The sequence below is a fragment of the Synechococcus sp. MU1617 genome (assembly GCF_020514235.1).
Lineage (GTDB): Bacteria > Cyanobacteriota > Cyanobacteriia > PCC-6307 > Cyanobiaceae > Parasynechococcus.
This window is the reverse complement of record NZ_VTLB01000002.1, coordinates 1-109,556: the sequence shown is the minus strand read 5'-3', so window position 1 is coordinate 109,556 and position 109,556 is coordinate 1. Positions and strand designations below refer to the sequence as shown.

Below are 109,556 nucleotides of genomic sequence, written 5' to 3'. Positions count from 1 at the left end.
CTGGCCACGTCCAGGGCCAGGGAGATCTGTTCGCCGGGCTTGTAGCCCGCTTTGCTGATCGCTTCCACCAGGATTTCGCCGGCTTCCACATTGCCCAGATCAGGCGCGAAGCCGCCTTCATCACCCACGGCGGTGCTCATGCCTTTGTCGCTGAGCAGTTTCTTGAGCGTGTGGAACACCTCGGTGCCCATCCGCAGTGCTTCGCGGAAGCTCGGGGCGCCGTGGGGGACCAGCATGAATTCCTGGAAGTCCAGGCTGTTGGCGGCATGGGCGCCACCGTTGATCACGTTCATCAACGGCACCGGCAGCAGGTTGGCCATCGGGCCGCCGAGATAGCGGTAGAGGGGGATCCCCAGCCCGTTGGCAGCAGCGCGGGCGGTGGCCATGCTCACCGCCAGGATCGCGTTGGCTCCCAGGTTGGATTTGTTATCGCTTCCATCCAGCTCCAGCATCGCGGCGTCCACGGCTGCTTGATCTAGGGCGGAAAGGCCACAGAGGGCTGGTGCGATCCGCTCCTCGATGTGATTCACGGCCTGCCCCACGCCCTTGCCCATATAGCGGTCGCCCCCATCACGCAGTTCGTGGGCTTCGTGGGCACCGGTGCTGGCACCACTGGGGACGATGGCCCGTCCCATGGCACCTCCTTCGAGCAGCACTTCGGCTTCCACCGTTGGGTTGCCGCGGGAATCGAGCACCTCTCGGGCCACGATTGTGTCGATGACGAGGTCGAGGGAATCGATCACGTTGGGACGCACGCTTAACCCGGGGATCTTATGAGTCGCCCCTCTCTCCCCTGTTGTGACGGGTCATACCTGGCCAGAATGACGTCAGGTTCAATCTGCACGACGCTCACCCATGCGGATGCTTCACACCATGCTCCGGGTCGCTGATCTGGAGCGGTCTCTGGGCTTCTACACCGAGGTCCTGGGCATGCAGCTTCTGCGTCGAAAGGACTACCCCAGCGGCCGCTTCACCCTGGCTTTTGTTGGCTATGGGTCGGAGAAAGACCACACGGTTCTGGAACTCACCCACAACTGGGACACCGACAGCTACACCCTGGGTGATGCCTATGGGCACATCGCGCTGGGGGTGGAAGACATCCACAGCACCTGCGCCGGCATTGCCGACAAGGGTGGTCGTGTGGTGCGGGAGCCTGGTCCGATGAAGCACGGCACCACCGTCATCGCCTTTGTTGAGGATCCGGATGGCTACAAGGTGGAATTGATCGAGATGTCCTCCAAAGCTCACGCCTGAAGAACCGGATGACTTCATCGCCAGCGTTGAACGGCAGCCTCACCCATGAGCCGGATCGCTTTAGCGAAGCGGCTTGGGATCTGCTGCTGAGTGGTCAGGACGTCGCCCGTCGCTGGCGCCATGAGCAGTTGGACGTGGAGCACCTGATCCAGGTGCTGTTCACCGACCCCTCCTGCCGCCGCCTGGTGGAGCGCTTGCCCCTCCCCATCGATGCGCTCTTGGATCGCTTGGAGGATGTGCTGGCCGATCAGCCCTCTGGGCAAGGCGATGAGCTCTTCATCGGTGACGACCTGGAACAGCTGCTCGATTCGGCTGATGCCATCCGTCGGCGCTGGAATGGCGACGTCATCGATCTGCCGGAAGTGCTGATGGCCATCGGTGCGGATCAGCGGATCGGTGCTGATCTATTTGCCGGCTTTGGTCTGTCCGCGGATGCCCTGGAGCAACTGATCCGACGGGGCATGGATGATCCGGTTCCTGGAGTTCCCCTTCCACCCCAGCAGCGGCCGATGCCGCGGTCTCAGCCAGAGGTTCCGCAAGCAGCGCCCCGCCGTGAACGGGTGGCGCGAGTTTCGTCGTCCTCCCGTGAGGTGCGCGGGCCAGAGCCAGTCGCCCCCCAGCCGCCTGCCCCTGAGGCCTCTTTGGAGGAGCTACCCACGGCCCTGGAGTCCTACGGGCGGGATCTCACCGAAGAGGCGGAAGCAGGCAGCCTGGATCCGGGGATCGGTCGTGATTCTGAAATTCGCAACTTGATCAAAGTGCTCTCACGCCGGAGCAAGAACAATCCGGTGCTCATCGGTGAACCCGGTGTTGGCAAAACAGCGATTGCGGAGCTCCTGGCGCAGCGGATCGTGGCGGGTGAAGTGCCGGAGTCGCTGCAGGGTCTGCGTCTGGTATCGCTGGATCTCGGGGCTTTGATCGCCGGTGCCAAGTTCCGAGGTCAGTTCGAGGAACGCCTGCGCTCGGTGCTCGAGGAGGTGAGTGGTTCCGATTCCGGTGTGGTCTTGTTCATCGATGAGCTGCATACCGTTGTCGGTAGTGATCGCAGTAGCACCGATGCCGGCAGCCTGTTGAAGCCAGCCCTCGCCCGTGGGGATCTGCGCTGTATCGGTGCCACCACGCCGGAGGATTACAGGCTCACGGTGGAAAAGGATCCGGCCCTCAACCGTCGCTTCCAGCAGGTGGTGATCCGGGAGCCGGATCTGGAGTTGAGCCTCGAAATTTTGCGCGGATTGAAGGAGCGCTACGAGCTGCACCACGGCGTCACGATTACCGATGAGGCCATTCAGACCGCTAACCGTCTCGCCGACCGCTACATCAGCGATCGCTGCCTGCCGGACAAAGCCATTGATCTGATCGATGAGGCGGCGGCACAACTGAAGATGGAGGTCACCTCCAAGCCGCAGGTGGTGGAGGAGGCCGAGGCAGATCTCCGCCGCGTTGAACTGGCCCTGCTTGCTGCTGAGCAGGCCCCTGAAGCGGAACGGATTCAGCTCCAGCGCAACCGGCTTGAAGTGTCCACACGACTGGATGATCTGCGGCGGCGCTGGCAGGAGGAGCGCGGTCAGCTGGAGGAACTCGGCCAGCTGCTCCAGCAGGACGAAGACCTGCGTCATGCCATTGCTGAGGCTGAGCGGGATGGTGACCTCGAGGAAGCGGCCCGCCTCCAATACGACCAGCTGCACCGCTTGCAGCAGCGCCGGGATGAACTGGAGGCGTCCCAGGCGGAGGCACAGTCCGCCGGAACTGCTCTGTTGCGCGAGCAGGTGGAGGCCGGTGACATCGCGGATCTGGTGGCCCGCTGGACCGGGATCCCCGTGCAGCGGCTGTTGGCGGGCGAGCGGCGCAAACTCCTGGACCTCGACGCCCAGCTCGCTCAACGGGTGATTGGTCAGGGTGAGGCGGTGACGGCTGTTGCTGCTGCTATCCGCCGGGCCCGGGCCGGCATGAAGGATCCCCGTCGTCCGGTGGGCTCCTTCCTGTTTCTCGGGCCGACCGGCGTCGGCAAGACCGAGCTGGCGAAGGCGTTGGCGGGTTCGCTGTTTGATGAAGAGGAGGCCCTGGTTCGCCTCGACATGAGCGAGTTCATGGAGCGGAATGCCGTGGCTCGGCTGATCGGTGCTCCCCCTGGCTATGTCGGCTACGAAGAGGGGGGGCAGCTCACTGAGGCCGTGCGCCGCCGCCCTTATGCGGTGCTGCTTCTCGATGAAGTGGAGAAGGCTCATCCCGATGTGTTCAACCTGCTGCTGCAGGTGCTGGATGACGGCCGGCTCACTGATTCCCAGGGCCGCACCGTCGATTTCCGCCACACCGTGATTGTGATGACCAGCAATCTGGCCAGCCCGGCGATCCTTGAACATGCCCGCTCGGGATCCACGGATGAGTTAGGCCTTCAACAGCAGGTGGATGTAGCGCTCTCCAGTCAGTTCAGGCCTGAATTCCTCAATCGGATTGATGAGGTGATTCGGTTCCGTCCCTTGGAGGTCTCCGATCTGGTGCGGATTGTTCAGCTGCAACTGAAGGATCTCGCTGCCCTGTTGGCCGAGCAGGGCCTGGCGCTGCTCGTGGATGAGGCTGTCGCTGAGGCCATGGCCCGTCAGGGCCATGAACCGGAGTACGGGGCGAGGCCCCTGCGTCGGGTGTTGCGGCGCCAGCTGGAAAATCCGCTCTCCACACTGCTGCTTGAGGAGCGCTTTGTCGGAGCTAGTGGCGTGACGGTGCGGCTGGGGGAGGCCGGCACGGATGCTCTGGTGTTCGATCCGGTGGGGGTTTGAGGGCATCCGGTAAGGTGTCTGTTTGGCGAAGTGCCTTGCGGCACCGTTGTCAACTTCCGGTCCCTTCCCCGTGACCAGCCCCATCTCTGAGGACACCACCACTTCTGACGGCTCCAAGGCCGCTGCCGATTCCACCAAATCCGGTGGTTTTCTGGCGGACACGGTTGATGAGCTGAAGCTCGTGGTTTGGCCCAGCCGCCAGCAACTGTTCAGCGAATCCATCGCTGTGATCCTGATGGTCAGCCTTTCGGCTGCCACCATCGCGGCTGTCAGTCGCTTCTTTGGGTGGGCTTCGTCCCAGGTGTTCCGCTGACTCGATATCACCTTTCTCGCCGTGCCCGAAGACCTGACCACACCGGACGCCCCTGAGGTGCTTGATCTGCCAGCCCCGAATGAGGGGGAAGATGGCACCTTGCCAGTGGAGGCTGTTGCTAACACGGCCATCGCCCGTTGGTACGCCGTTCAGGTGGCTTCCAGCTGCGAGAAGAAGGTCAAGGCCACTCTTGAGCAGCGAGCCGTCACCCTTGGGGTGAGCAACCGAATTCTTGAAATCGAGATTCCCCAGACGCCTGCCGTCAAGCTGAAGAAGGACGGTACCCGTCAGTCCACCGAGGAGAAGGTGTTCCCCGGTTATGTGCTGGTCCGGATGGTGCTGGATGAGGACACGATGATGGCGGTGCGAAGCACCCCGAACGTGATCAATTTCGTCGGTGCTGAAGACCGGCGTGCCACCGGTAAGGCTCGTGGTCACATCAAGCCTCGTCCCCTCAGTCGCTCTGAGGTGGATCGCATCTTCAAGCGCGCTGCCGAGAAGAAGACTGTCGTCAAGGTGGATCTCACCGAAGGCGATCAGATCCTGGTGACCGCTGGTCCGTTCAAGGACTTCCAGGGCGAGGTGATCGAGGTGTCCGGCGAGCGCAACAAGCTCAAGGCCCTGCTCTCCATCTTTGGTCGAGAGACCCCGGTGGAACTGGAGTTCTCTCAGATCAGCAAACAAAACTGACCTGGCGGCGGCCGTCTCCCTGCGGAGGGCGGCCTTGGGAGTGGGCAACCATTCCGCCGCACCCGACCCGAGGGTCTGGTGATCCGCAGCTGTCCAAACCCCCCAGCCGATGGCCAAGAAAGTCGTAGCTGTGATCAAGCTGGCCCTAGATGCCGGCAAAGCCAACCCCGCGCCGCCGGTGGGCCCTGCCCTCGGTCAGCACGGTGTGAACATCATGATGTTCTGCAAGGAGTACAACGCTCGGACGCAGGACAAAGCCGGTTATGTGATTCCGGTGGAGATCTCGGTCTTTGAAGACCGCAGCTTCACCTTCATTACCAAGACGCCTCCGGCGTCGGTGCTGATCACCAAGGCCGCGAAGATCCAAAAGGGATCCGGTGAGTCCTCCAAGGGCAGTGTTGGATCGATTACTCGTGCTCAGCTCGAGGAAATCGCCAAGACCAAGCTCCCCGACCTCAACTGCACCAGCGTTGAGTCCGCCATGCGGATCATCGAAGGTACCGCCCGCAACATGGGCGTTTCCGTCAGCGACTGACCTCGCTGCATCGCTTCTCCAACCCATTCGGGGGAGGCATCACTGATGTCGTCTGAACCCCACCACTGAACATGCCCAAAATCTCCAAGCGCCTGGCCAGCATGGCCGGCAAGATCGAGGACCGTGCCTACGCACCCCTCGAGGCGATTGCCCTGGTCAAGGACAACGCCAACGCGAAATTCGACGAGACGATGGAGGCCCATGTGCGCCTCGGCATCGATCCGAAGTACACCGACCAGCAGCTGCGCACCACCGTGGCTCTGCCCAATGGCACCGGTCAGACCGTGCGCATCGCCGTGGTCACCCGCGGTGAGAAGGTTGCTGAAGCCAAAGCAGCCGGTGCTGAACTCGCCGGTGAAGAAGATCTGGTGGAAAGCATCAGCAAGGGCGAAATGGATTTCGACCTGTTGATCGCCACCCCCGACATGATGCCCAAGGTGGCCAAGCTGGGTCGGGTCCTTGGTCCCCGTGGCTTGATGCCCAACCCCAAGGCAGGCACCGTCACGACGGACATTGAGGCCGCGATCAAGGAATTCAAGGCCGGCAAACTGGAATTCCGTGCCGACCGCACCGGCATTGTCCACGTCCGTTTCGGCAAGGCCAGCTTCAGCGCCGATGCCCTGCTGCAGAACCTCAAGACCCTGCAGGAGACCATCGACCGCAACAAGCCCAGCGGTGCCAAAGGCCGTTACTGGAAGTCCCTGTATGTGACCTCCACCATGGGTCCTTCCGTTGAAGTCGATTTCTCTGCTCTGCAGGACATCGAGCAGGGGAGCTGATCAGGCTCTCCTCTACACTTAACGATTGGCGTAAGCCAAATCGGGCACGCGCCCGGCCAGAGACAGCAGGACGTCCCTGGGCATGACTCCAGTCATTCCCGTCGATGTAATCCCTGCCGAGGCAGACGCGACACGGTTTTGTCCCATTCGGGATTGGATCGGCACGCGGCCTCGTCTTCCTTGCGAAGACTCGATCGGCCGTGTGCCCAGCTTGTTCCTTTGATCCGATCCAATCCCTATGGGCCGCACGCTGGAGAACAAGCAGCAGATCGTCGGAGAGCTCAAAGAGCTCCTCGCCGACGCCGAACTGGCACTTGTCCTTGATTTCAAGGGCCTGTCCATCAAGGAAATGTCTGACCTGCGGGATCGTCTGCGGGCCAGCGACAGCGTTTGCAAGGTGACCAAAAACACCTTGATGCGCCGTGCCATTGATGGCGACAGCAACTGGGCCAGCCTCGATTCCCTGCTGACCGGAACCAACGCCTTCGTCCTGGTGAAGGGCGATGTTGGTGCCGGTGTGAAGGCCGTTCAGACCTTCCAGAAGGAACTCAAGAAGTCCGAGACCAAGGGCGGCCTTTTCGAAGGCAAGCTCCTGTCTCAGGATGAGATCAAAGCCATTGCCGATCTCCCCTCCAAGGAGCAGCTCATGGCTCAGATCGCCGGTGCCATCAACGCCGTGGCCACGAAGGTCGCTGTGGGCATCAACGAGGTTCCCTCTGGTATGGCCAGGGCACTCAAGCAGCACGCCGAAGGCGGCGAAGGCTGATTCGGCTCTGCCGAGACCACTGTTCATTGATCTGTTGCTTCCCCTTTCAAAACCATGTCTGCAAAAACCGACGAAATTCTCGAATCGCTGAAATCCCTCTCCCTGCTTGAAGCTTCCGAGCTGGTCAAGCAGATCGAAGAGGCCTTCGGTGTGTCTGCCGCAGCATCTGCTGGTGTTGTGATGGCTGCCCCTGGCGCTGCTGGTGGCGGTGGCGAGGCCGCTGAAGAGAAGACCGAATTCGATGTGATCCTCGAAGGCTTCGACGCCTCCGCCAAGATCAAGGTCCTCAAGGCTGTCCGTGAGGCAACCGGTCTGGGCCTGGGCGACGCCAAGGCTCTTGTTGAGGCTGCTCCCAAGGCCGTCAAGGAAGGTGTCTCCAAGGAAGACGCCGAGGCTGCCAAGAAGGCCATCGAAGAAGCAGGCGGCAAGGTCACCCTCAAGTGATCTCCTTGGGAGGGGGCTTGTCCCTCTCCTCCCTGTTTTCAGTCATCCACCGGTCCTTTCGAGGACCGGTTTTTTTGTGTCTATTTCCTGCCAACAAAAAAGCCCCGCCAAAGGCGGAGCTTTTTTCGAGAGGAACACGTTCAGGAGTCTGTCCTTGTTTCGACCCTGAAGAGGCGTTCGGCACTCCTCACACAAGTTCAAAGTAAGGGCAGGCATTCCGTTGTCAGCCCCTGTCTGGTCGCCCTCTCAACTGGCACTGTGACGGTCGTGACGGTCGTGACGGTCGGTTCTCAACGGCGGTAAGGGATCACCTGCAGGCGGATCGGAGCATTGCTGGCGAGGCGTGTCGTTCGTCGGCGTGTTGTTCGTGAGGCGGGCAAAGGCGGTGGTGCGATCGGCGGCATTGGGGTTCCCAGTCGGCTGAAACCTGAGCGTTGGCCGTGGCTGCTGGCCAGCGCCAGCAGCCGGTTCACCGGTTCCTGGTGGGCGAGATACAGGTGGTTCAGCAGGCGTCCTTGGTAGACACGGCGTTCCAAGGCCCAGCCCGGCTCAAGCTGCAGCCGTACAAACCCATTGAGATCGCGTCTGGGAATTCGGGCCTGACCCACCAGGAGCGGTGCCCGTTGCTGGGGGTCGAGGGCCTCGAGCCTCAGCGATGCTCCGGATTGCTTGAGCCGGAAGCGGAAGCGGGTTCCAAGGTCTTGGCCACCGCTGCGCAGCGAGTAGCCATTGCTGTCCAGGTAGCGCTTGCAGATGCCGCTGAAGTTGAAGCGATTCAGGCTGGGCTCCACCAGTCCGTCCTGGCGTGCCCTCCAGCAGCGCGGTTGGGCCTTGATCTGTTCCAGCACCAGCAGTTTCCACTGGGCCCTGCCAATCGGTTGGGCGAGAACAGCAAAGCGCTCCTGCGGGATGGCAGCGCTGTCAAACAACGACCGTGCTGCGCCCTCCTGCGGCAGGCCAGCGGTCAGGAGCCCCACGGCAGTCAGACCGGCAGCCCGCAGGTAGGTTCGGCTCATCCACGGTGACGCCAGAAACCGTGTTGTACCGAACAGTGTTGGGACTGATCAATGGCGGAAGGACGGGGACGGGTCGTGGCTGCAGCGACGGATGGTGCCTGCAGCGGCAATCCAGGTCCGGGAGGTTGGGGCGCGTTGCTGCGTTTCGAAGACGGCAGTGTTGAGGAATTCGGTGGCCATGCGCCCGACACCACCAACAACCGCATGGAACTGCAGGCCGCGTTGGAGGTGTTGCAACGGCTTGAGCAGCTGCCCCGTCATCCGGATCTCACCCTGCGCACCGACAGCAAATACCTGATTGATGGCCTGGGCTCCTGGATCAAAGGCTGGAAGCGCAAAGGCTGGAAAACGGCTGCCGGTAAACCTGTGCTCAATCAGGACCTTTGGAAGGCCCTCGATGCCGCCCGACTGGACGACGTCCCCTTGAGCTACGTCAAAGGCCACAGCGGTGATCCAGACAACGAACGGGTGGATCGCATCGCTGTGGCGTTCTCCCATAACGCCCAGCCGAACTTGGCTCGGAAGCAGGGAGCAACCCAGGCCGTACCAGAGGCCCCATCCGAGGTTGCCCCCAAGCCTCTGCTGCAGCTGTTGTCACGCTTGGAGCTGGCCGATCGGTTGGCGCAGGGTGGCTTCAGCCTGTCGTTGTTGGAGCTGGCGCAGCTGGTGGAACAGCCGATCAAACAGCTGGAAACCAAGCGGGAGAGCTGGATCTGGAGGGATTGGACTGTCCAGCCTCAGCCAGAGGGCCGCTGGACCCTGCAACGTCGCGAGGCAGGATCAGAACAGTCCTGAGCCAGAGCATGTCGCCGTCCCCTTCGGCCGGACCGCTCAGCAGCGGTGCCTTCTACCAGCGTTGGCTGGGTCCGGTGCTGGCGCGGGACGACGGCCTGGATGCTGAACAGCTGTCGCGTACTGCCCTCACGGCGCTGGGCCAGGCCAGCCTGCGGCGCCGCTGGCCAGGGGTGTCCACGGTGCTGGATGGCGTGGCGGCTGATCTGCAACGGCGTGATCTGCGCCTGGAGCAGGTGCTGTTTGGCTGCCGCTTCCCCAATCCGGTGGGTTTGGCGGCGGGATTCGACAAGAACGGTGTGGCGGCCGGCATCTGGGATCGCTTCGGCTTTGGCTTTGCCGAAGTGGGCACGGTCACCTGGCACGGCCAGCCGGGCAACCCCAAACCACGCCTGTTCCGTTTAGCGGAAGAACAGGCCGCGTTGAACAGGATGGGATTCAACAACGACGGTGCCAAGGCGCTGTTGCAAACCCTGGAGCGTCAACGCCTGGATCCGCCTGGCCGGCGGCCGGCGGTGCTTGGGATCAACGTCGGCAAATCCAAGATCACCGCCTTGGAGCAGGCTCCGGACGACTACGCGGCTTCCTTGGAGTTGTTGTCCGCCTTGGCGGACTATGCGGTGATCAACGTCAGCTCCCCCAACACCCCCGGCCTGCGTGATCTGCAGGATACGGCCCAGTTGCGGCGGCTTGTGGAGCGGCTGCGAAGGCTGCCGGCCTGCCCGCCTTTACTCGTGAAAATCGCACCGGATCTTGATGATGAGTCGATTGATGCCGTGGCCCGTTTGGCCTTTGAAGAGGGCCTGGCCGGTGTGATTGCGGTCAATACCAGTCTCCATCGGTTGGGCCTGGAGCAACGGCGTCTGCCGCAGACCGGGCGCACCCTGGCGGAGGAGGCCGGTGGGCTCAGCGGTGCCCCCCTGCGACATCGAGCCCAGGAGGTGATCCGCCGCTTGCGGGCCAGTGCCGGCCCAGCGTTGCCGTTGATCGGTGTGGGTGGGATTGACTCTCCGCAAGTCGCCTGGGAGCGCATCACCGCTGGGGCTTCCCTGGTGCAGCTCTACACCGGCTGGATTTTTAAGGGGCCGGATCTGGTGCCGCGGATTCTGGAAGGTCTGCTGCTGCAGTTGGACCGCCACGGCCTCCGCAACATCGCTGAGGCGTCAGGAAGTGGCTTGCCCTGGCAGGACTGAATGCGTGCTTCAAAGGCACCTCATCTGCTCGATGTTGCGCCCTTAAATGTCTCTGAGAGGGAGTGATTCAAGCGGGTCATCGTCGATAGCATCAAGTCAGTGGGAAGCGTTGTGTGCCACTGCCTGCTCTTGCTGAGCTGCCTCAACTCACGGCATTGAGCCTGGCTTGGCGACGGCTGGTGGATGCCAAGCCGGTGTTGATCGCGGTGAACAACAGAGGCTTGGTCTGTTGTTGGGATCAGGGTGGCCGTTGGCAGCAACGCGTTGTGGCCTGGCCCGATGGTGTGTGTCGTGATGGTGTGCCGCTGCAAAGGGAAGCCGTTGGCGAGTTGATGGCTGATCTGATCTTTGATTGCGATTGCCCAGGCGCCGAATTGGTTCTTTGCCTGCCTTTGGCCGCTGCTTCGTGGTGCGTGGTCGACGGCTATGGATCGGATGGATCGCCTGGCCTGTTGCCCCAGTCGTTGCAGGCTGTTGAGTTGCCGTTTGATTTGGCGGAGAACTACGTCACATCGTCGCCGGTTCAGGATGCTTTAGCGGTGGTGGGTGTGCCGCGGTCGTTGATTCAGGGCTGGAGCGAGGTTGCTGCACTGGCGGACCTACCGCTGCGGCGCGTTGATTGGTCGCTGACGGCGGCCCAGCGGGCCTTGCTTCAGCTCACGCAGGTGTGGGATGGCGATCTGGCCTGGCTTGTGGTGGAGGAGAAGAGCTTTCGTTTGGTGTTGTTCCGCCAGCGGGTGCCTGAGGTTGACCATGCGCTTGAGGCGCATGACCCTCTGGCCTGTCAGCGCGAGATTCGGGCCTGTGTTGCTGCCTGGCAGGCCTTGGTCGACCCGCCATCAGCCCTGGGCTGGTGGTTATCAGTTCCCACCGAACAGCTTGACGATTGGATGCCACTCGTTGATGGAGCGGCAGGGGAGTGCTGTTTGAACCAGCCCCTGCCCACCTGGGTTGAACCGTCGGATCAAGATGCTGCTGCTGATGTGCCGTCCGCTCTGCAGCAGTTGGCGCTTTTGGCGTTGCACCAGGAGCAGCGATGACGTCGCGTGAACACTGGCCCAAACCGGATTTGTTGCAGCAACGTCGGCTCGAGCTCGGCCTGCCCCCTGAGCCAGCACCGGTTTCGTCGTTGCTCTCTCTTGTTTTGAAGGGTGGTATCGGTGGGCTTGTGCTGGTGATGTTGACCGTGCTCACCCTGTTGGGACTCCAGCATCGTCAACAGGTGGTGCAGGGCGAGGTCGCTGCCCTCAATCCCGTAGAGAAACGTGTTGGTGACGCCAAGGCACGGCTCAAAGCCCTGAACTCGCGCCGGTCCACCTTGGAGCAGCAGACGCAATCCATCGCCGAACAATTGGTGGCGCTGCGTTCGGGGTCGGCGTTGCTGGAGCAGTTGCGACAGGTCACGCCTCAGGGTGTACGCCTTGTGTCGGTCGACGCCAACCCATCCAAGTTGGCGATCCAGGGGGAAGCCCAAGGAAGAGATGCCTTTGAACGGATCAACGCTTTGGATCTCAACCTTGAAGCGTTGTCGGGCATGCTCCCCGATGGAACAACTGTGGTGAAAGCTCAGGCCAACCAGGATGGACTGATTGCGTTCACTCTCGAGGCCAAGCTCGATCGAACAAGCAAACCCACACCGGCACAGTTACGTGGCCTGGGTGCCGAGGGCTTGGCTCGTCGTTTGGAGTTGCTTCAAGACGAAGGTGTGTTGCCATGACCAATCTGTTGTCGACTCCACAACAGCGATGGCTGACGCGGGGGCGCCTGTTGGTGGGCTTGCCTCTTGGACTAGGTGTTCTCGTGAGTGCTGCTGTTGTGCTGGTGGCAGTGAGGCCTCTTTCCCAAACACTGCAAGGCTTGGAGGAGAGGCGAGACACCTTGCTCAGCCTTCAGCGCAGTGCTCCTGCGTTAGAACGTCAGCTTGTCCAAGTTGAGGCTGAACTTCGGAATGCCGAAGAGAAGCAGGCTCTATTGGTGGGGCTGTTGGCTGGGCGTGACAAGGTTCGGACTTTTTTAGCGCTGTTGAATCAGCAGTCCTTGACATCGGGTGTTCGGATGCAGCGCTACGAACCGCTCAAAACTCCGCCACCAACCCAGGGACAATCCCGGCGGAACAACAACCGATCAAACGCGAAGCAGCAGACAGAACCGCCGCAAGATCCATTCCAAACGCTTGGCTATCGAAAATCATCGGTTGCGCTGGAAGTCAGCGGTTCATTCGGCGGATTGCAAGCCTTTCTGCAACGGATGGAAGCCCTGGAGTTGCTCGTTGAAGGCAGTGATCTGTCACTTCAGGCCAGCCCCTCAGAAAAAACGAATGCTGAAATGTCACCGAAGCGACCCGCAACCAAGCTGGCCCTTCAATTGAGCTTTTACGACTTGGTTTCGAAACCTACTGAAGCGTCAAGTGCGGCAGGTTCCAACGAAGAGCCTGTTTAAGCCTGGTTGCCTCCGTATCTCATTGATACCATCTGCCCATAGTTCAGGTATGCGAGCGGTTTCGGTTTGGTGAACCCCCCCCCCAGGCGTCTTTTTCCGCTCATGTTGATGCTTGGTTTGGCAGGCCAAGGGGTGGTCGAGTCACTGTTGCTGGAACGAGCGGCTTTGGCGCAAATCGCCTCTCCAGTCGCCTTGAAATTGCGCAAGGAGCCCAAGCATCTTGATGTGATCCTCACTGACATTGGTGAAAGCGCTCGGGTTGTTCAAGAGCGGAGCCGTGCCACCAGTTGGCGAGGGGAAATAACCCGTCCGGATGATGGATTTTCGACAAAGGAGGTGGCGCAACAGTTGGCCATGCCTGAGATGGGTGTGGCCAGTGTGAGTTTTCGTGGATCTGGCTCTTCCTATCAGCTTGAGGTGATATCCGTCGCGGGTTCAGTCTTGCCGAAGCCAAAAATCTTCGCCACCGGAGATAATCTAGTGCTTCGGTTTTATGGCCTCACAGATGTTGCGTTGACGCGACAAACCGGCACGTTTGATTTGCGTCGACCGGCTCGGATTCCACAGCGTGTTTCAGCACCCCCCCTGAGGTCTCGCGCTGTGGCTCCTCCGTTGGGAGATATGGCGGTGGGTTCGATGTTGATTAACAACCGTTCTTTTGTCCAAGTCGGCGGTCCACCAGTGACGCTCACATTGAATAATGCGCCTGCGAAGGATGCGTTGATGTCGCTGGCACGTCTTGGGGGCTATGGCTTTGTCTTTGTGGCTGATACCGGCATCGACGTAGATGCCGGTATTGGTGCTGGTGGTGATAGCAGTGAATACCCAGTCACGATGGCCTTCAGAAATGAGCGCTATGACCGGGCTCTTAATAGTGTGCTGATGGCGTCTGGATTGCAGGGGCGTCTGGACGGAGGAACTTTGTTGGTCGGAACAGCGGTTTCTGCAAAGAGTTTTGGACCACAGATGTCAAAAGTATTTCGTTTGAATCAGGTGGATGCGGAATCTGCAAGTAGATATCTAGGAAACCTTGGGGCAATAATTAAGATTGCGAACACGTCAACAACAACCTCTCGCGAATCAGAATCGTCGGGAACAAGTTCCAACAGCTCAGAAACAACCAAGTCCACCACTGTTGAGAATAGTGTAGTTGATACTTATAGTTCTGGTGTTGGCCCTCTCTTGGGTTTGGTTGGTACGACTGACTCTCGCTTGAATACAATTACTTTAGTAGGTGATCCCTCGCTCATCAGCGTTGCGCAAAGCTATTTGAGGCAAATTGATTTGCGAAAGCGACAAGTCGCCGTGAAAGTGCAGATTTTGAATGTTCGGCTTGAGGACAATTCTAGTATTGATTCAAGCTTTTCGGCTAAAATTGGGGATACGTTTATCGTGAGTCAAAGCGGTAAGGCTCATATGAATTTTGGTAAGTACAAGCCAGGCGGCTCCGCTGGTACTGGAATTTTTAATGGAGAGAATGGTCAAATTCCAGGTGCTTATCAAGAGTCTTCTGTTGCTGAGATTAGGCGTCCTAAGCCCCCTGTAGTGCCTTTGGCTGAAAGCACTGAAATCGTTCGACTGGAGGATGAGGACGGGAATTTGACTGGCTATGAAGTTGTAAAAAAGCCATTGCTTGTTGACGGTCAGGAAGTCTTTGTCCCAAGTGCTAATCCTAATGAGGCCAAAGATCTCGTGCCTGTTTATGATAAGTATGGCCGAGCGAAGCTTGTTCCAAAGAAGGAATTGAACCGCTACAAAGCAAATTCATTCTATTCCTATATTGAATCGGTGGTTGTTTCCTCAAATGCTAAGACTCTCGCTCAGCCGACTCTTCTAGTCCAAGAGGGTGAAAAGGCATCCGTGCGCTCGGGAATAAGTGTGATTACTGGTGTGAATAAGACTGAGGGGGCAAATGGCTCAACATCATTCAGCAATACGCGAGAGGATGCCGGCCTAACGGTTGATCTTGAAATCGAGAAAATCGATGACAATGGTTTCATTACTCTTAAGTTAGATCCCACTATTGCGGTGCCTGTTTCGGCTGGAGTGCAGGAGGGCGTAGAAATTTCCGATATCAATAAACGTGAGTTGAAATCTGGTCGTATTCGTCTGCGTGATCAGCAGACGTTGATCCTCACCGGTGTCATCCAAGAAGAAGATCGTGCGTTGGCACGAAAATGGCCAATTCTTGGAGATCTTCCTTTGCTTGGTCAGCTCTTTCGGAGTTCCAGCCGCAGCCGTGCGAAAAATGAGCTTGTCATCATCGTGACTCCTTCAATTCTGGATGATGAAAATGGGGGTGCGTATGGCTATGGGTACAGGCCAGGTACGGAAGAAGCGACACGGTTGATTGGGGCTGGCTCTGGCTTCACCCCCTAAGCCTCACTTTCAGAGCCCTAGTCCTCCTGGCATCAAAGTTTTCATCGCAAGTGGTGCCAGAGCATTCAGGGTTGAAAGTGCTCCTCCCAGTAGTGCCGACCCCACTCCATTGCCGGACTTGGCAGCGTCGGACTCAGCGGTCTGCAGCTTTCTGACAGCTTGTCGTACTTGCTCGCTTTGCTCTGGGGAGCCCTGTTGTTCTAAGAGATCTGCCGCATGCAGCAGATCCTGAGCAGCCTTGGCTTCGTCTCCCTGTTGGCCGCGGCTGAGGCCCCTGGCGATCCAACTCATGGTTTGCCCAGGATCCGCCTGGATTGCTTCTCCAAACAAGCGTTCAGCCTGTGGCCAGCGGCCCGCCTGGGCTTCATCCACCCCTGCGTTATGGAGTGCTGCAGGGCTTCGTAGGCCCTGGCCGATGCCAGTGGCCCCCAGCCAGTGGCTCCGTTCCAGCGCCCCTGGGCTGATCCGGCTCCCGCTTAGATCCGCCTGTCGCAGATCCGTCCCGTCCAGTCGTGCACCCCGCAGGTCGCTGCCCCGCAGCGATGCTCCTTTCAGGCTGCTGAAGCGAAGGTCCGCATCGCGGAGATCGGCCCCATCCAATCGGGCCCTGCTGAGATTGGCCCGTTGCAGATCAGCTGCATTGAGGTCTGCATCGCGCAGGTCGGCATGCACCAGATCTGCATCGGCCAGCTTGCAGTTTGGGCACGATCGTGCTCCCAGAAGCACGATCAAATCGTTCGCGCGGGCGGAGAGTGGTGCTCCGAGCAGCACTGTCAGCATCAGTAACAGTGGGGCTGGCATGGGCAGTGGGTCACGCTGGTGATGTCATTGCGTTGTAACGGGACACGGGATGGGCGTCGACCTGCGCCATGGCGGTAACCGGCAAGCGGTCGCGGACGTCTTGGGTTGTCGGCCATCGCAGTTACTGGATGCCAGTGCTTCACTGGCTCCTTGGACGCCCCGTTGTCCCCGATTCTCCGAGGCTTCCCTTCGCGATTACCCCGATCGAAACCAGCGCTCCTTGCGGCAGGCAATCGCTGCGATCCATGGGTTGCCCCTCGATTGTGTGCTTCCGGGCAATGGTGCAGCCGAGCTGTTCACCTGGGCTGCCCGCGATGCCGCTGCTGTTGGCTTGAGTGGATTGCTCGCTCCCGGTTTTGCCGACTACCGGCGGGCCCTCCAGTGTTGGGGTGCAGCATTGGCGGAGAAGCCATTGGCTTTGTCTTGGGATCACGCTGGGCCATTGACCCACCCTCCGCTCGAGGGTTCTGTCGCTTGGATTTGTAACCCCCACAACCCCACCGGACAGCTTTGGAGCCTTGCTTCGCTGGAAGCCATGCTCGATCGCCATGCCTTGGTGATCTGCGATGAAGCCTTCCTCCCCTTGGTGCCGGAGGCGGAGCATCAATCCATGATTCCCTTGGTCGCTCATCACCCCAATCTCGTCGTCATCCGCAGCCTCACCAAGTTGTTTGGGGTGGCGGGATTGCGCGTTGGTTATGCCATTGCCCAGCCCGATCGGCTCAAGCGTTGGCAGGCATGGCGGGACCCATGGCCGGTGAATGGAATCGCTGCGGCGCTCATCGAACAGTGGCTGGGACGTCCTGGCCGATACAAGTGTTGGTGCAGCCGTGTCCAGCGTTGGACGGCGAGCCAAGGCGCGTGGATGCAGCGTGAACTGACGCGCGTTTCAGGCATTACGCCGATGCCGTCTGCGGCCAACTTTTTGTTGATTTCAGGCCGCCACTCCTTGCTTCCGCTGCGGGAAGCTCTGGAGCACGACCATCGAATCCTGCTTCGGGATTGTCGATCCTTTGCCGGGCTTGGGGAGACATGGCTTCGCATTGGCTTGCAAGCGCCTCGCGACAACCGCCGCATTGTTCGGGCCCTTAAGCAGGTTCAGCGCATTATCTGCTGAACCAAGCAGGCCAGCTGCTGGTCGGCATCGCGTTCAGCCAGTTGTTCCATCCCCTGTTGCATCCGCTGGAGCAGGCGAGGATCGGCGTTGGGGTCGCCAAGGCGTGCGCTAATAAGCCGTTCGATGGTGTTGGCGAGAACGGGGTGGTTTGGATCGTGCTGATGCACGATCACGGCAGCCCCAAATGACGCGGCACAGGCGGCGTTTGCATCTTGATGGTGATCAGCGGCTTGGGGGAAGGGCACCAGCACGGTGGGAGTTCCGCAGACCGCGAGTTCACTGAGGCTTCCGGCACCGGCTCGGCTAATGGCTAAGTCGGCATGTTGCAGCAATCCGGGGATGTCATCGCTGAAGCGGCGCTCGGCCAGGTTGGGGTGGTGCAGCTGGTTGATCTCTGGATCGTTTCCTCCTGTGAGATGCACCACCCGGCACCCCTGATCCAGAAGTTTGGGCAGAATCGCGCGCACCATCCGATTTAGTCCAACGGCGCCCTGACTTCCTCCCATTACCACCAGGAGTGGTCCGTCTCCCTGGGGCACCCATCCAGGGAGTGGTTGTGGTGTCAGAAAAGCAACGCGCACGGGTGTGCCGGTGAGGACGGGATGGCTTCCGGGAATGCGTTGGGAGGCAGCGGGAAGACCAATGGCGACCGCACTGCACAGCCGGCCCAGCAGTCGCGTGACGCGCCCAGGGATGGCATTCGACTCATGCAGCACCACGGGAATGCCGCACCAGCGCGCCGCCAGGATTGCTGGCGCAGCGATGTAGCCCCCCGTCGTGAACACCGCATCAATGGATTCGCGCTGGATCACCCGGCGCACGCTGACGCTGGCCCAGAGCAAGCGGATCAGCTGCACCAGTTTTTTGAGACCACGGCCTTGGAGGCCCCCAGCGTTAACGGTGATCAGGCCGAAGCGTTCCGGCACCAAGCTCGTTTCCAGTCGGTCAGGCACCCCCAACCAACGCACGGGCCCATTGCTTTCAACTGCTTCTGCGACGGCAAGGGCCGGGAACAGATGCCCACCGGTTCCACTGGCGGCGATCAGGAGCCGAGTCATGGCCGCGGACGTCTCCGATGACGCGACTTAACTTAATTGGATCCCTGCAGCTCGGCCCGTGCGTTCTTTCCTTGGCGTCACGCTCTTGTCTGCTCTGGCCGTGTTGGGGTCACCGCTAAATGCTTTGGCAGAAGCGGATCAGAGCAACTCAGGGCTGGAGGGCTTTAGTCACCGTCTGCAAAGCGCCTTGAATGCTGAGGGTGCATCGACGTTCGAGGGCGTTGCGATCTCTGAGCTGCAGCCTGAGCTAACCCAGCGCTATCAACGTTTCCGGCAGGACTTCCCCAAGATCACCTGGCGGGTCGAACCAGCGGCTCCTTTGGCAGATGGTCGTGAAACGTTGCGGTTGCTGGTGCGTGGTGAGGCGGAGTCTGAGGGGCTGCGTTTCCGGCTGGAGGCAACGGAACGGATTGCGATTCGCTTGGACAACGGACGCATGGTGGATCAGGAATTGGTCGCCCATCAATCCCTGCTCCGAAGTGGCGAGCGCCCCCTCCAGGTCACCCTTGGAATTCCTGATGCCGTTCTTACCGGCAGTCGTTACGACATCGATCTGATTGTCGAAGAACCTTTGGGGCAGGCTTTGGTTGCTGCAGGGTTGATCGACCTCACCCAACAGGAAGTTGAGGCTCAGCTTCGTCCCAACTTGCCTTTGGCACCCATGGGAGGTGGTGGCTTGTTCAAGAGTGTGCAGGCTCCGCAGACTCCCGGTTCGCAAACCTGGGCCTTGATGTTGGTGCACCCTGATGGTGTGGTGACGGCAACCAAGCGGGTGCGCGTGGTGAGCAGCCTTTAGGCCCCATTGTTTGCAGTGTTCAAGCGATGCAGCGCGGAGACATCGTCATCGCCAAAGCCCCGCCGGATGAGCTCGGATTCCAGTTGTTCCACCAATGCCGTGATGGGCATGTCGAGCTCCACGCTGGTGGCTGCTTCCAGGGCAATGCCCAAGTCTTTGTGGTGGAGGCTCAGCTTGAAACCAAGCGGATAGCGTCCTTGGAGCATGGCCTCACTGCGATGGTTGAGGGCCCAGGAGCCTGCGGCGCCGCTTTTGAGGGCGTCGATCACCTGTTGCATCGGCAGTTCGAGCCGCTGCCCCAGCGCGATGGCCTCCGCCACGGCGGCGTAGCTGCCGGCTACCAACACTTGGTTCACCGCTTTTGCTTGTTGGCCTCGGCCCACAGGCCCCATGTAGTGAATTGAGCCGCCGATCACTTCCAGCAGCGGGCGCACCGTCTTCAGGACATCGGCGTTGCCCCCGACCAACACCGTGAGGGTGCCCGCCCTTGCTCCTTCGGTGCCTCCCGTGACGGGGGCATCGAGATAGTGAACGCCGATCTGTTGAAGTTGGATGGCCGCCTGTTGGGCTCCAGTGGGGCTGATTGTGGAGCAGTCGATCACGATGCTTCCGGGTTGGAGACGCTCGGCGGCACCGTCTGGGCCAAACAGCACGTTGTTCACCGCGGTGTCATCGCTGACGCACAGCATCAGCACATCGACGTTTTCCGCAGCAGCGGCAGGGCTGCCACAGGGCCGTGTTCCCTTGAGCTGCGGGTCGTTTTCGGCTCGACGACTCCGGGTGTGCACCTGCAGGTTGAGGCTGGCTTGACGCAAGTTCACCGCTATAGGTAGCCCAAGGGCCCCGAGGCCCACCATTCCGATGCGCCAGTCGGATCTTGTCATCTCCTTTCGAATGCTGCGTCTGTTAGCTCTTTTTAGGCTGCAACCGCGGTCTGCTCAGATGCAAGGTTATTAAGCAGTTCGGCAGCAACGGCGTCCAACAACTCTGCCTTGGCTTTTTCCTGCCGTCTGAAACTTCGAATGGCCGGCATCCGTAGCCTCAGGCGGATTGTGGCTTCCTCTGGATCAGTCAATGGGGAGCCAGCTAGCCGCATCAGATCGACAACGGCCACCCAACGCAGAGGAGCTGTGGGTTTGCAGATGCTGGGCCGAAAGGATGGTGGCTGTTCACCCATCGCAAATAGCGGGGTAAATTCCCCAGGTGATGCCATCCGGAAGCGAACGAGGGCAAAGGGGTTGTTCTGAAACCAAAGTCGGTCCTCGCGCACGGCGTGATGCATCTTGGTTTCCCACTTGTTGGATTATGCCGCCGGTGGCAAGACGTCTCAGCGGTCCTTCTGGGCTTGCAGTTGTTGATCAATTAGGGCCTTGAATTGAGGCCAAGGCATCGCCCCTTCAACAACATTGCCGTGATGCGTCCCGTCATGGCGACTAGGTCCGATGACGAAGGTCGGCGTGGCGCGGATGTTGTGAAGTTCGGCTTCAGAAAGATTGGACCTGATGAGTGTTTGAGTCGCCTCCCGTCGCATGCACGCCCGAAGGACTGATGTGTCGAGATTGATGGATTCAGCGATTGCCACAACGCCCTTGCATTCGAGGCAGGTCTGCTGATCGAAAAGGGCGCCGTAGAGATCCCAGTAGCGGTTCTGTTCGCCAGCGCATCGGGCTGCAGCAGCAGCGGGCATTGCCTGGCGATGGAACGGCAGCGGCAGATCCTTGTGGATGAAGCGCACGTGCCCTGTGTCGATGTAGGTCCGTTTGAGTGAGGGAAGCACCTGCTCATGGAACCGGCGGCAGTACGAACATTCGAAATCACTGAACTCAACGATGGTCAAAGTTGCATCGTTGGAGCCCATGGCGGGTTCGCCTGCCAACAAAAGCTCTGTGGTCAGAGCGGCCTCTGGGCGGCGTTGCCGCTCTACAGGCGCCTTGGAAACGCTTGCGGAGGTTGAGGACCACTGCTGCAAAACAAGAGCTCCTCCACAGCCGATGCCAAGGCCCAAAGTCAGCCAACCCAAAGGCTTCAGAACGTTGATGGGGAAGCGCCTCATCGCTGCGTGTGTGGTCTATGCCTGTTCAGCATGATCCTGGCTTTGATGGTTTGTTCTGGATTAAATGGGTGATCGTTGCTCGCTGTTGTGAGTTCTGGGGCCTGGCTAGAGATCGATCTGCTCAGGCAGCGACGGGAGCGTTTTGGCACGCAACGCCCCGCAGTTGTACCGGTGCGCACCTTGCTTTTGCGGGGGGGCCTTTTTGGAGCTGTACTGCCGTTGATTTTGATTCTCAGCTGTGTCTGGCTGTGGTTGAGCGAGAGCCGTTTGCGTCAAAGGGCCACAGAACTTCAGCCTTTGGCTGCTGAACACGATCTGTTGGCGGTGAAGATTCAGACGGAGAAAAAGATCTTGGAGGTTGCGGTTCAAACCAATCAAGCCATGGCCCGCGCCATGGCAGATGTGCGTTCCAGCTCGGCTGTGCTGGCAGAACTCCAACGGCTTGTGCCTGAATCGATCAGCTTGGATCAGGCGCGGATCAATGGTGATGCTCTGGATCTCAGTGGTGAAGCCCTCATGCCCGATGGTCTGCGCACACTCAATGCATTGATCCTGTCTCTGGGGCAATCGGAGCTGTTTGAGCTGAATGGCGTCACGCTCCAGCAGGCCACCTTGCAGCGTTCAGAATCAACGGAGGGTCCTGATTCGGGACGCCTCAGCTACTCCATGTCAGCGCCGTTTGTACCGGATGCAGCCGAAGCCATTCGGCCACGCTTGGCCGCCCTTGGGGCTGTCGGTCTGGAGCGGCGCCTGCGGCGTTTGCAGCAGGAGGAAGGGTTGTTCCAATGACCAATTTCTCAGGCATTCGTCGTCAAGGGTTGTGGTCATGGCTGACGCCGGAACGGGCCGTTCTGGTGGTACCGGTGTTTGCTGGTCTTGGTTTGTCCATGGCTTTGTTGAGTGTTGTTGTCACCCCACTCACCATCCGCGTTCGGGACCAGAACGAGGTGGTGGAGCAACTCACAACCAAGGCGGAATTCCTGCCGGTGCTGCGTCAGCAATTGGCTGCAGTGAAACGTGAGCAGGTCGAGCGGGTTCAGCAGTTGGATCGCTTGCTGGAACTTGTGGCGGGAACCTCAGAACTCCAAACGTTTCTGGCGGGCCTGAATGATTTGGCTCGTGTCCACAGTGTGGCCATCACCACCACTAAGCCCGGGGAAGTCGAACGTTTTAAGACGCTGACACCAGCTCAGGCTCAAGAAGCTCCACCCGCAGCTGGTGGAGGGAACTCGGGTGTTGCGGCTGTTGACCCACTGCTCAATCGCGGCCTTGAGAAACGTTCAGCGACGCTGACTGTGACGGGTCCCTTTCAGCAGGTGCTTGCATTTCTGCGATCGCTGGAACAGTTGGAGGTCTTTGTTGTGATTAGTGAGATGAATATCCGAGGGCAAGGCGGTCAGAGCGAAGATGGTGTTGATCAGGCTGAGGTGGAGATGGAGCTCACGCTTTCGGCCTATGGGCTTCAGCCGGTACCACCGGCCCAATCAGCGGAGAACAGCAACTGATGGTGTATCTCTATGCCGGAATGGGTGTTGTGATGCTCACAGGGATCATGGCTATCTTTGAGATGGGTCTTTCGCTCACAGGGCAATCATTACTGCCGATGCCAGTCGATTCATATTTTGCAGATTCATCGATTAAAGAGTCAGACATCGCGCTTTTACAATCTCTGTCTGATGAGGAAAAGTTGTTGGTTAATAAAAAAACATTCTCTGAGTTGGCCTCGGATCCGGATTATGGTTTGTGTGGGGCATTGAATCAACTTGATGTTCAAGGATGGTCCTTGATAGGTGAAGGTTATTTCATCAATGGATGCCAATTAAATCGTGGCTCGCGCCGCGCCATAGTTAAAGAAAATCCCAAAAACTCCTACCAGCTTTTTTCCTGCGCTCTCAGTGGGGGCAGTGATCATTGCTCTTTTGAAGATATTTGAGAAGCCTCCATGCTTGATGCTGTTGTTGGTGCGGTGATTATGGTCGTAGCTACGACTTCTATGCTCTATTCAATTGAAGTTGCTGAGCGAGCATTTGACCAGGCAGGTCGATATCCCTTGAATTTTGATGAAAAGGAGGTGATGCGTAATGCTGGTTTCAATAATGACGATTCTGAATTGTTTTGGCGTGACAACGTCCTTAATTCACCACGCTGTTGGGGCGAAGAAGACTTATGTGTAAAAAAATGATACTTGATTCTCAGTTGTTGCGAACGAAGGGCAATGATCAACGGTTGGGGATGACACTGCTCGAAGCTCTTTTGGCCATGGTTTTGTTAATAGTTTTTACTGGTGTCGTCACTTTGGTGATGCAATTTACGTTGCGCTTTTTCGCTGCTGCCGAATCTGGTGAAGAGAATGAATTCGATGTCTCCAATGGTGTCTTGATCGATCATCAGCATATTCAGATGGCCATGGATGATCTTGTTGAGGTTTTGTCTCAGCCGGGTATCAGTATGGAGGGCCTTGCTTATGCACCTAAATATGAAAATCTAGAGGATGCTTGCCCGGCTGCTAGACCCATAACACAATGGGGTTTGCCGATAGAAGAAAGGAAGAGGGAGGAAGTCGAGGCTTTGATCCCACCCGGCTATCGCCTTTGTCTGTGGAAGACATCGGCAGGGGAAAGCTTGATGCCCGATCTCATTGCCGACGATGCGGGAGCCAAGCCAGGCATCTATTTGTTGCAGGCTTTGCCGGAACAGCTGAGTTCCAGCAGTCTTCCCACGAGGCGTCTGTTCTGTCGTCCACGTCCCTTCTGTTGATCCCATGACCGCAACACCCACGGTGGGATCCACCTTTTTTGGTCTTGACCTCAGTCTGGTCACTACACGACTGCTTTCGCTGCGTCGCCGAATCTCCAAGCGTGTTCTGTTGTTGGAGTTTGGGCCTGCTTCTTTGATGATGGCGGAAGCGACGCTGATGCAGTCGGGAGTGCAGTTAAGTCATATCAGCTCGTTCTCTCTTCCTCCAGAAGCCTTGGACCGTGGCGTGCCCGTGGATCCATTGAAGATGGCTGGTCTTATCCAGGATTTTTGTGCTGAGAAGAAGATTCCTGCCCATCGTGTTGCAGTTGTGTTGCCACCTGAGTTGGCCTTTCAGCGTCTTCTTGACTTGCCGGCAACCCTCACAACGGAGGAAGCACGCGAGTATGTGCTAAATCCAGCCAACGGCCTGCAGATTCCATTTCCGTTAACCCAAACGGATTTTGATCTTTTCCCTGTTTACACGCCGACAGAGGCCCAGCAAGTTGGTGGCAAGCGTCTTTATATGCTCACAGCCATACCTGAGGTGCTTGTCGATCCAATTGTGGAGATGCTTCAGGTTGCAGATCTAGAGCTACAGCTGTTGGAGCTTGGTAGTCATAGTCAGTTGCGGAATCATGCTGCTGATCTAATTACCTTGGCTCCTCAACAAGTAGATCTGGTTCTAGAACTTCTTCCTGATTGCAGCAATCTAATGCTGGTTTCCTGCTCCGGCCTCTTGGGATCAGAGCGGTTAGCTGCGATTCGTAGTGTTCCCGATGTAGATTTAGAGTCTGAACAGCAAGAGGTTGCTATTGATTCTGGCTTGATTGCGGAGGATATTCTCTTCAAAGATGAAAACTATCTGCCTCTTTCAGAGCTCGATTTACGTGTACTTTTGTCTGATCTGAGAGCCTCTTTCGAGCGCTTTCATCTCAAGCTTCCTGGCGCTCAGATTCGACGCTTGATCCTGACTGGTGTGAATAGTTCTCATCCCCTGCTTACTGACTTATTGGGAGAGCTTTTGGGTTTAAACGTAGTGCTTTCACGTTCTGAAGCAGTAACTGGTTTGGGCGGTCTTTCGATGGATGGTTTGTTGCCGCAATCAGGACTTGGTCGTCTGACTGGTTTGGCGCTTGGTCTTCTTCCTAATGATCAACTTCTGGCCTGCTCTTTGGAAGTTCAGAAGCTTGTCGAGCAAAATTCTTGTCATTCAAATAATGCTGTAGCTATTGCTGATCTTTTGAGTTCGTCAGAGGCACAGACTGGCTTGGATCTTGTTGCAGTTGAGGTGAAATCTAAACCTGCAATTGAGGATCATAAGGATAATGATGGAAAACTAATTTGCGATACTGATTCTGCAGATCAACCTGCTCATTTGAACGATTCACCGGCCTCTAGCTACGAAGCTGAGGAGTTAACCAGCTTGCTGGAAACTCCTCTCAGCCTTGACGAAGCATCTTTGAAGGATGCTCTCAAGGAAACCCAGCAAGGCTCCTTGATCGACCATGGGGAGTTGCCCAGTTCTGTGCACGAAGTAGAGCTTTCGTTGGATCATGAAATCGTCGAGGATGCAGATTCATCTGAAGAGCAATTGTCCTCGTTGAAGGCCACCCCTGTCGCTCAGGAGGATCAGACTTCCTTTGAGGCTGTGAATGCATCTTTGGACATATTTCCGATGAATGTAATGGTCGGATCCGATGAAATTACTTCCCGGGTTGATGCTTCTACCCCTGAAACTGAGTGGCCATCAATTGCATCGATTGAACAAAATGTCCCAATCTCGGGGCAAGATATTCAAACACAAGATGATATTCTTGATTGGCCCTCGATTGATTTTGAGAAGAAGGAAGAGGTTGTTGATTTGGCTGTTGTTGAGGACCCAGCTGTCTCTACTTTGAATCCAAGAGACCATTTGGAAGAACTGGAATCTGATCAGTTGATGGATTCAATTGTTCTTGAACAGCCTACTCAATCTCAGCAATCAAGCTCTGAGTATTTTGGTCAATCTTCTTTGTCTGAAGAGTCTACGGCTGATCAAAACGACGAATATCAGATTCCTGATTTGAATATTTCGGATCAAGCTATTCAGGGCCAGCAACCACTAGTAGATGATGAGGAGACAGCTAGTGATAACTTGGATTCGTCTGAAGATCTGGAAGATCTTGGAGAGCTCCGTTTTGCAAATGATGATAGTTAGCCTCCCATTTCAGTTATTAATCTGAACATTGGCAAATATAGTGATATGACTATTGTGCCCACGATTCCTGCGACAACGAAAATCACCGCAGGTTCCATCGCTTTGGTTAATGCTGAAACAGTCGCTTCGACTTCACGTTTGTAAAACACTGCTAATTTTTCAAGCATAAAACTTAACTGACCTGTCTCTTCCCCGATCTTGATCATGGAAATCACTAGTTTTGGGAACACATCGCTACGACCCATTGAATAATTAAGCTCTTGCCCTTGTGTGACCAGAAGGATTGATTTTCGAAGTGTTTGGCGAATCAATTCATTCGAGCTGGCTGAAATGCATCGATTAATTCCTTCGACAATCGGGATTCCTGAATTGACGAGTGTTGAGAGTGTATCGCACATGCCTGCAACTTCAGAGCGGAGCAAAAGATCTCCGAAAAGTGGTATTTTAAGAATATTGGTATCAACAAGTAATCTTCCCGCCTTGGTATTGTAGTAGTTTCTAAATACATAGAATCCAATGACAATAATCAAGGGCGCGCCTACTGCAAATGTTATTGAAGTCACGAAATTTGAAAGTTTTAGCATGAATGATGTTAGCGCTGGTAGTTCAGCGCCTAGTCCATCAAACATACTTTTAAATCTTGGTACGATAAATATAAGTAGGCCTAGGCTGATGCTTACTGCCAGAAGTAACACTAAAGCTGGATAAATAAGTGCTCCGATGATTTGGCCCCTAATTTTTGCACGCTCTTCTAAGAGCATTGCGATTCGGTCAAGTACCTCACCCAGGATTCCACCAGCTTCTCCTGCCTCAATTAATCCAATCGCAATGGGTTCAAAGACTTTTGGGTACAGCCTCAAGCTGGATGAGAGCTCTTCGCCTGCATTAAGTCGGAATGCAATTGTCTGGACACAATACGCGAGCTTTGCATTAGTCATGTTCTCCGCAATCAAAAGCATTCCTTGGGCCAGTGCTACACCACTTTCAAGGATCACAGAAAGCTGTCTAAAAAATATCAGTAAATCTTTTTGTGGTACTTTGAGTTTTGCCGCTGGTGGTTGATTTTTGCTTTTGACCCTCAGATTTTTGCTTGTATTATCTCTCTGTCTATCATCTGAGTATTGAGATGGTTTTGAGTTGCCGTATTGAATCATCGTTGTTCACCATCGCCCATTAATGCTTTTGGGTTTGATGCTTTGCCCAGAGCTTCCTTTTGGCTGATTTCGCCTTCATCTACAAGTGCCTTGAGGCACTGCTCGAGAGTGTTCATGCCATCTTTACTCCCAGTTTGCAATTGAGAATAAATTTGGCCAATCTTTCTCTCTCTGATGAGATTGGCAATTGCGGGCGTATTAATCATCAGCTCATAGGCTAGGGATCGCTTCCCTTTTTTGTTTTTGCACAGTGTCTGAGTCATCACACCGAGTAACGACGTAGACACCTGAAGTCGAGCTTGTTCCTGCTGGTCACCAGGGAAAACATCAACAATACGCTCCACAGTTTTTGCGGCTGATGATGTGTGTAGCGTGCCAAGAACCAGATGACCTGTCTCTGCAGCAGTAATGGCCAGCTGAATTGTTTCGAGATCTCGCATTTCTCCGATATAAATTACATCAGGGTCTTCTCTTAGCGCCGCACGTAGCGCAGATGCAAATGTTTGCGTGTCTCTTTTTACTTCCCTTTGGTGAATTATAGAGCTTTTGGAATGCTTGAACTCAAATTCAATTGGATCTTCAATGGTGAGAATATGCCTTTTTTGAGTTTCTAAAACACAATTGATAAAGGCGGCAAGAGTTGTCGATTTACCCGAGCCAGTAGGACCAGTACAAAGGACCAGACCTCGGTGTTTTTCGGTGAGGTCAATGAATGGTTGTGGTAAGCCCAGATCCTGCCACTTAGGCAAGCTATCAGGAAGGATTCTGAGGGTTAAGCAACGCTTCTCGTTGGCCATGTATGCATTAATTCTTATTCTTGAAAGCCCTTTAAGTCCTATTGACGTATCTAAGTCTCCTGTTTTTTCGTATTTCTGAAGTTTGTCTTCACTCACAATCTCTGAAAGGAGTCGGCTCATGTCATTTGGACCAAGCACATTCTCAAGAATACGAATGTCCGAATTGACTCGTATTGCTATTGGTGAGCCTTCTTCTAAATGTATATCGGATGACCCTGCTTTGATAGCAAAATCAACGATTTGGCGAGCGAGGCTCATTGGTTCCCTCTGGGTATCCATGGTTGATTAAGCATCAGTATTGCAGATTTTCTGCAATTCTGAGATTGTTGTGAGCTGTTTTGCAATTAAGTCAACGGCATAGGTTTTCAAGGTCAGCATGCCATTACCTTCGGCAATCGATTCAATTTCGTGAGATGATTTTTCTTGTTTAATGGCTTCTCGAATTGCTCGATTGACCTTCATCAGCTCGTAGGTTCCAATACGACCCTGATAACCCGTGCCGCCACAGCGTGTGCAGAGAGTCCCCTCTTCTTTGCGTTTTTGCTTGTCTTCTGCCGTCAATGCATTCGCAAAGCGTACAGAAATCCCGACAGGGAGCCCAGTGAAGCGACTCTCGGATTCGTTAACTGGGCGTTGAACGCTGCATTCGGGACAGACTTTCCTCAGCAACCGTTGCGCGAGTACTCCCCGTAGTGAAGCATTCAGTTTGTAAGGAGGAACTTCCATATCCATTAATCGCGTTAATGAACTTGCTGCGCTGTTGGCGTGCAGTGTTGTGAAGACGAGGTGCCCCGTTTCTGCAGCATCCATGGACGATTCAGCAGTTTCCGGATCCCGTGTTTCACCAATCAGAATCACATCAGGATCTTGCCGCAGGAAAGTCCGCAAAAGATTGGCAAATGTTTGCCCTTTGGCTCTAATGACAGGAAACTGTTGAATGTTGCCACCTAGATCGTATTCAATCGGATCTTCTGCGGTTACAATATTAAGTTCACCAGTGTCTTTTTCTCGTAGTGCTGAGGCCAAGGTTGTTGATTTGCCTGAGCCTGTAGGTCCAGAAACAATAATGATTCCATTTGCTTCGTTGATGATGGATCTGAGGTCTTGGCGTACTGTTTCGTTGGAAATGAGTGTATCCAGGCTCAACATGTCTGAATTGCTGTTTAGGAACCTCATGACCATTTTCTCTCCGAATTTCCCAGGTGCTGTTGCGCAGCGGAATTCCATAGTTTGACTTTCAAATTTGCGGCGTATTTTCCCATCCTGTGATGCACGTCGTTCGGCAATATCCATTTGTGCCATGTTTTTGAGGCATGCCGTAAATTTGATGCCCGCTGACCTGGGCATACTCAAATAGCTTTGCATTACACCATCCCTCCGTACTCTTACTTTGTATTCCTCTCGCCTTGGTTCGACATGGATGTCAGAGACACCTGAGCGTGCTGCATGAATAAGGATCTTTGCAGCAGCCTGCTGTATTTTGCTTCCGAGCATCTCTGTTGACAAGTCAATCGCTTCTTCTTCGATAATCTGTTCGTCACTATCATCAAAATCAAAGTCAAAGTCCTGACTTCCATTGTCATCTTCAACTCCCTTGAGTGCATCAAGGACAGCATCATCGCTAAATTCAATGCCATCTAGTGCATTACTCTCGCCGCTAATTAGACGCTGTTGTGTTGCTTGATCGAGTAAGGCTTGAATTTCGTGTGCTGGCTTTTCAATGAATTGACACTCAAGCCCCGCATTGGCGGCTCTCGTCTTGATGAAATCACCAATTGTCCCCAAATAGCTGAAATTGCCAATCGCTACAGTTAGCTTTTCAGTGCCTGTTGTTTGATTTTTTTCTTTTCCTAGGGGGACGACAATGTTCTCTCGGCACCATTGTAGCGCGAATATTTCATCAATAAGTTTTCTTATTTCTAATGTATTAGCTTGCATCCTATATTCGCCCCATGCATCTGCTGTATGTCTCGCATGCCGGGTGAGTGAAGTATGAGGGCTCGTCGCATTCAGGCACTGGAGCGCTGCAGCTGTTCTCCTTAGGTTTGTCTTGGCATTTTTCGTTGTAACTTGCTTCGCTATTAATTATTTCTTGGTTGCAGATCCAGAAGTCACCGCATCCTGTAGCCCCTTTTTCTGTGGTTGTGAAGAAGCCATTCTTGCCTGCTTGCGCTTTTTCGTATTTTTCGATGTCACATGAGGACTCTTTGTAATCTTTTTCTGATTCGTTTATTTTGCCGTTGCTGAAATAGTAAATCTGATTTCCGCAGCCTTGCACTGTCCTTTTCCCGCTCGTTTGCTTCTCTTTCTCAAGATTGTCCTGGCAGATTGCGTCGTCAAAGTCTTTCTTGGTTTTTAGGTCGACTCCTTTGTAAAACCAATATTGACGTGTTCCGCATTCTGGTATCAGTTCTTGTGCTTGATTAGGCGGGTCATTTGTGTAGCTTTCGAGTTTTTTGCTCTCCTCCCACTTTTTACAGGCTGTTCCATATTTGGAGTCTCGTGCACGCTCGTAGTCTGAGTATTGGAGACCGACAAATTCTCCATCAAGGCCATATACCGTTCTATTGCAGCCGTTGGGGGTGCAGGTGGGATCCGTCTTGTATGAGGTTGAGCCATCTTGAGGCGGTCTGTCGGGGCATCCTTTGTCTGCATTGGAGTTCCAACGTGTGAATTCAACTGGCTGTGTATTTTTTTCTGTTAGCCATTTGTCGTACTCGCTTTCGCAGGTTGCTCGTGCAGTGGCAATGCTTTGCTTCCACTTCACAAGATCTTTGAGGCTGTCGTCTTGTTTGCAATTCACTCCAGCCCAGCGATTGCAGGAGTTCATGCTGCCCGTGTTGGTCGAAGTTGGAGTGGCGAATTTGTTCAGCGATCCATCTGAGACAGAAAAGCCAATTGGAAAACGGATATTGTCGTTTTCGTTGAGTGGAATAAGCTGAAAGTAGCTGCATTTATCTGCGTTATTTGATGTGTCTATCCTGTATCCGATCGGATTCACGCGTTGATCAGAAATAATCGATGCATCAATTGTGTCTTTGTCGTTTTCGTTCAGTCGATTCTTTTGGAGGCAATCGGCTGCTGCTGTATTTAGCAGTGCTTTGGCTTCATCAATTTTCGAGGAAGTCATCATGTCGCCAATTCTTGGGACACTTATTCCTGCAAGAATGCTGATAATTCCAACAACAGCAACAAGCTCCAGGATGGTCATTCCTTCGCTGTTGCGAGTGCAATACAAGCCACTTTGTCTGCAATGCTTCAGAGGCCTTGACCTGCAGAAGTTGAGGGCAAAGGGGATCATGATTGCTGTCAGTCTTGACCGCTAAATCATTAAGGGTTGGCTCGAGTGCCTATCAGAACGTCAATGGTGTAGGCACCGTTCCCGTTGTAGCCCGCTGTCGCGTTGGCCTTCGTTGCGGTGAGAGTTGTTGCGGCGCCCGCAGCTGATGAATAGCAGTTATGCGTTTGGGCTTGGTTGATTGAGTTTGATGTGTATGTGTAAAAACCATCATCTCCTGGAAAGTCAAAATTGGGGTAGGCCAGGCCGCGATTATTGGCTTGCCTTGCTATTTGAAATGCGCATTCTTTGTAGGCATTTTTTAGGTTGGCATCCATCGCTGCATCGGCAGCTTGTTCATTCATCCCCATGAACGCTGGGACGGCAATTGCTGCAAGAATGGCAAGCACTGCCACGACGACGACGAGCTCAATCAGTGAAAAGCCTTTATCGCCAGGCTTCCGGCTGAGAACGCGTTGCGTTTTTGGGTTGCGCAGGTAGGCCTGGAGAAGGCTCATGTTTCGTTCAAGACTTCCTTTATTTTCCTTAGTCCGTCTTGGGCTGTCAACGTCACTCCTTGCGTTGGTTATCCCCTAAGCGGTTTTTGCAAGCCGAGAGCACCCAACCCCACGAAGCCCAGGCTCAGGTCACATCTGGTCATGACTCATGGCAAAGCATTCAGATCCTGATCGACGCATGGCGCCACAGTGAGTGCACTGTGAAGGCCTGATCCATGCGCATCTCCACCGCTTCCCTCGCCTTGTCGGCCGTCTTGGCGGCACCGGTGATCTCGACGGCTTCATCGGCAGCAGCGGGGAGTCATCTGTCCCCGGAGCAGAGCCAAGTGTTGTTTCAGGCCCGCAAGACCTGGGCCAAGGACAACTACCAGCGTCGGCTGGAGCTGCTGCAGAGCCAGCAGCGCTGCATCGATGCCGCAGCATCCGCTGATGCGCTGAAGACGTGCCGTCGTCAGATGAAAAAAGCCCGGAAGTCCCTTAAGCAGGACTACCGGGCATACGTGAACAAAGTGCGGAATCAGCTGGGGCTTCCGGCCCGCACCGGCAACAAGCGCGATGCCAAAGGCCGGAAGCTCCAGGCCTGAACGTCTGATCAGGCGGCGTCGAGGGCTGCTACACCAGGCAGCACCTTGCCTTCCAGCAGCTCGAGGCTGGCGCCACCGCCGGTGGAGATGTGAGACATCTTCTCGGCCAGGCCAGCCTTTTCGACGGCTGCCACGGAGTCACCGCCGCCGATGATCGTGCAGCAGCCCTTACCGCTCAGGGCCGCCAGAGTGGTGGCGATGGCGTTGGTGCCAGCCGCGAATTTGTCGAACTCGAACACGCCCATGGGGCCGTTCCAGATCACGGTCTGACAGTCGGCCAGGGCGTCTTGGAACACCTTGATCGAGTCGGGGCCGATGTCGAGGCCCATCCAGCCGTCGGGGATGGCATTGATGTCCGCGGTCTGGCTGTTGGCATCGGGGGCAAAGTTGTCAGCCAGCACCACGTCGGTGGGCAGCAGCAGCTGCACGCCCTTGGCCTTGGCCTTGGCTTCCAGCTCCTTGGCCAGTTCCAGCTTGTCCTCTTCCACAAGGCTCTTGCCCACCGAGAGGCCGCGGGCTTTGTAGAAGGTGAAGATCATGCCGCCGCCGATCAGCACTTTGTCGCACTTGTCGATCAGGGTGTCGAGCACGCCGATCTTGGAGCTCACCTTGGAGCCGCCGACGATGGCAGCCAGGGGACGCTTGGGTTCATCCACAGCACCCTGCAGGTACTGCAGCTCCTTCTCCATCAGGAACCCAGCCACGGAGGGCTTGAGGAACTTGGTCACGCCTTCGGTGGAGGCATGGGCACGGTGGGCGGCGCCGAAGGCGTCGTTCACATACACATCCGCAAGGCCTGCCAGCTTTTCAGCGAAACCGGCTTCGTTCTTCTCTTCCTCAGCGAAGAAGCGCACGTTCTCCAGCAGCACTACATCGCCGTTGGCCATGGCGCCCACCTTGGCTTCGGCGTCGGGGCCGATGCAGCTGTCGGTCTTGGCCACGGGCTTGCCCAGCAGTTCGCTCAGGCGAGCGGCCACGGGGGTGAGGCGCATGGCGTCATTCACCTGGCCCTTGGGACGGCCGAAGTGAGCGGACAGGATCACCTTGGCTCCCTTGCCGATCAGGTCGTTGATCGTGGGCAGGGCGGCACGGATGCGGGTGTCGTCGGTGATGGCACCGGCGTCATTCAGGGGCACATTGAAGTCAACCCGCACGAGAACGCGTTTGCCGCTCAGGTCGCCGGCGTTGAGGCTGGCCAGGGAACGCTTCGCCATAGGGTTGTGTCGTGCGGTAAGAAAACGGGGTGAGATTAACCCGTGTGAATGGCGATAGCGCCGGCGAGGTCAAAGTGAATTTGTTCCGGCTGTCCGTCTGTTCTGTGCGTTTGCGTTCGTGAGCACCCCAACGATCCAGTGGTATCCCGGCCACATCGCTAAGGCGGAGCAGCAGCTCAAGCGCCATCTCGACAAGGTGGATCTGGTGATTGAGGTGCGTGATGCCCGCATTCCTCTGGCCACGGGCCACCCCCATCTCAACCGCTGGTTGAAGGGCAAGCAGCATCTGTTGGTGATCAACCGTCGCGACATGGTCACCGCGGCCGCAAAAGAGGCCTGGGAGGCTTGGTTCAAGGCCCAGGGGCAGAAGACGGTTTGGTGTGATGCCAAGGCCGGGACCGGCGTGAAGCAGGTGCAGCAGGCAGCCATCCGCGCCGGGGATCAGCTCAACGAACGCCGCCGCAACCGGGGCATGCGGCCCAGACCGGTGCGTGCCCTCACCCTGGGGTTCCCCAACGTCGGTAAGTCAGCCCTGATCAACCGCTTGGTGCGGCAGAAGGTGGTGGCCAGTGCCCGGCGGGCCGGGGTGACACGCACCCTGCGCTGGGTCCGTCTGGGGCAAGACCTGGACCTCCTCGATGCGCCCGGGGTCTTGCCCCCTCGGCTTGATGACCAGCAGGCGGCCCTGCGGCTTGCCCTCTGCGACGACATCGGTCAGGCCGCCTACGACGGTGAGCTCGTGGCTCAGGCCTTCCTGCAATTGCTGCTTGATGCGGCAGCGCAGGCTGCGGCCGGGGTGACGATTCCGCTTCTACAAGAGCGCTACGGCATTCCCCTGAGCGGTGAAACGGCGGACCCCGCCCTCTGGCTGGAGGCCGCAGCGGCCCGCCACACCTCTGGTGAAACAGCGCGCATGGCACAGCGGCTGCTGGATGATTTCCGCAAGTCCACCCTCGGCAGCATCGCCCTGGAGTTGCCGGCGTGAGTCCTCATTGGAAAAGGCCTCCGTTGCCGGAAGAGACCTTCACCGATCGCTTTGGGGAGGGTGAGGGGGAGCTGCTGACGCTGGCCTATCCCAAACCGCTGCCGATGCGGCTGGACCGTTGGTTGGTGAGCCAGCGCACGGAGCAGAGTCGGGCCCGGATTCAGAAGTTCATTGACGCGGGCTACGTGCGCGTCAACGGCAAGACCGGAAAGGCCAAAACGCCTCTGCGCCAGGGCGATGAGGTGCAGCTGTGGATGCCGCCACCGGAGCCGCTGCCGTATCTCAAGCCGGAGCCGATGGATCTGGATGTGCTGTTTGAGGACGACCATCTGATCGTGCTCAACAAGCCGGCAGGCCTGACGGTGCATCCAGCGCCCGGCAACAAGGACGGCACCCTGGTGAATGGTTTGTTGCATCACTGCCCGGATCTGCCTGGCATCAGCGGCAAGCTGCGGCCGGGGATCGTGCACCGTCTCGATAAAGACACCACCGGCTGCATCGTGATCGCCAAGAGTCAGGAGGCCCTGGTGCGGCTGCAGGTGCAGATCCAGAAACGGATCGCCTCCCGCGAATACTTCGCTGTCGTTCATGGCGTGCCTGACGGCGACTCCGGCACGATCGTTGGCGCCATTGGCCGTCATCCGGCGGATCGCAAGAAGTACGCGGTGGTGAGCTCTGAGAACGGCCGTTATGCCTGCACCCACTGGACCCTGGTGGAGCGTCTCGGCGACTACTCCCTGTTGCGCTTCAAGCTCGACACCGGTCGGACTCATCAGATCCGCGTCCACTGCGCCCACATGAACCACCCCGTGGTGGGGGACCCCACCTACAGCCGCTGCCGCAAATTGCCGATCGAGCTGCCAGGCCAGGCCCTGCATGCCGTGCAGTTGGGGCTCGACCATCCGATCACCCGAGAGCGAATGGTGTTTGAAGCGCCCCTGCCTCCGGTGATGGAGAAGTTGTTGGGGGTGTTGCGACGGCGCGCAGCGTCGGGCTGAGGGCCTAACGCGGCAGCCTTGGACAGGCCTCCACGAGGGTCCGGCTGATTGGCGCCTGAGGTGCGCTGAAGATCCGATCCCCTGGACCCTCCTCAACCACCTTCCCTTGGTCCAGCACCATCACCCGGTGACAGAAGCCACTGGCCACTGAGAGGTCGTGGGTGATGAACACGATCGCCAGGCCCAGCTCCTGCTGCAGCTCCCGCAGCAGAGCGAGCACATCCGCCTGCACCTCCGCATCGAGCATGCTCACGCTCTCGTCGCAGATCAGCACCTTGGGTTTCAGGGCAAGGGCGCGGGCGATGGCTACCCGCTGCTGCTGGCCGCCGGAGAGCTGCTTCGGCAGGCGGTCTTGAAACCGCTCGGCCGGGCTGAGGCCGACCCGCTCCAGCAGGCGGCGTGCTTCCTCCCGGGCTGCTGCTTTGGAGCAGAGGCCATGGATCAGCAACGGATCGGCGATCGCATCCGCCACCTGCAGGGCCGGATTGAGGCAGGCCAGAGGGTCCTGAAACACCATCTGGAGAGCCCGGCGGGCTGAGCGCAGCGTTTCTCCCCGCAGGCTCAGCAGATCCTGGCCGAGCAGGTCGACCCGTCCGCCACGAATGGAATTGAGCCCCATCAGGGCACGGCAGAGGGTGCTCTTGCCGCAGCCGGAGGCTCCCACCACTCCCAGGCTTTCCCCGGCCCTGAGCTCAAAACTCACCCCATCCACCGCCTTCAGCCAGACGGGCGACCAAGGTGCGCCCCCCACGGCGTGCCAGCAGCGCATCTCCTCCACCCGCAGCACGCTGTTGTTGTCGGGAAGTGCCGGTGAGCGTCCCCCTTCCCGGGCCTGGGCGGAGGCCACCAGCCGTTGCCCCACTGGCGACTGCGGCCGACTGAGCAGTTGATGGCTGGGGCCGTCCTCCACCTTGCGTCCGCCGTCGAGCATCGCCATGCGCTCGCACCAGCGGGCGGCCATGGCCAAGTCATGACTGATTAGCAGCAGCGCACTGCCCAGTTCCTTGCAGAGACCGCTGAGCTCGGCCATGACCTGTCCTGCCACCGCCACATCCAGGCTGGTGGTGGGTTCATCGGCGATCAGTAGTGGTGGTTCTAGGGCGATCGCCAGGGCAATGGCCAGGCGCTGCCTCATCCCACCGCTGAGCTCATGGGGGTAGGCGCGGAAGCGGTTGGCCCCAATGCCCACCCGTTCCAGCAGTTCGTGGGCCCGTTCCTGGTGAGCCGCGGCGGTGGTGTGAGGCCGGTGGCCCCTGAGGGTGTCGATCAGATGACCGCCCACGCTCATCAGCGGATTCATCCGCGTCATCGGGTCCTGGAACACCAGACCGACGGCTTCGCCCCGCAGCTGCCGCAACTGTGGGCGCTTGAGCTGGCGTGGATCCTGGCCGGTCAAGGCCAGCCGTCCTTCACAGACCGTTCCCTGCGGCAGCAGCTGCATCACGGCCCGGGCCACTGTGCTTTTGCCGCAGCCTGAAGATCCCACCAAGGCCAGGGTCTCTCCCGGCTCGAGGCTCAAATCCAGCCCATCCAGCGTCCAGTGTTCACTGCCGGGGTAGCGCAGTCTCAGCTGTTCGAGTTCCAGAACAGGCCGGCCCATGAACAGTGCGGCTGGAGCGACAGGGGGTCCTGCACTGAATACCATGGATTGACCCGATGGGTCGGATGCTCAACGCTGCCTCCACACCCAAAGAGCCCCGAACCAGCACGGGTTCGGCCAAGGTGCGCTGCGCGTTGCCCGAAGTACGGCGCCATCCCGTCCGTCATCCGGAGGATTACGGCATCGCTCTGCCTGAGTGGTTGCGGGAGTGCATCGCCAATGTGCCGCCTGGCATTGGCCAGAGCTGCCCCACCGATGCCGAGGCGCTGCTGGTGTCGGCCTTTGATTTCGGCTTTCAGCTCCACGAAGGCCAGTTCCGCGCCAGTGGAGACCCCTACATCGTCCATCCGGTGGCGGTGGCTGATCTGTTGCGGGACATCGGTGCCAGTGCCCCGGTGATCGCTGCTGGGTTCCTCCATGACGTGGTCGAGGACACCGACGTCACCCCCGATCAGATCGAGCTCCACTTCGGTTCCGAGGTACGTGAGCTGGTGGAAGGTGTCACCAAGCTCGGCGGCATCCATTTCAACGACCGCACGGAAGCTCAGGCGGAGAATCTGCGCCGGATGTTCTTGGCGATGGCCAGCGACATCCGTGTGGTGTTGGTGAAGCTGGCGGACCGCTTGCACAACATGCGCACCCTGGGTGCGCTGAAGGAAGAGAAGCGCCAGCGGATCGCCCGTGAAACCCGCGAGATCTATGCCCCCCTCGCCAACCGCCTCGGCATCGGCCGCTTCAAGTGGGAGCTGGAGGATCTGGCCTTCAAATTGCTGGAACCGGAGGCCTTCCGCGAAATTCAGGAGGAGGTGGCCACCAAGCGCAGTGAGCGTGAGCAACGGCTCGGCGTCACCGTGGGGCTGCTGAACGAGCGGCTGGAACGGGCCGGCCTAGACCACTGCGAGGTGAGTGGTCGCCCCAAACATCTGTTTGGCATCTGGAGCAAGATGCAGCGCCAGCAGAAGGAGTTCCACGAGATCTACGACGTGGCGGCGTTGCGGATCCTCACTCCCAATGTTGAGAGCTGCTACCGCGCCCTCGCGGTGGTTCACGACACCTTTCGCCCGATTCCCGGCAGGTTTAAGGACTACATCGGGTTGCCGAAACCCAACGGCTATCAATCCCTGCACACCGCGGTGATCGGTCGACATCGCCCGATCGAAGTGCAGATCCGCACACTTGAGATGCACCATGTGGCCGAATTCGGGATTGCGGCCCACTGGAAATACAAGGAAGGCGGCTCGCCGGCCAGCAGCAGCAGCGATGCGGAGCGGTTCAACTGGCTGCGTCAGCTGGTGGATTGGCAACAGGAAGGCGGCAACGACGATCACAACGACTACCTCTCCTCGATCAAGGAAGACCTGTTTGACGAGGAGGTTTTCGTCTTTACCCCGAAGGGCGATGTGCTCGGTTTGCGCAAGGGGGCAACCGCCGTTGATTTCGCTTATCGCATTCACTCCGAGGTGGGCAATCACTGCCATGGCGCTCGCATCAACGATCGGCTCTGCCCGTTGGCGACACCGCTGCAGAACGGTGATTTCGTTCAGGTGCTCACCAGTAAGACGGCCCACCCCAGCCTGGATTGGCTGAACTTCGTCGCCACGCCGACGGCGCGCAACCGCATCCGCCAGTGGTACAAGCGCAGCCATCGGGACGAAACGATTGAACGGGGCAAGGATCTGCTGGAGCGGGAGCTGGGCCGTGATGGCTTCGATGCCCTGCTGAACAGTGAGGCGATGCAGCGGGTGGCGCAGCGCTGCAATGTGCCCACCACCGAAGACCTGCTGGCGTCACTTGGGTTTGGAGATATCACGCTGCAGCAGGCGCTCAACCGTTTGCGGGAGGAGATGCGTCTGCTGGCGGAACAGCAGCAGGCCCCACCCAGCAATGAAGACGTCGCCGCGGCGCTGGTGCCATCGCGGGATGCGTCTCCGGATCGGTCCGGAGGCGAAGGGGCGATTCTTGGTCTGGAGGGCTTGGATTACCGTCTTGGTGGCTGCTGCAGTCCACTGCCGGGCGAGTTGATCGTGGGCACGGTGGCCCTCGGCAACCACGGCATCACCATTCACCGGCAGGACTGCTCCAACGTGGAGACGATCCCGCGGGAACGGCGGCTTCCCGTGCGCTGGAACACCACCCAAGCCGAACAGGAAAAACAGCGCTTCCCGGTGCAGCTGCGGATCGAGGTGATCGATCGCGTCGGCATCCTCAAAGACATCCTGCTGCGTCTCTCCGATGGCGCCATCAACGTCAGTGATGCTCGGGTGACCACTGCAGCTGGCAAACCCGCCCGCATTGATCTGCGGGTTGAGCTGGAGGGTGCAGATCAGCTCAGCCGCACCATGGACCAGATCCGCTCGATGGCGGATGTGATCGGGATTGCCCGGGTGGGCACGAGTTAGCTGCCTTGGCTGAGGGCTGCACGGGCTTCACGCCGCAGAAACAGGCGGTAGGCGATCCAGCCGCTGGCGATCGCCAGCACCATCCCCACAATGGTGGAGCCCAGCAGGATGCGCTGGCTGAACTCCCATCCCTGGGCCCACAGGCTGCTGCGATTCAGCTCTGAAAGGTTGATCCCGCCCTGGCCGGGCCCCAGCAGCTGACAGCCCACCAAGTAGTTGAACCAGTAGAGGGGCAGATAGGTGAGGGGATTGCTCACCAGGGTTCCTGCGGCGGCGAGCAGGTGGTTACCCCGCACCACGCTGGCAACACCCACGCTGAGGAAAATCTGCAGCCCGAAGAAGGGGTAGCAGCCGCAGAACACGCCAGCGGCCAAGCCGCGAGCTCGTTGGCCTGGGGTTCCTTCCTGTCTCCACAACCAGAGGACCCCACGGCGCATCCGGAGGCGACTGAGGCGCAGCAACCGGCGCATGAACCCTGCGGAAATCGGCTGGATCCTAGGTATGGATCACCAGCGGCGACTGCTGTGCCCAGCACCGACACGATTGCGGCAGTGGCCACCGCCGTGGCCCCAGGTCAGGGCGGGATCGCCGTGATCCGTCTCTCCGGGCCGGCTGCGGAAGCGACGGGGCGCAGCGTGGTGCACTGCCCGGGCCGTCAGGAGTGGGGATCGCACCGGCTGGTGTACGGCCATGTGATCGATGGCGAGGGCCGGCGTCTCGATGAGGTGCTGCTGCTGCTGATGCGCGGGCCCCGCAGCTTCACCGGTGAGGACGTGGTGGAGATCCACTGCCATGGCGGCGTGATCGCCGTGCAGCGGGTGCTCGAACAGGTGCTGCGGCAGCCGGGGGTGCGCCGGGCCCAGCCCGGCGAGTTCAGCCAGCGGGCTGTGCTCAACGGTCGGCTCGATCTCACCCGCGCGGAGGCGGTGAGTGAGCTGGTGGCAGCCCGCAGCCGCCGGGCGGCCGAGTTGGCGATGGCGGGCCTCGATGGCGGCATTCAGGCCCAGATCACCGGCCTGCGGGAACGGCTGCTGGACCAGCTCACCGAGTTGGAGGCCCGGGTGGATTTCGAGGAAGACCTGCCGCCCCTCGATGGCGAGGCCTTACTGCAGCAGCTGCAAGCCGTTCGCCTGGAGCTTGAGCAGCTGGTGCGCGATGGCGAGCGGGGCGATGCCCTGCGCCAGGGTCTGCGGGTGGCGTTGGTGGGTCGCCCCAACGTGGGAAAAAGTTCCCTGCTCAATCGGCTCAGCCGCCGTGAGCGGGCGATCGTGACCGATCTGCCGGGCACCACCAGAGATTTGCTGGAGAGCGAAATCGTGCTGGAGGGGGTACCGATCACCCTGCTCGACACCGCCGGCATCCGCAGTACCAATGACGCGGTGGAGCAGCTGGGAATTGCCCGCAGCGAAGAAGCGCTGGCCACGGCTGATGTGGTGCTGTTGGTGCTTGACGGCCATGCGGGCTGGACCGCCGAAGACGCCGACTTGCTGGCGCGCATCCCTGAGAAGATCCCCAGGATCCTTGTGGCTAACAAAGCGGATCTTCCTGCGGGGGCCTTCCCCCAGCCGGTGGATGTTCAGCTGTCGGCGTTGGACGGTACGGGGGAGGCCGACCTGGTGCGGGCCCTGCTGGAGCGTTGCGGAGCTGCTGGAACCGACGGCATGTTGGTGGCGCTGAACCAACGCCAACGCGATCTCGCTGCCCGAGCCGCCGAAGCCCTGGCCCGTAGCCAGGAGGTGGCGGCACAGCAGCTCCCGTGGGACTTTTGGACGATCGATCTGCGGGAGGCGATCCGAGCGTTGGGGGAGATCACTGGAGAAGAGCTCACCGAAGCAGTGCTGGATCGGGTGTTTTCGCGCTTCTGCATCGGAAAATAGGTTCAGCGGACTTCAGGAACGGTTTGGACTGGCAATCCCCTGCACTCACCGCTGCCTTGGAGGCTTGGCTGGCAGAAGACATCGGTCGTGGCGATCTGACGGCGGCTGCGTTGCAGGGCCAGCAGGGTCAGGCCCATTGGCTTGCCAAACAGCCCGGCCGGTTCTGCGGTGGCCCTTTGGTGCAGCGCTTGTTCCAGCGGCTGGATCCTGGGGTGAGTGTTCGTCTGCTGAGGCAGGACGGCGACGCCGTCGAGGCCGGGGACTGCCTGCTGGAGCTGGAAGGTCCGGCCACGGCCTTGGTGGCGGGAGAACGCACCGCCTTGAACTTGGCCATGCGCCTCTCAGGCATTGCCACCGCCACCGCTGAATTGGTGGCCCAGCTCCAGGGCACCGGTGTGCGTCTGGCCGATACCCGCAAGACCACGCCTGGGCTTCGTCTGCTGGAGAAATACGCAGTCCGCTGCGGCGGCGGCATCAACCACCGCATGGGGCTGGATGACGCGGCCATGCTCAAGGAGAACCACATCGCCTGGGCGGGGGGCATCACGGCGGCTATCGCGGCCGTGCGCGATCAGGCTCCTTGGCCAGCGGCCGTGATTGTGGAAGCCGAGACTGAAGCTCAGGCGCTGGAGGCGGTGCAGGCGGGCGCCAATGGAGTGCTCCTTGATGAGTTCACTCCCGAGCAGCTCACGGCCCTGGTGCCGAGCCTGCGGGATTGCAGTACCCGCGGGGTGGTGCTGGAGGCCTCCGGCATTCAGCCCGAGCAGTTGCAGGCCTACGCCGCCACCGGCATCGATTTGATCTCCACCAGTGCGCCGGTCACCCGCAGCCACTGGTTGGACCTGAGCATGCGTTTCACCTGAAGAGGGATGATCAGAGCCGGATTCCCCCGGCCACGCACTGCCCATGCTCAGCCTGTCCCAGTCCCTGGATGCCCAGTTGCGGGCGGCGATGCAACGGGCCTTCCCGGAGACCGATGCGGGGCTGGACCCCCAGCTGGCCCCTGCCAGCAAGCCGGAATTCGGTGACTTCCAGGCCAACGGTGCGCTGCCCCTGGCCAAGCCCTTGAAGCAGGCGCCCAGGCAAATTGCCACGGCGATCGTGGAGGAGCTGCAGGCCGATCCCGCCTTCACAGACCTCTGCCTGGATCCCCAGATCGCTGGGCCTGGCTTCATCAACCTCACCATCCGCCCGGAGCGGCTGGCGGCGGAGGTGTCGGCACGGCTGGGGGACGAGCGTCTGGGCGTGCCGGCGGTTAGTAACGCGGCGCCGGTGGTGGTGGATTTTTCCAGCCCCAACATCGCCAAGGAGATGCATGTGGGGCATTTGCGCTCCACGATCATTGGCGACTCGCTGGCGCGGGTGCTGGAGTTCCGCGGCCATCCGGTGCTGCGCCTCAATCACGTGGGCGACTGGGGCACCCAGTTCGGCATGTTGATTACCCATCTCAAGCAGGTGGCGCCGGAAGCCCTGGACACCGCCGATGCGGTGGATCTGGGAGACCTGGTGGCCTTCTACCGCGAGGCCAAGAAGCGCTTCGATGACGACGAAGCCTTCCAGTCCACCTCCCGCGATGAGGTGGTGAAGCTGCAGGGGGGCGATCCGGTGTCGCTCAAGGCCTGGGGCCTGCTCTGTGATCAGTCGCGGCGGGAGTTTCAGAAGATCTACGACCGGCTCGACATCCGCCTGAGCGAACGCGGCGAGTCGTTTTACAACCCCTTCCTGCCGGCGGTGATTGATGGTTTGAAGGCCGCCGAACTGCTGGTCACCGACGACGGTGCCCAGTGCGTCTTCCTCGAGGGTGTGCAGGGCAAGGACGGCAACCCCCTGCCGGTGATCGTGCAGAAGAGCGACGGCGGCTTTAACTACGCCACCACTGACCTGGCGGCGATCCGCTACCGCTTTGGTGCGGCGCCGGAGGGGGATGGTGCCGGTCGTGTTGTGTATGTCACCGATGCTGGTCAGGCGAACCATTTCGCCGGGGTGTTCCAGGTGGCCGAGCGGGCCGGTTGGATTCCGGACGGTGCGCGCCTCGAGCACGTGCCCTTTGGCCTGGTGCAGGGGGAGGACGGCAAAAAGCTCAAGACCCGTGCAGGCGACACCGTTCGTTTGCGGGATCTGCTCGATGAAGCCGTCGAGCGTGCTGAGACCGATCTGCGCTCACGCCTGAAGGTGGAGGAGCGCAGCGAGTCGGAGGAGTTCATCCAGCATGTGGCAGGCACCGTGGGTTTGGCGGCGGTGAAATACGCCGACCTCAGCCAGAACCGGATCACCAATTACCAGTTCTCCTTCGACCGGATGCTGGCGCTGCAGGGCAACACAGCGCCCTATCTGCTCTATGCCGTGGTGCGCATCGCCGGCATCGCCCGCAAGGGGGGCGACCTTGCGGCCACCAGTGCCCAACTGCAGTTCAGCGAGCCCCAGGAGTGGGCCCTGGTGCGGGAGCTGCTCAAGTTCGACGCCGTGATCGCTGAGGTGGAGGAGGAGCTGCTGCCCAACCGGTTGTGCAGCTACCTATTCGAGCTCAGCCAGGTGTTCAACCGCTTTTACGACCAGGTGCCGGTGCTCAAGGCCGATCCTGAAGCGCTGGCATCCCGCCTCGCTCTTTGTCGTTTAACGGCCGACACCCTCAGACTGGGGCTCGGACTGCTGGGCATTGCCACCCTGGACCGCATGTGAGCGACAACATTCAACCGTTCACACCTGGTGGTGCTCCAGCGGCCCGCGCCGCTGTTGAGCAGCTCAAGGCCTACAGCGCGCCGCTGGAGGGCCGCCGCCAGATGCTGCGGCTGGATTTCAACGAAAACACGATTGGCCCCAGCCCCCTGGTGGCCCAAGCGCTGCGCAACTTCAGCACCGAAGAAATTGCCGTTTATCCGGAGTACGACGGCCTGCGGGATGCGTTGCTCCAGAACCTGCTGGAAACCGGCTGCCGGCCGGGCTTGAAGCCTGATCAGGTGGGTCTATTCAACGGTGTGGATGCCGCCATCCATGCGGTGTTTCAGGCGTATGGCGATGTCGGTGAGACGTTGCTGACCACAGCGCCCACCTTTGGCTACTACAGCCCCTGCGCTGGGATGCAGGGCATGACGATCGAGGCGATCCCCTACGAGGGGGAGACGTTCCGCTTCCCGTTGGCGGCCATTCAGGAAGCGTTGGCGGCTCGCTCGCCGCGGTTGTTGTTGATCTGCAACCCCAACAACCCCACCGGCACGCGCTTGCCAGCAGATCAGGTGATCGCCTTGGCGGCCTCAGCCCCGGGCACCTTGGTGGTGGTGGATGAGTTGTATGAGGCCTTCACAGGTGACAGCGTGCTGCCGAGCGCTGATTTCACGGCCACCCCGAACCTCCTGGTGTTCCGTTCCCTGGCCAAAACAGCTGGTTTGGCGGGTCTGCGCATCGGCTTCGCCATCGGCCATGCCGATGTGGTCGATCGGGTGAGCCGTGTCACGGGCCCCTACGACGTGAACAGCGTGGCCGTGGCTGCGGCGTTCGCCGCCTTGGCCGATCAGTCGTATGTGGACGCCTACGTGGCCGAGGTGCTGCGGGCTCGCGACTGGACCCTGCAAGCGCTGCGGGATGCAGGCGTGCGCCATCACTGTGACGGCGGCAACTATCTGCTGATCTGGCCCCAGCGCCCGGTGGCGGAGGTGGATGCGGAATTACGCGAGGCTGGAATTCTGGTGCGTTCGATGGCCGGCAAGCCCCTGATCGATGGCTGTTTTCGGGTGAGCATCGGCACCACCAGCCAGATGCAGCGCTTCATCGAGGCGTTCCTCTCCCTGGAGCAATGAATCGCCTGCTGCTGCTAGCCACCGGTGGCACCATCGCCGGCTGTGCGGCCGACAGTGCAACGCTGAACGACTACACCGCTGGGGTGCTGGGGGGTGATGCCCTGCTGGCGGCGGTGCCGCAGCTTCAGGGTCTGGCCACGATCAGCGTCGAGCAGGTCGCCAATGTCGACAGCGCTGATCTGCTCTTTGAGCATTGGCGCGCGCTGGTGGATCGCATTCGTGGTGCCTTTGCGGCGGCCCCCGAGCTGGCCGGGGTGGTGATCACCCATGGCACCAACACGCTGGAGGAAACCGCCTGGTTGCTGCAGCTGTTGATCGACGATCCCCGGCCCGTGGTGCTGGTGGGGGCGATGCGGCCAGCCACGGCCCTCAGTGCCGATGGGCCGCTCAATTTGTTGCAGGCGGTGCAGGTGGCCTCAAGTCCAGAAGCCCGCGGCCATGGCGTTCTGGTGGTGATGGATGGACAGATCCATGGCGCCGAGCGGGTCACCAAGCTGGCCACCCAGGGGGTGGGGGCCTTTGCCAGTCCCGATAGCGGGCCCTTGGGGTGGGTGGACGATGTGGGCGTTCATCTGGCCATGGTGAGTGGACCCCGGCAGGTGCCCTTCGCTGGGCTCGATTTACCGGAGCAATGGCCCCAGGTGCCGATCGTTTACGGGTGTGTGGAGCCTGAGCCGCTCCTGCTCAGCGTCTGTCTCAACGCCGGGGTTGCAGGCCTGGTGTTCACCGGGACGGGCGCCGGCCAGTTGTCGGTTGGCGAATGTCGGGTGTTGGAGACGTGGGCTGGCCCACGACCGTTGATGCTGCGGGCCAACCGCTGTGGGTCTGGACCCGTGCACCGCAATCCCGAGGACGAACGGCTCGGGCTGCTGCCTGCAGGCAGCCTCAATCCCCAGAAAGCCAGGGTGTTGTTGCTGTTGTGCCTCATTGCGGGGTTGGATCGTGCAAGCATGGCCGATCGGTTGATCCAACTCGAGCTCTTGAATTGATTGCTTTCTGCGCTGTTAGGTGTTTTGCCGCAGTTGGTGAGTGACTTCTAATCACCGATATGAAGCAATCCCGTACTTTTAAGGTTTGTTTGCAGGCTGCTTTTAGTTTGAAAAATTGATCAGCCCTCGTGAGCATCCAGAGAAGGCGACGCCTCAGGAACCGACGTCTGAGAAATCAACGCCTAAGGGGCCAGAGGCAAAACAATTACGACATCAAGCTCAGTTTTGCTGGCGTTGATCAAGCGGGTAATGAAGGGGTCGCGATTCGCGGATTTGTTCCTCCTTCAGAAGAAACGATTCCAGCCGATCCTGTTAATTCGCCGGTGGCACCCTTCGCTATCGACACAACATCGGAACTTCTCTTTAACTACCAGGTCGTTGGGGGTGTTCCCTATGAGTATGGCATTGGCCAATTTGAAATTACTGCAGCTCAATATTGTGCTTTTTTGAATGCTGTTGATGCAGAGGGTGAGAATCCAAAGCAGCCGTGGACCAAAGTTAAGCTCTGGAATGAAAAAAATAACCCTTTGGTGAATCATTTTCAAGGCCAAATTTTGTATGTCGATCATGCCGAAGATGGTCAGCACTATGCCGTAGCTGATCCGGTGTGGGCGGACAAGCCAGTGATGATGATCAATGGATTTCAGTTCGCATATTTCATTAATTCTCTAACCAACGGAGGGGCTGTTGGGCAGAAGCAGTCTCAGCGAAAGAGTCCCCTCGGCTTTGATGTTGAGGTGACGGATCGTTATTATAAATTTTCTGAGACGATTGATAATGGCTCCTATAATTTAAGTGATTCAAATTATGCATTCCTGTCGCGGCAAAATGTTGATGGTCTGTTCTTCCCCTCTCAGGATGAATGGATTAAGGCCGCCTATTATGCGGGTGAGGAAACTGGAAATGGAACGAATTACTTTTATTTCCCCACTGTTAGCAATGAAGCTCCGATTCCCCTGTTTACTCAGGAAGGGAAAGATCAAGGTCTAGCTGAGGGTAAGGCTGCTGAGAGTCCTTTCGCTCAAGTGAATGTTAGTGATACGGGTGAAGTTCAGATCAAGGAACTTGATCAAAAAATAAAGAGAAATCAGGGCTATTCCAACTACAATTTTGGTGTTTTTTGGCAGCCTTGGTATGCGCCAGAGGGTAAGACCTACGGAAATGCAAATGTCACGGACGTTGGTGGCTCCGATAGTCCATCACCTTGGTTGGCGTACGACATGGGTGGAAATATTGTCGAGTACACCGACACCATCGCCGGCGCTATGGATATTCCTCATTTGTCAGAGAACCTCCAGCAGTTGCCCGTTGCATTTCGTGCCCATGGTGGCATCGCAAATGCTACGGGCTATCAACTTTGGATCAGTGCAACTGGAGCTGGAGATCCTTACGGGCAAATCATCGGATCTGCCTATGAATATGGTGGGGCTCGCTTGAGTTTCCTGGGTGATGACGAGCCGAAGAAGTCAGCCAAGAACCTCAAGCGTTCTAGTCGAGCTGATGTGATTACTGGTCAGAATGTGGTCACGCGTGCTGATTCTGTTTCCACTTTTGATACTCACTACTCCAGCAGTTTGGGTGACACGATCGCACTGCTGGTAGAGGAAGATGGGGGATATGTGTCGATGCCCAGCTCCTTTTTCAATGTTTCGAGAAAGGATGGCGGTCGCCCCTTTTACTCTATGACCCATGACGTCACTGGAACAAGTCGGATCGTGCGTGGTCGGAAGCAGATGAATGAGGTGATGGAGGCCGGGGGCTACTCAGATCCTGTTGAAGCTTTCCATGCGCTACCGCCGGATCAAGGTGATGTCCAATTTATTGGGTATTTCAATCCCAACACAGGCGCCTATGGGTATTCAGAGTTAGAGGCAGATGCAGTCGGATTTACTGAGTTGGGATATATCTCACAAGGAGCAATTTGGTCCGTTTGAACGTCTCCCGCTACTGCATCACCGTGATCACGGTGGTGTCGTCGAGGTTGCCCGGCAGGGTTTGGGTTCGGCCCACTCGGCGCACGGCGGTGCCACCCATGGCGTCGAGGAAGGGCTGCACACCCTCTTGATCACAGCCTTCAGGTGCTTCGCCGTTGACGTACTGCACCGGGATGACGCGTTTGGGGTTCAACTGATTCACCACCGCCGCGGCTTCTTCGGCGTTGTAGATCTTGCTGCCGCCGCCAACGCCGATGATCAGCACATCGGGGTTGCCGAGCAGCACCCGGTCGGCAGCTGTGAGCTCTCCAGCGGTAGCACCGAGATGGGCAAAGCTGAGGCCCCCCTGCTGCCAGCGCCACAGGGTTGCATTGCCAAAGCGGCGTCCGCCCATCCGGTCGTGGGGATTGGCGAAGCCCTCTAGGCTCAGCCCGCCGATGCGATAAGACCCGGGTTGGGCCAGAAAGTGGCCGCCGGCCACATCGCGGGCTCCTTCATCGGCAAGTTCAGAGTTGGCCAGAACAACGCCGGCCGTTAGCCGGGGCTCGGGCTGGCCTGCTGCACAACCGACGGCTTTGTAGGGGTTGAGCAGCACCGACTGGCCGCCGCCTTGGATCAGAAGGGCCCGTTGCCCATAGCTGCTGATCGACACCCCACCGCCCGCAAAGACCGGACTTGAGAGGCTGAGTGCCAGGCCTGCAGCGGCGGTCACAGCGGAACGCAGGACGGACATGGGCGGGGTTGAACGTGCTTTGGACGCTAACAGCGTTATCCCTCGGCTTCCCGCAGGAAATTGGCCAGCAGTTGGTGGCCTTGATCGGTGAGCACGCTTTCGGGGTGGAACTGCACCCCCTGCAGGTGGTGATGCTCTCGATGCCGCAGGCCCATGATCGTGCCGTCCTCGAGCCAGGCGGTCACCTCGAGGCAGTCCGGCAGGGTTTCGCGCTCGGCGATCAGGGAGTGATAGCGGGTGGCCGTCAGCGGTTGAGGCAGTCCTGCGAACACGCCGTCGCCCTTATGCAGCACCGGTGAGGTCTTGCCGTGCATCTGCTGCTGGGCGCGCACCACTCGGCCGCCGTACACCTGGGCGATGGCCTGATGGCCCAGGCACACCCCCAGGGTGGGCACCGTTGCTGAGAGGTCCTTGAGGATGTCGAGGCAGACACCTGATTGATCAGGGTCGCCTGGCCCTGGAGAGAGCAGGATCGCGTCTGGCTTCAGGGCGCGGATCTGCTCGAGGTTGATGGCGTCGTTGCGATGCACCTGAAGATCGGCTGCCACCGGATGCTGGGCCGCGAGTTCACCGAAGTACTGCACCAGGTTGAAGGTGAAGCTGTCGTAGTTGTCGATGACCAGCAGCATCTGCGAATCGGAAGTCAGAGCCCCAGGCGGAGCAAGAGCGGCGGAAGTAGGAGAAAGAGAGCGATCAATAAAGAGCTGATGGCGGCCGTCAGTACGGCGGCAGCAGCACAGTCTTTGGCGATGCGGGCCAAGGGGTGATAGCGCCGGCCAATGGCCAGATCCACCACCGCTTCCATCGCTGTGTTCAGTAGCTCCAACACCAGAACGGCCGCCACCGTAAGCACCAGCACGGCCAGGCGGATCAGATCCAGTTGCAGCCAGGTGGCCAGGCCAAACACCACCACGCCCGTCACCACATGGATGCGGAAGTTGCGCTGGGTGAGGAAGGCGTAACCAAGGCCTTGGGCGGCGTAGCGAAAACTCGACGGCAGATCACCGGCGATGCGCCAGCTGCCCCGTCGTCGCATTCCGTTAGGCACCATCGCCACCTCTTCCGAAGCTGCGTCTGCGGATGGTCTCCGGGGCGATTCGGTGGTCATCGGAACGGAACTCGGACTCCGCAGGGCAGACGCCCGCTGTTCGAAGACTACCCGGGTTGTCCAGGCCACTCATCCCCAAGAAGCCTTTCCTGCAGGGCCAGCATCGCGGCAAGGCTGTCTTCATCGGGATGGTCCCAGCCCAGCAGGTGCAGCAGGCCATGGCTCACCAGCCAGCGCAATTCCCGCTGCAGGCTGTGCCCCTGCTCCTGGGCCTGACGTCGGGCCGTTTCCAGGGAAACGACGATGTCTCCCAGTTCGATGCTGGGGCCTTCCATCCAGTCGCCGGCGTCGTCGAGGGCGGCAAACGACAAGACATCCGTGGGGCCTGTTTTCTGGCGCCAGGCGCTGTTCAAATCCGCGATGTTGGCGTCATCAGTGAAGCGCAGCCCCAGGCTCAGCTCTTCCGCCGCGCGCACCAGGGTTGGGCAGTCGAGGCTCTTATCCCCGCAGATGCTGTTGAGCCAATGCTTCAACTGCTGGAGCCAGTCCGTTTCATCAAGCAGATCGGTGCTGTCGGAGGGTTCCATCGCCACCCCCTCCCGATCCAGTGCGAGGTCGAGCTCCATGCCTACCCCGGCAGGGTCGGACGCCCCAGCCAAGCCACGAGGGTGATGAAGCCGAGCAATCCCATGGCGGTGAGGCCGAAGTGAAACAGGCTCTTGCTGCCCTTGCGCACCATGTTGCGCATGGCCTGTTTGACGAAGCTCGGCGGTGGGGTGCTCTCGGTGGCCATGGGGTCAGGAATCGGCGTCCGCGCCGGGGCTGTCGACACCCTGGCGCAAAGAGGCGTCGATGAACGGGTCCAGGGCCCCATCCATCACGGCTTGCACATCGTTGGTTTCTTCATTGGTGCGCAGGTCTTTCACCATTTGATAGGGCTGAAAAACGTAGTTGCGGATCTGGTTGCCCCAGGCTGCTTCAACGATGTCGCCTCGGATGTCGGCGATTTCGGCCGCCCGTTGCTCTTGGGCGATCACCAGCAATTTGGCCATCAGCAACGCCATCGCCTTTTCCTTGTTCTGGAGTTGGGAGCGTTCCTGGGTGCAGCGCACAAACAGCCCGGTGGGGATGTGCAGGATGCGCACAGCCGTTTCCACCTTGTTCACGTTCTGGCCTCCCGCGCCGCCCGAGCGGCTGGTGGTGATCTCCAGGTCCTTTTCAGGAATGTCGAGCTTGACGTCCTCCTCAAGCTTGGGCATCACCTCCACACCGGCAAAGCTGGTTTGGCGCTTGTCGTTGGCGTTGAACGGTGAGATGCGCACCAGGCGATGGGTGCCTTTCTCGTTGCGCAGGTAGCCGTAGGCGTAGCGCCCTTCGATCTCGATCGTGCAGCTCTTGATCCCGGCTTCTTCCCCTTCGGAGAGTTCGTCCACGGTCACCTTCATGCCGTGGTCTTCCGCCCAGCGGGTGTACATGCGCAGCAGCATCTGGGCCCAGTCCTGGGCGTCGGTACCACCGGCGCCTGCATTGATGCTGAGAACGGCCCCCTCTTTGTCGTATTCGCCGCTGAGCAGGCGCTCCAGCTCCCAGCGGTCCAGCCCTTGGCGCAGCTGGTTCAGGCCGTTCTGGGCTTCCTGCAGCAGGTCCTCATCGGGCTCCAGCTCGTAGAGCTCAAGGGTGGCCTGGGCGTCATCGACTGCACCGCGCCATCCGGCCAGCTGAGACAGCTGAGCTTTCACCTCATCCAGACGCCGCATCTGCTTCTGGGCGTTCTGCTGGTCATCCCAGAAATCGGGCTGGGCTGCGAGTTGTTCGAGATCCTGTTGCCTTGCGTTCAGTGCAGGAACGTCAAAGACAGTCCTGGGCATTGCCCAGGCGGTCAGTGAGTTCGGAGAGGTCGCGTTTGAAGTCGGTGAGATCCAGCAAGGACTCGGTCCTGATCAGCCTCTGACGCTATCAGCGCAGTCGCTGCATAGGATCCGACCACTGGCATCACCAACGCAATGGCCAAGGTTGAGATCTACACCTGGCAAACCTGCCCCTTCTGCGTCCGCGCCAAGGGGCTCTTGGATCGCAAGGGGGTGAGCTACACCGAACACAGCGTGGATGGCGATGAGCCTGGCCGGGATGCCATGGCGGCAAGGGGTGATGGTCGCCGCAGCGTTCCGCAGGTGTACATCGACGACCGCCACATCGGTGGCTGTGACGACCTCCATGCCTTAGAGCGCGCCGGTGAGCTTGATGCGCTGCTGAAGGCCTGATCGATGCGCCAGCTGTTCGTTCTGGATCCGCTGGGGCAGATCAATCCAGCCAAGGATTCCTCCGCCGCGCTGATGCAGGCCGCCTGTCGGGCCGGCGATGAGGTGTGGGCCTGCACGCCCTCCGATCTGATTGCTCGGGGGGATGAACCTTTAGCGATTGCCCTGCCGGTGACCCCGGAGCCCTGGATCACGGTTGGGGTGGCCGAACGTCAGGCCCTGGCTGGGTTTGATGTGATCTGGATGCGCAAGGATCCGCCGGTGGATGAGGCGTATCTCTACGCCACCCATCTGCTGGAGGTGGCGGAGCGGGCTGGGGTGCGGGTGCTCAATCGCCCCAGTGCGCTGCGCAGCTGGAACGAAAAACTGGGGGCGTTGCGCTTCAGCCGTTGGATGGCCCCCACGCTGGTGGCGGGGCGGGTGTCTGAGCTGCTGTTGTTTGCCCAGGAGCAGCAGGAGATTGTGCTGAAACCCCTGGGGGGCCGTGCCGGCCTGGGGGTGATTCGGGTCAACGGCCAGTCGCCAGGCTTGAAGGCCCTGCTGGAGTTGGTGACGGAGCAGGAACGCCTGCCGGTGATGGCCCAGGCCTTTCTGCCGTCGGTGAGCGAAGGCGACAAGCGCATCCTGCTGGTGGATGGCGATCCCCTGGGAGCGATCAATCGACGCCCTTCAGCGGGGGAATTCCGCAGCAATCTGGCCGTCGGTGGCCAGGCGGAGGCTACGGAACTCACCGAGCGGGAACGTCAGATCTGCGCCGCCCTGGCCCCAGCACTGCGGGCGGAGGGATTGTTCTTCGTCGGCATCGATGTGATCGGCGGCATGCTCAGCGAAATCAACGTCACCAGCCCTACGGGAGTGCGTGAAGTGGAGCGGCTGATGAACCAGCCCCTGGCAGATCAGACGATCGAGCGGTTGCGCGCGCTGGTCTGAAGTTCCAGCTGGTCCGCCAGCACCGCGAGCTTCAGCCCCACTTCCTGCAGCTCGCGCTCGGCAACAGACCCCCGCACCAGGCCTGCTCCGGCGGTGAGGTCCAGCTCGCAGCCCCGGGCGTGCCCGCAGCGGATCGCCACCCGCAGTTCCGCATCACCGGCACTGTCGATCCAACCGATCGGCGCCGCATAACTGCCCCGTTCGAAGGGTTCGAGGGTGCGCAACCAGGCCATGGCGTCGCGGCGTGGCAACCCGGCAACGGCGGGGGTGGGGTGCAGCTGTTCAGCCAGCGCCAGGACGGGCTGACCCTGGGTTTCCGCCGTGATTGGGGTGTGCAAGTGGGTGAGGTTGCCGTGGCGGGCCAGTTGGGGTTGGCGGCGGCGGCGCGGGGTCAACCCGTTGCGGCGCAGTTGGTCGGTGATCGTTTCCACCACCAATTCGTGTTCGCGGCGGTCCTTATCGGAGCGCAGCAGTTGAGCGCCGGAATCCCCCTGCCCCGCCGTGCCGGCCAGGGCATCACTGCGCAGCCAACCGGCGCGCAGGCTGAGCAGCCGTTCCGGTGACGCACCGAAGAAGGCATCCCCCGCATGGCGCTGCCAGAGGAAACGGCAGCTTCCCGCCTGTTGCCGCCGCAGTCGTTTCAACAGCGGTAAGGGGTCGAAGGTGTCGGCCAGAACGATGCGGTGCCGCACCGCCAGCACCAGTTTGTGCAGGTCGCCGCTGTTGACCAGATCAATGCCGCGGGTGAGGGCTGCTGCGTAGCGCTGCCGCCAGGTTTCCGGTTCCGTTGCCGCCACCAGCGCCTGGGGCTTGAGCGGGGTTGGCGTGGCTGGTGTCTTGAGCAGCTGTTCGTGCTTGAGCCAAAGCTGTTCCGCCAGCTCGCGGCAGTCCGCTGCACTGCTCACGACCCCATTCAGCCGCAGCCAGCCGCGGCGTCCCTGACGGCTGAGCTGCCAGCGAGGCAGCACCGCCTGCACCGATGGCACCACCGCTTCACTGCGGCGGCGCTCACTCACCTGATCGAAGAAGCGGAAGCGCAGCAGCACCCGAGGTCGCGCATGGGCCGGGCTGTCCGGTGTGGTGTCGTGCAGGCGGCTGAGGCAGAGGTCGGCGAAGCGCTGGGCCTGCTCAAAGCGACGGCTGCCCGCCAGCTCCAGTTCCTGGCAGGGCCCTGCAGCGGCCAGGCAGAGGCCAGGGGCGCTGTCCCACAGCACCTGCAGGCTTTCCTGTTCCGCCAGCTGCGGCAAAGCCAGAAGCGGGTCGATCCCTTCGATCGGCACGGCCAGGCTGAGCAGTGCTTCATCGCCGTCACAGGCCAACCATCCCCGCTGGGCAGCGGAGAGGAGGGTGCTGAAACAACAATCAGCCGACATCCGCGGCGTTTCCGGCCAGGGTTACTGCTCAAATGTATGGGTCTTCGCCCTGCGGGAACGGGTCCTGTCCATGTCTGAGCCGCAGGCTGTCGCATCCCGTTACGCCGATCGGCGCCGTTTGTGGAAGGCAGCGATCAAGTGGCCGATGTATTCCGTCGCCGTGATGCCCGTGCTGCTGGCGGCTGGATGGCAGTTCGGGGTGGCGGGCTCTCTGCGATGGCTGCAGTTGGGGGGCTTTGTGCTGGCGGCGATCCTGCTGCTGCTCTGGGAAAACCTCAGCAACGATGTTTTTGATGCAGCCACGGGTGTGGATGCCACCGGTAAGCCCCATTCCGTGGTGAATCTCACCGGCCGTCGGGACCGTGTCGCCCAGGGGGCGACCGCTGCGCTGCTGCTGGGGTTGCTGGTGATGGCCGGGTTGGCCTGGAACAGCAGCGGGGCCGTGTTGGGCCTGGTGTTGGTGTGCTGCGGCCTGGGTTACGTGTACCAGGGCCCTCCGTTCCGCCTGGGCTACCGCGGCCTGGGTGAGCCCCTGTGTTGGTTGGCCTTTGGTCCCTTCGCCACCGCAGCGGCTTTGGTGGTGTTGCAGCCCAGGGGGGCAACATCGATTCCTTGGGGCACGGCATGGATGTTGGGGGCAGGCCCCGCCCTGGCCACCACGCTTGTCTTGTTCTGCTCCCACTTCCATCAGGTGGAGGAGGACGCCGCCCATGGCAAATGTTCGCCGGTGGTGCGTCTGGGTACGGCCCGGGCAGCGGCCTTGGTGCCTTGGTTTGTGGCCTTGACGCTGGCCCTGGAGTGGGTGCCCGTGCTTCATGGGGACTGGCCGCCGACGGTGTTGTTGAGCGCTCTTGGTTGTCCTGCCGGTGTGCAGCTGATGCGTCTGCTCCAGCGCCATCACGACCGGCCGGAGCTGATCAGCGGCAGCAAGTTTCTGGCCTTGCGCTTCCAGGGATGGAATGGTCTGGGGCTGAGTGCAGGTCTGGCCCTGGCTCGCGTCTGGACCGTCGGATGACGCTCCGGTTGCAGCGTCGCCGCTTCCGCTTTGCCCTGCTGCAGCCGTTGCGCACGGCAGCCGGCGAGTTGAGGGAGCGCTGTGGCTGGTTGCTGCGGCTGGATGACGGTCGTGGGGCCGTGGGCTGGGGCGAAGTAGCTCCGCTGCAGCAGCAGCAGTTCACGGCCTGTGAGCAGGCTCTCGCCTCGCTGCCGGACGAGCTTCCTCAGGCTCAGCTGGAGGCTGTGTTGCGTGAGGCTCCAGGGGCCGTGGGTTTTGGTCTTGGTGCAGCGCTGGCGGAGCTGCAAGGTGTGGTGGGTGCTGCTTCGGCCCAGGGATGGCTGAAGGCGCCTGCCCCTGCGCTGTTGTTGCCGGCTGGCGAGGCCATGCTTTCGGCCCTGGAGGCTGCGGCAGCATTGGCGGGTGGCCTGGAGGGCTGCACCTTCAAGTGGAAGGTGGCGACGGAGTCCGATCCCCTCGAACGTCAGCTGCTCGAGCAGTTGCTCCAGCGGTTGCCGCCCACGGCCCGGTTGCGTCTGGATGCCAATGGCGGCTGGGACCGCAGCACCGCTGAGGCTTGGATGGAGCGGTTGCGCGGTGACCCGCGCCTGGACTGGTTGGAGCAGCCGCTGGCGGTGAAGGATCAAGCCGGCCTGGAGCAGTTGGCGGCGCTGGGGCCGGTGGCCCTCGATGAATCGCTCGACCAGCACCCGGAGCTGCGGAGCAGCTGGAGCGGCTGGCAGGTGCGTCGGCCTGCGCTGGAGGGCGATCCCCGCCTGCTGTTGCGGGAGCTGCAGGCGGGCTTGCCCCAACGGATGCTGAGCACGGCATTTGAAACCGGCATCGGTCGGCGTTGGTTGGAGCATCTGGCCGGGCTTCAGGACAAGGGTCCAACGCCGGCAGCACCGGGCTTGGCCCCCGGCTGGACGCCATCGGGGCCCTTGTTCTCCACGGATCCAGAGCAGGTCTGGGCGGCAGCAGCATGAGCGAGCTCGAGCGGCTGGAGCAGGGGCTGGCGGCGGGGCAGTGGGTGCCCCTGTCGCCCGAGGCGGAAGCGGCCCCTATCGATCAGTTGCCACCGGGGCCGGGGGTGGTGGTGCGCAGTGGTGGCAGTAGTGGCGGCAGCCGTTGCTGCGCCCAGCCGTCGCTGCATCTGGACCGTTCGGCCGCAGCCACCGCCCATTGGTTGACAGGGATCGGTCTTGACCCTGCGTCCACCCTGCTGCTCAATCCACTGCCGCTGGCCCATGTGAGTGGTCTGATGCCCTGGTGGCGCGCCCGCTGCTGGGGCGCGGGGCATCAGCCACTGGCGCCGGGGTTGATGAAAACCCCCACTGAATTGCTCGCCTTTTGCCAGGGCCTGCCTGCCTGGGGCAAGAACCCTGTAGTGCTTTCGTTGGTGCCCACGCAATTGGTGCGGCTCTTGGCTCATCCCGACGGGGTGGCGTTCTTGCAGCAGCTGCAGTTGATCTGGATCGGTGGCGCTGCTCTTTCGGCTTCGTTGGCGAATCAGGCGCGTGCCTTGCAGCTGCCGCTGGCGCCCTGTTACGGGTCAACGGAGACGGCGGCGATGGTGGCGGCGTTGCCACCGGATCGCTTCCTGGCCGGCGAGCTGGGGTGTGGGGACCCGCTGATCGATGTGGAGCTGCGCCTGGCCGCTGATGGGGCCCTTCAAGTGCGCACTGATCGGTTGGCCCTGGGCCGTTGGTGGGCGGATCAGCCGGATCGCTGGGAACCGCTTACGGATGCCGATGGCTGGTGGTGCTCCGGCGATCGGGCCAGCTTGACCCCAGGCCTTCAGATTGCAGGCCGGATCGATGGCGCCATTCACTCCGGTGGGGAAACCGTGTTCCCCGAGCAGCTGGAGGAGCGCTTGATGGCGGCGATTCAGGCGGCATCGCTTCCGGTGAGCACCGTGCTGCTTCTCGGTGTGCACGATCCGGAGTGGGGGCAGCGGTTGGTGGCCCTCGTCTGCAGCACGGACGCTGCGGTGTTGCCGCGGCTCGAGGCCCTCACACTGTCCTGGTCAGCGGCGGAGACGCCGCGGCGTTGGCTGTTGTGCCCCGACTTGGCCCCCTCGGCGCTGGGCAAATGGCAGCGCCAGCGCTGGCGGGAGTGGTTAGAGCGGCTGGATGCGGCCGAGGCTTGACGCTTCCAGCCAACGGTCCAGGCCATCGGGCAGGGCACATCGGCGCCGGGTTTGGGCGTCGATGGCCACGTGGCGAAGGCAGCCACTGGCGACCAGCTGCTCCTCCAGCAGCACCTGGCTTTTCACCGCAAAGCTGCTGGGATCAAGCCGTTCCGGTTCCAGGCGGATCAGCAGCTTGTCGCCCACCTGCACCGGGGCGCGGAAATCGGCATGGCAGTGCACGATCGGCAAGGCCACGCTCGGTTGCTCTCCGCGGCCGCCAGGGAAGACTGAACCCGCCGGCAAACCAAACCGCTCCAGGCTTTCCTCCCAGGCCTGGTGGCACCAGCCCAGCAGCTGCTGAAAGTGCATCACGCCGGCGGCATCCGTGTCGCTAAAGCGCACGGTTCGACTCAGCTCCAGCCAGGGGGCAGAGGTCATGGCGATGTGTTGTTCAAGCCGGTGCCGACTGTCACCCTGACAGAAATTCCGCCCGAACCATGGCCGCGCCGATCGCCTTCGAGCCCCCGTCCGTCCAGAAGGCCTGGCAGGCCTTCCTGCAGCACATCCCGGTGGTGCTGGTGAGCTGGGTGGGCTCGATTGTGCTGTCGCTGTTGGCTGTTCTGGTGTACGGACTGATCATCGTTGTGGTGTCGGCGATCATCGGCAGCAGCGATGCGGCGTTGGGGCTCGGAGCGGTGCTCGCCCAATTGGTTCAGTTGCCTTTCTCCATCCTCGCCAGCCTGTTGTCGGTGCTGTTGGTGGCCGTTCCTGCCCTCTACTACGAGCGCGGTGAGGTGGTGACGATTTCAGCTGCCGCTCAGCTGCTCACCGGTCGTTGGTGGCGTTACATCCTGGCGGGACTGTTCTTTTCGCTGGTCACCACCATTGGCTTTTTGCTCTGCATCCTTCCCGGCATTGCGGTGGCGTTGGTGACGCCGGTGTTCGTGAATCGCATCTTCGTTACCGACATGACCATCGGTGAAGCATTTGCCCACTCGTTCCAGGTGGTCTATCGCTCGGAGAACGGCTTGAGCTTCGTGGGGCTTGAGGTGTTGACGGGACTCGTTGTGGGGCTGCTGGCCCTGTTGACCTGTGGCCTGGGTGGCTTTGTGGTGATCCCCATGGCCAGCTTTTTCCTGCAGAACGTCGCCTATCAGCGCGGCCTCTTGCGCTGAGGCCTCAGCCGCTGGGCCAGCTGTTGTTGCTCAGGCGCAGCAGCCAATAGCTGATCAACCCTCCAGCCACCACCGGTAGGGGCCAGAAGAGCAGGCCCTTTGGGATGAGGCGCCGTTGCTGGAGGGCCAGCACACTCCAGAGCACCAGCCCAAGGGCGACGATGGGGCCAAACAGATGCCACTGCAGCGATCCGCTCAGATCACCGATCAGCGCTGCCCCCGTCGCTCGGGTCAGAAAGCAGGTGGGGCAGGGCACGCCTGTGAGGGCACGAAGCGGGCAGCTCAGGCCGGGTATCCCTGGATGCAAGCCCTTGAGCCATAACGCACCCGTCAGGGTCGCGGGCAATAGAAAGCCCGCGCGTTGCAACCGGCGCAGAAAACGGTTCAGTGATCAGCGATCCACCGATCCCATGATCACGTCGATGGAACCGAGGATGGCCATGATGTCGGCCACCTTGTGTCCCTTGAGGATGTGGGGAAGGATCTGCAGGTTGTTGCTATCGGCAGCACGGATCTTGAAACGCCAGGGGGTGACGTCGTTGTTGCCCTGGATGAACACGCCGATCTCGCCCTTGCCCGACTCCAACCGGGTGTAGAGCTCGCCGTTGGGGATCTTGAAGGTGGGTGCCACCTTCTTGGCCACGTACTGGAAGTCGAAACCAGCGGCGTCGCTGCCCTTGCCTTCGTTGAGGCGCTTGGCCTCGAGGTTTTCAGTGGGGCCGCCGGGGATCATGTCGCATGCCTGGCGCAGGATCTTGAGGGACTGGCGCATTTCTTCGATGCGCACGCGATAGCGGGCGTAGCAGTCGCCTTCCTTCTCACAGGCCACCTGCCAGTCGAAGTCGTCGTAGCACTCGTAGTGATCAACCTTGCGTAGATCCCAGGGCACACCGGAGGCGCGCAGCATCGGGCCGGAGAGGCTCCAGTTGATGGCGTCTGCCTTCTCGATCGTTCCCAAGCCTTCAATCCTGCGCCGGAAAATCGGGTTGTTGGTAATCAGCTTTTCGTATTCATCGATCTTGGGGCCGAACCAGTCGCAGAAATCGCGGCACTTCTCCAGCCAGCCCCAGGGCAGATCAGCGGCGACGCCGCCGATGCGGAAATAGTTGTTGTTGATCAGCCGCTGGCCGGTGGCGGCTTCCCAGAGGTCGTAGATCATCTCCCGCTCGCGGAAGATGTAGAAGAACGGGGTCTGGGCTCCGACGTCCGCGAGGAAGGGTCCAAGCCAGAGCAGGTGGTTCGCGATGCGGTTGAGTTCCAGCATCAGCACCCGGATGTAGCTGGCTCGCTTGGGTACCGGGATGTTCGCCAGTTTTTCCGGGGCGTTCACCACGATCGCCTCGTAGAACATCCCAGCCGCATAGTCCATGCGGCTCACGTAGGGCACGAACATCACGTTCGTGCGGTTCTCGGCGATCTTCTCCATGCCGCGATGGAGGTAACCGATCACCGGTTCACAGTCGACCACGTCCTCACCATCGAGGGTGACCACAAGCCGCAACACCCCGTGCATGGAGGGGTGGTGGGGCCCGAAGTTCACCACCATGGGCTCCGTGCGCGTTTCCAGCTGCGTCATGGGAGCGGTGGTCCGATCGATGAGTAGATCTTAAGGAGTCTTCGCCTGTGGCTTGTGCCCCCCTTCAGCCATGTGCCCGTGCTGGCCGATGCGGTGCTGGATGCGGCCCGGCAGATCCCACGTCCGGATGGTCTGTTGATTGATGCCACCCTTGGTGGAGGCGGCCACAGCGCCCTGCTGTTGGAACAGCATCCCGGCCTGCGCCTGATCGGCCTGGACCAGGACGCCACGGCCCGGGCCGCGGCGGCCGAGCGTTTGGCGCCCTTCGGCGATCGCGTCTCGATCGTCGCCACCAATTTTGCCGACTACGTGCCGCCCGAGCCCGCCGTGATGGTGTTGGCGGATCTGGGGGTCAGCAGCCCGCAGCTGGATGTGGCAGCGCGGGGCTTCAGTTTTCGCCTCGATGGTCCCTTGGACATGCGGATGAATTCCGGTAGTGAGGGGGAGACCGCGGCTGAGTTGATTGATCGCCTGGAGGAGAACGCGCTGGCGGATCTGATCTATGCCTACGGGGAGGAGCGGCTCTCCCGCCGCATCGCCCGGCGCATCAAAGCCGACCTCAAGGACAAAGGCTCTTATGAGGGCACCGCGGCCTTGGCCTACGCCGTGGCCGGTTGTTACCCCCCCAAGGCGCGGCGGGGACGGATTCACCCTGCCACCCGCACCTTCCAGGCCCTGCGGATTGCGGTGAATGATGAGCTGGGGGTGCTGGATCGCCTGCTGCTGCAGGCTCCCGACTGGCTGGAGCCCGAGGGCCTGCTGGGGATCATCAGCTTCCATTCCTTGGAAGACCGCCGCGTCAAGACCTCATTCCTCCGGGATGAGCGCTTGCAACGGATCACTCGCAAGCCGGTGGTGGCGACTGAGCAGGAGGAAGAGGCCAACCCCCGCAGCCGCAGTGCCAAATGGCGGCTGGCCCAGCGTTTGGCCGATGCTTAGCGAGCGTTGAGGAACCCGGCGGCAACTGCGGCGTCGGTGATCGCGGCGGTGGCTTGATCCACTTCGGCGGCTGTGGTCTCGCGCCCCAGGCTCAGCCGCAGGGAGGCTTCGGCTTCAGCTCGCGAGCGGCCGATCGCTTGCAGCACGTGGGATGGCGCGCCATTGCTGCAGGCGGAGCTACTGCTGCAGGCCAGTTGCGGGCGCAGGGCCCGGTGTAGGCGGCTGCCGTTCACCCCGGGCAGGCTGATGTTGAGGTTGTGGGGCAGACGTGGCTGTAGGGCTCCATTGAGCAGTACGCCGGGGAGGCGCTGCTGCAGGCCTTCCCAGAGCTGATCCCGCAGGTGTTGAAGGCGCTTGTTGCGCAGCTCCCGCTCCTCTAGAGCGAGGCGGGCCGCGGCGGCGAAGCCCACGATCAAAGCGGTGGGCAGGGTGCCGGCCCGGAGCCCCGCTTCCTGTCCGCCCCCCCACTGCAGCGGTTCGATGGCGATGCCCTCCCGCAGCACGAGGGCGCCGATGCCCTTGGGCCCGTAGAGCTTGTGGGCACTGAGGCTGAGCAGATCAACGCCCAGGGCATCAGGGGCCAGCGGCAATGTCCCGAAGGCTTGGGCCCCGTCGCTGTGCAGGGTGATGCCATGGCTGCGGCAGACAGCTCCCAGCTGCTCAAGCGGCTGGAGCACGCCGATTTCGTTGTTGGCTGCCATCACGCTCACCAGCCGCGTCTCGGGGGTGATCGCTGCCTCCAGCTGATCGGGGCTGATCAGTCCATCGGGGCCTGGAGTCAGCAGGGTGACGCTGAACCCCTCCCGCTGCAGTTGCTGGAGCGGATCGAGGACGGCGTGGTGCTCGGTGGCCACGCTGATCAGATGTCCGCTACCCAAAGCGCGGGCATGGCCCAGCAGGGCCAGGTTGTTGGCTTCGGTGGCGCCGCTGGTGAACACCAGCCGTTGCGGGTTTACCCCCACCGCCTCCGCCAGCTGGCGCCGTGCCAGCTTCACCGCTGCCGAGGCGCTGAGGCCGAGCCGATGCTGCCGGCTGGAGGGATTGCCCCAGTCCGCACTCCAGAAGGGCGCCATCGCCTCCACCACCTCAGCCGCACAGGGGGTGGTGGCCTGGAAATCAAAGGCGAGAGCGGAGCCGCTCAGGACGATTCAGGCAGATGTTGCGATCATGGTGCTGCATTGCGAACAGCACAGGCATGGGTCTGCGAACGCCGATGGCTCTGCTGGGCTTGGGGGGGTTGATCTGGGCGCAGCCCGTGAGTGGTTTTGATCGTGAGCAGGTGCTGGAGCAGATGCGGCAATCGCGGCCAGCTGATCTCAAGGTGCTGATCGAACGCCCGGCCCCTGTCGGCACCCTCTCGATCGGGATTTATGGGGTCAAGCCAGCCTCGTCGAATCCCGATACCCGCAGCTACAGCTTGTGGGAGGAGTCGGCGTCGGATCTGAACGTCTATGTCGAGAGCGTCAACTGCTCCACCATCAAGCCTGTGCGGGTGAAACGCACCCCGATGGCGGTTTACGTGCGCACCCTCAATCCCGGCGGTCCGATCACCGATGTCAACCGGGAAGATCACCTGGTGTGGTGGGCGGCCTGCGTGCCGGAGGTGGCGGGAACCGACCCTGCCACGTTGCGCCAAAAGGCCCTGGATCTGGGCTTTTCGACCCTGATCCCCGAACAGCAGGAGCAGTTACCCGCACTGGCCCGTTGAGCGTGCGCTCCATACATTGCGACAAGAGCGATTCCGGTCATGAGCGACGCGCCTACTCCCACCGCTGAACCCGTAGAGGCCGCGGCGCCCGCCCCGCGCCTGTTGCTGGTGGACGACGAGCCCGGTCTGCGCACGGCGGTGCAGGCCTACCTGGAAGATGAAGGCTTTGATGTGACCACCGCGGTTGATGGGGAAGAGGGGTTCAGCAAGGCTCAGCAGATGTTGCCGGATGTGGTGATCAGCGACGTGATGATGCCGCGGCTGGATGGCTATGGCCTGCTGCAGAAGCTGCGCGCCGATGAACGGCTCGGCGGCACTCCGGTGATCTTCCTAACCGCTAAGGGCATGACGGCTGACCGCACCCAGGGTTATCTGGCCGGGGTGGATGACTACATCCCCAAGCCTTTCGACCCCGATGAGCTGGTGGCGCGGGTGCGCAATGTGGCCCAGCGCCAGCAACGGCTGCTGCAGGAAGCAGCGCGCTTCGCGGATACCGATATGGGCCAGATGGCCAAGCAGATCACTGAGATCCGCTCGCTGCTCGCCCAGGCGGAAGCGCTGCCCTCCACAGAGCCCGTGGTGCACAGCTTCACGCCGCGGGAGGCGAGTGTGCTGCAGCTGGTGGCTGAGGGCCTGATGAACAAGGAGATTGCCCGTCAGCTGGAGACCTCGATCCGCAATGTCGAGAAGTACGTGAGCCGCCTGTTCAACAAGACGGGTACCTCCAGCCGCACGGAACTGGTGCGTTACGCCCTGGAGCACCGTCTGGTGACTTGAAGCCGGCTGCGCTGAACGACGGCTGGACCTATCGCGACAAGGTGCCGTTGGCCGATGCCGGCACCTTAGTGAGCGATTGGCTGGCGGATCGCTATCGCCACTCCGATGGGTTGGTGTGGCAGCAGCGAATCGCCGCTGGTGAGCTGGATTGGAACGGAGCGCTGCTCACCGGCGATCGAGTGCTGCAGGGCGGTGAAACCCTCTCTTGGCGACGTCCGCCCTGGCTGGAGGAGGCCATCCCCGATCAATGGGAGACGATCCACGATGACGGCGACCTGTTGGTGATCAACAAGCCCTCCGGCTTGCCGGTGATGCCTGGTGGTGGTTTTCTGCGCCACACGCTCACGGCCCTGCTTGAACCCACCGGTGCGCGGCCGGTGCACCGCTTGGGACGGTTCACCTCCGGCCTGCAGGTGTGTGCCCGCACGCCGCAGACCCGCGCCCTTTGGTCGAAGCAATTCCGGCCCGACGGCGGTTGCCGCAAGGTGTATCAGGCCTGGAGCCAGCGGGTGCCGGGGTTGGAGTTGGGGCAGTGTTTGACGCTGGACAGTGATGTGGTGGAACGGCCGCACCCGCTCTTGGGCTGGATCTGGGGGCCGGAACCGCTCCACGATGCCCCGATCCGCAAACGGCTCTCAGCCCACTCCCAGCTGCAGCTGTTGGAGCGCACGGCTGAGGGTGATCGCTTGCAGGTGACGATCACCACCGGCCGGCCTCATCAGATCCGCATCCACCTGGCGCAGCTGGGCAGTCCGCTGCTGGGGGATCCGCTTTATCTCCGCAATCGCGAGATCGCAGCAACAGCAACCCCAGGGGATGGCGGCTACCGGCTGCACGCCTGGCGGCTTTCGGGTCTCCCTCACTTGGGGGAGACAACACTCCAGGTGGATCCCCCAAGTGAGGGAGATCAGGCCTTGCGGAACTCAATCAGCCGCGAGAAGTAGAAGGGGGCCTTGTTCAGGCTGCGGCGCACCAGCTTGAAGCCGCAGGCTTCCGCTGCTTTCACGATGCCGTCTTCCTTGAGCGTGTAAGCCCGGGTGGTTTTGCTGGGGCCGGGGAACAGCTGGCCGATGCCCTTCAGCAGCGCCAGCAGCGGGGTGTAGGGCGCAAAGCTCACGATCAGTCGCTCTTCGGTGAGGCTGCAGAGGTGTTTCACCATCTCCTCGGCCGGTTGCTGGGGGTAGTGGATGAACACATCCAGGCAGCACACCGTGTGGAAGGAACCGCTCAGACTTTCCAGGTCGCTGGCGAAGAAGTTCAGCTTGGCCATGTCGAGACCGGCCTCGCGGGCCCGGCGCTCCGCTTCCTGGGCCATGGCCTCGGAAATGTCGCTGGCGTTGATGGATCCAGCCCCCATGGCCGCCAGCGGCAGGCTCAGGCTGCCCACACCGCAGCCGGCATCGCAGAAGCTCGCCTGGCTGAGTTCACCGCTTTCCTTGATCCAGGCCAGCACTTCATCAACGGTTTTCTGGTGACCGATGCGGATGTTGCGCTGCACCTTGTTCACGTCGTCGCTGTCGCTGTAGATGCGGTTCCAGCGGTCGAAGCCCGTGGTTTCGAAGTAGCCCTTCACCTCCTTCTTCTCGGCCTGTTTCTGCTCCAGCAGCTGATCGGGGGCCATGGCGGAAGGGTTTGCGTCGGCGGGATCCTAAGCAGCGCAGGCCCAGTGCAGCTCACCGTTGTCCTGGCGCCAGCGCAGCAGCTGCGTCAGTGGCCGTCCCATCAAGGCGTCTATGCACCCCGTTGCATCGCCGATCACCCGCCTCGGCGCCACCGTGGCGCTCCAGATCGCAGCACTGGGGCCGTTACTCCAGCGGGCCAGCCGCTTCACCCCCTCGAGTTGCGGCAGGGTCACCCCCGCCAGGGTGCCGTCCTCGAGGCGGCAGGTGCTGTTCTCCACCACCAATACCCGCTCGTCCCAGCGGTGCTCCCCGTCGGCCAGGCCGTAGGGAGCCAGCGCATCACTCACCAGCACCGTTTGCTCCGGCGCCAGCTGTTGCAACAGCACCGCCATCGTTGGGTGGACGTGCACGCCATCGGCGATCAGCCCCAGGGCAATCCCTCCGCGCCGGCAGGCTTCCCCCAGCGGCCCCGGTGCTCTGTGGTGCAAGCCCGGCATGGCATTGAAAGCGTGGGTGAGCATGCCAACCCCTTGATCGAAACCTGCGCTGGCCTGTTCTGCAGTGGCGGCGCTGTGGCCGAGGGCCACGCCGATGCCCAGCTCCCGCAGACGCCCGATCACCGCAGCGGCCCCGTCCAGTTCGGGGGCCAGGGTGACCAGGGCAATCTCCGTTTCGAACCCACCGATCCGTTCGTTCAGGGCTTTCAGGCTGGGGCTGGCCAGGTGTTCACGGGGATGGGCACCGCGGCGGGCCTCCGCCAGAAAGGGACCCTCCAGATGGGCCCCCAGCAGCCGGCAACGGCCTCGATGGTGCTGTTGTCGGGCCTGTCGCAGCACGGCCAGGGCCTGGCGCAGCGGTGCGATGCCGCAGGTCACCAGGGTTGGTGCGATCGCTTCGACCCCATCGCGCCACAACAGCTCGAGCAATTCCTCCAGCCGGGGTAGATCCGCCGCACTCAGTTCCGGGAAGGCCAGCCCCAGCCCGCCGTTGATCTGCAGGTCAACACCCCGGGGGCTGAGCCAGTCGCCGTTCCAGTCCTCATCCGTATGTGGAGCCTCAGCGCCCATCGCATCGATGCGGCAGATCAGCCCCTGGTCGTCGAGGTCGACGCCGTAGCGCTGGTCTCCGTCCCCAGGCAGGGGAACCGGCAAACGAACGTTGGTGATCCGGTGCATCAACGCAACACTGGCCGCGGCAGCCATGGAGGGAGACGATGGCAGTCTTGCCCCTCTGCGTTGTGCTGCCAGTGCTCCCTCGAGTTGCCGTTGTGATGGGAAGTGACTCTGACTTGCCCACCATGGAACCCGCTGCCGCCATCCTGCGCGAGCTGGGAGTGGAGGTGGAGGTTCGGGTGCTCTCGGCCCACCGCACCCCTTTGGAGATGGTGAACTTCGCTCAAGCGGCCCGGGATCAGGGATTTGGGGTGATCGTCGCCGGTGCCGGTGGGGCGGCCCATCTCCCCGGCATGGTGGCGGCCCTCACCACGCTGCCCGTGATCGGCGTGCCGGTGAAAAGCCAGGCGCTGTCCGGGGTCGATTCCCTCCACTCGATCGTGCAGATGCCGGGGGGGATTCCGGTGGCCACCGTCGCCATCGGTGGGGGCCTCAACGCTGGCTTGTTGGCGGCCCAGATCCTTTCGGTGGCCGATGCTGGCTTGGCCCAGAAACTCGAGGACTATCGCAGCAGCCTTCACGATGCTGTGGTGGCCAAGGATGCGCGCCTGGTTGATCTGGGCAGCACGGATTACCTCTCTCAGATGGATTCATGAGTGTTCCCGTTCGTTCCACCCTGCGTTCCACGCTGCTGTGGGCGGTGGTGCCGGCGGCCTTCGTCTATGCGGTCGCCCTGGTCTGGAGCGCCTCAGAGGGCATCAGCGCCAAGATGGTGTTGAAGGATTTGGCCCAGTCCTGCAAGGCGCCTTTAGGGGAAGGTTTCCTCTCCAGCGTGGGCTATCTGCTTTGGATGGCGGCGGCTGCCATTGCCTTGTTTGCGGCGTCCACCCGGCAGATCCAGGGCTCCGTTCTGAACCGCCAATTCGCCTTCTGTGGGGGTGGTTTCTCGCTTTGGCTCTGCCTAGACGACATGTTCCTTGTGCATGATCGCTACCTCGGCGAGGCCTTCCTCTACATCACCTACGCCTTCTTCACCGGGCTGCTGTTGTTCCGCTTCCGTGGCCCCCTACGGCGCTTCGGTGGCGACACCTTCCTGGTTTCGGTGGTGTTGTTGGGCCTGTCGGTTCTGACCGATGCCCTTCAGGGACTGTGGCCGAATTCCTACGAGACGGTGCAGATCTTTGAGGAGGGTTTCAAGTTCCTCGGGATTGCCGCTTGGCTCAGTTTTTGGTGCCATTACGTCAGTTCCGCTTCCAAGCCGGCCTCCCTTGAGCAGCACTGATCGATTCGCGTCATCGTTTTGATGACGCCCTGGCCGGCCTGGTTGCGACTCGGTCTTCTGCTGCCGGTGCTGGGCTTGAACGCCTTTGTGCTGAAGCGTTTGCTGATCCAGTTCGCGCCGTTTCCTGGGCTGTTCCTCACCGCGGCTTTGATTGCCTTTTTGTTGGACCTGCCCTGCCGCTGGCTCGCGCAACGGGGGCTTCCCCGGGCCTGGGCCATCGTCAGCGTGGTTCTGGTGACCCTGGGGCTTCTGGTCTGGGCGGCTGTGGCCTTGGTGCCTCTCTTGATTGAACAGCTGAGCCAATTGATCAGTGCTTCGCCGTCTCTGCTCACGGCGGCAGAGCAGTGGATCGATCGAGGTCAGCTCTGGGCGCTTGACCATGGCCTGCCCGCCGATTTCGCTGATCTCAGCAGTGATCTGGTAGCCCAGTTCAGTCGGCTGGCCACGCAGCTGAGCCAGCGCCTGTTGGGCCTGTTGGGGGCAACGGTGGGCACCACGATCAATGTGGTGATCGTGCTGGTGCTGGCGGTGTTTCTGCTGCTGGGGGCGGATCCGATCGCCGCGGGCCTGCTCCAGTGGTTGCCGCCACGCTGGCGTGGACTGGTGGGCTCGACACTGGATCGCACATTCCGCGGCTACTTCGCAGGCCAGGTGGTGTTGGCCCTGATCCTCAGCGCTGGACAACTGGTGGTGTTCACCGTGCTGGAGATTCCCTATGGCGTGTTGTTCGCCGTGCTGATCGGCTTCACAACGCTGATTCCCTACGCCAGTGCGATCACAATTGTTTCCGTGAGTGCCGTGCTGGGGCTGCAGGATCCGCGCACAGGCCTTGAGCTGCTCGCCGCGGCGATAGTCGTCGGTCAGATCGTCGATCAGGTGATCCAACCGCGACTGATGGGCAGCATCGTGGGTTTGCAACCGGCCTGGTTGCTGATTGCCTTGCCCATTGGCGCCCGGGTGGGCGCGATCTATGGCGTGGGGGATCTGTTGGGACTGCTGTTGGCGGTGCCGGTGGCCAGTTGCATAAAAACCCTGGCGGATGCCGCCAGGGCTGGCGACGGCGAACTCAGGCCGCCGGAATCACCCCACGCTCCTGGAGCGCTTTGATCACCAGCTCCACGGAGTCGGCCAGATCCTGCTTGCCGGTGTCGATCTTCAGTTCGGGCGTTTCCGGCGCTTCATAGGGGCTGGAGATGCCAGTGAATTCCTTGATTTGCCCTGCCCGTGCTTTGGCGTAAAGGCCCTTGGGATCGCGGGATTCGCAGACCTCGAGATCAGCGGCGCAGAACACCTCGAGGAAGTCGCCGTCCTCCACCAGGCCGCGGGCCTTGTCTCGATCAGCACGGAAGGGGGACACAAAGGCGGTCAGCACGATTACGCCCGCATCCAGGAACAGCTTGGCCACTTCACCGATGCGGCGGATGTTCTCCTCACGGTCGGCATCGGAGAAGCCCAGGTCTTTGCAAAGGCCGTGGCGGATGTTGTCCCCATCCAGCACATAGGTGGCGAGTCCCCGCTCAAACAGTGCCGCGTTGACGGCATTGGCCAGGGTGCTCTTGCCGGAGCCGGACAGTCCGGTGAACCAAAGAATGGTGCTGCGGTGACCGCGCTGCTTCGAGCGCTCGTCGCGGCCCACGGAGGCCTCATGCCAGGCGATGTTGGTGGAGGCACCCTTGTTAGTGAGTTCTCCGTAGGTGGGGCTGGCGGTCATGGCCACGACATGAAGTGGCGGCCATTCTCCCTTAACCCCCAGCCCGTTTCGGCCGATATCCCTCCTTGCTGAGCAGCTCGAGCGTCAGATCCACCTGATCTCCTTGCAGTTCGATCACGCCGTCCTTGGCGGTGCCGCCACTGCCGATGCGTGTTTTGAGCTTCTTCAGCAGCGCCTTGAATCCCGCAGCATCCAGCTCTAGGCCACGGATCACCGTCACGGTTTTGCCACCTTTTCCACCGCGGGTGGGCTGCACCCGCACCATTTGCTGCGCCTTGGCTGTGGGCTCCGCCGCAGCCCCGCTCGGTCGCTGCAGGCTCTCGGCACTGCTGAATTCCTGCCAACCTCCCTTCGGCATCCATCCCCTCGCAACCGGGTTGCATTGTCGATGACCGCCCATGGGGCGCCCCATGGCGTGACCGCCTGATTACGCTGGCCCGACGCTCCGCCGTGGATCCGTGACCAGCACCCTCCCCAACGCCAGCACTCCGGATCCCTCAAGCCTGCAGCCAGCGGTGCGCCCCGGAGCCCACGGTCGCTTTGGACGTTTCGGCGGCCAGTACGTGCCCGAGACCCTGATGCCGGCGTTGGCGGAACTGGAGCAAGCCGCCGCCCAGGCCTGGAATGATCCCGCCTTCACTGCTGAGCTCAATCGCCTGCTCAAGAACTACGTCGGCCGGGCGACACCCTTGTATGAGGCCGAGCGTCTCACCGCCCATTACCGCCGCGCCGACGGTGGCCCCCGCATCTGGCTGAAGCGGGAAGACCTCAACCACACCGGTGCCCACAAGATCAACAATGCCCTGGGGCAGGCCCTGCTGGCGCTGCGCATGGGCAAGAAGAGGATCATTGCCGAAACCGGTGCGGGGCAGCATGGCGTTGCCACGGCCACGGTCTGTGCCCGCTTCGGTTTGGAGTGCGTGATCTATATGGGCGCGGAAGACATGCGCCGTCAGGCCCTCAATGTGTTCCGCATGCGCCTGCTGGGCGCCACGGTGCAACCGGTGACGGCCGGCACCGCCACCCTCAAGGACGCCACCAGTGAAGCCATCCGCGACTGGGTGACCAATGTTGAGTCCACCCACTACATCCTGGGATCCGTTGCGGGTCCGCACCCCTATCCGATGTTGGTGCGGGATTTCCATGCCGTGATCGGAGAAGAGTCCAAGCAGCAGTGTCAGGAGGCCTTCGGTCGGCTGCCCGACGTGCTGATGGCCTGCGTTGGCGGTGGCTCCAATGCCATGGGCCTGTTCCATCCCTTTGTTCAGGACACGTCTGTGCGTCTGATCGGTGTTGAGGCCGCTGGTGATGGTGTGGCCACCGGGCGCCATGCCGCGACGATCACCGAGGGTCGTGCCGGTGTTCTGCATGGCGCCATGAGCCTGCTGCTGCAGGACGGCGATGGTCAGGTGATGGAGGCCCACTCCATCAGTGCAGGTCTTGATTACCCCGGGGTGGGTCCGGAGCACAGCTACCTGCGGGAGATCGGGCGTGCTGAGTACGCCGCAGTCACCGATCAACAGGCCCTCGATGCTCTGCGGCTCGTGAGTGAGCTTGAGGGCATCATTCCGGCCCTGGAAACCGCCCATGCCTTCGCCTGGCTTGAGCAGCTTTGCCCCACCCTGGCCGATGGCACGGAAGTGGTGATCAACTGCTCCGGCCGCGGCGATAAGGACGTCAACACCGTGGCGGAGAAGCTGGGGGATCAGCTCTGACGTTCGGGCTTCAGGCCAGCAACAATTCGAGGTGGCGGGCCACCCGCTGCACCGCCGCCCGTGCCGTGGCATAGGCCATGCGCATAGGACCCACCAGGGCCACATGGCCCAGCCCCTCGTTGCAGCGATAGGGGGCCTGAACCACGGCACAGGCTTCCAGCGCTGGCTGCGGATGTTCGTCGCCGATCCATACCCGTGCGGATTCACCGCGGCTGATCAAGGTCCCAGGCTGGTCGTCGATCAGTTCCAGCAGCGGTCGAAGGCTGGACGTGCTTTCAAATTCCGGTTCGCTCACCAGCCTCGAGAGGCCATGCACCACCACCTGCGTGGAGTTGGTGGGCGTCGGTTGTTCAAGGGCGTTGCGCAGCACAGCGCCGCTGCTTTGCAGCTGCCTGGGCAGAGCCTCCCAGTTCAGGTCTCCCTGCTCGAGCTGTGCCGACGCCCAACGTTCCATCGCTGTGAGTTCGGTTTCAGCCCCGTGGGGCAGGCGCAGGTTCAGGTGGTTGGCCCGGCCATTGGCTTCCACCAGCATCACCAGCAGTCGATCACCGCTGGGCACCAGACGGATCGTCTCAAGTTGGCGGTTCTCCTGCTGCGGTTGGGTGATCAGGCTCATCAGGCCAGTGAAATCCGTCAGCCGCCGTGCCACATGCATCAGCAGGTCGTCCAAACCGGCCCAGCGAAGACTGAGTCCGGTGAGCTCCCGTTCCAGGTGTTGAACGGCGATGCCGGGTTCCGGCAGCAGCGCATCCACGTAGTGCCGGTATCCCATCGGGCTGGGAACGCGTCCGGCTGACGTGTGTGGTTGCTGCAGCAGTCCGCGGCGCTCAAGCGCCCCCATGGCGGAGCGAACGGTGGCGGAGCTGGCGGGGATGCCGAAGCGTTGCACCAGGGTGCGGCTGCCCACCGGCTCCATCGTGTCGACGTAATGGTGCACCGTCGCCTGAAGCACCTGTTCTTGCCGAAGGGACAGGGGCTTGCTCATCAGTAGCGGGGAACGCTGGGATCCACCTGAAGGCTCCAGGCATCAATGCCTCCTTCAAGGTTCCACACCTCAAGGCCCCAGGGTTGGTCCAGCAGCCACAGGCCGAAGTGGTAGCTGCGCACGCCGGCATGGCAGACCACCACGACGGCTTGATCGGGTTTGAGGTCGGCCTGGAGTGTTCCAAGCCATTCATTCGATTGGCTTAGGGGGCGGTGCAGCACCGCACCAGGGAAGGCAGCGATCGCAAGCTCAGCCTCCTCGCGCACATCCACCAGTTGCGGGGAAGGTCGCTCGCTTTGCAGCCATTGCTGCAGTTCAGAGGCTTGGATTGATTGTGGTTGTTGGGATTGGCCCATGGCGCCATTCTGCGGTGATGGACAAAGATGAGGCGACCCGAGACCGCCGGCCCATGAAGGCCCGCCCCTTCCTCAGCGCTGCCGGCGCTGTGCTGCTGTCGCTGCTTCTGCTGGCCGTTGGCCTGCTCTGGACTATGAACCGCCAGAGCCCCCTGCAGCTGGCAGAGCAGCCGTTGCATCTGCCTCGGGCGGCCCGATTTGTGCCCCGGGATGCTGATTTGTCCGTCCATTGGCTGGCCGATCCCGGACGGTTGCCGGCCTATGCCCAGGCCGTTGCCCCTGCGTCCCAACGCCGCGATGCCCGAGATGGTGCACGGCAGTGGCGCGAAGGCGTCTTTGCCTTGGCGGGTCTCCAGTTCGGCCTTGAGTTGGAGCCCTGGCTTGGTGAGGAGGTCAGCCTCACCCTCATCGATGGGGACACCAACGCCGGTTGGGTGTTGGCTTTAACCAGTCGGGATAACGACGGCGCCCGGCGCTTTCTGCAACGGTTCTGGCAGACCCGCAGCCTGGCGGGCACCGACCTCCAGATCAGCAGTTATCGCGGCATCGGTGTGATTAGCGGCCAGGGAGCGTTGGTGGGGCATGACCCCCAACCCCTGGCCACGGCCTTGATTGACGATGATCTGCTTCTCGTGGCCTCAGGCCGGGGCGTGCTGGAGCAGGCCCTCGATGTCTCGCAGCTCCCGGATCAGCATCAGCTGGGGGATCAACGCCTGCAGCGTCAGGTGGCTGAGCTCGGCGAGGGCGTGGCTCTGCTGACGGCATCGCCCCACGCCCTTGAGCATTGGTTGCAGCTGCCGGAGCTGGTGGCCCAACGGGACGACCTGAGCGGACTCGTGGCATCACTGCGGCCGGAGGGTTCAACCCTGGCGGTGGATGGGAGGCTGGGGTTCCAGCAAGCTCTTGGCACTGACCCCTGGCCTGGGCTCACGGATCTGACCGCGTCGGCCGGCGGCCATGCCCGCTGGCTGGCGCAGCTGCAGAGTCCAGCCCGTTTGTTGGATCCAAGCGAAAGCCATCCGTTGGCCCAATGGTTCGCTCCGGTGCTTGAGCAGCACTTGGCGGATCAGCCGGCGGCAGATGCTGTTGTTGAAGCCGATGACGGCCCTCTCCTCTGGCAGGACCAACCCGAGGGGTGGCTGCTGGCCACCCGCCCGCAAAACCCTGCCAGGGATGCGGTGGACGCCCGTTTGCAGGAGCAGGGCCTGACCCGTTCTGAGCTGGAGGGCGATGGCGAGGTGTTGAGCGTGTGGACGCGCCTGGTGCGCCAGCGGGGACGCCAGCCGGGGGTGGACGCTCAATTGGCCGTGGCTCAGGTTCGCTCGTCAGCGCTGAACTGGTGGGGGGAGTCCTTGATGGCTCTGGCGCAACGCCAGAACGGGCGTGCCCTCCAGCCTCGCTTGAACCAGTGGCAGGAGCTCACAGCGTCTTCCCAACCCGCGCAGGCCCTACTGCTGGCGGATGAGCCGGCCCGCGCACTGTTGGGGCAATGGCGGCCATGGGCCCTGCTGCAGGTCATGGCGGGGCGGCCCCTCCAAGACCAGGTCCGCGGCCTTGCGGTTGCCATTGACGTTGATCGTCAGGAGCAGGGCGCTACCGAGATTCCGTTGCATGCCCGGCTCGAGCTTGGCTGACCTGGTGCTGTTGCGGCATGGCATCGCCGAACCCCGCCAGGCGGGCCAGGACCATCCGGAACGCCCCTTGACCGCCGCCGGCCGTCAGCGAACCCAGCGGGTGATGGAGGCCCTGGTGCAACGGGGGCTGCGGTTGGATCGCTTGCTCTCGAGTCCGTACCTTCGGGCGTTGCAAACGTCGGAACTGGCTTTGGAGGCGGGGCTCGCTCCAGAGCTGGCGGTGGACGAACGCCTTCAACCTGGAGGAGGCCTTGAAACGTTGTTGACGCCGTGGGATGGATACCTCGGTCTGGTGGGCCATGAGCCGGACCTTGGCCATCTGGCCTGCGCTCTTCTGAGGTGTGCCCCCGGTGCCCTGGTGCTGAAGAAAGCCGGTGTGATCCAGCTGCGTCGTTCCTCGGGCCAGTGGCAGTTGCAGGCCTTGCTTCGGCCAGCACTGTTGATTGACGACTTAAGTTGCTGAAAGAGGCGACCGGCCCTTGGCTCAGCAGCAGACAGGTGACCTGCGCCATGCGCGGACCGGGATCGAACTGCGTCCAGGCCTGGATGGCGTGCCGGCCACCCAGTCGGCGATCTGCGACATCGATGGAGAGCAAGGGCTGCTCACCTATCGCGGCTATCCGATGCAGGATCTGGCGGCCAACAGCAGCTTCCTGGAAACGGCCTACCTGCTGATCTGGGGAGAGCTGCCCAGCCGCGACCAGCTGGCGGAGTTTGAGCACGCTGTGCAGATGCACCGGCGCGTCAGCTTCCGGGTGCGGGACATGATGAAGTGCTTCCCGGCCAGCGGCCACCCGATGGACGCGCTGCAGTCCAGTGCAGCATCCCTGGGACTGTTCTATTCGCGCCGGGCGATCGACGACCCGCAGTACATCTATGACGCGGTGGTGCGGCTGATCGCCAAGATCCCCACGATGGTGGCGGCCTTTCAGCTGATCCGCAAAGGCCAGGACCCAATTCAACCCCGGGATGATCTGGCCTATTCCGCCAATTTCCTCTACATGCTCACGGAACGTGAGCCGGATCCCCTGGCGGCGCGGATCTTTGATCGATGCCTGATGCTCCATGCCGAGCACAGCCTCAACGCCAGCACCTTCAGTGCCCGGGTCACCGCCAGCACCCTCACCGACCCCTACGCCGTGGTGGCTTCAGCCGTCGGCACCCTGGCTGGCCCACTCCACGGCGGCGCCAATGAAGACGTCCTTGCCATGCTCGAGCAGGTGGGAAGTCCCGAGAACGCTGGCGCTTTCCTGGATGAGGCCATCGCGGCCAAGCGCAAAATCATGGGCTTCGGCCACCGTGAATACAAGGTCAAAGACCCCCGTGCCGTGATCCTGCAAGCCCTGGTGGAGGAGATGTTCGCGAGCTTCGGCCATGACGACCTCTACGACGTGGCCCGGGCGATCGAAGAAGAAGCAGCGTCCCGCCTTGGCCCCAAGGGGATTTATCCCAACGTGGATTTCTATTCGGGCCTGGTGTATCGCAAGCTCGGCATACCCAGGGATCTGTTCACGCCGGTCTTCGCTATCGCCAGGGTCGCCGGCTGGCTGGCCCATTGGCGTGAGCAGCTCGGAGCGAACCGGATTTTCCGGCCTTCGCAGATCTACTCCGGATCCCAGCCACGCTCTTGGATGCCCATTGAGGAGCGCGTCTCGGCTCCGGCCGCCTAAGTTGCACCCACATCCGTCGACACCATGGTGAGTCCGGGATTGGACCTGGAATTGAGCTTTAGCCAGGCCCTGCAAGGGTTTGGCTTCTCCCCGGAGGTCGCGAGGCTGCTTTGGTTGCCGCTGCCGATGCTGCTTGTCCTGGTGGCTGCAGTGGTGGGTGTGCTGGTTTCGGTCTGGCTGGAACGCAAGATTTCCGCCGCCGTTCAGCAGCGGATCGGTCCGGAATATGCCGGTGCACTTGGTGTACTTCAGCCCTTGGCCGACGGCCTCAAGCTGCTGGTCAAGGAAGACATCATTCCGGCGCGCGCCGACAGCCTGCTGTTCACCCTCGGCCCGGTGCTGGTGGTGGTGCCGGTGATCATTTCCTGGCTGATCATTCCCTTTGGCCAGAACCTGCTGATCAGCAACGTGGGCGTTGGGATCTTTCTTTGGATTGCCTTCAGCAGCATTCAGCCGATCGGCTTGTTGATGAGCGGCTATGCCTCGAACAACAAGTATTCGCTGCTCGGGGGACTGCGGGCCGCTGCTCAATCGATCAGCTACGAAATTCCCCTAGCTCTTGCGGTTCTGGCCATCGTGATGATGAGCAACTCGCTGAGCACGGTCGACATCGTGGGTCAGCAGACCGGTGCCGGCATTTTGAGCTGGAACATCTGGCGTCAGCCGGTGGGCTTCCTGATTTTCTGGATCTGTGCCCTGGCCGAGTGTGAGCGGCTGCCCTTCGACCTTCCCGAAGCTGAGGAAGAACTGGTCGCTGGCTACCAGACCGAATACGCGGGCATGAAGTTCGCCCTCTTCTACCTGGCGGGTTACATCAACCTGGTGCTCTCGGCTGTCCTGGTCAGCGTTCTGTATCTCGGTGGCTGGGGCTTCCCGATCCCTGTGGAGTGGCTGGCCGGCTGGTTGAACCAGCCCATCGATGCACCAGTGGTGCAGGTGATCACGGGCACCGTTGGCATCGTGATGACGGTGCTCAAGGCTTATCTGCTGGTGTTCGTGGCGATCCTGCTGCGCTGGACCACCCCCCGCGTCCGCATTGACCAGCTGCTCGACCTGGGCTGGAAGTTCCTGCTGCCCCTTTCCCTGGTGAATCTTCTGGTGACAGCAGCCCTCAAGCTCGCTTTCCCCGTTGCATTCGGCGGCTAGGTTTTCCTACCTAGGATTTCGCGCTCCCGGCTCCGCTTCGCTCTCTCCCCTTCAGACCATGTTCGGCTTCCTCAAACAGGTCGGTGATTACACCCGGGATGCAGTCGATGCAGCCCGGAATCTGGCCCAAGGCTTTTCGGTCACGTTTGACCACATGCAGCGCCGTCCGGTCACGGTGCAGTACCCCTACGAGAAGCTCATTCCCTCCGAGCGTTATCGGGGCCGGATTCACTACGAATTCGACAAGTGCATCGCCTGTGAGGTGTGCGTCAGGGTGTGCCCGATCAACCTTCCGGTGGTCGACTGGGTGATGAACAAAGCCACGAAGAAGAAGGAGCTGCGCAACTACTCCATCGACTTCGGCGTTTGCATTTTCTGCGGCAACTGTGTCGAGTACTGCCCCACCAACTGCCTCTCGATGACGGAGGAGTACGAGCTGGCCGCTTTTGATCGCCACAGCCTCAACTACGACAACGTTGCCCTCGGACGCCTTCCCACCAGCGTCACCACCGATCCCTCGGTCGTTCCCCTGCGTGAACTCGCCTATCTGCCGGCGGGCGAGATGGATCCCCACGGTGTTGCTGCCGATCGCCCCCGGGCTGGCCAGCTGCCCTCACAGGTGTTGGAGACCCTCACCCCTCCCGCCAAGCCGGCTGCCAAGAATGAGGGACAATCCTCCAGTGAGGCCAAGGAGGACGACGCATGACCATCGCGACAACCACCGAGCTGATCTGTTTTCTGGTGCTGTCCGCCGTTGTGGTGATCGGCGCTTTGGGTGTGGTGCTGCTCAGCAACATCGTCTATTCCGCCTTCCTGCTGGGCGGGGTGTTCACAGCCGTTGCAGGGCTCTACCTGCTGCTGAATGCCAGTTTCGTGGCCATGGCACAGATCCTCGTGTACGTGGGCGCGATCAATGTGTTGATCCTGTTCGCGATCATGCTCGTGAACAAGCGGGAAGACCTCAAGGCCATCGCCAATCTCACCACGCGCCGTGCGGTGTCCGCTGGCGTCTGCGCCGGTCTGCTGGCGTTGCTGGTTCGTGTTGTGGTCACCACCCCCTGGTCGTTGCCCGGTCCTCCCGCTGTGGGTGAAGAAGCCACGGCTCGCATCGGTGAACACCTGTTCACCGATTACCTGTTGCCGTTTGAGGTGGCGTCGGTACTGCTGTTGATGGCCATGATCGGCGCCATCGTGCTGGCCCGTCGTGATGTGTTGGCCACCGATGTGGTGACCGGTGAGGTGGCCGATCAAGGCCTGATTGAGAAGGCCCGTACTCCCCTGCTGATGAATCGAGCGGACTGATGAGCGATTTTCTTGCCACGCTTCCATCCCTGCAGGCCTACCTCTTGGTGGCCGCCATGCTCTTTTGCATCGGTGTTTGGGGCCTGATCAACAGCCGCAATGCGGTGCGCGTGCTGATGAGCATTGAGCTGATGCTCAATGCCGTGAACATCAACCTGATGGCTTTCTCCTCGTTTGTGGATGGTGATTTGATTCGCGGCCAGGTTTTCGCTGTCTTCGTGATCACGGTGGCCGCCGCTGAGGCAGCCGTCGGTCTGGCGATCCTGCTGTCGCTTTATCGCAATCGCGTTACCGTCGACATGGAGCAGTTCAACCTGCTGCGCTGGTAACCCCCGCACACCTGGGTCATGCGTCTCGATCGGGTCTGGGTGATCTATCGGGCCGACAGCCAGCCTGCCCAGCGTGAAGCCAGGCAATGTGCCAAAGAGCTGAAAGCTCTGGGCTCCCACGTGGTCACTGCGATGTCGGGGCCGCGGGTGAATCCTTTCCCCGGCTTGCTGGCTGTTGAGGAGTCGTTTCCAGACCTGGCGCTGGTGCTGGGGGGGGATGGCACGGTGCTCGGAGCCGCTCGCCACCTGGCGGTGCATGACATCCCGATCCTCAGCATCAATGTGGGAGGCCATCTGGGCTTTCTCACCCACGACCGCCGTGTGTTGCGCGGCGATCAGATCTGGCAACGCCTTCAGGACGATCAGTTCGCGATCGAACGGCGCATGATGCTTCAGGCGATGGTGGATCGCCGCTCTGCAGAGGACCGTGCGGCCTCCCCCGGTCTGCTGCAACAGCCGGATTTGGAAGACGATGAAGAGCACCACTGGGCCTTCAACGACTTCTACCTCCGGGCCTACCGCGATGAGATTTCGCCTACTTGCACCCTGGAGCTCGAGATCGATGGGGAAGTGATCGACCAGGTGCGTGGTGACGGTCTGATTCTCTCCACCCCCACGGGGTCCACCGGGTACGCCCTTGCGGCAGGGGGGCCCATTCTTCATCCCGGCATCGATGCCATCATCGTCGCCCCGATCTGCCCGATGAGCCTCTCCAGCCGAACGCTGGTGGTGCCGCCCCGGGCCAGGTTGGCGATCTGGCCGCTGGGGGCTGGGGATCACCGCATCAAGCTGTGGAAGGACGGTGTGGGCTGCACGGTGCTCGAACCAGGAGAGTGCTGTGTTGTTCAGCAGGCGCGCCACCATGCCCTGATGGTGTTGCTCAATCAAAGCCCGTCGTATTACCGAACCCTGTCCCACAAGCTGCACTGGGCGGGAAGCCTGCATGCGGCTCAGCCCTCGCAGAATTGATCCATGGCCCTTGAGATTGAACGGCGCTTTCTGGTGCGGTCAGATGCCTGGCGCAGCAGTGCTGGCCCGGCACAGCCCCTGCGTCAGGGCTACCTGGCCGCCAGTGCCGAAGGTGTGACGGTGCGGATGCGCCTGCGTGGCACTGATCAGGCCTGGCTCACCCTGAAGGCTGCTGCTGATGCCGTTGGCCTGGTGCGCCACGAGTTCGAATATCCGATCCCCGTGGCGGATGCCGAAGCCCTCTGGGATCTGGCGCCCCACCGCCTGGACAAAGTCCGCTACGCCTTGGATTGCCCTGGTGGTGACTGGGTGGTGGATTGTTTCCAGGCTGAGAACGCTCCCTTGGTGCTGGCGGAGGTGGAGCTGGCATCGGCCCAGGAGGATCTGCATATTCCGCCCTGGTGCGGAGAGGAGATCACCGGAGAGTCCCGCTGGAGCAATGCGGTGCTGGCCCAGCATCCCGTTCAGTCCTGGCCCGAGGAGCAGCGTCGCCGTTTTGGCTGGTCCTAAGACCAGACTGGATTTTCCTACAGGTTTCCTTTAGATTTGAGGGGTTCTAATCGGTGGTTCTATCCAGTGGTGGGTCTGTACGACACAACTGGAATGCTTCGCTTCGCGGGATCCAGCGTGGAGGCCTGCATGGAATACGCCACGCTTTTTCAGATTCCTGTGGGTCCTACCTCTCTGCAAAGCCTGCCGGAGCCTGTCAGCTCCACGATCAGGCTGAGGGGGGATCGAATTCTGGAAGGACGCAACAGTTGAAGCCGTCTCGGCAGATCTTGCCGTTGTCCATGGCCCAATTGAGCAGTGCCACCCGGTTCTTGGACCCGGTCTTGGTGAACACGTTGCTCACATGGTTGTCCACCGTTCGTTTGCTGATGGTGAGACGGTCAGCGATTTCCTGATTGGTCAGTCCTTCGGCCACGAGCTCGATGATCTCGATCTCCCTAGCAGAAAGGGAGATCTCCAGAGGATCGGTACCGTCGAGGGAGGACATGGGTGACCACCGTTGAAGTCATGCTAGTCCGGACCACCGGCCTGATCCTGCATAGTGGGCCGGTGAAATGGATCGAGATTTGAGGACGGCGCTGCAGCGCGCAATTGAGGCCGGGGATCAGGTGCTCACGGCCGAGGTGATGCCTCCGCGCGGAGCCGATCCGACGCACATGCTGGCCATGGCCGCATCGCTGCAAGGCCGTGTCCATGCGGTGAATGTGACCGATGGCAGTCGGGCTGTGATGCGGATGAGCAGCCTCGCCTCCTGCAAGTTGCTGCTTGAGGCCGGTCTGGAACCGGTGTTGCAGATGGCCTGCCGGGATCGCAATCGCATCGCCCTTCAGTCCGACCTGCTCGGGGCCCATGCGCTGGGGATCCGCAACCTGTTGTGTCTCACTGGTGATCCGGTGCGGGCGGGTGATCAGGCGGATGCACGGCCGGTCAATGAGTTTGAGTCCGTGAAGCTGTTGCAGCAGGTGGAAGCCCTCAATCGGGGCGTGGATCCCGTGCAGGGCACCCTGCCGGATGGGGCGACCACGCTGTTTGCCGGGTGTGCCGCTGACCCACAATCCAGGAGTTGGAGCGGTCTCCAGCGTCGGTTGCAGCGCAAGCAGGCGGCGGGAGCCCGCTTCGTTCAAACCCAGATGGTGATGGACCCTGAAGCGCTCGAGCGCTTCCAGCGCGAGCTGGCCGGCCCCCTGGGTCTGCCCGTGCTCGCTGGCGTGTTCCTGCTGAAGTCAGCCAAGAATGCCCGGTTCATCAACCGCGTTGTTCCGGGAGCCTGCATCCCCGATGCGTTGATCCATCGGCTTGAGTGCGCCGAGAATCCAGCCATGGAGGGCGTGGCCATCGCCGCTGAACAGGTGAAGCGCTATCTCGGCATCGTGCGTGGTGTGCACCTGATGGCGATCAAGGCGGAGGAACGCATCCCGATGATCCTTGATCTCGCCGGACTCAGCTCGCTGCCTGGGTGAGGTCGGTACCCAGCAGCTCCGCCATGGCTTTCTGCTGGGGTGAAGGCTCCACCAGGTCCTGACGACGGGCATCGGTGATCAGCCAGTCGAGGGAGGCCTCCTGCAGGTCGAAGTGATCGCCGTCCTTGCCCACGCAGTAGCGCCCGAACACCAGTTTCTCCAGCAGCTGCACGCCGGGGCCGATGCGTGAGTAGTCGAAAATGATCGAGTTATCGACCGTGGCGCCCTCACAGATGTGGCAGCTGGGGCCGATCATGGTGGGACCAACGATCGTCGCGCCATCTTCGATCTTGGTCATGCCGCCCACGTAGACGGGGCCGCTGACGTTGATCTTGTCCCAGTTGGCGGCCACATTCAGACCGGTGTAAACCCCGGGGCGCACCTCCTTGCCGGGGACGCCCACCTGACGAACGTCACCCATCAACACGCTGCGGATGGCTTGCCAGTAATCGGGAACCTTGCCGATATCCACCCATTCGAAATCCATCGGGATGGCATAAAAGGGGGCACCGAGCTCGGCCAGTTTCGGGAATAGATCCGAGCCGATGTCGAAGGACTGCCCCGAAGGGATGTGCTCAAAGATCTCCGGCTCGAAGATGTAGATGCCGGTGTTGATCGTGTCGCTGAGGGCTTCGTCGACGCTGGGCTTTTCCTGGAAGCTTGAGATTCTGTTCTGGTCATCGGTGACCACAACGCCGTAGCTGCTCACCTGATCCTTGGGGACCCGTTTGGTGACGAGGCTGGCGATCGCACCCTTTTCCCGGTGCTTGCGTACCGCTTCGCTGAGATCAAGGTCGATCAGCGCATCTCCGCAGAGCACCACGAAGGTGTCGTCAAAGAAATGCTGGAAATCCTGGATTTTTTTAAGCCCGCCAGCGGATCCCAGGGCACTACCGATCAGTTCACCGTCTTCAATCCGTCCTTCAAAGCTGTAGGCAATCTCAACCCCGAAACGCTGGCCATCTCGGAAGTAATTTTCAATCTCTTCGGCCAGGTGGGAGACGTTCACCATCACTTCGGTGAAACCGTGCTCCTTGAGCAGTTCCAGCAGAAATTCCATCACCGGCTTCTGCAGGATCGGAATCATCGGCTTGGGGATCACATGGGTGATTGGTTGGACCCGCGTCCCCTTACCAGCCGCCAGAATCATCGCCTTCATTGGCGTTTGGTCCGGTCAATACAAGGTAGTGACCATAGACCCGGTCTTAGGCCGCCACGACCGTCCGGGTCGGCGACGGATCTGGCACCTGAAGGCTGCGGATCGGCAGTTGCGTTGCAGTGCCACTCGCGGGGATGAATTTCAGTCGCAGCGGACCGTGCAGCCAACCCTCCTGCTCCAGCTCAACCCGGCCTTGGGAGGAGAGAAATAGCAGTGCCCAGAACACCCCGACGCGGTCACGGTCCAGGTCCGCGGCGGCGGCCACCTCCCAATGCTCCACCAGTTGATCGAAGCCCACCCAGTCCAGGGCGGTCTCCCAACCGTTGAGAAACACTCCCAGTGCTGCGGTTGTTTCCGGAAGCTTTTCGCGGTGGGCCAGCCCGGCCACCTGGGCGATGGCTTCACGGTTGCTGTAGCGCTTCTGCCGTTTACGGCGGCGCGCCTCGAGTTCGTCTGATTCCAGCTGCTCGGCAATCGATTCCAGCTGTTCGATCAGCTCCCCAAGGGTGACGGGGCGACGTAACGGCGGTGGCGCTACGGGACGCCGCTGCAGATGGCGTTCCGGCCGTCGGGGAAGATCAAAGGCCGGATCCAGCCAACCTTGCTCATCGAAGTCGGCGTCGAAGTGATCTTCGACTTCGGGAGGTGGCGGAAGCATGCTGGTTTCGAGCATCTCCGCCTTGAGGCCCACCAGCACGGAGGCGGCCAGGAAGGCTTCGCTACTTTCGGCCAGGTCCCGCTCGTAGCTGCCCCCCCGTCCGGTAAGGACGGCTGCCACCTGCCCGGGAACTTCGATGCGTTGCCGGAGTTGATCCAGAAAGCCGTCGATGACGGCGATTACATCCACATCCCAGGGATCGAGATCTCCCCGCTCCGCTGCGTCTTGTAGCAGCCGAATCGCAAGGCGAGCTCCAGCATCAGCGCCGTCTTTGGGGGCCACCTGGAGCAAGTCAATTCACCCTTTCCAGGAAAGGTATCGGCCCCAAACCGTTGTTGCCAGTGCTGCCTTAAGCCGCACTGCTGGCATCGGTGACCTCTGCTTCATCGCTGTCGTCGCTCTCAGCGCTGCTCGCGCTCACGGTGGTCGCGGGGAGGAGACCCAGCTGGGTTTCAACGGTGGAGCGGTAGCGGTTGAGGTCGGTCTCCAGTTCCTGGATGCGCACCTGCTGTGCTTCGTATTCGTTCGCCTTGCTGAATTGTTCAACGTTGTTGAGCATGCCGGTCCAGGCGGCGAAGAACCAGGCTGAGACGGCTCCCATTCCCGCTGCCAGCAGCAGAAGACCCGCCAACGGCAGGGTGTACTCGACCCCGGGCAACACGTGAACCGTCGTGGGATTGGTGTTCGCCAGGGTGAAGAACACCGTGATCAGGCCGAAGCTAAAGATCAGGCCGAAGTTGATCTGACGCATGGCAGGGGAGCGTTCCCCTGGAACCTACGGACGGTTGGGGGGGGATGAATCGGAATCGATACGTGATTTATGACGCGCCCACGGCAGGGGCCTGGATGACCGCAGGAACCGGTGCCTGGCCTCGAATTAAAGGGGCCGTCGGTGAGATCACCTGTTCCATGGCACCCAGGTTGCGGTTTACCAGGGCTTCAATCGAGCTGCGGTAGCTGTCGGTCATCAGCTTGGGGTAGAGCCCGATTCCGATGATCGGCACCAGCAGGCAGCCAATGATGTACACCTCGCGCGGCTCTGCATCCACGAGGTTGGTGTGGGACACCAGCTCCTCCTTCTCTTTGCCGAAGAAGATTTCCCGCAGCATCGAGAGCAGGTAGATCGGTGTGAGGATCACGCCCACAGCGGCCAGCCCGCAGATCACCACGCGGAAAGGCAGGGTGTAGGCCTCATCCGTCGCGAAACCAGCGAACACCATCAATTCACTAACGAATCCGCTCATGCCTGGCAGGGCCAGGGATGCGAGGGCACACACCGTCCAGAGCGCGAACATGATTCGCATCTTCTGGCCAATGCCTCCCATCTCATCCAGCTGAAGGGTGTGGGTGCGGTCGTAGGTGGCACCCACGAGGAAGAACAAGCTGGCGCCGATCAAGCCGTGGCTGATCATCTGCAGCATGGCGCCACTGGTGCCCAAGGCACTGAAGCTGCCCACGCCGATCAGCACGAAGCCCATGTGGCTGATCGAGCTGTAGGCGATCTTGCGCTTGAGGTTGCGCTGGGCGAAGGAGGTGAGGGCGGCGTAGATGATGTTCACCACCCCCAGCACGATCAGCAGTGGGGCGAACTGGGAGTGAGCTGCTGGCAGCAGCTCACAGTTGAAGCGCAGCAGGGCATAGCCCCCCATCTTCAGCAGGATGCCGGCCAAGAGCATGTGCACCGGTGCTGTGGCTTCGCCATGGGCGTCCGGCAGCCAGGTGTGTAGGGGCACGATCGGCAGTTTCACGCCAAAGGCGATCAAGAGCCCGGCGTAGCAGAGCAGTTGAAAGCCTGTGCCGAAGTCTTTGGCCGCAAGAACGGTGTACTCAAAGCTGGGGGTGCCGCCGCCGAAGAAGCCCATGGCCAGAGCGGCCAACAGGATGAACAGGGAACTGCCGGCGGTGTAGAGGATGAATTTGGTGGCGGCGTACTGGCGTTTCTTGCCGCCCCAGATGGCCAGCAGCAAATACACCGGGATCAGTTCCAGCTCCCAGGCCAAGAAGAAAAGCAGCATGTCCTGCACGGCGAAGACGGCGATCTGGCCGCCGTCCATGGCCAGCAGCAGGAAATAAAACAAGCGCGGCTTGAAACTCACCGGCCATGCCGCCAGGCAGGCCAGGGTTGTGATGAAGCTGGTGAGCAAAATCAGCGGCATCGACAGCCCATCGGCTCCCACCGCCCACGTGAGCCCCAGATCGGGAAGCCAGCTCACCCGTTCCGACAGCTGCAGGCCGCTCAGGCTGGGGTCATAGCCCGTGAGGTACGCCGCAACGGTGATCAGGAAGGTGATCAGCGTCACGATCAGGGCGTACCAGCGCACCTTCTTGCCATCGCCTTCGTCAGGAACGAGGGGAACCAGCAGAGCACCCACGATCGGCACCAGGATCGATAGGCTCAGCCATGGCACTGTGGCCTGCACCGGCTCGCCAAGTCCGGCGACTGCGAATTCGAACACTCTGTGAATCCGACCCTTACTGGTTGGATCGTAGAAATCATGGCCGCTGTGTCATCACCTCGATAGGCGATGACACACATGGGCGATGGGATCTAAGCGATTGGACCGCCGATCACGCCGAACAGCACCACTAGGCCGATCACGCCGGCGAACACAATCAGGGCATAAAACTGGGCCCGTCCGGTCTCGAGATATTTGAGACCTTCTCCGCTGCCGAGGGTCAGTAGTCCGGTGAGATTCACCACGCCGTCCACCACTTTGGCGTCCACCTCGAGAACCTCCCGCGCCAGTTTGCGGCTACCCCGCACAAACAGCTTGTCGTTCAGCACATCGAGATACCACTTGTTGGCGAGGAAGGCATTCACCGCCGGGAATCGGCTTGCTACAAGTTGCCCCAGATCGATCCGACGCAGGGCATAGGCCAGAACAGCCAGGGTGATACCGGTAACGGAGATGGCCACGGAGGCACCCGCCAGGGGCAGAAACTCGCCCCAGCTGAACTGTTCGGCCATTTCGCGGGCTTCTTCGGGATTGAGAAGGCCTGCGAAGCGGCTGTTCCAGGGGGTGCCCAGCAGGCCAATCAGAACAGAAGGCACCGCCAGAACCGCCAAGGGTGCCGCCATCGGCCAGGCCGACTCATGCACGCTGCCGCCATGGGCGTGGTGCTCGGAAGGATCTTTGCCGGCTGCGGTCAGCAGCTGGGCCTGCATGGCGGTGTCATTGCCGCGGAACTCCCCTTCAAAGGTGAGGAAATAGAGGCGGAACATGTAGAAGGCCGTCATTCCCGCCGTCAGGAAGCCCACCACCCAGAGCAGCGGGTAGCTGTTGAAGGCTTGACCAAGAATTTCGTCCTTGCTCCAGAAGCCAGCCAGGGGGGGGATGCCACTGATGGCGATGCAGCCGATGAAGAAGGTGATCGAGGTGACGGGCATCTTCTTGCGCAGGCCTCCCATCAGGCGCATGTCCTGGGCGAGAACGGGCTCGTGGCCCACCACCTCCTCCATCGCGTGAATGACAGAGCCTGATCCCAGGAACAACATCGCCTTGAAGAAGGCGTGGGTCACCAGGTGGAAGATGCCGGCAACCGGGGCTCCGCAACCCATGGCCAACATCATGTAGCCGAGTTGAGAGACGGTGCTGTAGGCCAGACCCTTCTTGAGGTCCATTTGGGTGAGGGCAATGGAGGCCCCCAGGAAGCAGGTGATCGTGCCAACAACGGCGATCACGGTTTGTACGACGGGGAACTGGGCGTAGAGGGGATCGAGGCGGGCGACCAGGAACACCCCTGCGGCCACCATCGTGGCGGCGTGAATCAGAGCAGAGATCGGCGTCGGACCCTCCATGGCATCTGGCAGCCAGACGTGGAGGGGGAATTGGGCCGACTTGGCCATCGGACCCATGAACACCAGCAGACAGAGCAGCAGTGCTGCCCATGGCGCAACCGTTCCGGCGGCTAGGCCGTTTTGCAGGCCATCGGCGATTCCTTGGAAATCGAAGCTTCCGGTGGCCCAGAACAGGCCAAGGATGCCCAGCAGCAGGCCGAAGTCACCAACCCGGTTCACCACAAAGGCCTTCTGAGCAGCGTGGGCAGCACCGTCGCGGTCATACCAGAAGCCCACCAATAGGTAGGAGCACATGCCCACCAGTTCCCAGAAGACGTAGATCTCCAGGAGATTGGGGCTGATGATCAGTCCCAGCATGGAGCTGCTGAATAGCGCCAGGTAGGTGAAGAAGCGCACATAGCCCTTGTCGTGGGCCATGTAGCCGTGGGAATACACCAGCACCAACAGGGCGATGGTGGTGACCAGCGCCAGCATCACCGCCCCGAGTGGATCCACCACGTAGCCCATCGGCAGAACGAAGCTGCCGGCACTGGCCCAAACGAACAGATGCTCGACCGGCGGGGCGCCGTTGAGCTGGTTGAACAGGATGCTGTAGCTGAGGACCGCAGCTGCGCCTACACAGGAGATCAACAGCAGCGCAACGGGTTTGCGCAACCGGTTGATCGTGCGGTTGAAGCTGATCAATCCCAGCCCGGTCAGCACAGCGCCGAACAGGGGCAGAACGGGAATGAGCCAGGCGAGTTCCTCGGCCGAGGGCATCCGCTAAGAGCAGGTTGAAGCGAGTGTAGGCAGCTCAGCCCAGCAGGTTCTGGAGTGCTGAATTGCGCATCAATTCGGCAGCCGTCGGAATGAAGCGATGGGCCCACCAGAACACGCCGACGGCGATGGCGATGCCCAGTTGCGCCGGTCGGATGAATTCCTGCCACTGCAGCTGCTGACGTCCATCCAGCACCGCAGCGAAGGGCACGATTGAGGTACTGGCCTTGAGCTCTTCAAAGGCCTCGCCGAAGCGGGCCTTCAGGCGCCGGTCGCCATGCCAGACGGCAAAGAGGTGATGGCCGATCAGGCCCACGCAGGTCACCAGCATGAAGCTGCTGCCGATCCAGAGGGCGTGGGTGAGGCACCAGAGAATTTGCCCGATGGCCTGGGGATGGCGGCTGATGCGGATGATCCCTGTGGCGTAAAGACGCACCTGCGGTTTCAACACCGCCGGGATCTCCAGCAAGTTGTAGGTGGCTGGATAGAGGAAGAGGAAGCTGATGGCGGTTCCGATCCAGACGAGCGGAATCACCCCAGGCACGCCCTGGAGATTCCACAGCCGAACTCCGTCGTAGCGATGGGCCAGAAACCATCCGATCACCACAACGGCCGAGGGAATGCTGGCCGCCGCGAAGATCAGACGCCAGGCCCGTGCTCCGATCACGGCTTCAGCCCGGCTGCGCAGCGCAGCCCCACCGCTGTGAATCACTGCAAACAGGATCAGCAGCACCAGCATCACGACGCTGCTGTGGTGGGTGGAGGCCATGGCGGCTGCGTGGGAAGGGCGTGATTCTGGCTGGCGGACGTGGCGGTCCTAAATTTCCGTTGTTCCTCCGGGTGTTCCGCGGTGGCCGATCTGCCGTTCACCCTCGACCAGCTGCGGATCCTTCGCGCGATTGTCAGTGAGGGCAGCTTCAAGAAAGCCGCCGACAGTCTTTACGTCACCCAGCCAGCCGTCAGCCTTCAGATCCAGAACCTGGAGAAGCAGCTGGAGGTGTCGTTGTTTGATCGCGGTGGGCGCAAGGCTCAGCTCACCGAAGCTGGTCATCTGCTGCTGAGTTACTGCGACCGGATCCTCAGTCAGTGCCATGAAGCCTGCCGGGCCCTGGATGATCTCCACAACCTCAAAGGCGGATCCCTGATCGTGGGGGCAAGTCAGACCACCGGCACCTATTTGATGCCCCGGATGATCGGCTTGTTCCGCCAGAAATATCCGGAGGTGTCCGTGCAGCTCCAGGTCCACAGCACCCGACGCACGGGCTGGAGTGTGGCCAACGGTCAGATCGACCTGGCGATCATCGGTGGTGAATTGCCGGCGGAACTCAATGAACTGCTGCAGGTGGTGCCCTACGCCAGTGATGAGCTGGCGTTGGTGCTGCCGGTGAAGCACCCCTTGGCCCGGCTGGCTGAGCTCACCAAGGAAGACCTGTATCGCCTGGGCTTTGTCTGCCTCGATGCGCAATCAACCACCCGCAAGATGGTCGACCAGCTTCTGGCTCGCTCCGGCCTGGATGTGCAGCGTCTGCGCATCGAAATGGAGTTGAACTCGCTCGAAGCCATCAAAAATGCAGTTCAGGCGGGCCTGGGTGCCGCCTTTGTTCCCGTGGTGTCGATCGAGCGGGAGTTATCGGCGGGCACGATTCATCGCCCCCAGGTGGCTGATCTGCAGGTGCGCCGCCAGCTGAAGCTGATCACCCATCCCGCCCGCTACTGCTCACGTGCCTCGGTGGCCTTTCGCAATGACGTTCTGCCCGTCTTCGCCAGTGCTGACAGCCCGATTCGCCAGGCAGCGAAAGTCGTGCCTGAAGCGATCGGGGAGCAACTGGTTCAGAACTGATCGGCCTCTGGTGTTACGCCCACAGCGTCGTCTGCCACGCCTCGGGTCAGGAATTTGTTCTCACTGATATCGGTTTGGTAGACGCATCGCACCACGGGCTTGTCTCGAACGGAGCCGATGTAGGCAAAAGTATTCATCCGCTGTTTGCACTCACGCTCCTGCACGGCGGTGATGGCCCCCTCCTTGCGCAGCACTGACCAGTTTTCTCGACGGATCACGCAACCCGGTTGCAGTGTTGGCTGGGTCACAAAGCTGCTCGAGGGGTTGAGCGTCGTGTACATCTCGATGTCCATGACGAAGGCGCTCGCACCCCACTGCCGGCAGAACTCCGGGTCGGGCACGGCCATGTCCAGTTGCTGGGAGCTGGCAATGTTTCCCTGGTCGCCCTGGGTGGTGCTGGTGACAGCGCTGCCGATGCCGATCCCCACCACGAGAACCCCTGCCAAGACGGCCACGGTGAGGGTGCTGAATTGAAAGGGGCCCTGACCCCCTCCGCCCCCTGGTGGGGGGGCTGGAGGACGGCTGTATCCACCACGGGGCGGAGCGTCATAGCGATCACGCTCACCGCGGTCGTAGCGGCCATCCCGCGGTCGGCGGCCGCCGCGGTCGTAGCGCGAGCCGGTCACAACAGTTCAGGGGTGCGGGGCAGGCCCATGGAGAAGTTCTGCACACGGCCATCCGGGTTGTAGCTGAGTTCTCCGGCTTGGAGCAGTTGCCGGATGAATCCTTCCAGGTCCGTACCAATACGGCGCAGGGTGTAGTCACTCAGTTCGCCGCCGGCCGCGGCATCCACGAGTTCCTTGAAGCGTCCCTGCACCTTGGCGAGGCTGGCGGCATCCCACAGAAATTCGTTGTCGGGATCAAGATCCAAGGTCAGCTGGTCATCCGAAGGAACCAGATCCTCGTCCTGAAGCGCTGCTGTGAACAGGCGCACGTGGCGGGTGGTGCACTTGAGGAGGGTGTCAGCCAAGACGCGCCCACGGGAAAGCTGACACGACTTTAAGAAGCGAACGGGGGGCAAGCCCTTTTAAGGTTGGTTTCACTTTCGAGACGGCCGCATGCGCGTCGCTATTGCCGGAGCTGGTCTTGCAGGACTCTCCTGTGCCAAATACCTGGCGGATGCCGGCCACACCCCCATCGTTGTGGAAGCCAGGGATGTTCTTGGCGGCAAGGTGGCGGCCTGGAAAGACGAGGACGGCGACTGGTACGAAACCGGCCTGCACATCTTCTTCGGGGCTTACCCGAACATGCTCCAGTTGTTCAAGGAGCTGAACATCGAAGACCGGCTGCAGTGGAAGAGCCACTCGATGATCTTCAATCAGCAGGAGGAACCAGGCACCTACAGCCGCTTCGATTTTCCTGATCTGCCAGCCCCTGTGAATGGTGTGGCCGCGATCTTGGGAAACAACGACATGCTGAGCTGGCCTGAGAAAATCAGCTTCGGCCTGGGCCTTGTGCCTGCGATGCTCCGGGGTCAGGGGTACGTCGAAGAGTGCGACAAGTATTCATGGACCGAGTGGCTGCGGGTCCACAACATTCCCGAACGGGTGAACGATGAAGTGTTCTTAGCGATGAGCAAGGCCCTGAATTTCATCGATCCCGATGAAATCTCTGCCACGGTTGTGCTCACAGCGCTCAATCGTTTCCTGCAGGAGAAGAACGGCTCCAAGATGGCTTTCCTCGATGGCGCTCCGCCGGAGCGCCTTTGCCAGCCGGTGGTCGAGCACATCGAATCACTCGGAGGGGAAGTGCACCTCGATAGCCCCCTGCGGGAGATCAAGCTCAATGAGGATGGTTCTGTAGCTGCCTTCCACATCGGCGGCTTAAAAGGCAAGGAGAGCTTCGACCTCACCGCTGATGCCTATGTCAGTGCATTGCCAGTGGATCCTTTCAAACTGCTCTTGCCAGAGCCCTGGAAGCAGATGGAGGTCTTCCAAAAGTTGGATGGGCTTCGGGGTGTGCCCGTGATCAACCTGCACCTCTGGTTCGATCGCAAGCTCACCGATATCGACCATCTGTTGTTCAGCCGCTCGCCCCTGCTCAGCGTGTACGCCGACATGAGCATCACTTGCAGGGAGTATGAAGACCCCGACAAGTCAATGCTCGAGCTGGTGTTTGCTCCTGCCAAAGACTGGATTGGTCGTCCCGATGAAGAGATCATCGAGGCCACCATGGGCGAGCTCACAAAGCTGTTCCCGATGCATTTTGGTGGTGAAAATCCCGCCACACTGCGCAAATACAAGGTCGTGAAGACGCCGTTGTCTGTCTACAAAACGACCCCTGGTTGTCAGCAGTTGCGGCCCGATCAGACCACCCCAATCAAGAACTTCTTCCTGGCCGGGGATTACACGATGCAGCGCTATCTCGCCTCGATGGAGGGTGCCGTTCTCAGCGGCAAGCTCTGCGCTGGTGCAGTGGACCGCAAGACAGGTCTGCTGGCATCATCGACCTCTTCCAGTGAGCCTGTGACGGCCTGAGCCATGCCCCTCGCCTCCCCGGATCTCGACGCAGCCTTCGAGGCCTGCCGTCGGGAGACCGCCGAGTGGGCCAAGACGTTCTATATCGGTACGTTGCTTCTGCCTCCGGAGAAGCGGCGTGCCATCTGGGCGATCTATGTCTGGTGCCGGCGCACGGATGAGTTGATGGACAGCCCGGAGGCCCAGGCGCTTCCGGTGGAGGAGCTTGCCGAGCGGCTGGATCGCTGGGAAGAGAAGACCCGAGCCCTGTTCGCTGGCCGGATGGAGGACGACTTGGATGCGGTGATGGTGGACACCCTGGAGCGTTTTCCCCAGGGCATCCAGCCCTATCTCGACATGATTGAGGGGCAGCGGATGGACCTCACCTGGACCCGCTATCCCCGCTTCGAAGACCTCAAGCTCTACTGCTATCGCGTTGCAGGCACCGTTGGCCTGATGACCCAGGGGGTGATGGGTGTCGATCAGGCCTACACCTCAGCCCCCTGGAGCGACTGTCCCGACACCTCTGATGCTGCCGTCGCCCTTGGGATTGCCAACCAGCTCACCAACATCCTCCGGGATGTGGGGGAAGACCGTGGCCGTGGTCGCATCTATTTGCCGCAGGAAGATCTCGAGCGTTTCGGCTATTCCGAGGAGGAGCTGATGGCTGGAACCCTCAACAACTCCTGGCGTGCATTGATGCGATTCCAGCTGGAGCGGGCTCGCGATTGGTTCGCTCGCTCCGAAGCCGGAGTGCGTTGGCTGTCCGCTGATGCCCGCTGGCCGGTGTGGACGTCCTTGCGGCTGTACCGGGGAATCCTGGATGAAATTGAGCGCGTCGATTACGACGTGTTCAATCACCGTGCCTACGTGGCCAAGGTCAACAAGCTGCTTGATCTGCCCCGTTCGTTCCTGTTGGCTCAGTCGCGCTAAAAACCCCTGCCGGTATGACCGGCAGGGGTTGATCAGCTGTTTCCTTCAATCAGATCAGCGACGGATCAGACCGCCGTCTTCTGGTTGCCCAGGAGATCCTTGAGCTTGGAGAGTTCGCCAGCCCAGCGGGGGTCTGGAGCGCCCTCGCTCTTCGCATCGCTGTGAACAACCTTGTTCACGGCCTTGCGAGCCACTTGAGGCTGGCCGGCTGCATTGGGGGCTCCGCGACGGTTGCCACCAGCATTGTTGTCGCGACGTTCGGAGCGCTCGACCCGCAGAGCGCTGCCACCGAACTCCTTGCCGTTCAGCGCTTCGATCACGGCATCGGCCAGTTTCGGATCGTCCACGTTGGCGAAGCCAAATCCGCGACATGCACCGGTTTCACGGTCGAGAACTGTCTTGAACCGGATCCCTTCTCCCACCGACTTGAGCAGAGCCACCAGCTCCTGTTCTTCAAAGGTCTGCGGCAGGTTGCCGATGTACAGGCGGATGCTCATGAAGGAAAGAAAATGCGATCTGTCGGTGTCTGACCGTCATCATTGACACCTGCAAAGTTAATCACAGAGCCTCGCTTTCACGGGTCAAGAAATGTTTGGCCTCCTTCAGCGCCTCGCTGGGAGTTTGGATGCGCCCAAAAGCATGTTCAAGCTTCAGATGATGCAGCAGGCGTCCGAGACGGGGCCCGGGTTCGACCTCCAGGGCCGTGAGCAGGCCGTTGCCGTCGATCGGGCTTCTGGGGTGAAACAGAGGGTCCTCAGCGTCCCTCCATCGCCGCAGCCAGATCTTTTTCTCGGGCATGGGCATTTGCAGGGCCAGGGCGGGGAGATCCCCTTCCAGTTCCTCGTGCAATTGCAGTCGATCGCTTTCGGGTAGCGACTCCGGTGCCTGACCGATGCGTTCCTGCCAGAGCCGCAGCCGTTTGCAGCGCTGGCGCAGGGCGCGACTGGCTCGGAGTTGGCTGAGGCCCTCATCGCTGACCAGGGCCGTCAGCCGCGCCAAGGGCACAGCCGCAGCGGCTTCCTCTGTGCTGAGGCCTTCGATGTCGCTGGGCGTGGGAGGTTGCCCTCCGGCCGCCCAGGGGTGCAGCAACGGCAGGCTTGTTAGGGCTGCGATCGCCACGTCGGCGTGGTCGCCCCTCACCAGGCGCTGCAGCTCCGCCAGGATTCGCTCCGGTGCCGCTTCTGGCAGCCGTGCGGCGTGGCGCTCAATCCAGCCCATGGTCTGGCTGGAGATGGTGAGCGGGATTTCCGCTATCAGCCGCAATCCCCGCAGCAGCCGTAGAGGGTCATCGGTGAGGTTGGCTTCCGAGACGGCCGTCAGGTACCCCTGCTGGAGATCGCTCAGTCCCCCTGTGGGGTCCCACAGCTCTCCCCAGGGCTGGAGCGACACGGCGATGGCATTGAGTCGGTAGTCGCGCCGCCAAAGGTCGTCTTCGATGCGGTCACCGTCCTGTCGGGCGATGTCGACCGTCCAGCCTCCAATCACCAGCCGAGCAATGCTCCGTTCCGCATCGAGCACCACACAGGTGCCTTGGAGCTCTTGGGCCAGGGCCTGGGTCAGAGCGATGGCATCCGACGGGACAACAAGGTCAAGATCCGGCTGCTCCTGGAGACGGTCCAGCAAGCCATCCCGCACGGCGCCACCCACCAGCGCTGTGCCCTCGGGAAGCCGTGCCAGGGGGAGAGGCCACTGGGCTGGCGCCAGTCGCGTTTGCAGCTGGTCAAGCAATGCGTCGCCAGAGCCTTCGGCCATCAGAATGGGGGAGTGAACGGCCTTGGGAGGCATGTGCATCTGCGTGGATTGCAGCTGGGTCGACCGTTGTCAGGCCTATCACGCAGTTGAGCGTCAGCATGGTGTTCCGCATTTGGCGGAGACACCGGATTTTGAGCCAGATGGGCCTCGCATTCACGTCTCGGTGATGGATCTCCCCGATGGCCAGGCCGGTATTGAGTGGGATGTGCGTTCCTGCTCCAGCTTTAAGGCGGATCCAGGACGGTGGCAGCGTTGCCGTCCTGGACAGGAGCTGCCCCGATGACCGCCCTGCCACTCCTGCTGGCCTTGCACAGTTGTTCTGACTGCTTCGGCATGGCGCTGCTGGATCCCCAGCAGCCTGGGGCAGAACCCCTGGTGCAGGTCCATCCGGATGGCCGGGGCCTGTCCAACAGGTTGATTTCGCGGGTTCAGTCGCTCCTCCCGCCTGAGCGTTGGCCCCAGTTGCAGGGCCTTGCTGTAGCGACGGGACCCGGCGGCTTCACCGGCACCCGCCTCACTGTGGTGATGGCCCGCACCCTGGCGCAACAGTTGGATTGCCCCCTGCTGGGGGTGAGCAGTTATGCCCTGATGGCGCCACGCTTGGAGCGGCAACTGCCCCAATCCATCCAAGGGGAACCGTTCTGGATCACCCAGGAGTTGCCCCGGCGGGGGGTGGTGGGTGGTGAGTACCGCATCACCTCTGGGCAGGTTCACGAACTCAGCCTGCCAACCCTGCTTTCACAGGGGGCATCTCCCCAGCCCGCCGTTGAGGCGCAACTGGATGTGGCAGCTGATGTGGCGCGGTTGCTGCAGCTGTTGCAGCGCAGCCATGCTGCCGGGGCAGTGATGCCCTGGGCTGAGGTTTTGCCGATCTACCCCACCTCCCCTGTTGGACAGGTCTGATGGCGGGCGTGCGTACAGGGCTTCTGCTGGGTGCTGGTCTGATGGCCTGGCTGTTGGGCCCCGGACCGCTGTCGCCCTATCGGCGGGCTCTATTGGATCGCAGCCCGCCGCAGCTGGTGCTGGTGCTCGGGGGGGATGTGGACCGGGAACGAATGGGTGCCCGGTTGGCGCGTCAACTCGATCTACCCCTGCTGGTGAGCGGTGGCAGCAACCCTGAGTACGCCGAATGGATGCTGAGTGAGGAGCGCTTCAATCCCGAACGCGTCACCTTGGATTACAGGGCCCGTGACACCCTCAGCAACTTCACGTCAGTGGTGGATGAGCTGCAGGCGGACGGCATTCGCCACGTGCTGCTAGTGACCAGCGAAGACCATCTGCCCCGCTCCATGGCGGTGGGCCAGGTGGTGGCGGGCAGCCGTGGAATTCAGCTCACCGGCGTCCCCGTGGCCTGCCGTGAGGACTGCACCCGCGAGGGGCGTTTCAAGCAATGGAGTGATTGGGTTCGTGCGGTGGCGTGGGTGATGACCGGTCGCGACCTCAGGGATGCTGCGGACCCTGATCCAGCAGGGCGTTGATCCGTTCCTGCAGCAGGGCGGTGGTGGCATCCAGATCGGGCCTGCGGCGACTGGCCGGGGCTGGGATGGGGTCGCCGATCCGCAGCTGAATCGGCACCAGGCGCGGCCAGCTTCGCCCAGTGCCCAAAGCGCGGTGGCTGTTGCAGATGGCCACAGGCAGCAGCGGGGCTCCCGTGCGAGCCGCCAGCAGGGCCGCTCCGGGGAGTGGGTTGTTGATCCGGCCGTCGCTTTGGCGGGTGCCGTCCAGAAACACGCCGGTGGCCCAGCCCTCTTCCAGACGCGCCGTTGCGGTGCGGATCGCTTCGCGGTCGCTGGCACCCCGCCGCACGGGGTAAGCACCACAGGCCCGGATCACGCGTCCCAGCAGTGGGATGTTGAACAGTTCCGCCTTTGCCATGAAGGCCACGGGGCGCCCCAGGGCATGGCCCAGCAAGGGTGGGTCCAGGTGCGACCCATGGTTGGCCACCACCACGAGGGGCCCTTGCATGGGCACTCTGTTGTTGCCGGCTGTCGATCCGCGGAACAGAAAGCGGAAGACCGGGAACACCAGAAGGTTGCTGACCAGCCGGTAGGTGAAGCTCGGTTTGGGGGTGCGGACGAGGCTGGAGTGACTCACTGTCCGAGGTCCCCCGCCCCGGAGATCTGGGCGGTGGTGACACCGCTCATGCTGCGTTTCGCCAAGCCACTGAGGACGTTGCCGGGACCGATTTCCACCAGGGTGTCCACGCCGCTGTCGGTCATCGCCGTCATGGTCTCGCGCCAGCGCACGCCGGTGGTCATCTGCTGCTTAAGGCGCAGTTTGAGCTCGTCCGCGCTGGTGCTGGCGCTCGCGGCGCTGTTGCTGAGCAATGGCACGCGGGCATCGAGGAAGGGCACGTTGTCCAGCTTGGCGGCGAAGCGTTCAGCCGCTTCCGCCATGAACGGGGAGTGGAAGGCTCCGGAGACGGCAAGAGGGATGGCGCGCTTGCATTTCAGAGCCTCACTCACGCTCTTCACGGCCTCTGGAGCTCCGGAGATCACCACCTGGGCATCACTGTTGTCATTGGCGATGCTGACGCCGTCCGTGGAGGCCACCAGGTCGTCCAGCTGAGTGCGATCGAAGCCGATCACAGCCGTCATGGCGCCGCCCCCAGCGTTCGCCATCAGTTCTGAGCGGGTTTTCATCAGCTGCAGACCGGTCTCCAGCCCAAACACCCCTGCGCTGTACAAAGCAACGAGTTCGCCCAGGCTGTGGCCGGCCACCAGCGCAGGCTCGCGGCCTTGCTGCTGAAGGTTGTCGGCCAGCACCGATTCGATCACGAACAGGGCGGGCTGGGTGTTGCGCGTGTCGTTGAGGTCATCGGGTCCATCACCACCGCCGCTTTCCCCCTGGCAGATCGCCAGCAGGTCGCGCCCCAGCAGCTCGGAGGCCATGGCGAAACGCTCGCGGCTGCCATCGATGCTGAGCAGCGCTTCTGCCATGCCCACCTTTTGAGAGCCCTGACCGGGAAAGACCCAGGCGATCGCCATTGCTGTGTTCTGCAGACCGTGCTGGAGATTAGGCGGGCCCGCTCCAACGGAAGAGGGCTGCCCCCCAGCTCAATCCCGCACCGAATCCACTGCTGGCGATGCGGTGGCCGGGTTGGACGCGTCCATCGCGCACGGCTTCATCCAGCATTAGGGGGATGGTGGCTGCCGAGGTGTTGCCGTAGTGGGCCAGGTTGCTGAGGACTTTTTCGGAGGGCACCGAGAAGCGATCCGCCACTGCATCAAGGATGCGTTGGTTGGCCTGATGCAGCAGTAGCCAATCCAGGGAATCTGCGGCGACAGCACCCTGCTCAAGCAGCTTTTCGAGAATCGCTGGCACCTCGCGCACAGCGAATTTGTAGACCTCCTGCCCATTCATCTGAATGGGATCGAAGCCGCCGCACTGATGGCTGGCGTCCCCCACCAGGGGCTGGCGCCGGCTTACCTGGGGGAGCTGGAGAACCTCACCGCGGCTGCCATCGGAACGCAACAGGAATCCATCGAGATCGTCCTGACCGTTCTCTGAAGCCTCCAGCACCACAGCACCGGCCGCATCACCGAACAGTACACACGAGCGTCGATCGTCCCAGTTCACCCAGCGGCTGAGTTGATCGGCCCCCACCACGAGGATGCGGCGCATCGCCCCACTGCGCAGGTACTGGGCGGCTGTGACAACGGCGAAGAGGAAGCCGCTGCAAGCAGCGGTGAGATCGAAGGCCGCGGCATTGGTGGCGCTGAGACGAGCCTGCAGGCGTGGCGCTGAACCGAACAGGTCGTCAGGGGTGGAGGTGGCCAATAGGATCAGATCGATGCTGTCGGCCGACCAACCAGCCATCTCCAGGGCCCGTTCCGCCGCTAGTCCGCTTAGTTCTGCAAGGGATTCGTCGCTGTTGACCACCCGTCGTGCAGCAATCCCGGTGCGACTGCGGATCCATTCATCACTCGTCTCAACCCGCTGGCCAAGCTCAGCGTTGCTGATGGAACGGCTTGGCGTCGCGCTGCCAGACCCTCGGAACAACACCCCCCTGGTTGTGCTGAGCGGCTCGACCAAGGCGGAGGTTGATTGACGTCGCGTCAGTCAATCACAACCCTGTTGCAGCGTGGCGAGATCCTCCATCACCCCATGGCTTGCTGCGGAGTGGGCAATGCGTAGGGCACTGACCACTGAGAGGGCCTTGCTGCTGCCGTGGCCGATCACGGAAATGCCGTTTACGCCAAGCAACAGAGCACCACCGTGCTCGGCATGGTCGAGCCGCTTCTTGATGCGTTTCAGGTTGCTGCGCAGAAACGCTGATCCCACCTTGCCGCGGCGCCCTCGGGGCAACTCCGCCCGCAGCACCCCCAGCAGAACACTGCCGACGGACTCAAGGAACTTCAGCAGCACATTGCCGGTGAATCCATCGCAGACCACCACATCGAACTCGCCCGACAGCACATCACGGCCTTCGCAGTTGCCGGCGAAGTGGAGCCTGGATTCGTCCCGCAGCAATTCGTGGGTCTTCAGGGAGAGCTCGTTCCCCTTGCACTCCTCCTCGCCAATGTTCAGCAGCCCGATGCGTGGGCGTTTCACCTGCAGCACATCCCGGCTGTAGATGTTCCCCAGCAGGGCGAACTGGTGCAAATAAGTGGGTTTGCAGTCCATGTTGGCGCCCACATCGAGCACCAACACCGGTTGGCCTGGATCCTTGGTGGGGAATAGGGCACCGATGGCGGGTCGGTCGATGCCCTTCAGCCGTCCCAGCCGAAAAATCGCCGAGGCCATCACCGCACCTGAATTGCCGGCGGAGTACACCGCCAGGGCCTCGCCTCTTTTCACGAGGTCCATGGCCACATTGATGCTGGCGTCTCGTTTGCGCCGCACCGCCGTGGCCTCGTCATCCATGCCGATGGAGGGGCCACTGGCCACCAGGTCCAGATGTCCTGCTGCACGCGCACTCTCCAAGGCTTCGCGCAGGCCAAGGCTGTTGGCGGCGGCCATCACCCGTTCGATTTCCCCCACGAAGCGGATCTTCAGAGGAAGCCGGTCAATGGCGTCCAGGCATCCCTCCAGGATGGGTCCCGGTGCGTGGTCACCGCCCATGCCATCGACGGCCACCCATAGACGCTCTGCATCGTTGATCTCATCGGTATCTGTTCCCCCCTGCAGCCAGCGCAGGGGATCGAACACCAGCGGTTGGAGCACGCTGCTGGCCACCGTGCCGGCTCCGGAGACAACGGTTCCCGCCACGTTGCCCGCCATCGAACCCGCTGCCGTTGCGGAGCTGGCAGCGCCATCGACGATGGTTGTGACGGCGGCGTTGCGCCGATACCAAATAACCAGGCGACGGATCGCCCGGGGACGGTTGGTCTTTTGCCGCGGCTGAGGGGCCGGGGTGGGATCAGGAACCTTCGGAGGCAACGGAATCGACGATGCGCTGGAACAGGTAGCCGGTGCCCCGAGCCGTGAGGATCAACTCGGGATTGGCAGGATCATCCTCCAATTTGGAGCGAAGGCGAGAGATATGAACATCCACCACCCGGGTGTCCACGTGGCGCTCTGGGGTGTAACCCCAAACTTCCTTGAGGATCTCGCCGCGGTTGAACGGTTCACCAGAACGGCTCACCAGCAGTTCCAACAGGCTGAATTCCATCCCCGTTAGGCGGATGCGTTCATCGCCTCGGAACACCTGGCGTTTGTTGGTGTCGATGCGCAGGTCGCTCACCTGGATGACGCCGGAGTTGGGAATGCCCGCCACCTGCTCCTTCTCGACCCGGCGCAGCACGCAGCGGATGCGGGCTTCCAGCTCCTTCGGGCTAAAGGGCTTCACCACATAGTCATCGGCGCCGAGCTCAAGCCCGGTGATCCGGTCGGCCACGTCGCCGAGTGCCGTCAACATCACGATGGGAACGTCGGATTCCTTGCGCAACTCCTGGCAGACGCCATAGCCGTCCAGCTTTGGCATCATCACGTCCAGCACCACCAGGTCGGGCATGCAGGTGGGGAACAATTCCAGAGCCTCGGTTCCGTCGCAGGCAGTCACGACGTTGTACCCGATCATGGATAAACGGGTTTCCAGGATCCTTCGGATCGATGCCTCATCGTCGACCACGAGGATCGTTTCCTTGGTGGGAGCCGTGGCCGTCATGGGCACCGAGGCGTTAGTCACTTCTCGCCACAAATAAAAGGGCAGCCCCCTGATTCGTTCATTCAACGGCAACTTTCTTCACAGTTCGCAGTGCCCAAATCCACCGCTGTTTTTATCTGTCAGGTCTGTGGAGCCCGTGCCCGACAGTTTTTTGGACGTTGCCCGGAGTGCGGCAGCTGGAATTCGTTGGTCGAGCAATCCCAGCCTGCCGACGATGGCCGCCGCCGCCGCAGTGCCCCTGATCCGGAGGTGGCCGCTGCCCCGCGACGGTCCACGGCCATGGCCTCGCTGGAGGATCAGCCGCTGCAGCGTCTTGCGACCGGGTCGGCAGAATTTGACCGCGTCCTGGGTGGTGGTCTGGTTCCCGGTTCGCTGGTGCTCGTTGGAGGCGATCCGGGCATCGGCAAGAGCACATTGCTCCTGCAGAGCGCCTCAGCGATGGCGGCCGGTGCATCAGTGCTCTATGTGAGTGCTGAGGAATCAGCTCAGCAGGTGAAGCTGCGCTGGCAGCGGCTTGCCGGGGGGGCATCGGAGCTGCAGTTGCTGGCCGAAACTGATCTGGAACTGGTGCTGGAGGAGCTGGAGGCACTGCGCCCTGCTGTGGCGATCATCGACAGCATTCAGGCGTTGCATGACGCCAACCTCACCAGTGCTCCGGGGTCGGTCGGTCAGGTGCGTGAATGTGCGGCTGCCCTGCAACGGCTGGCCAAACGTCAGAACATATCTCTGCTTTTGGTGGGCCACGTCACCAAGGAAGGCATGTTGGCCGGCCCGAAGGTGTTGGAACACCTCGTGGATGCGGTGCTCACCTTTGAGGGGGACCGCTTCGCCAGTCATCGCCTATTGCGGGCCGTCAAGAACCGATTCGGTGCCACCCATGAGTTGGGCTTGTTTGAGATGCAAAGCGGTGGCCTGGCCGAGGTGGGCAACCCCAGTGAGCTGTTCCTCAGTGATGCTCGCGCCTCCGGTGTTGCCACGATCGTGGCCTGTGAGGGCACGCGTTCATTGGTGGTGGATCTGCAGGCCTTGGTGAACGTCACCAGCTATGCCAGTCCGCGCCGCACGGCCACAGGGATCGGCACCAACCGTCTGCACCAGATCCTCGCGGTACTGGAGAAGCACATGGGACTGCCGCTCTCCCGTTTCGACTGCTATCTCGCCGTTGCCGGTGGCCTTGAGGTGGAGGAACCGGCGGCGGATCTGGGAGTTGCTGCAGCGGTGGTGGCCAGCTTCAGAGATCTCACCCTGCCTGCGGGCACTGTGTTGATCGGCGAGCTCGGTTTGGGTGGGCAGTTGCGCCCTGTGGGTCAGCTGGAGCTTCGGCTCCAGGAAGCGGCCCGGCTGGGGTTCCAGCGTGCCGTCGTTCCCCGGGGCAGTGGCCTGGGCGATCTCGCCTCGGGTTTGGATCTGGCTCTTCTGGAGGCCGACAGCGTCACCGAGGCCCTGGTGCTGGCGCTGGGTGAGGCCGTGCAGCCCGACCAGGACTGATTCAGAAGTAAACGTCGACGTTGCTGCGGCCGGTGGACTTCAGCCAGTTCTCGATATCGAGATAACCGCCGGGATTGAGGCGCACGGCCTGGGTCCAGACGTCGGCGGCCTGGTCAAACCAGCGATCCGCTTCGTCCTGTTCACCGCCTTCCTCGGCGATGCGGCCCCGCTTCTCGTAGATCAGCCCCATGTTCTTCAGGCAGGAGGGCTGGTTCGGGTTTTCCTCGAGAGCCTGGCGGTAGGTCTCGATGGCCCGCTCCTCCTCGCCGTTGGACATGTAGATGATGGCCATGTTCTTGAGGGTTTCACTCCGGTCTGTGGAGTTCTCCTCAAGCTTCAAGGCCTCCTCATAGTTCTCCAGCGCCTCGGCGTAATCACCATCGTTCTGGGCGGAGAGGCCATCGCGGTAATAGACGTAGGCCTCCTTGGATCGGGCATTGATCGGCAACAGCTTGACGATCAGGTCCGCCATCACCGTGAAGCTCTTGTCAATGAAGTTGTCGTTGCGGTTGCTGCGGGGCACGGCGCTCCGGCGGACGGACCCCCATCCTGACGGGAGCGGAGCCCGACCTAGCCTGCTCGTAAAGATCCCTGTTGCGTAAACAGCTGTGAGACCTGCGGTTCAGACCGTCGTCCTGGATGTGGAAGGGATGAAATGCGGCGGTTGCGTCCGCGCTGTGGAAACCACCCTGTTGGATCAGCCCGGTGTGCAGCGCGCCGATGTGAATCTGGTCAGCCGTTCGGCCTGGCTCGATCTCAGCGCCGGTGAGAGTGATGTAGGTGGTGTTCTGAAAGCCCTTGCAGACAGGGGCTTCCCAGCCAAGGAGCGCGCCTTGGATGACCCCATCGGTGTTGCTGCTGGGCAAGCGCTGCCGGGTTGGTGGCAGCAATGGCGACAGCTGATGGTGGCCCTGGTGCTGCTGTTGCTGTCGGTGCTGGGGCATCTCAGCGAGGCAGGTCACCTCTCGCTTCCCCTGATTGGCAGCCTGCCTTTTCACGCCACGCTGGCAACGGTGGCTCTGCTGGGACCGGGCCGTCCGATCCTGATGGGTGGTGTTGCGGCGGCTCGAGTAGGGGCCCCCAGCATGGATTCCCTCGTGGGTCTGGGGGTGAGCAGTGCCTATGTCGCCAGCCTGGTGGCCTTGGTCTGGCCCCAGGTGGGTTGGCCCTGCTTTTTCAATGAACCGGTGATGTTGCTGGGGTTTGTCCTGCTGGGACGTTTCCTGGAGGAACGGGCCCGTTTTCGGACTGGTCAGGCCCTGCAGCAATTGGCCGAGCTCCAGCCGGACACCGCGCGTCTCCTGTTGACCGACGGGGCGATTCGTGAGGTGCGCGTCGGCGCTCTCAGGCCCGGCGAAACGGTGCAGTTGCTGGCCGGTGACCGCGTTCCGGTGGATGGGGTGGTACTCGAGGGGGCCTCGGCCGTTGATGTGTCCAGCCTTACCGGTGAGCCCTTGCCCCTGCAGGCGGAGCCCGGCACGGAGTTGTCCTCCGGCAGTCTCAATTTGGAGGCAACCTTGGTGATGACGGTCACCCGGGTCGGTGCCGAAACCGCCCTGGCCCGGATCATTCGTCTGGTGGAGCAGGCCCAGGCCCGTCGGGCCCCCATCCAAGGCCTGGCCGATCTGGTGGCAGGCCGCTTCTGCTACGGCGTTATTGGCTTGGCCCTCGCCACGTTTTTGTTTTGGTGGTTGTTCGGTGCTGATCACTGGCCTGAGGTCTTGCAGGCTTCAGCACCTGGGATGCCCATGCCCCATGAGATGTCCCATGGGATGGACCATGGCCATGGCATGCATCACGTCGGCTTGGGCAGTGGAGCCAGCACCCCGATGGGTCTGGCCCTGCAATTGTCGATCGCGGTGCTGGTGGTCGCCTGCCCCTGTGCTCTCGGTCTGGCGACCCCCACCGTGATTACGGTGGCCACCGGCCTGGCGGCACGGCGCGGCTGGCTGTTCCGTGGTGGTGATGTGATCGAAACCGCCGCCGGTTTGGAGCATGTGGTCTTCGACAAGACCGGCACCCTCACCTTGGGTCGCCCCCTGGTGACCGATGTGTACGGGGATGACCCGGGTCAGTTGTTGCAGCTTGCGGCCAGCCTGGAGCAAAGCAGCCGACATCCCTTGGCCTACGCCCTGTTGCAGGAGGCCCAGGGCCGGGAGCTCGCTCTGCTGGAGTGCGAGGACGTTCGCACCGTGTCTGGTCAGGGTCTGGAGGGCCATGTGGACGGTGCATCGGCTCGGGTGCGTGTGGGCAAGCCCGACTGGTTGGTGGAGCAGGGTGTTGCCATCGCCCCCGCAGCCGAGGACTGGCTTGCCGCCGCTGAAGGCTCGGTGGTGGCGGTGGCAGTGGGAGATGTCCTGGTGGGCCTGGTTCAGATCGAGGATCAGATGCGCCCGGATGTTGCTCCAGCCCTGCAACGCCTGCGCTCTCACGGGCTGGCGCTTTCGGTGTTCAGCGGTGATCGGCAGGCTGCCGTTCAGCGTCTTGGTCAGCAGCTGGGCTTTGCTGCCCAGGATCTGGGCTGGCAGATGCTGCCGGAGCAGAAGCTGCAGCGCCTCGAGCAGCTGCGGCAGGAGGAGCGGGTGGCGATGGTGGGTGACGGCATCAACGATGCGCCGGCCCTGGCCGCGGCTGATCTTGGGATTGCCATTGGCACCGGAACCCAGATCGCTCAAGACTCCGCTGGTCTGGTGTTGCTCGGCGATCGGCTCGACAATCTGCCTGAAGCCCTCAGCCTGGCGCGCCGCACCCTGGTGAAGGTGCGGCAGAACCTGTTCTGGGCCTTCGGTTACAACCTCATCGTTCTTCCGGTGGCCGCAGGTGCCCTGCTCCCTAGCCATGGGGTGCTGCTGTCGCCCCCGCTGGCGGCGCTGCTGATGGCCATGAGTTCGATCACTGTGGTGCTCAATGCCCTGGCTCTTCGCTTGCCATGACAGGTCGCTTCATTGTTCTGGAGGGCATCGATGGCTGTGGCAAGACCACGCAGATCCAGCATCTGGTCGAGTGGTTGCCCAACAGCGGTCTGATGCCTAAGGGCGCTGCCCTGCTCTGCACCCGTGAGCCGGGAGGCACTCCCCTGGGGCGCTCGATCCGTGAACTCCTGCTGCACACGGGAGACCAGGAGGCACCAGCTCCCACCGCTGAACTGCTGCTGTATGCCGCCGATCGGGCTCAGCATGTTGAAACGTTGATCCGTCCTGCTCTGGAGCGTGGTGATTGGGTGATCAGCGATCGTTTCGCGGGATCGACCCTCGCCTATCAAGGCTACGGCCGTGGTTTGGATCGGGACTTGATTCAGCGTCTCGAACAGATCGCCACCACGGGGCTGCAGCCCGATCTCACCCTCTGGCTGCGCCTTTCCGTTCAAGAAAGCTTGCAGCGCCGTCTCGGGGACAAGGAGGACCGAATCGAAGCTGAGGGAGCCGCATTCCTGGAGCGGGTTGCGCAGGGTTTTGCCCAGTTGGCTCAGCAGCGTTCCTGGTGTGCCGTCGCTGCAGATCAGTCAGCCAGTGATGTTCGTGCTGCTCTGGAACGTCAGCTTCAGGAGCATCTGGCTTGAGCGCGCTGTTTGAGGATCTGATCGGCCAGTCCCTCGCCGTTGATCTGCTTTCGGCAGCCCTGGCCCAGGAACGCGTGGCCCCGGCCTACCTCTTTGCCGGCCCTGAAGGGGTGGGACGCCAGTTGGCGGCGGTGCGTTTTCTGGAGGGACTGCTGGCCGATGGTCAGCCCTCGGCCCGGGAACGCCGACGCCTGCTGGAGCGCAATCACCCCGACCTGCTTTGGGTCGAACCCACCTATCAGCATCAGGGCCGTTTGCTGACCCGCGCCGAAGCCGAGGAAGCGGGGCTCAGCCGCCGCACTCCTCCCCAGTTGCGGTTGGAGCAGATCCGCGACATCGGCCGCTGTCTGGCCCGGCAGCCGGTGGAGGCGAAGCGCGGCATGGTCGTGATTGAGGCCGCCGAGGCGATGGCGGAAGCGGCGGCCAATGCCCTGCTGAAAACGCTGGAGGAACCTGGCCATGGGGTGCTCATTTTGTTGACCTCAGCCCCTGAGCGGCTGCTCAGCACGATTCGCTCCCGGTGTCAGTTGATCCGTTTCCTGAGGCTCAACCCCGAGGCCATGGCTCAGGTGCTCGAGCGCACCGGTTCCACTGCTCAGGATGCCCCCGAACTTCTGGCCCTGGCCGCTGGGTCTCCAGGCGCTCTGATCGACCATCGACGCAGTCTGGCTGGTCTGCCCGAGGAGTTGGTTCAGCGCCTTGATGCGCTTCCCGCCACTCCGATGGAGGCTCTGGCGTTGGCACGCGATCTCTGCGAAGCCCTCGACGGTGAGCAGCAGCTGTGGTTGATCGGCTGGTGGCAGCACCGGCTCTGGCGCTCCGGTCGTTCCGCCGCCATGCTCAAGCGCTTGGACACGCTGCGCAGCCAGCTTCTTTCGTTCGTTCAACCTCGATTGGCCTGGGAGGTGGCGCTGCTCGACCTCACGCCATCCTTCTCACAGGCCACCTGAAGTGGTGATCAGGCGGATGCCCGGTCACCTTGTTGCTTGCGTTCCTCGCGGGCCATGGCCACCACGTCCTCAAGGCCATCCATCTGGGCACTGGTGGGAAGCTCGAGGCAATAGCCCGCTCCATACACCGTTTTGATGAACCGTGGCTTGCGCGGATCGGGTTCCAGCTTGGTGCGCAGGTGCCTGACGTGTACGCGAATGGTCTCAATGTCGTCGTCGGGCTCGTAGCCCCACACCTCTTTGAGGATCAATGAGGGGGCGACGGTCTGACCGTGACGCTGCAGAAGGCAATGGAGCAGTTCGAACTCCAGGTGCGTGAGCCGCACGGGTTGATCGAACCAGATGGCTTCAAAGCGCTCGGGCACAAGGGTGAGCGGCCCGTAGCTGAGGATTTCGTTGTGGTTAGTCGATCCAACGGGCGCTCTGTCACTGCGACGCAACAGGGCCTTGACCCTCACCTGAAGCTCCTCCAGGTCGAAGGGTTTGGTCAGGTAATCGTCGGCTCCGGAATTGAAACCGCTCACCTTGTCTTTGGTGCCGCCGAGAGCTGTGAGCATCAGGATCGGAATCCCAGCGGTGCGGTCATCCCGCCGTAGGCGCTGACACAGGGTGAGGCCGTCCACTTTGGGCAGCATCAGATCGAGCAGGATCAGATCCGGGGTGTATTGGAGCGCAAGGGCCTGACCTTTGATGCCATCGTCTGCCCGCTGCACATCGAAGCCGCTGTGCTCCAAATGGCCGCTGACCAGGTCGCGCATGTCCTGGTCATCTTCGATTAGCAGGATGCAAGGCTTCATCAGTTCGGCGGCAATTCGGCTTGAGAAATAAAGAGCGCTTGTCTGTAGGGATTAACGCTGAACGGATTCTCTCAAGCTTTTCAACTGTCTGCAGATTTCCGATAAGGAGCCCATCGTGGGCTTTGTTGCCGTAGATCGCTTGTCCTGCAAGCGATCTGGAGCTTTTTCCAGTTGTCTTTCGCCGGTGGCTGTTTAGGAAGTCTTCCGCTTCGGGCAACCCCCCGTCATGAAATTTCTTTTTTCGTCAATAAAAAAGCCACAGCATCAGCTGTGGCTTTAAAGCTCCCCGGGCGGGATTCGAACCTGCGACCAATCGATTAACAGTCGACCGCTCTACCGCTGAGCTACCGAGGAATGAGACCAAGAGACCTTACCTCTCGAATGTGCCGCCCTGCAAGCGCCTTTGCAGTTCTGTTCCCAGGGTCCATGGTCCAATCCGACCCTCTTTCATGCGGGCGGCGCCATCGGCGAATGCCAATTCCTCGAGCCTGTGGGTGATCCACAGCGCCGTGATTGGTTTGACGGGGTCTTTGCAAAGCCGTTGAACGGTGGTCAGCACCGTGGTTTGGCTGGTGGGATCGAGCAGGGCGGTCGGTTCATCGAGCAGCAATAGCCCGGCGTCACTCGCGAGGGCTCCGGCAATGGCCAGGCGTTGTTTCTGGCCGCCGCTGAGGCTGTGAATCGGTCGGTTCTCCAGGCGGGCGAGGCCGAACTGGCCCAGCAGGTCGCGCACGGTGCTTTGGCGATGCTGCTGTGGCTCTTCAGGGGCCATGCCCAGCATCAGATCGCTGCCGCAACTGGGGAGCAACAGCTGATGGTCTGGGTTTTGAAACACCAGGGCCGTTTTGGTGCGGCAGGAGATGCATCCGCTTTGGGGTTCCAGAAGTCCGGAAATCAAGCGGAACAGAGTGCTTTTACCGCTTCCATTGCTGCCCACCAGCATCCATAGGCCTGGGCCAGGGATGACCAAGTTGCATCGATTCAGGACCTGTTGGCCGTTCGGCCAGCGGTGGCTGACGTCCTCAACACTCAGTTCGGCGGTCGAGGTGTCAGGAATCAAAGGAGAAGCCGGGACGCTTGCTGCCACCCGCCGCCGAAGTCTTTTCATAAAGCTGAACGGCGAGAACCTCACTGACCAGCAGAGTCACTTTCTTGCCTTCCATTTTCTCGCAGGTGAGTTCCAGCAGCCGCGGTTGACCGTTCTCGAGCGCCTGGCGGATCTGCTGATACAGCGCATCGGCATCTGCATGCTCTTTGCGCTGAACAGACACCGGGACAGGACTCATGCGCAGGGCCAGTTCGATGACGTACACAGCGTTGGAAAGAATCGATGCGTCATCTTCGCGGAGGGACCGGCATCCCGTCGGTCCAAAAATGCGCATTTCTACTCATCCCCTCGAAATGGGTGCGGGGAGCCGCCCCATTTCGGTGATCAGCCCCTAGGCTCGGCTGTGTAACGGATCATGAAGCACTTCTCATGACGATCGCTGTAGGACGCGCGCCACAGCGGGGATGGTTTGACGTCCTCGATGACTGGCTCAAGCGCGACCGCTTCGTTTTTGTCGGCTGGTCCGGCATTCTTCTTCTCCCAACGGCCTAC

The 109,556-nt window shown here is 61.2% G+C and carries 118 protein-coding genes, 1 tRNA gene and 1 pseudogene (1 of these 120 running past the window's edge); 67 read left to right on the top strand and 53 right to left on the bottom strand.

Annotated features, from left to right (window positions below; translation table 11 throughout):
* Positions 1-743: the 5' portion of a phosphopyruvate hydratase gene (gene eno / locus FZZ90_RS04475; RefSeq protein ID WP_226424559.1), read on the bottom strand. Its footprint begins 550 nt before the window's first position; the window shows 743 of its 1,293 coding nt (coding positions 1-743); the start codon lies at positions 741-743; the stop codon falls past the left edge of the window.
* A gap of 112 nt (positions 744-855) precedes the next feature.
* On the opposite strand from eno, the gene gloA reads away from it, so the two are divergent.
* The 8 genes from gloA (at position 856) to rplL (ending at position 7,555) form a co-directional block, all read left to right on the top strand.
* On the top strand, positions 856-1,254 hold the full coding sequence (gene gloA, locus FZZ90_RS04470) for a lactoylglutathione lyase (RefSeq protein WP_011365402.1): 399 nt from the start codon (positions 856-858) through the stop codon (positions 1,252-1,254).
* A gap of 8 nt (positions 1,255-1,262) precedes the next feature.
* A complete protein-coding gene (locus FZZ90_RS04465; protein WP_226424558.1) occupies positions 1,263-4,028 on the top strand; it encodes an ATP-dependent Clp protease ATP-binding subunit in 2,766 nt (921 codons plus the stop codon).
* Positions 4,029-4,098: 70 nt separating this feature from the next.
* Positions 4,099-4,341, top strand: coding sequence for a preprotein translocase subunit SecE (gene secE, locus FZZ90_RS04460; RefSeq protein ID WP_006850159.1), 243 nt, complete (start codon positions 4,099-4,101; stop codon positions 4,339-4,341).
* A 21-nt stretch (positions 4,342-4,362) separates the two neighbouring features.
* Positions 4,363-5,031 (top strand): transcription termination/antitermination protein NusG, encoded by a 669-nt coding sequence (gene nusG, locus FZZ90_RS04455; RefSeq protein ID WP_226424557.1) that lies wholly within the window; start codon positions 4,363-4,365, stop codon positions 5,029-5,031.
* A 109-nt stretch (positions 5,032-5,140) separates the two neighbouring features.
* Complete coding sequence (rplK, locus tag FZZ90_RS04450) at positions 5,141-5,566, top strand: 50S ribosomal protein L11 (protein WP_226424556.1); 426 nt, start codon at positions 5,141-5,143, stop codon at positions 5,564-5,566.
* A gap of 71 nt (positions 5,567-5,637) precedes the next feature.
* Positions 5,638-6,345 carry a 50S ribosomal protein L1 gene (rplA, locus tag FZZ90_RS04445; RefSeq protein WP_226400888.1) on the top strand — a complete coding sequence of 236 codons (708 nt, stop codon included), beginning with the start codon at positions 5,638-5,640 and terminating at the stop codon, positions 6,343-6,345.
* 238 nt (positions 6,346-6,583) lie between these two features.
* Positions 6,584-7,111: a 50S ribosomal protein L10 gene (gene rplJ, locus FZZ90_RS04440; protein WP_006851480.1), complete on the top strand. Its 528-nt coding sequence runs from the start codon at positions 6,584-6,586 to the stop codon at positions 7,109-7,111.
* Between the two features lie 54 nt (positions 7,112-7,165).
* Positions 7,166-7,555 (top strand): 50S ribosomal protein L7/L12, encoded by a 390-nt coding sequence (gene rplL / locus FZZ90_RS04435; RefSeq protein ID WP_226424555.1) that lies wholly within the window; start codon positions 7,166-7,168, stop codon positions 7,553-7,555.
* 290 nt (positions 7,556-7,845) lie between these two features.
* On the opposite strand, the gene FZZ90_RS04430 is transcribed toward rplL, so the two are convergent.
* The gene (locus tag FZZ90_RS04430) at positions 7,846-8,571 is read right to left on the bottom strand and encodes a DUF3747 domain-containing protein (RefSeq protein WP_226424554.1); all 726 of its coding nucleotides are present in this window, start codon (positions 8,569-8,571) and stop codon (positions 7,846-7,848) included.
* A gap of 51 nt (positions 8,572-8,622) precedes the next feature.
* Here FZZ90_RS04430 and rnhA point away from each other — a divergent pair, with 51 nt between their 5' ends.
* The 6 genes from rnhA (at position 8,623) to FZZ90_RS04400 (ending at position 15,374) form a co-directional block, all read left to right on the top strand.
* A complete protein-coding gene (gene rnhA / locus FZZ90_RS04425) occupies positions 8,623-9,366 on the top strand; it encodes a ribonuclease HI (protein ID WP_226424553.1) in 744 nt (247 codons plus the stop codon).
* Positions 9,367-9,374: 8 nt separating this feature from the next.
* Entirely contained in the window at positions 9,375-10,556 is a 1,182-nt protein-coding gene (locus FZZ90_RS04420; protein ID WP_226424552.1) for a quinone-dependent dihydroorotate dehydrogenase, read from the top strand.
* A 113-nt stretch (positions 10,557-10,669) separates the two neighbouring features.
* Complete coding sequence (locus tag FZZ90_RS04415) at positions 10,670-11,596, top strand: hypothetical protein (RefSeq protein ID WP_226424551.1); 927 nt, start codon at positions 10,670-10,672, stop codon at positions 11,594-11,596.
* Complete coding sequence (locus FZZ90_RS04410) at positions 11,593-12,273, top strand: PilN domain-containing protein (protein WP_226424550.1); 681 nt, start codon at positions 11,593-11,595, stop codon at positions 12,271-12,273. The genes FZZ90_RS04415 and FZZ90_RS04410 overlap by 4 nt, the downstream gene beginning before the upstream one ends.
* Positions 12,274-12,356: 83 nt before the next feature.
* Entirely contained in the window at positions 12,357-12,995 is a 639-nt protein-coding gene (locus FZZ90_RS04405) for a hypothetical protein (RefSeq protein ID WP_226424549.1), read from the top strand.
* Between the two features lie 108 nt (positions 12,996-13,103).
* The gene (locus FZZ90_RS04400; RefSeq protein ID WP_226424548.1) at positions 13,104-15,374 is read left to right on the top strand and encodes a type II secretion system protein GspD; all 2,271 of its coding nucleotides are present in this window, start codon (positions 13,104-13,106) and stop codon (positions 15,372-15,374) included.
* A 9-nt stretch (positions 15,375-15,383) separates the two neighbouring features.
* Here FZZ90_RS04400 and FZZ90_RS04395 read toward each other — a convergent pair whose 3' ends face one another.
* A complete protein-coding gene (locus FZZ90_RS04395) occupies positions 15,384-16,175 on the bottom strand; it encodes a pentapeptide repeat-containing protein (RefSeq protein ID WP_226424547.1) in 792 nt (263 codons plus the stop codon).
* A gap of 49 nt (positions 16,176-16,224) precedes the next feature.
* Between FZZ90_RS04395 and FZZ90_RS04390 the strand changes: the two genes are divergently transcribed.
* A complete protein-coding gene (locus FZZ90_RS04390) occupies positions 16,225-17,292 on the top strand; it encodes a threonine-phosphate decarboxylase (RefSeq protein WP_226424546.1) in 1,068 nt (355 codons plus the stop codon).
* Here the strand turns inward: FZZ90_RS04390 and murG are convergent.
* On the bottom strand, positions 17,274-18,350 hold the full coding sequence (murG, locus tag FZZ90_RS04385; RefSeq protein WP_226424545.1) for an undecaprenyldiphospho-muramoylpentapeptide beta-N-acetylglucosaminyltransferase: 1,077 nt from the start codon (positions 18,348-18,350) through the stop codon (positions 17,274-17,276). The genes FZZ90_RS04390 and murG overlap by 19 nt on opposite strands.
* Positions 18,351-18,408: 58 nt before the next feature.
* On the opposite strand from murG, the gene FZZ90_RS04380 reads away from it, so the two are divergent.
* Positions 18,409-19,146, top strand: coding sequence for a hypothetical protein (locus tag FZZ90_RS04380; protein WP_226424544.1), 738 nt, complete (start codon positions 18,409-18,411; stop codon positions 19,144-19,146).
* Here the strand turns inward: FZZ90_RS04380 and FZZ90_RS04375 are convergent.
* From FZZ90_RS04375 to FZZ90_RS04365, 3 genes are read right to left on the bottom strand one after another with little or no spacing between them, the layout of a single operon-like run.
* Entirely contained in the window at positions 19,143-20,030 is an 888-nt protein-coding gene (locus FZZ90_RS04375) for an NAD(P)-dependent oxidoreductase (RefSeq protein WP_226424543.1), read from the bottom strand. The genes FZZ90_RS04380 and FZZ90_RS04375 overlap by 4 nt on opposite strands.
* A gap of 32 nt (positions 20,031-20,062) precedes the next feature.
* Positions 20,063-20,428 (bottom strand): hypothetical protein, encoded by a 366-nt coding sequence (locus FZZ90_RS04370; protein WP_226424542.1) that lies wholly within the window; start codon positions 20,426-20,428, stop codon positions 20,063-20,065.
* A gap of 45 nt (positions 20,429-20,473) precedes the next feature.
* A complete protein-coding gene (locus FZZ90_RS04365; RefSeq protein WP_226424541.1) occupies positions 20,474-21,199 on the bottom strand; it encodes a thioredoxin domain-containing protein in 726 nt (241 codons plus the stop codon).
* Positions 21,200-21,274: 75 nt separating this feature from the next.
* Here FZZ90_RS04365 and FZZ90_RS04360 point away from each other — a divergent pair, with 75 nt between their 5' ends.
* From FZZ90_RS04360 to pilM, 6 genes are read left to right on the top strand one after another with little or no spacing between them, the layout of a single operon-like run.
* The gene (locus tag FZZ90_RS04360; RefSeq protein WP_226424540.1) at positions 21,275-21,988 is read left to right on the top strand and encodes a PilN domain-containing protein; all 714 of its coding nucleotides are present in this window, start codon (positions 21,275-21,277) and stop codon (positions 21,986-21,988) included.
* Positions 21,985-22,704, top strand: coding sequence for a hypothetical protein (locus FZZ90_RS04355; protein ID WP_226424539.1), 720 nt, complete (start codon positions 21,985-21,987; stop codon positions 22,702-22,704). Before FZZ90_RS04360 ends, FZZ90_RS04355 begins: the two co-directional genes overlap by 4 nt.
* A gap of 2 nt (positions 22,705-22,706) precedes the next feature.
* Complete coding sequence (locus FZZ90_RS04350) at positions 22,707-23,132, top strand: hypothetical protein (RefSeq protein WP_226424538.1); 426 nt, start codon at positions 22,707-22,709, stop codon at positions 23,130-23,132.
* 9 nt (positions 23,133-23,141) lie between these two features.
* On the top strand, positions 23,142-23,381 hold the full coding sequence (locus FZZ90_RS04345) for a hypothetical protein (RefSeq protein WP_226424537.1): 240 nt from the start codon (positions 23,142-23,144) through the stop codon (positions 23,379-23,381).
* Between the two features lie 50 nt (positions 23,382-23,431).
* The gene (locus FZZ90_RS04340) at positions 23,432-23,956 is read left to right on the top strand and encodes a hypothetical protein (protein ID WP_226424536.1); all 525 of its coding nucleotides are present in this window, start codon (positions 23,432-23,434) and stop codon (positions 23,954-23,956) included.
* 4 nt (positions 23,957-23,960) lie between these two features.
* Positions 23,961-26,135 carry a type IV pilus biogenesis protein PilM gene (pilM, locus tag FZZ90_RS04335; RefSeq protein ID WP_226424535.1) on the top strand — a complete coding sequence of 725 codons (2,175 nt, stop codon included), beginning with the start codon at positions 23,961-23,963 and terminating at the stop codon, positions 26,133-26,135.
* On the opposite strand, the gene FZZ90_RS04330 is transcribed toward pilM, so the two are convergent.
* From FZZ90_RS04330 to FZZ90_RS04310, 5 genes are all read right to left on the bottom strand, one after another.
* A complete protein-coding gene (locus FZZ90_RS04330; protein ID WP_226424534.1) occupies positions 26,132-27,289 on the bottom strand; it encodes a type II secretion system F family protein in 1,158 nt (385 codons plus the stop codon). The two genes, pilM and FZZ90_RS04330, sit on opposite strands and share 4 nt — an antisense overlap.
* Positions 27,286-28,344 carry a type IV pilus twitching motility protein PilT gene (locus FZZ90_RS04325; RefSeq protein WP_226424533.1) on the bottom strand — a complete coding sequence of 353 codons (1,059 nt, stop codon included), beginning with the start codon at positions 28,342-28,344 and terminating at the stop codon, positions 27,286-27,288. The genes FZZ90_RS04330 and FZZ90_RS04325 overlap by 4 nt, the downstream gene beginning before the upstream one ends.
* Positions 28,345-28,371: 27 nt before the next feature.
* Positions 28,372-30,024 carry a GspE/PulE family protein gene (locus FZZ90_RS04320; protein ID WP_226424532.1) on the bottom strand — a complete coding sequence of 551 codons (1,653 nt, stop codon included), beginning with the start codon at positions 30,022-30,024 and terminating at the stop codon, positions 28,372-28,374.
* 1 nt (position 30,025) lies between these two features.
* Positions 30,026-31,297 carry a type IV pilin protein gene (locus FZZ90_RS04315; RefSeq protein ID WP_226424531.1) on the bottom strand — a complete coding sequence of 424 codons (1,272 nt, stop codon included), beginning with the start codon at positions 31,295-31,297 and terminating at the stop codon, positions 30,026-30,028.
* Between the two features lie 119 nt (positions 31,298-31,416).
* Positions 31,417-31,881, bottom strand: a complete 465-nt coding sequence (locus FZZ90_RS04310) for a prepilin-type N-terminal cleavage/methylation domain-containing protein (RefSeq protein WP_226424530.1) — start codon at positions 31,879-31,881, stop codon at positions 31,417-31,419.
* Between the two features lie 215 nt (positions 31,882-32,096).
* Here FZZ90_RS04310 and FZZ90_RS04305 point away from each other — a divergent pair, with 215 nt between their 5' ends.
* A complete protein-coding gene (locus FZZ90_RS04305) occupies positions 32,097-32,465 on the top strand; it encodes a hypothetical protein (RefSeq protein ID WP_226424529.1) in 369 nt (122 codons plus the stop codon).
* 8 nt (positions 32,466-32,473) lie between these two features.
* On the opposite strand, the gene pgk is transcribed toward FZZ90_RS04305, so the two are convergent.
* Complete coding sequence (pgk, locus tag FZZ90_RS04300) at positions 32,474-33,679, bottom strand: phosphoglycerate kinase (RefSeq protein ID WP_226424528.1); 1,206 nt, start codon at positions 33,677-33,679, stop codon at positions 32,474-32,476.
* Positions 33,680-33,797: 118 nt separating this feature from the next.
* Here pgk and ylqF point away from each other — a divergent pair, with 118 nt between their 5' ends.
* Positions 33,798-34,664 (top strand): ribosome biogenesis GTPase YlqF, encoded by an 867-nt coding sequence (gene ylqF, locus FZZ90_RS04295; RefSeq protein ID WP_226424527.1) that lies wholly within the window; start codon positions 33,798-33,800, stop codon positions 34,662-34,664.
* Positions 34,661-35,662, top strand: a complete 1,002-nt coding sequence (locus FZZ90_RS04290) for an RluA family pseudouridine synthase (RefSeq protein WP_226424526.1) — start codon at positions 34,661-34,663, stop codon at positions 35,660-35,662. Before ylqF ends, FZZ90_RS04290 begins: the two co-directional genes overlap by 4 nt.
* 4 nt (positions 35,663-35,666) lie before the next feature.
* On the opposite strand, the gene FZZ90_RS04285 is transcribed toward FZZ90_RS04290, so the two are convergent.
* A complete protein-coding gene (locus FZZ90_RS04285; protein WP_226424525.1) occupies positions 35,667-37,307 on the bottom strand; it encodes an ABC transporter ATP-binding protein in 1,641 nt (546 codons plus the stop codon).
* A 20-nt stretch (positions 37,308-37,327) separates the two neighbouring features.
* Here FZZ90_RS04285 and FZZ90_RS04280 point away from each other — a divergent pair, with 20 nt between their 5' ends.
* Complete coding sequence (locus tag FZZ90_RS04280) at positions 37,328-39,661, top strand: bifunctional (p)ppGpp synthetase/guanosine-3',5'-bis(diphosphate) 3'-pyrophosphohydrolase (RefSeq protein WP_226425011.1); 2,334 nt, start codon at positions 37,328-37,330, stop codon at positions 39,659-39,661.
* On the opposite strand, the gene FZZ90_RS04275 is transcribed toward FZZ90_RS04280, so the two are convergent.
* Positions 39,658-40,131 carry a DUF2062 domain-containing protein gene (locus tag FZZ90_RS04275; protein WP_226424524.1) on the bottom strand — a complete coding sequence of 158 codons (474 nt, stop codon included), beginning with the start codon at positions 40,129-40,131 and terminating at the stop codon, positions 39,658-39,660. The two genes, FZZ90_RS04280 and FZZ90_RS04275, sit on opposite strands and share 4 nt — an antisense overlap.
* A 54-nt stretch (positions 40,132-40,185) precedes the next feature.
* Between FZZ90_RS04275 and mnmE the strand changes: the two genes are divergently transcribed.
* The 6 genes from mnmE to FZZ90_RS04245 all read left to right on the top strand — a co-directional run bounded on the left by mnmE (position 40,186) and on the right by FZZ90_RS04245 (position 48,255).
* On the top strand, positions 40,186-41,538 hold the full coding sequence (gene mnmE / locus FZZ90_RS04270) for a tRNA uridine-5-carboxymethylaminomethyl(34) synthesis GTPase MnmE (RefSeq protein ID WP_226424523.1): 1,353 nt from the start codon (positions 40,186-40,188) through the stop codon (positions 41,536-41,538).
* A 23-nt stretch (positions 41,539-41,561) separates the two neighbouring features.
* Positions 41,562-42,401: a carboxylating nicotinate-nucleotide diphosphorylase gene (nadC, locus tag FZZ90_RS04265; protein ID WP_226424522.1), complete on the top strand. Its 840-nt coding sequence runs from the start codon at positions 41,562-41,564 to the stop codon at positions 42,399-42,401.
* Between the two features lie 43 nt (positions 42,402-42,444).
* Entirely contained in the window at positions 42,445-44,217 is a 1,773-nt protein-coding gene (argS, locus tag FZZ90_RS04260; protein WP_226424521.1) for an arginine--tRNA ligase, read from the top strand.
* A complete protein-coding gene (locus tag FZZ90_RS04255; protein WP_226424520.1) occupies positions 44,214-45,332 on the top strand; it encodes a histidinol-phosphate transaminase in 1,119 nt (372 codons plus the stop codon). Before argS ends, FZZ90_RS04255 begins: the two co-directional genes overlap by 4 nt.
* Positions 45,329-46,321, top strand: coding sequence for an asparaginase (locus tag FZZ90_RS04250; protein WP_226424519.1), 993 nt, complete (start codon positions 45,329-45,331; stop codon positions 46,319-46,321). Before FZZ90_RS04255 ends, FZZ90_RS04250 begins: the two co-directional genes overlap by 4 nt.
* Before the next feature lie 128 nt (positions 46,322-46,449).
* Entirely contained in the window at positions 46,450-48,255 is a 1,806-nt protein-coding gene (locus tag FZZ90_RS04245) for a hypothetical protein (protein WP_226424518.1), read from the top strand.
* Between the two features lie 10 nt (positions 48,256-48,265).
* Here FZZ90_RS04245 and FZZ90_RS04240 read toward each other — a convergent pair whose 3' ends face one another.
* From FZZ90_RS04240 to prfB, 6 genes are all read right to left on the bottom strand, one after another.
* On the bottom strand, positions 48,266-48,988 hold the full coding sequence (locus FZZ90_RS04240) for an MBL fold metallo-hydrolase (protein WP_226424517.1): 723 nt from the start codon (positions 48,986-48,988) through the stop codon (positions 48,266-48,268).
* Between the two features lie 35 nt (positions 48,989-49,023).
* Positions 49,024-49,617: an aminodeoxychorismate/anthranilate synthase component II gene (locus FZZ90_RS04235; RefSeq protein ID WP_226424516.1), complete on the bottom strand. Its 594-nt coding sequence runs from the start codon at positions 49,615-49,617 to the stop codon at positions 49,024-49,026.
* Between the two features lie 14 nt (positions 49,618-49,631).
* The gene (locus tag FZZ90_RS04230) at positions 49,632-50,039 is read right to left on the bottom strand and encodes a diacylglycerol kinase family protein (RefSeq protein ID WP_226425010.1); all 408 of its coding nucleotides are present in this window, start codon (positions 50,037-50,039) and stop codon (positions 49,632-49,634) included.
* A 104-nt stretch (positions 50,040-50,143) separates the two neighbouring features.
* Positions 50,144-50,662: an rRNA maturation RNase YbeY gene (gene ybeY / locus FZZ90_RS04225; protein WP_226424515.1), complete on the bottom strand. Its 519-nt coding sequence runs from the start codon at positions 50,660-50,662 to the stop codon at positions 50,144-50,146.
* 2 nt (positions 50,663-50,664) lie between these two features.
* Positions 50,665-50,829, bottom strand: a complete 165-nt coding sequence (locus FZZ90_RS04220) for a DUF3285 domain-containing protein (protein WP_226400945.1) — start codon at positions 50,827-50,829, stop codon at positions 50,665-50,667.
* 4 nt (positions 50,830-50,833) lie between these two features.
* Positions 50,834-51,962 (bottom strand): peptide chain release factor 2 gene (prfB, locus tag FZZ90_RS04215; protein ID WP_226424514.1). Its coding sequence is split into 2 segments (ribosomal slippage): positions 50,834-51,886 and positions 51,888-51,962, totalling 1,128 coding nucleotides; the frame shifts between segments, so codons are not numbered across the junction.
* A gap of 77 nt (positions 51,963-52,039) precedes the next feature.
* Here prfB and grxC point away from each other — a divergent pair.
* Positions 52,040-52,297, top strand: a complete 258-nt coding sequence (gene grxC / locus FZZ90_RS04210) for a glutaredoxin 3 (RefSeq protein WP_226415527.1) — start codon at positions 52,040-52,042, stop codon at positions 52,295-52,297.
* 3 nt (positions 52,298-52,300) lie between these two features.
* Positions 52,301-53,224: a glutathione synthase gene (gshB, locus tag FZZ90_RS04205; protein ID WP_226424513.1), complete on the top strand. Its 924-nt coding sequence runs from the start codon at positions 52,301-52,303 to the stop codon at positions 53,222-53,224.
* On the opposite strand, the gene FZZ90_RS04200 is transcribed toward gshB, so the two are convergent.
* Positions 53,191-54,597, bottom strand: a complete 1,407-nt coding sequence (locus FZZ90_RS04200) for an isochorismate synthase MenF (RefSeq protein ID WP_226424512.1) — start codon at positions 54,595-54,597, stop codon at positions 53,191-53,193. The two genes, gshB and FZZ90_RS04200, sit on opposite strands and share 34 nt — an antisense overlap.
* A 70-nt stretch (positions 54,598-54,667) precedes the next feature.
* Here FZZ90_RS04200 and menA point away from each other — a divergent pair, with 70 nt between their 5' ends.
* The 3 genes from menA to FZZ90_RS04185 are packed head-to-tail and all read left to right on the top strand — an operon-like array spanning position 54,668 to position 57,740.
* Positions 54,668-55,612 carry a 2-carboxy-1,4-naphthoquinone phytyltransferase gene (gene menA / locus FZZ90_RS04195; RefSeq protein ID WP_226425009.1) on the top strand — a complete coding sequence of 315 codons (945 nt, stop codon included), beginning with the start codon at positions 54,668-54,670 and terminating at the stop codon, positions 55,610-55,612.
* Positions 55,609-56,577 (top strand): o-succinylbenzoate synthase, encoded by a 969-nt coding sequence (gene menC, locus FZZ90_RS04190; RefSeq protein WP_226424511.1) that lies wholly within the window; start codon positions 55,609-55,611, stop codon positions 56,575-56,577. The genes menA and menC overlap by 4 nt, the downstream gene beginning before the upstream one ends.
* The gene (locus FZZ90_RS04185) at positions 56,574-57,740 is read left to right on the top strand and encodes an AMP-binding protein (protein ID WP_226424510.1); all 1,167 of its coding nucleotides are present in this window, start codon (positions 56,574-56,576) and stop codon (positions 57,738-57,740) included. The genes menC and FZZ90_RS04185 overlap by 4 nt, the downstream gene beginning before the upstream one ends.
* On the opposite strand, the gene FZZ90_RS04180 is transcribed toward FZZ90_RS04185, so the two are convergent.
* Positions 57,711-58,160, bottom strand: coding sequence for a thioesterase family protein (locus FZZ90_RS04180; protein ID WP_226424509.1), 450 nt, complete (start codon positions 58,158-58,160; stop codon positions 57,711-57,713). The genes FZZ90_RS04185 and FZZ90_RS04180 overlap by 30 nt on opposite strands.
* 59 nt (positions 58,161-58,219) lie before the next feature.
* Here FZZ90_RS04180 and FZZ90_RS04175 point away from each other — a divergent pair, with 59 nt between their 5' ends.
* Complete coding sequence (locus tag FZZ90_RS04175; protein WP_226424508.1) at positions 58,220-58,897, top strand: hypothetical protein; 678 nt, start codon at positions 58,220-58,222, stop codon at positions 58,895-58,897.
* A gap of 4 nt (positions 58,898-58,901) precedes the next feature.
* On the opposite strand, the gene FZZ90_RS04170 is transcribed toward FZZ90_RS04175, so the two are convergent.
* Positions 58,902-59,243: a DUF2752 domain-containing protein gene (locus tag FZZ90_RS04170; RefSeq protein ID WP_226424507.1), complete on the bottom strand. Its 342-nt coding sequence runs from the start codon at positions 59,241-59,243 to the stop codon at positions 58,902-58,904.
* A gap of 45 nt (positions 59,244-59,288) precedes the next feature.
* On the bottom strand, positions 59,289-60,473 hold the full coding sequence (locus tag FZZ90_RS04165) for an NAD(P)H-quinone oxidoreductase subunit H (RefSeq protein ID WP_226424506.1): 1,185 nt from the start codon (positions 60,471-60,473) through the stop codon (positions 59,289-59,291).
* Positions 60,474-60,527: 54 nt separating this feature from the next.
* Here FZZ90_RS04165 and rsmH point away from each other — a divergent pair, with 54 nt between their 5' ends.
* Entirely contained in the window at positions 60,528-61,412 is an 885-nt protein-coding gene (rsmH, locus tag FZZ90_RS04160; RefSeq protein ID WP_370631027.1) for a 16S rRNA (cytosine(1402)-N(4))-methyltransferase RsmH, read from the top strand.
* Here the strand turns inward: rsmH and FZZ90_RS04155 are convergent.
* The gene (locus FZZ90_RS04155; protein ID WP_226425007.1) at positions 61,409-62,554 is read right to left on the bottom strand and encodes a cysteine desulfurase family protein; all 1,146 of its coding nucleotides are present in this window, start codon (positions 62,552-62,554) and stop codon (positions 61,409-61,411) included. The genes rsmH and FZZ90_RS04155 overlap by 4 nt on opposite strands.
* A gap of 53 nt (positions 62,555-62,607) precedes the next feature.
* On the opposite strand from FZZ90_RS04155, the gene FZZ90_RS04150 reads away from it, so the two are divergent.
* The 3 genes from FZZ90_RS04150 to FZZ90_RS04140 are packed head-to-tail and all read left to right on the top strand — an operon-like array spanning position 62,608 to position 64,841.
* On the top strand, positions 62,608-63,120 hold the full coding sequence (locus tag FZZ90_RS04150) for a hypothetical protein (protein WP_226424505.1): 513 nt from the start codon (positions 62,608-62,610) through the stop codon (positions 63,118-63,120).
* A 39-nt stretch (positions 63,121-63,159) separates the two neighbouring features.
* The gene (locus FZZ90_RS04145) at positions 63,160-63,897 is read left to right on the top strand and encodes a response regulator transcription factor (RefSeq protein ID WP_226424504.1); all 738 of its coding nucleotides are present in this window, start codon (positions 63,160-63,162) and stop codon (positions 63,895-63,897) included.
* Positions 63,894-64,841, top strand: coding sequence for an RNA pseudouridine synthase (locus FZZ90_RS04140; RefSeq protein ID WP_226424503.1), 948 nt, complete (start codon positions 63,894-63,896; stop codon positions 64,839-64,841). The genes FZZ90_RS04145 and FZZ90_RS04140 overlap by 4 nt, the downstream gene beginning before the upstream one ends.
* Here FZZ90_RS04140 and bchM read toward each other — a convergent pair.
* Both bchM and FZZ90_RS04130 read right to left on the bottom strand, forming a co-directional pair.
* The gene (gene bchM / locus FZZ90_RS04135) at positions 64,805-65,518 is read right to left on the bottom strand and encodes a magnesium protoporphyrin IX methyltransferase (RefSeq protein ID WP_226424502.1); all 714 of its coding nucleotides are present in this window, start codon (positions 65,516-65,518) and stop codon (positions 64,805-64,807) included. The genes FZZ90_RS04140 and bchM overlap by 37 nt on opposite strands.
* 27 nt (positions 65,519-65,545) lie before the next feature.
* Positions 65,546-66,721, bottom strand: a complete 1,176-nt coding sequence (locus FZZ90_RS04130; protein WP_226424501.1) for an N-acetylglucosamine-6-phosphate deacetylase — start codon at positions 66,719-66,721, stop codon at positions 65,546-65,548.
* Positions 66,722-66,732: 11 nt separating this feature from the next.
* On the opposite strand from FZZ90_RS04130, the gene purE reads away from it, so the two are divergent.
* The 3 genes from purE to FZZ90_RS04115 are packed head-to-tail and all read left to right on the top strand — an operon-like array spanning position 66,733 to position 69,020.
* The gene (gene purE, locus FZZ90_RS04125; RefSeq protein WP_226424500.1) at positions 66,733-67,287 is read left to right on the top strand and encodes a 5-(carboxyamino)imidazole ribonucleotide mutase; all 555 of its coding nucleotides are present in this window, start codon (positions 66,733-66,735) and stop codon (positions 67,285-67,287) included.
* Positions 67,284-67,913 (top strand): oxidoreductase, encoded by a 630-nt coding sequence (locus tag FZZ90_RS04120; RefSeq protein WP_226424499.1) that lies wholly within the window; start codon positions 67,284-67,286, stop codon positions 67,911-67,913. Before purE ends, FZZ90_RS04120 begins: the two co-directional genes overlap by 4 nt.
* A gap of 21 nt (positions 67,914-67,934) precedes the next feature.
* Positions 67,935-69,020, top strand: a complete 1,086-nt coding sequence (locus FZZ90_RS04115; protein ID WP_226424498.1) for an AI-2E family transporter — start codon at positions 67,935-67,937, stop codon at positions 69,018-69,020.
* On the opposite strand, the gene cysC is transcribed toward FZZ90_RS04115, so the two are convergent.
* Both cysC and FZZ90_RS04105 read right to left on the bottom strand, forming a co-directional pair.
* Entirely contained in the window at positions 68,980-69,624 is a 645-nt protein-coding gene (cysC, locus tag FZZ90_RS04110; protein ID WP_226424497.1) for an adenylyl-sulfate kinase, read from the bottom strand. The genes FZZ90_RS04115 and cysC overlap by 41 nt on opposite strands.
* 31 nt (positions 69,625-69,655) lie before the next feature.
* A complete protein-coding gene (locus tag FZZ90_RS04105) occupies positions 69,656-69,982 on the bottom strand; it encodes a translation initiation factor (protein ID WP_226424496.1) in 327 nt (108 codons plus the stop codon).
* Positions 69,983-70,082: 100 nt separating this feature from the next.
* On the opposite strand from FZZ90_RS04105, the gene trpB reads away from it, so the two are divergent.
* Positions 70,083-71,339 carry a tryptophan synthase subunit beta gene (gene trpB, locus FZZ90_RS04100; RefSeq protein WP_226424495.1) on the top strand — a complete coding sequence of 419 codons (1,257 nt, stop codon included), beginning with the start codon at positions 70,083-70,085 and terminating at the stop codon, positions 71,337-71,339.
* 10 nt (positions 71,340-71,349) lie between these two features.
* On the opposite strand, the gene hrcA is transcribed toward trpB, so the two are convergent.
* Both hrcA and FZZ90_RS04090 read right to left on the bottom strand, forming a co-directional pair.
* Positions 71,350-72,324: a heat-inducible transcriptional repressor HrcA gene (hrcA, locus tag FZZ90_RS04095; protein ID WP_226424494.1), complete on the bottom strand. Its 975-nt coding sequence runs from the start codon at positions 72,322-72,324 to the stop codon at positions 71,350-71,352.
* Positions 72,324-72,680 (bottom strand): rhodanese-like domain-containing protein, encoded by a 357-nt coding sequence (locus FZZ90_RS04090; protein ID WP_226424493.1) that lies wholly within the window; start codon positions 72,678-72,680, stop codon positions 72,324-72,326. Before FZZ90_RS04090 ends, hrcA begins: the two co-directional genes overlap by 1 nt.
* 17 nt (positions 72,681-72,697) lie before the next feature.
* Between FZZ90_RS04090 and FZZ90_RS04085 the strand changes: the two genes are divergently transcribed.
* From FZZ90_RS04085 to FZZ90_RS04045, 9 genes are read left to right on the top strand one after another with little or no spacing between them, the layout of a single operon-like run.
* On the top strand, positions 72,698-74,314 hold the full coding sequence (locus FZZ90_RS04085; RefSeq protein WP_226424492.1) for a DUF3352 domain-containing protein: 1,617 nt from the start codon (positions 72,698-72,700) through the stop codon (positions 74,312-74,314).
* Positions 74,292-74,777: a phosphohistidine phosphatase SixA gene (gene sixA / locus FZZ90_RS04080; protein ID WP_226424491.1), complete on the top strand. Its 486-nt coding sequence runs from the start codon at positions 74,292-74,294 to the stop codon at positions 74,775-74,777. Before FZZ90_RS04085 ends, sixA begins: the two co-directional genes overlap by 23 nt.
* 16 nt (positions 74,778-74,793) lie before the next feature.
* On the top strand, positions 74,794-75,984 hold the full coding sequence (locus FZZ90_RS04075) for a citrate synthase (RefSeq protein WP_226424490.1): 1,191 nt from the start codon (positions 74,794-74,796) through the stop codon (positions 75,982-75,984).
* A gap of 27 nt (positions 75,985-76,011) precedes the next feature.
* Complete coding sequence (gene nuoH / locus FZZ90_RS04070) at positions 76,012-77,130, top strand: NADH-quinone oxidoreductase subunit NuoH (RefSeq protein ID WP_173402239.1); 1,119 nt, start codon at positions 76,012-76,014, stop codon at positions 77,128-77,130.
* 58 nt (positions 77,131-77,188) lie between these two features.
* Complete coding sequence (gene ndhI, locus FZZ90_RS04065; RefSeq protein ID WP_226424489.1) at positions 77,189-77,836, top strand: NAD(P)H-quinone oxidoreductase subunit I; 648 nt, start codon at positions 77,189-77,191, stop codon at positions 77,834-77,836.
* Positions 77,833-78,432: an NADH-quinone oxidoreductase subunit J gene (locus FZZ90_RS04060; RefSeq protein WP_226424488.1), complete on the top strand. Its 600-nt coding sequence runs from the start codon at positions 77,833-77,835 to the stop codon at positions 78,430-78,432. The genes ndhI and FZZ90_RS04060 overlap by 4 nt, the downstream gene beginning before the upstream one ends.
* Positions 78,432-78,761, top strand: a complete 330-nt coding sequence (nuoK, locus tag FZZ90_RS04055) for an NADH-quinone oxidoreductase subunit NuoK (RefSeq protein WP_038552705.1) — start codon at positions 78,432-78,434, stop codon at positions 78,759-78,761. Before FZZ90_RS04060 ends, nuoK begins: the two co-directional genes overlap by 1 nt.
* An 18-nt stretch (positions 78,762-78,779) precedes the next feature.
* Positions 78,780-79,730: an NAD(+) kinase gene (locus FZZ90_RS04050; protein ID WP_226424487.1), complete on the top strand. Its 951-nt coding sequence runs from the start codon at positions 78,780-78,782 to the stop codon at positions 79,728-79,730.
* A gap of 3 nt (positions 79,731-79,733) precedes the next feature.
* Positions 79,734-80,240, top strand: a complete 507-nt coding sequence (locus tag FZZ90_RS04045; protein WP_226424486.1) for a CYTH domain-containing protein — start codon at positions 79,734-79,736, stop codon at positions 80,238-80,240.
* A 208-nt stretch (positions 80,241-80,448) separates the two neighbouring features.
* Here the strand turns inward: FZZ90_RS04045 and FZZ90_RS04040 are convergent, their stop codons facing one another.
* Positions 80,449-80,727, bottom strand: a complete 279-nt coding sequence (locus tag FZZ90_RS04040) for a helix-turn-helix transcriptional regulator (RefSeq protein WP_226424485.1) — start codon at positions 80,725-80,727, stop codon at positions 80,449-80,451.
* Between the two features lie 67 nt (positions 80,728-80,794).
* Here FZZ90_RS04040 and FZZ90_RS04035 point away from each other — a divergent pair, with 67 nt between their 5' ends.
* The gene (locus FZZ90_RS04035; RefSeq protein WP_226424484.1) at positions 80,795-81,700 is read left to right on the top strand and encodes a methylenetetrahydrofolate reductase; all 906 of its coding nucleotides are present in this window, start codon (positions 80,795-80,797) and stop codon (positions 81,698-81,700) included.
* Here the strand turns inward: FZZ90_RS04035 and FZZ90_RS04030 are convergent.
* The 6 genes from FZZ90_RS04030 to FZZ90_RS04005 form a co-directional block, all read right to left on the bottom strand.
* A complete protein-coding gene (locus tag FZZ90_RS04030) occupies positions 81,681-82,859 on the bottom strand; it encodes an NDP-sugar synthase (RefSeq protein WP_226424483.1) in 1,179 nt (392 codons plus the stop codon). The genes FZZ90_RS04035 and FZZ90_RS04030 overlap by 20 nt on opposite strands.
* 46 nt (positions 82,860-82,905) lie before the next feature.
* On the bottom strand, positions 82,906-83,808 hold the full coding sequence (locus FZZ90_RS04025) for a segregation/condensation protein A (protein WP_226424482.1): 903 nt from the start codon (positions 83,806-83,808) through the stop codon (positions 82,906-82,908).
* Between the two features lie 58 nt (positions 83,809-83,866).
* On the bottom strand, positions 83,867-84,268 hold the full coding sequence (locus FZZ90_RS04020; protein ID WP_226401032.1) for a lipopolysaccharide assembly protein LapA domain-containing protein: 402 nt from the start codon (positions 84,266-84,268) through the stop codon (positions 83,867-83,869).
* A 67-nt stretch (positions 84,269-84,335) separates the two neighbouring features.
* Complete coding sequence (locus tag FZZ90_RS04015) at positions 84,336-85,973, bottom strand: NAD(P)H-quinone oxidoreductase subunit 4 (RefSeq protein ID WP_226424481.1); 1,638 nt, start codon at positions 85,971-85,973, stop codon at positions 84,336-84,338.
* 92 nt (positions 85,974-86,065) lie between these two features.
* Complete coding sequence (locus tag FZZ90_RS04010) at positions 86,066-88,075, bottom strand: NAD(P)H-quinone oxidoreductase subunit 5 (protein WP_226424480.1); 2,010 nt, start codon at positions 88,073-88,075, stop codon at positions 86,066-86,068.
* A 34-nt stretch (positions 88,076-88,109) separates the two neighbouring features.
* Positions 88,110-88,841 carry an NnrU family protein gene (locus FZZ90_RS04005; RefSeq protein WP_226424479.1) on the bottom strand — a complete coding sequence of 244 codons (732 nt, stop codon included), beginning with the start codon at positions 88,839-88,841 and terminating at the stop codon, positions 88,110-88,112.
* 81 nt (positions 88,842-88,922) lie between these two features.
* On the opposite strand from FZZ90_RS04005, the gene FZZ90_RS04000 reads away from it, so the two are divergent.
* The gene (locus FZZ90_RS04000; protein WP_226424478.1) at positions 88,923-89,912 is read left to right on the top strand and encodes a LysR family transcriptional regulator; all 990 of its coding nucleotides are present in this window, start codon (positions 88,923-88,925) and stop codon (positions 89,910-89,912) included.
* Here FZZ90_RS04000 and FZZ90_RS03995 read toward each other — a convergent pair.
* Positions 89,903-90,538 carry a DUF3172 domain-containing protein gene (locus tag FZZ90_RS03995; RefSeq protein ID WP_226424477.1) on the bottom strand — a complete coding sequence of 212 codons (636 nt, stop codon included), beginning with the start codon at positions 90,536-90,538 and terminating at the stop codon, positions 89,903-89,905. The genes FZZ90_RS04000 and FZZ90_RS03995 overlap by 10 nt on opposite strands.
* Positions 90,535-90,882 (bottom strand): NAD(P)H-quinone oxidoreductase subunit M, encoded by a 348-nt coding sequence (locus FZZ90_RS03990; RefSeq protein ID WP_226401042.1) that lies wholly within the window; start codon positions 90,880-90,882, stop codon positions 90,535-90,537. The genes FZZ90_RS03995 and FZZ90_RS03990 overlap by 4 nt, the downstream gene beginning before the upstream one ends.
* Positions 90,883-90,970: 88 nt before the next feature.
* On the opposite strand from FZZ90_RS03990, the gene pds reads away from it, so the two are divergent.
* Together pds and FZZ90_RS03980 are read left to right on the top strand one after the other, a co-directional pair.
* Entirely contained in the window at positions 90,971-92,389 is a 1,419-nt protein-coding gene (pds, locus tag FZZ90_RS03985; protein ID WP_226424476.1) for a 15-cis-phytoene desaturase, read from the top strand.
* A 3-nt stretch (positions 92,390-92,392) separates the two neighbouring features.
* Entirely contained in the window at positions 92,393-93,301 is a 909-nt protein-coding gene (locus tag FZZ90_RS03980; RefSeq protein WP_226424475.1) for a phytoene synthase, read from the top strand.
* Between the two features lie 65 nt (positions 93,302-93,366).
* Here the strand turns inward: FZZ90_RS03980 and FZZ90_RS03975 are convergent, their stop codons facing one another.
* Both FZZ90_RS03975 and FZZ90_RS03970 read right to left on the bottom strand, forming a co-directional pair.
* Entirely contained in the window at positions 93,367-93,798 is a 432-nt protein-coding gene (locus tag FZZ90_RS03975) for an RNA-binding protein (protein WP_226401045.1), read from the bottom strand.
* 61 nt (positions 93,799-93,859) lie between these two features.
* Complete coding sequence (locus FZZ90_RS03970; RefSeq protein WP_226424474.1) at positions 93,860-95,053, bottom strand: CCA tRNA nucleotidyltransferase; 1,194 nt, start codon at positions 95,051-95,053, stop codon at positions 93,860-93,862.
* A gap of 31 nt (positions 95,054-95,084) precedes the next feature.
* Here FZZ90_RS03970 and FZZ90_RS03965 point away from each other — a divergent pair, with 31 nt between their 5' ends.
* From FZZ90_RS03965 to FZZ90_RS03955, 3 genes are read left to right on the top strand one after another with little or no spacing between them, the layout of a single operon-like run.
* A complete protein-coding gene (locus tag FZZ90_RS03965) occupies positions 95,085-95,336 on the top strand; it encodes a Ycf34 family protein (protein WP_226424473.1) in 252 nt (83 codons plus the stop codon).
* Positions 95,333-95,956, top strand: coding sequence for a tRNA (adenosine(37)-N6)-threonylcarbamoyltransferase complex dimerization subunit type 1 TsaB (gene tsaB, locus FZZ90_RS03960; protein WP_226424472.1), 624 nt, complete (start codon positions 95,333-95,335; stop codon positions 95,954-95,956). The genes FZZ90_RS03965 and tsaB overlap by 4 nt, the downstream gene beginning before the upstream one ends.
* Complete coding sequence (locus tag FZZ90_RS03955; RefSeq protein ID WP_226424471.1) at positions 95,956-96,531, top strand: YdcF family protein; 576 nt, start codon at positions 95,956-95,958, stop codon at positions 96,529-96,531. Before tsaB ends, FZZ90_RS03955 begins: the two co-directional genes overlap by 1 nt.
* Here FZZ90_RS03955 and FZZ90_RS03950 read toward each other — a convergent pair.
* Genes FZZ90_RS03950 through rpaB form a run of 5 tightly spaced genes read right to left on the bottom strand, consistent with a single transcriptional unit; the run spans position 96,494 to position 101,162 of the window.
* Positions 96,494-97,147, bottom strand: coding sequence for a 1-acyl-sn-glycerol-3-phosphate acyltransferase (locus FZZ90_RS03950; RefSeq protein ID WP_226424470.1), 654 nt, complete (start codon positions 97,145-97,147; stop codon positions 96,494-96,496). The two genes, FZZ90_RS03955 and FZZ90_RS03950, sit on opposite strands and share 38 nt — an antisense overlap.
* Positions 97,144-98,040, bottom strand: a complete 897-nt coding sequence (fabD, locus tag FZZ90_RS03945; protein WP_226424469.1) for an ACP S-malonyltransferase — start codon at positions 98,038-98,040, stop codon at positions 97,144-97,146. The genes FZZ90_RS03950 and fabD overlap by 4 nt, the downstream gene beginning before the upstream one ends.
* Before the next feature lie 28 nt (positions 98,041-98,068).
* Positions 98,069-99,088: a beta-ketoacyl-ACP synthase III gene (locus FZZ90_RS03940; RefSeq protein WP_226424468.1), complete on the bottom strand. Its 1,020-nt coding sequence runs from the start codon at positions 99,086-99,088 to the stop codon at positions 98,069-98,071.
* A gap of 27 nt (positions 99,089-99,115) precedes the next feature.
* On the bottom strand, positions 99,116-100,435 hold the full coding sequence (gene plsX, locus FZZ90_RS03935) for a phosphate acyltransferase PlsX (protein ID WP_226424467.1): 1,320 nt from the start codon (positions 100,433-100,435) through the stop codon (positions 99,116-99,118).
* Positions 100,416-101,162: a response regulator transcription factor RpaB gene (rpaB, locus tag FZZ90_RS03930; RefSeq protein WP_226401136.1), complete on the bottom strand. Its 747-nt coding sequence runs from the start codon at positions 101,160-101,162 to the stop codon at positions 100,416-100,418. The genes plsX and rpaB overlap by 20 nt, the downstream gene beginning before the upstream one ends.
* Positions 101,163-101,252: 90 nt before the next feature.
* Here rpaB and radA point away from each other — a divergent pair, with 90 nt between their 5' ends.
* A complete protein-coding gene (gene radA / locus FZZ90_RS03925) occupies positions 101,253-102,650 on the top strand; it encodes a DNA repair protein RadA (RefSeq protein WP_226401067.1) in 1,398 nt (465 codons plus the stop codon).
* Between the two features lies 1 nt (position 102,651).
* Here radA and FZZ90_RS03920 read toward each other — a convergent pair whose 3' ends face one another.
* Positions 102,652-103,173: a photosystem I assembly protein Ycf3 gene (locus FZZ90_RS03920; RefSeq protein WP_226424466.1), complete on the bottom strand. Its 522-nt coding sequence runs from the start codon at positions 103,171-103,173 to the stop codon at positions 102,652-102,654.
* Between the two features lie 85 nt (positions 103,174-103,258).
* On the opposite strand from FZZ90_RS03920, the gene FZZ90_RS03915 reads away from it, so the two are divergent.
* Genes FZZ90_RS03915 through holB form a run of 3 tightly spaced genes read left to right on the top strand, consistent with a single transcriptional unit; the run spans position 103,259 to position 107,159 of the window.
* The gene (locus FZZ90_RS03915; RefSeq protein ID WP_226424465.1) at positions 103,259-105,583 is read left to right on the top strand and encodes a heavy metal translocating P-type ATPase; all 2,325 of its coding nucleotides are present in this window, start codon (positions 103,259-103,261) and stop codon (positions 105,581-105,583) included.
* On the top strand, positions 105,580-106,209 hold the full coding sequence (tmk, locus tag FZZ90_RS03910) for a dTMP kinase (protein ID WP_226424464.1): 630 nt from the start codon (positions 105,580-105,582) through the stop codon (positions 106,207-106,209). Before FZZ90_RS03915 ends, tmk begins: the two co-directional genes overlap by 4 nt.
* Positions 106,206-107,159, top strand: a complete 954-nt coding sequence (gene holB, locus FZZ90_RS03905) for a DNA polymerase III subunit delta' (RefSeq protein ID WP_226424463.1) — start codon at positions 106,206-106,208, stop codon at positions 107,157-107,159. The genes tmk and holB overlap by 4 nt, the downstream gene beginning before the upstream one ends.
* Positions 107,160-107,167: 8 nt before the next feature.
* Here the strand turns inward: holB and FZZ90_RS03900 are convergent, their stop codons facing one another.
* From FZZ90_RS03900 to FZZ90_RS03885, 4 genes are all read right to left on the bottom strand, one after another.
* A complete protein-coding gene (locus FZZ90_RS03900) occupies positions 107,168-107,956 on the bottom strand; it encodes a response regulator transcription factor (protein WP_226424462.1) in 789 nt (262 codons plus the stop codon).
* 282 nt (positions 107,957-108,238) lie between these two features.
* Positions 108,239-108,310 (bottom strand) — tRNA-Asn (locus FZZ90_RS03895).
* Positions 108,311-108,326: 16 nt separating this feature from the next.
* Positions 108,327-109,016: an ABC transporter ATP-binding protein gene (locus FZZ90_RS03890; protein WP_370631036.1), complete on the bottom strand. Its 690-nt coding sequence runs from the start codon at positions 109,014-109,016 to the stop codon at positions 108,327-108,329.
* Positions 109,006-109,269, bottom strand: a complete 264-nt coding sequence (locus FZZ90_RS03885) for a hypothetical protein (protein ID WP_226425005.1) — start codon at positions 109,267-109,269, stop codon at positions 109,006-109,008. Before FZZ90_RS03885 ends, FZZ90_RS03890 begins: the two co-directional genes overlap by 11 nt.
* Before the next feature lie 164 nt (positions 109,270-109,433).
* On the opposite strand from FZZ90_RS03885, the pseudogene FZZ90_RS03880 reads away from it, so the two are divergent.
* Positions 109,434-109,556, top strand: a pseudogene (locus FZZ90_RS03880) (photosystem II D2 protein (photosystem q(a) protein)); the annotation flags it as partial.

Coding starts and splice junctions, on each gene's coding strand:
- gloA (WP_011365402.1), top strand. CDS start 856: ATGCGGATGCTTCACACCATGCTCCGGGTCGCTGATCTGGAGCGGTCT.
- FZZ90_RS04465 (WP_226424558.1), top strand. CDS start 1,263: ATGACTTCATCGCCAGCGTTGAACGGCAGCCTCACCCATGAGCCGGAT.
- rplK (WP_226424556.1), top strand. CDS start 5,141: ATGGCCAAGAAAGTCGTAGCTGTGATCAAGCTGGCCCTAGATGCCGGC.
- rplA (WP_226400888.1), top strand. CDS start 5,638: ATGCCCAAAATCTCCAAGCGCCTGGCCAGCATGGCCGGCAAGATCGAG.
- rplJ (WP_006851480.1), top strand. CDS start 6,584: ATGGGCCGCACGCTGGAGAACAAGCAGCAGATCGTCGGAGAGCTCAAA.
- rplL (WP_226424555.1), top strand. CDS start 7,166: ATGTCTGCAAAAACCGACGAAATTCTCGAATCGCTGAAATCCCTCTCC.
- FZZ90_RS04430 (WP_226424554.1), bottom strand. CDS start 8,571: ATGAGCCGAACCTACCTGCGGGCTGCCGGTCTGACTGCCGTGGGGCTC.
- rnhA (WP_226424553.1), top strand. CDS start 8,623: ATGGCGGAAGGACGGGGACGGGTCGTGGCTGCAGCGACGGATGGTGCC.
- FZZ90_RS04420 (WP_226424552.1), top strand. CDS start 9,375: ATGTCGCCGTCCCCTTCGGCCGGACCGCTCAGCAGCGGTGCCTTCTAC.
- FZZ90_RS04410 (WP_226424550.1), top strand. CDS start 11,593: ATGACGTCGCGTGAACACTGGCCCAAACCGGATTTGTTGCAGCAACGT.
- FZZ90_RS04400 (WP_226424548.1), top strand. CDS start 13,104: ATGCTTGGTTTGGCAGGCCAAGGGGTGGTCGAGTCACTGTTGCTGGAA.
- FZZ90_RS04395 (WP_226424547.1), bottom strand. CDS start 16,175: ATGCCAGCCCCACTGTTACTGATGCTGACAGTGCTGCTCGGAGCACCA.
- FZZ90_RS04390 (WP_226424546.1), top strand. CDS start 16,225: ATGGGCGTCGACCTGCGCCATGGCGGTAACCGGCAAGCGGTCGCGGAC.
- murG (WP_226424545.1), bottom strand. CDS start 18,350: ATGACTCGGCTCCTGATCGCCGCCAGTGGAACCGGTGGGCATCTGTTC.
- FZZ90_RS04375 (WP_226424543.1), bottom strand. CDS start 20,030: ATGACAAGATCCGACTGGCGCATCGGAATGGTGGGCCTCGGGGCCCTT.
- FZZ90_RS04370 (WP_226424542.1), bottom strand. CDS start 20,428: ATGCATCACGCCGTGCGCGAGGACCGACTTTGGTTTCAGAACAACCCC.
- FZZ90_RS04365 (WP_226424541.1), bottom strand. CDS start 21,199: ATGAGGCGCTTCCCCATCAACGTTCTGAAGCCTTTGGGTTGGCTGACT.
- FZZ90_RS04355 (WP_226424539.1), top strand. CDS start 21,985: ATGACCAATTTCTCAGGCATTCGTCGTCAAGGGTTGTGGTCATGGCTG.
- FZZ90_RS04345 (WP_226424537.1), top strand. CDS start 23,142: ATGCTTGATGCTGTTGTTGGTGCGGTGATTATGGTCGTAGCTACGACT.
- FZZ90_RS04340 (WP_226424536.1), top strand. CDS start 23,432: ATGACACTGCTCGAAGCTCTTTTGGCCATGGTTTTGTTAATAGTTTTT.
- pilM (WP_226424535.1), top strand. CDS start 23,961: ATGACCGCAACACCCACGGTGGGATCCACCTTTTTTGGTCTTGACCTC.
- FZZ90_RS04330 (WP_226424534.1), bottom strand. CDS start 27,289: ATGATTCAATACGGCAACTCAAAACCATCTCAATACTCAGATGATAGA.
- FZZ90_RS04325 (WP_226424533.1), bottom strand. CDS start 28,344: ATGAGCCTCGCTCGCCAAATCGTTGATTTTGCTATCAAAGCAGGGTCA.
- FZZ90_RS04320 (WP_226424532.1), bottom strand. CDS start 30,024: ATGCAAGCTAATACATTAGAAATAAGAAAACTTATTGATGAAATATTC.
- FZZ90_RS04315 (WP_226424531.1), bottom strand. CDS start 31,297: ATGACCATCCTGGAGCTTGTTGCTGTTGTTGGAATTATCAGCATTCTT.
- FZZ90_RS04310 (WP_226424530.1), bottom strand. CDS start 31,881: ATGAGCCTTCTCCAGGCCTACCTGCGCAACCCAAAAACGCAACGCGTT.
- FZZ90_RS04305 (WP_226424529.1), top strand. CDS start 32,097: ATGCGCATCTCCACCGCTTCCCTCGCCTTGTCGGCCGTCTTGGCGGCA.
- pgk (WP_226424528.1), bottom strand. CDS start 33,679: ATGGCGAAGCGTTCCCTGGCCAGCCTCAACGCCGGCGACCTGAGCGGC.
- FZZ90_RS04285 (WP_226424525.1), bottom strand. CDS start 37,307: ATGGTATTCAGTGCAGGACCCCCTGTCGCTCCAGCCGCACTGTTCATG.
- FZZ90_RS04280 (WP_226425011.1), top strand. CDS start 37,328: ATGCTCAACGCTGCCTCCACACCCAAAGAGCCCCGAACCAGCACGGGT.
- FZZ90_RS04275 (WP_226424524.1), bottom strand. CDS start 40,131: ATGCGCCGGTTGCTGCGCCTCAGTCGCCTCCGGATGCGCCGTGGGGTC.
- argS (WP_226424521.1), top strand. CDS start 42,445: ATGCTCAGCCTGTCCCAGTCCCTGGATGCCCAGTTGCGGGCGGCGATG.
- FZZ90_RS04250 (WP_226424519.1), top strand. CDS start 45,329: ATGAATCGCCTGCTGCTGCTAGCCACCGGTGGCACCATCGCCGGCTGT.
- FZZ90_RS04240 (WP_226424517.1), bottom strand. CDS start 48,988: ATGTCCGTCCTGCGTTCCGCTGTGACCGCCGCTGCAGGCCTGGCACTC.
- FZZ90_RS04235 (WP_226424516.1), bottom strand. CDS start 49,617: ATGCTGCTGGTCATCGACAACTACGACAGCTTCACCTTCAACCTGGTG.
- FZZ90_RS04230 (WP_226425010.1), bottom strand. CDS start 50,039: ATGGTGCCTAACGGAATGCGACGACGGGGCAGCTGGCGCATCGCCGGT.
- ybeY (WP_226424515.1), bottom strand. CDS start 50,662: ATGGAGCTCGACCTCGCACTGGATCGGGAGGGGGTGGCGATGGAACCC.
- FZZ90_RS04220 (WP_226400945.1), bottom strand. CDS start 50,829: ATGGCCACCGAGAGCACCCCACCGCCGAGCTTCGTCAAACAGGCCATG.
- grxC (WP_226415527.1), top strand. CDS start 52,040: ATGGCCAAGGTTGAGATCTACACCTGGCAAACCTGCCCCTTCTGCGTC.
- gshB (WP_226424513.1), top strand. CDS start 52,301: ATGCGCCAGCTGTTCGTTCTGGATCCGCTGGGGCAGATCAATCCAGCC.
- FZZ90_RS04200 (WP_226424512.1), bottom strand. CDS start 54,597: ATGTCGGCTGATTGTTGTTTCAGCACCCTCCTCTCCGCTGCCCAGCGG.
- menA (WP_226425009.1), top strand. CDS start 54,668: ATGTCTGAGCCGCAGGCTGTCGCATCCCGTTACGCCGATCGGCGCCGT.
- menC (WP_226424511.1), top strand. CDS start 55,609: ATGACGCTCCGGTTGCAGCGTCGCCGCTTCCGCTTTGCCCTGCTGCAG.
- FZZ90_RS04185 (WP_226424510.1), top strand. CDS start 56,574: ATGAGCGAGCTCGAGCGGCTGGAGCAGGGGCTGGCGGCGGGGCAGTGG.
- FZZ90_RS04180 (WP_226424509.1), bottom strand. CDS start 58,160: ATGACCTCTGCCCCCTGGCTGGAGCTGAGTCGAACCGTGCGCTTTAGC.
- FZZ90_RS04175 (WP_226424508.1), top strand. CDS start 58,220: ATGGCCGCGCCGATCGCCTTCGAGCCCCCGTCCGTCCAGAAGGCCTGG.
- FZZ90_RS04165 (WP_226424506.1), bottom strand. CDS start 60,473: ATGACGCAGCTGGAAACGCGCACGGAGCCCATGGTGGTGAACTTCGGG.
- FZZ90_RS04150 (WP_226424505.1), top strand. CDS start 62,608: ATGGGTCTGCGAACGCCGATGGCTCTGCTGGGCTTGGGGGGGTTGATC.
- FZZ90_RS04145 (WP_226424504.1), top strand. CDS start 63,160: ATGAGCGACGCGCCTACTCCCACCGCTGAACCCGTAGAGGCCGCGGCG.
- bchM (WP_226424502.1), bottom strand. CDS start 65,518: ATGGCCCCCGATCAGCTGCTGGAGCAGAAACAGGCCGAGAAGAAGGAG.
- FZZ90_RS04130 (WP_226424501.1), bottom strand. CDS start 66,721: ATGGCTGCCGCGGCCAGTGTTGCGTTGATGCACCGGATCACCAACGTT.
- purE (WP_226424500.1), top strand. CDS start 66,733: ATGGCAGTCTTGCCCCTCTGCGTTGTGCTGCCAGTGCTCCCTCGAGTT.
- FZZ90_RS04120 (WP_226424499.1), top strand. CDS start 67,284: ATGAGTGTTCCCGTTCGTTCCACCCTGCGTTCCACGCTGCTGTGGGCG.
- FZZ90_RS04115 (WP_226424498.1), top strand. CDS start 67,935: ATGACGCCCTGGCCGGCCTGGTTGCGACTCGGTCTTCTGCTGCCGGTG.
- cysC (WP_226424497.1), bottom strand. CDS start 69,624: ATGACCGCCAGCCCCACCTACGGAGAACTCACTAACAAGGGTGCCTCC.
- FZZ90_RS04105 (WP_226424496.1), bottom strand. CDS start 69,982: ATGCCGAAGGGAGGTTGGCAGGAATTCAGCAGTGCCGAGAGCCTGCAG.
- hrcA (WP_226424494.1), bottom strand. CDS start 72,324: ATGAGCAAGCCCCTGTCCCTTCGGCAAGAACAGGTGCTTCAGGCGACG.
- FZZ90_RS04090 (WP_226424493.1), bottom strand. CDS start 72,680: ATGGGCCAATCCCAACAACCACAATCAATCCAAGCCTCTGAACTGCAG.
- FZZ90_RS04085 (WP_226424492.1), top strand. CDS start 72,698: ATGGACAAAGATGAGGCGACCCGAGACCGCCGGCCCATGAAGGCCCGC.
- sixA (WP_226424491.1), top strand. CDS start 74,292: ATGCCCGGCTCGAGCTTGGCTGACCTGGTGCTGTTGCGGCATGGCATC.
- ndhI (WP_226424489.1), top strand. CDS start 77,189: ATGTTCGGCTTCCTCAAACAGGTCGGTGATTACACCCGGGATGCAGTC.
- FZZ90_RS04060 (WP_226424488.1), top strand. CDS start 77,833: ATGACCATCGCGACAACCACCGAGCTGATCTGTTTTCTGGTGCTGTCC.
- nuoK (WP_038552705.1), top strand. CDS start 78,432: ATGAGCGATTTTCTTGCCACGCTTCCATCCCTGCAGGCCTACCTCTTG.
- FZZ90_RS04050 (WP_226424487.1), top strand. CDS start 78,780: ATGCGTCTCGATCGGGTCTGGGTGATCTATCGGGCCGACAGCCAGCCT.
- FZZ90_RS04045 (WP_226424486.1), top strand. CDS start 79,734: ATGGCCCTTGAGATTGAACGGCGCTTTCTGGTGCGGTCAGATGCCTGG.
- FZZ90_RS04040 (WP_226424485.1), bottom strand. CDS start 80,727: ATGTCCTCCCTCGACGGTACCGATCCTCTGGAGATCTCCCTTTCTGCT.
- FZZ90_RS04035 (WP_226424484.1), top strand. CDS start 80,795: ATGGATCGAGATTTGAGGACGGCGCTGCAGCGCGCAATTGAGGCCGGG.
- FZZ90_RS04030 (WP_226424483.1), bottom strand. CDS start 82,859: ATGAAGGCGATGATTCTGGCGGCTGGTAAGGGGACGCGGGTCCAACCA.
- FZZ90_RS04020 (WP_226401032.1), bottom strand. CDS start 84,268: ATGCGTCAGATCAACTTCGGCCTGATCTTTAGCTTCGGCCTGATCACG.
- FZZ90_RS04010 (WP_226424480.1), bottom strand. CDS start 88,075: ATGCCCTCGGCCGAGGAACTCGCCTGGCTCATTCCCGTTCTGCCCCTG.
- FZZ90_RS04005 (WP_226424479.1), bottom strand. CDS start 88,841: ATGGCCTCCACCCACCACAGCAGCGTCGTGATGCTGGTGCTGCTGATC.
- pds (WP_226424476.1), top strand. CDS start 90,971: ATGCGCGTCGCTATTGCCGGAGCTGGTCTTGCAGGACTCTCCTGTGCC.
- FZZ90_RS03980 (WP_226424475.1), top strand. CDS start 92,393: ATGCCCCTCGCCTCCCCGGATCTCGACGCAGCCTTCGAGGCCTGCCGT.
- FZZ90_RS03975 (WP_226401045.1), bottom strand. CDS start 93,798: ATGAGCATCCGCCTGTACATCGGCAACCTGCCGCAGACCTTTGAAGAA.
- FZZ90_RS03970 (WP_226424474.1), bottom strand. CDS start 95,053: ATGGCCGAAGGCTCTGGCGACGCATTGCTTGACCAGCTGCAAACGCGA.
- FZZ90_RS03965 (WP_226424473.1), top strand. CDS start 95,085: ATGTGCATCTGCGTGGATTGCAGCTGGGTCGACCGTTGTCAGGCCTAT.
- tsaB (WP_226424472.1), top strand. CDS start 95,333: ATGACCGCCCTGCCACTCCTGCTGGCCTTGCACAGTTGTTCTGACTGC.
- FZZ90_RS03955 (WP_226424471.1), top strand. CDS start 95,956: ATGGCGGGCGTGCGTACAGGGCTTCTGCTGGGTGCTGGTCTGATGGCC.
- fabD (WP_226424469.1), bottom strand. CDS start 98,040: ATGGCGATCGCCTGGGTCTTTCCCGGTCAGGGCTCTCAAAAGGTGGGC.
- rpaB (WP_226401136.1), bottom strand. CDS start 101,162: ATGACGGCCACGGCTCCCACCAAGGAAACGATCCTCGTGGTCGACGAT.
- tmk (WP_226424464.1), top strand. CDS start 105,580: ATGACAGGTCGCTTCATTGTTCTGGAGGGCATCGATGGCTGTGGCAAG.
- FZZ90_RS03900 (WP_226424462.1), bottom strand. CDS start 107,956: ATGAAGCCTTGCATCCTGCTAATCGAAGATGACCAGGACATGCGCGAC.